Source organism: Massilia rhizosphaerae (genome assembly GCF_016093545.1).
Lineage (GTDB): Bacteria > Pseudomonadota > Gammaproteobacteria > Burkholderiales > Burkholderiaceae_D > Telluria > Telluria rhizosphaerae.
Window position 1 is genome coordinate 171451 of the sequence record NZ_JADKYX010000006.1, and the last position, 110406, is coordinate 281856.

A 110406-nucleotide genomic window follows, 5' to 3' on the forward strand; every position below is an offset into this window, starting at 1 on the left:
ATCCGGCCTTCCTCGATTTGCCCGTGCTGGTGCTGTCGGCGCGCCAGGACCCCGCGACGCAGCGGCGCGCCGTGGCGGCCGGCGTGGACGATTTCCTGGCGCCGCCGGGCACGCCGGCGGACCTGGCGCGCGCGGTCACGATGCGCGTCGAGCGCTCGCGCGCGCTGCGCAGCCTGATCATGCGCGACGGCATGACCGGACTGTACAACCACGTCTCGATCAAGGAACAGCTGCTGCGCGAAATGGCGCGCAGCAAGCGCGACGGCAGTCCGCTGGCGCTGGCCATGGTCGACCTGGATTACTTCAAGAAGATCAACGATACCCACGGCCACCAGGTCGGCGACCAGGTCATCCGCGCCATCGCCCACATGCTGCAGCAGCGCCTGCGCCACGGCGACCTGATCGGCCGCTACGGCGGCGAGGAGTTCGCCGTGGTCATGCCGGGAACGGACGCGGCGGCGGCGGGCGGCGTGCTCGACGACATCCGCGAACTGTTCGGCACGTTGCGCCACAAGGCCGACGAGACGGTGTTCCACGCCACCTTTTCCGCCGGCGTGGCCGACCTGGAAGACGCCGGCGGCGGCGCCGACCCCGCCGACCTGTTCCGCCTGGCCGACGAAGCCTTGTACGAGGCCAAGCGGGCGGGCCGCAACCGCGTCGCGCTGGCGCATGCCGGGGCCGGCCGCGGCTAGCGCATACGGCCCAGCATGTCGTGCAGCTCGAGCCGATTGTAGGCCGCGCGCATGGCGTCCCGGGCCGCGATGATCTTTTGCGCCACCAGCTGGGCCAGCACGTCGTTCAGGCTGCGCGACATGGTGTCTTCCCTGCGCCGCAGGACGTCCTCGATCTGGTGCACCTTGCCCGGATCGGCAATGTAGCGCGCCAGCTGCTGGTTGTGATTGAACAGGATTTCATGGGCCAGGACCAGGGCATCGCCCCGCTCGTTCGGCACCAGGCTCTGGAAGATCACGCCGACCAGCGACCGGGCCAGGCCGGCCGCGCGCCGGTCGCGCTGATCGGCCGGGAAAAAGTCCAGCAGCCGGGCAAGCGCGCCGACCGCGCTGGTGGTATGCATCGTCGCCAGCACCAGATGCCCCGCGTCGCCCGCGTACAGGACCGTGTCGGCGGTATCGAAGTCGCGGATTTCCCCGACCATGAGCACGTCCGGATTCTGGCGCAACGCTTCGCGCAGGCCGGAAGAAAAGGTCGCCGTGTCGGTCGGCACTTCTTTTTGCGAAATGATCGACTGCTTGCGCTGCAGCCGGTACTCGATCGGTTCTTCGATCGTGACGATATGGGCGCTGCGCGTGGCGTTGATATGGTCCAGCATCGAGGCGATCGTCGTCGTCTTGCCCGAGCCGGTAGGGCCGGTGACCACGATGACGCCGCGCGTCGCCTCGAGCATCGTCCAGGCGTATTGCGGCAGCCCGATTTGCGCCAGCGGAATCGGCCGCGCCGGCAGGCACCGGATCGACACCGTGACCATGGCGCCGCCGGACGACCGGTACACGTGGCAGCGCAGCCGGTAGTCGGGCAGCGCGAACGGCCGGTCGATGGCGCGGTCGACGATCTTGAGTTCCCAGTCCTTGTCGATCGCGCCGAGCACCGGCGCCATGTCCGCGAGCGTGACGGGCGCGGCGCCGGCCTGGCGCCAGCCGCGCGGCGTCTTGATCATCAAGGGCAGATCCTGTTCCAGATGGATATCCGAAATACCCTGGCCGGAATTTACCAGGGACACCAATTCATCCAGCAGGTCGCGGACATGATTAAACTCGTGGGACATGATCTCTCGACGATACGCGAAGCGGCTCGCAGCACGGCGTGGCGTGGCGCCACGCCGGCGAGGCGCTAGGCAAGGTACATGGGGCGGTACATGGCAGCGATGACCTCTGCCGAGTGACCATAGTTCCAGCGCAATTCGGTGCCCGCCTCGACATCCTCCGTGGCGAACATCGCGCCGATCGAAAAGCGCCGGCCGCATGCGGAAATGACGTGGAAACGCACCGCTTTCATGTTGTAGCCCTCCCCGGCCTGCGCCACCGGCAGGCCGTCCGCGTCATAGGCGAGCCGGGTATTGGCCATCGCCAGGATGTTCTCGCCGTCGACGAAGGCGAAGTCCGCGCCCGACACGGCCGACAGGATGAAGGCGTCGTCGGCGCACGTGAAGTACATCGCCGGCGTCAGCAGCTGGCCGCCGTACACTCCCAGGCATTCGCCGCTGCGCAATGTCCGCGCGGCGAATACGCCCAACTGCCCGGCCAGCACGTGTTCGCGCGGATCGGGCAGGTCGGCGCGGGTGATGGCGCGGCACACCAGCCGGTCGTGGTAGGCGGCGCCCAGCGTCGCCTCGTCGGCTGCGGGATCGACGAACGGCAGTACCGCCTCGCGGCGCGGATCGTCGCACGCCCCGAACCGCTCCGGCCGGTCCGTCACGGCGACGATATGGATCGGGTTCTGCGCCGCGTCGCGAAACGGGTAGCGCGCGTCGAGCAGCGGCGAATACGGCAGCCGCGCGATCGGGCGGCGCCGCTTGAAGCGCTCGAACATGTCGGTCAGGTAGCCAAGGGCTTGCGCCTCGGCCCGGGCGTCGCCGGCCAGCGTGTCGACGATGCGCGCCTTGAGCGCCGGCACGCTGTCGAAGATCGCGTCGTGGGCCGCCGTGCCGGGCAGGCGTTCGGCCTGGGCCAGGCAGGTGTCGATCGTCTCGATGATGGATTGCACGCGGGGGTCGGTCGATACGGTCATGGGAATCTCGCTTTGTCGGGTGAGCCAAGCTGAGTCGGCAGTCCCGCCACGATAACGCCGCCGGCGCGCGGCCCGCCGCGCCGATGCGAAGCGCGGCGCCGGGAATGCGAAATGCCGCGCCGCTCAGGCCAGGCGCTTGCCGTCCGCGTCCACGCCCGCGCCGGCATACGCCGCATCGCGCATGGCGCGCAGGACGACGGGGTCGAAGCGTGCGCCATAGTTGCTGCAGCCGTCTTCCCAGGCACGCAGGTCCCGTTCCACGAATGCCGGCGTGAGCACATGCTGCGCGAACGCCCGCATCCGCGGCCGCGCGTCGAGGACCAGGCGCGCATAGTTGTCCGTCGTGATGGCGCGGCGGGATTCGGGCGTCAACGTCTCCAGCAACGGCTGGTACAGCGCGCCGATCGTCTTCCACGCCGCCGCCCTGTCGCGCGCTTCGAGCGCCTCCGAGCCGAACAGGAAGCGGTCCGGATGGTCGTCGATCAGGCGCGCCCACGCCTGCAGCGCCCGCGCGTCCGCGCCGGTGCGCGGCAGGATCTCGCGCGCCATCCGCGGCCATGACAGGTCGATGTGGATGTGCGGCATTGCCGCATCCTCCAGGATCGAACACAGGTAATCCGCGTGATCGGCCGCCTTGCGGACGACGCGTCCGACGCCGCCGCAGTGCGCCCAGAGCATGGTCGTGTCGCGCGTTTCGGGCAGGGCGAACAACGCCTCGACCCGGCCCGGGTGGGCGGACGGCACGGGATCGGCGTCGCAGTACAGCACCACCGGCATGCCGATCACGCCTGCGGTGGCGACCAGGTTGCGCAGCGCCGCTGCCTTGCGGGTCAGCCCGGCGGCATGCGTGCCGGTCTCGATGCGGGGGTGCGCGGCCAGCTTGAACAACAGCGCCTGCGTGCTCGACGGCGCGCCCCGGAGCCGGTAGGTGAACGTCGGATCGAGGCCGTCGTGTCCGGCGCGGCACAGCCTCGATACGGTGACGAACAATGCGACGCCCGCGTCGTCCTGCGCGCCGGCGGCGGATTCCGGGCGTTCGGGCCCGCCGTCCGGCGCGCCGCGTTCCACGAATTGGCCGGCCAGCGCGGTCCTGGGCCGGCTGCCGCCATGGCCGGACGACCTGGACGCCAGTGCGTCCGGCGCGCCCGGTGTCGCCAGCGCCGCGTCGCCCTTGCTGCGCGAGGCGCGGGCCGGGCGGGAGCTCGCGACCACGGCGGCTGCCGAGTCGAGTGCCGGCGGCGTGGGATACGAGCCGGCGCCGTGTATGCGTGTCATACGGATTCCTTGAAAGCGAATGGTTGATGCGGGTCGACATGACCTGGCGGAGCGGCGATCTTAAGGATTCGCCGCTGCGCGGGCGCCGTGCCGCGCGAAGCACGGCCCGTCCGGGCGAAGCGCGGGCCGGATTTCGGCACCGTACGCACGTCTTCGCATCCCGCCCCGTCCGGGAACGGCCGCTGTCTTACGCTGCCTGCCAGGAGGATCGCGTGCGCGATTCTGCGCGGCCAAAACGGGTACAAGCAGCCATCCCCCGTTGCGCGTACTCCTATCCATCAACCAGCACCATCCCACAACCAACGCGCGTCCGCGCATCGAGGAGCAAAGCATGAGCAGTATTTTTACGAAAATGAAGCACGCGTTCGAGCATTTCGGCCACGATATCGAGAAGGCCGCCGGTTCGGTCGCCCACGGCGTCGCAAGCGTCGCGAAGAAACTGGCGCACGACGTCATGAACGTGTTGAAGGACGCCCTCGACCTGACCGAAGCACTGGCGCAGGGTAATATGAAGGAGGCGATGAAGGATCTGGCCAAGCTCGGCTCGGACCTCGAAAAGACGGCGGCCGACGCCGCCACGGGAACCACCGAGGTCGCGCTCGATTCGCTCAAGGGCCTCCACCTGGGCAAGGGCTTCGACAACCTCGTCGGGGACGTCCAAAAGGGCCTGGAGACCGTCAAGGATGCGGTCAACAAGGGCACCGATGCGGGCCTGAAGGACCTGGTCAATTCTGCCGAGGGCATCGTCGAACACTCGCTCAACGCCGTCAAGGACCTGGCCCACGGCGACCTGAAGGGGATGGCGGGCGAACTCGCCAACGTCGGCCAGGACGCGCTCAACCTGGCGGCCGACCTGACACCGGAAGGCATGGGCAGCACGATCGCGGCCTCGACCTTGTCGGCCCTGCACGTCGGCAACGACAAGATCAATGGCATGGTTGCCGGCCTGATGCATGGCAGTGTCGGCAAGGTGGTCAAATCGGCGGTGGAAACCGGCGTGAACGTGGGCGTCGACGCGGGCACGAAGGCGGTGAACAACGGCGGCGCCGACGTGGTCATGGGCGGCGCCATGCTGCTGTCGATGGCCCCCGGCGGTATTCCGGGCCGGCGCGGCCGGAAAGGCGGCCACAGCTCCACGACCAGCCACGTGTCGACGGATCCGGCCAGCTCGCACAAGGGCGGGCACACGGACGGCAAGCAAGCGGAGAAGGGCAAGCAAGCGGAGAAGGACAAGAAAGACGGGAAGGACAAGAAAGACGGCAAGGACAACGGCAACGGCAACGCGCCGAAAGTCTTCGTCCCGCCGGCGGACAGCGACGCTTTCACGCGCGGCACCAAACAGATGTAAAAAGCAAACGGCCCGCGCCTGGCGGGGCGGGCCGTTTCCCGGCATGCTTGCGATGATTGCGATGATTGCGATGCACATGAAAACGGCGCCCAGGTCAACAGGGCGCCGTTTTTATTCCGCGGTGTTTTCTCGCCGCGCCACGGAGGCGGCGCCAGGGTTTGTCAGGGAGCGGCCGCGGGCACGGCGGCGCGTTTCAGGCCGCATGCGAAGCGCGGCTTGCGGACGGGAGCCGGTTGCGGCGACGAAGCCTGGGCGGCGCCCCGGCGCGCGCTTTCCGTCGCGCCGATACCGCCGATGGCCGGCGACAGCACCCGTGGGGTCAATAGGAACATGCGTTGATAGTGCTGCCCTTCGTGCTTGCGATAACGGAACATGCCGCCGATCACGGGCAGCTTCGAGAGTCCCGGCACCGCCGTCTCGGTATTGTCGTCCTGGGTGACGGAGTAACCCGCGATCAGCAGGCTTTCGCCCTCGTTGATCAGGGCCTGCGTGTCGATGGTGCTGTTGCTCACCACCGGCAGCTGTCCCACCTGCTGGGTGGTGAGCTTGCCGTCCTCGATGTGCACGTCCATGCGGATCTGCTGGGCCCCGCCGGGCGCCGTGATGATCGACGGCAGCACGCGCAGGGACACGCCGGCGGACACGCTGTACAGGTCGGCGGACTGGTAGCCCGCCACCTGCACGTAGAACGTCTTCTTGCTGTCCATCAGCGCTTCGACGTTGTCGAGCGTCTCGACGCGCGGGCTGGCGGTCACGCGCGCCTGGTCGTTCTGTTGCATGGCACTGATGCGGTTGAGCAGGTACTTGCCGGCGTTGCCGATCACCGTCGTGAGCACGGCGCCCTGCGGCGTGGCGGGCAGCGCGCCCGAGACCGGGAACACGCCGAAGCCGGAGGGATTCAGCGAGTCCGATTTGCCCGCCTGCGGCTGCTGGCCGTTGCCGGTCTGGAGGTCGATGTGGCCCGTGTGCAGGCGCCAGTCGATGCCCAGCTCGTTCAGGGCGCTGTCGGTGATTTCGATGATGGTCGCGTCGATCTCGAGCACGCCGGGGCGCATGTCGAGCGACTCGATCAGGCTGGCGTAGGCGGCCATGTTCTCGACGCGGTCGCGCACCAGGATGGCGTTGCCGCGCGGGTCCGCCTCGATCGACGGTCCGGCCGGCGCGGCCGGTACTTGCTCGTCGCCGCGGCGTCCACCGCGGCCCGGGGCGTCGTCGAAAGCGCGGGCCAGAGGGGCCGCACCTTGCGGCATCCCGGGCGGCATGCCGGGCGGCATACCTGCCGGTACGGCGGCAAGAGGCGCCAGGCCGCCGAGCCCGGTCGGCGCGGGCAGCGGCGGCACGCGGTTGCCGGGCACGCGCCCCGCGCCATCGTCCTGGGCTTCGCGCACGCTCGGCAGCCGGTAGGTGTCGAGCCGCGCCGGAGCCGGTTCGACGCCGGCGCCCGGGGCGGCCTGCCCGTACAGGCCGCGCAGCAGTCCCGCCACCCCGCGCACGGTGACGCTGCGCCCGTTGATCGTGATGGTCTTGTCGGTGGCGGATGCATAGCGCAACGGGAAGCGCCGCACGACCACGGTGTCGCCCGAGACCTTGACATGGTCGATCAGGTGCGCGACGTCGCTGACCAGGTCGACCAGGTGCGGCGGGCCCGACACGACGGCCGTGCGCGACACGTCGTCGTAACGCACCGGGAAGCGCGGATCCTCGATCTGCAGCCGCGCCAGCGCCTGGCGCAGGTCGCTGGTGCTCGCATGCTGCAGGCCCAGCGTGGCGCTGCGCGCCTCGTTCGGACCGTAGATGCGCAGCACCGCCCCGTCGTAGTACCAGAGCACGCCGAACGAGGCGACCATCTTGTCGAGGAATTGCTGCGGCGGGCTGTTGAAGCGGCCGGTGACGTTGCCCTCGACCTGCGGCGAGATCCAGGTCATCACGTGCTGGCTGGCGCCGAAATCGCGCAGCACGTCCTTGAGGTCCTTGCGGTCGGCGACGTATTCGAAGCGGTTGCCCTGCCAGGGGATGTGCTCGGCGTGGGCGGGAGCGGACACGGTCAGGGCCGCGACGGCGGCGGCGACCGCCAGGAACGTGGCCAGCCGCGCGGGCCGGCGGCGTGCGAAAGTCGATATGCTCATGGCGGCGGCACCTCAGCGGTACATGGTCTCGGACGGCGACTCGTGGAACTGGCGCCGGTATCCCTTGGCCAGCACGGAGCGGCTCTTCACGCCCCAGCGGCTGGCGGTGTCGACGATCGAACCGTTGACCCGCTCATCGCTGAGCAATTCCTCGCGGATGCCCTCCAGCCGCAGCTTGCGGATCAAGCCGCCGGGCGTCATGCCGATCGAGCTCTTGAAGGTCATCTGCAGCGCACGTTCCGTCACGCCGATCTGGGCGGCGACTTCGCGCGTGCTCAGGTCGGCGCGCTCGAGGTTTTCGACGATGTGGCGGTAGGCGCGCCGGTATTTCGCCGGCAGGCGGGCCGACAGGTCGTCGACCGCCAGCGCGCGGCCGGCCTGCGGGTGGATCGCGCCGGACTCGGGCGCCTCGCTGCGCAGGCAACGCAGCGCTTCGGCCGTGTAGTTGGCGTAGAGCTTGAGCGCCTGCACCGGATTGCCCTGGCGTGCGGCGATCCGGGCCATGCAATACAGGTAGTCGAAGTTGCAGCGGCGCGTCCCCAGCTCGGTTTCGGCACTGTTGAGCTTGCCCATCACCGCTTCGGCCACGTCGTCGAGGCCGCCGGCGAACGCCGCCAGCGCGATGTCGATCTTGGTCAGCAGGCCCTGGATGCCGCTACGGAAATTGTGCCCGTGGTGCGCGATGGCGATCAACGGCGCGGCGGCGAGGCGGTCGCTGTCGACCAGCGCGGCCAGCCGTTCGAGGTAATCGTTGCGCTGCGTGATCAGGGCCGGCAGCGGCGCCAGGATGGCCGTGGTGGCGGTGAGCGTGCGCGTGACGGCGGCGCGCTGGTTGCCGGCGTGCGTCTGGACCAGCTGCGCCGAGCGCCAGAAGGCGTGATCGTTCAACGTGGTGGAGGTGCGGATGCGCAGCTGGACGTCGAACTCGCGCGCCAGCAGGCCGAGCACGATGCGCCAGCCCGGCTCCTCGTGGCCATCGGCCAGCGTGGCGGCCTCCAGCAGGGCGTCGTCGGCGTCGCGCTGCAGGCCCAGCTGGTGCTTCACGAGCGCGACGCCGATCAGCGCCTCGATGCGCTCGGCCGGCGTGGCGGCGCCGTCCTGCACGATGCGGGCGAAGCATTTCGCCGTCGTGGCATAGCGGTCGCGCATCATCAGCTGCCAGCCGGTGTTCCGGCACGACATGATGCGCAGGCGGTCGTTGTCGTTGACGGTGAATTTCTGCGCGCGGCGGTACAGGTCTTCGGCATCTTCGTCGTAGCCGAGCAGCAGCGACGCGTCGCCCGCCGCCACCAGGCGCGCGACGTCCGCGTCGCCCAGCTTGCGTGCAGCGTTGTCGAGCACCTCGTCGACGGCGCAATACGCGCGCTCGGCGGCGCCGTCGAGCATGGCGGCCGCATAGTCGGGCAAGGTGGCGCGCTGCGCAAGTCCGGAACATAAAGCAAAATAGATGGTCGAAAACATGGTGCACCTCCCGGTTGATCTGTTTGCTGCCGGGTCATCCCGGCGACAAGATCATGGTAAGCGCGATACGCCTCGACAAATCTCAACAAACCGCAGCGCAAATCACAACAAACCTCAAATCGTTCACTGCCCCGGCGCGCCGACCATGCCCTTCGCCAGTTGGCTGCCGAGGTCGCCCAGCAGCACGTCGCCCACCACCTGCGACGCGAACACCGCCACCAGAGCGATCAGCATGATCATGCCGATCATGCCGCGCAGCGGCTGGCTGAGCGCGTTCGGCTCGAGCTTGTCGGCCGAGCGGGCCATGATGCCGAGGCCGACGTCCACCAGCACCAGCACCAGCATCACCGGCGTGCCGAGCTTGGCGAGCGCCGTCCACACGGTGTCGGTGCGGCCGATCAGGAACGCTTCGGCCGTGCTGGCCAGCGTGGGCAGCATCACCTGCGGCGGCCACCATTTATACGACTGGAACAGCGCGCCGAGCAGGAAGCTCATGCCGCCGCCGACGTAGAACAGCGTCGTCACCAGCTGCAGCAGCAGGTTCGAGACGGGCGTGCTCTGCTCGCCGCGCAGCGGATTGGTCATCTGGACGTTGTTGAAACCGGTCATGTCGTCGATCAGCGTGCCGACGCTTTGCGCGATCCAGAACACCGGCGCGGCCGCGAAGCCGAACGCCAGGCCGAGGAAGGCTTCCTTGCCGGCCAGTACGATCAGCATCGCGCTGCCGGCCCCCTCGAACGCCTGCGACGGCTGTCCGGCGGCGACGAAAAAGGTCAGCACGTAGACGACGCCGTTGCGCACCATGCCCGGCAGCGCGGTGTCGCCGGTGGCCGGCAGGACGATGAAGGCCACCATGATGCGGATGCCGGTGAGCAGCAGCATCACGATCAGCGTGTGATAGGCGTCGTACCAGCCCATCAGGGCGTTGATCCAGGAAAAGGTATCGTTGGTCATCGTTCATCTCGCATAGCGTCGGGCCAGCAGGTTCTCCACGGCTTCCTCGTCGGCCGCCAGTTCGGCGGCATGTGCGGCGGCGCGCCGCACCGCGTCCAGTCTCGCCCGGCACCGGTCGAGCGCCGCTTCGGCGCGCGCCAGCCGGGCTTCCGTGTCGCGCACCCGGGCCCCGTGGCGGTCGACGGCGCCGGCCGCTTTCTGCTCGGCCTTGCGGGCCGCGTCGATCGCGTCCTTGAGCGCCACGCGCCAGTTTTCGTGGCGCAGGTAATCGGCCACCGACAGTCCGGTGGCGCCGCGGAAGCGCGCCGCCATGCCTTCCACGTGGACGCGGCAGCGCTCCAGCGCCAGGTCCACGTCGCGCCGGGCCTCGTCGCAGGCCGCCTCGCGCTCGGCCAGCGCGCGCCGGTCGCGCGCCAGTTCCTCCTGGATGCGCTCGCGGCGCCGGTCCTTGGCGGCGACGATCACGCGCCACTTGCCGATGTCCGCCCTGCTCATTGCGGCGCGAACCCGGAGACGAATTCGTGTGTTTCCTCGCCGTCCGCGAAGTCGTCGGTGCGCTGGTTGAGGAACTCCTCGAGCGGGCCGTGCTGCTCGATCGCCTCGTCGGTCAGCGGGTCCGTGCCCTGCTGGTATTCCCCCATCTGCAGCAACAGTTCGACTTCGTCGTACTTCGCCAGGAGCTTGCGCATGTGGCCGGCGCCGGCGCAATGCTCGGGCGTGGCGACGAGGGTCATGACCCGGCTCAGGCTGTGCAGCACGTCGATGGCCGGGTAACGGTTGCGCGCCGCGATCGCGCGCGACAACACCATGTGCCCGTCGAGGATGCCGCGCACTTCCTCGCTGACCGGGTCGTTGCCCTCCTCGTCCTCGGCCAGCACCGTATAAAAGGCGGTAATGGAACCCTCGGCCCCCATGCCGGCCCGTTCGAGCAGGCGCGGCAGTTCGGCGAAGACCGACGGCGGGAAGCCGCGCCGGGTGGGCGGCTCGCCGGCCGCCAGGCCGATTTCACGCTGCGCGCGGGCGAAGCGGGTCAGCGAATCCATCATCAGCAGCACGCGCAGCCCGCAGTCGCGGAAATACTCGGCGATGGCGGTCCCGACGTGGGCCGCCTTCGCGCGCTCGATGGCGGAACGGTCCGAGGTCGCGCACACGACGACGCTCCTGGCCATGCCGTCCTCGCCCAGGATGAGCTCCATGAATTCGCGCACCTCGCGGCCCCGTTCGCCGATCAGGACGATCACGTTGACGTCGCAGGCGGCGCCGCGCGCCAGCATGCCGAGCAGCGTGCTCTTGCCGACGCCGGCCGGCGCGAAGATGCCGAAGCGCTGGCCCTCGCCGACCGTCAGCAGCCCGTCGATCACGCGCACGCCCGTATCCAGCGGCGTATCGACCATGCGCCGGGTCAGCGGATCGGGCGCGTCGGCCATCACCGGGCGCAGCTCGGTCTCCGGCGGCAGGGGCGCGCCGTCGATCGGCTCGCCCAGCCCGTCGAGCACCCGGCCCAGCAACGCTTCGCCGACGGGCACCGAGAGCGGGCGCCCCAGGCCGATCACGCGGGTCGAGCGCGACAGGCCGGTCACGTTGCCGAATGGCGCCAGCAGCGCGAACTGGCGGGTGAAGCCGACCACCTCGGCGCGCTGCAGCAGGGTGCCGCGGGCGTCGCGCAGCTCGCACAGCTCGCCCAGCATGACGTCGATGCCGCCGACCTTCAGCAGCGTGCCGACCGCTTCGACCACCTTGCCGTGGCGGACGAACGTCGCGGCGCCGTCGAGCGCGCCGTCCAGCGCGTCGAGAAAGGCGATGGCGTCGTTCATGGCATGCTCCAGTCGGCGCCGGCGGCGTCTTCGCAGGCCTCGTCGTCATCGGCCTCGTCGTCGTAAGCCTCGTCGTCATCGGCCTCGTCGTCGTAAGCCTCGTCGTCATCGGCCTCGTCATCGGCCTCGTCATAGGCCTCGTCGTCTTCCCCTTCCCGATCTTCCATGCCGCCCTGCCCGTCCCCGGACTTGAGCGCGCCGATGGCGCGTTCCAGGGCGCTCAACAGCATCGGCAGGCCGCCGGACACGATGCCGTGGTCCCATTCGCAGACGCAGCTGCCCGCTTCCGCGGCGGGATCGGCGCTCACCGTCGGATTGAGCGGCCAGCGGTTCTCCTTGCATACGGCGCGGAAGGCCCGCGTCGCGTCGTCGACGTCCTCCGGCGCCACGCGCACCGTGAGGTACGAGGCATCGTCGATGTGGCGCGACAGGTCGGCGCCGATGCGTGTGAACAGGGCGGCGCGGTCGGCGTTGCCCAGCGTGCGCGCGACCGCGCGCAGCACGAGGTCGGCGATGCGCTCGCGCACCGCCAGCAGCGTGTCGCGCCCGGATTCGACGCCGCGCAGCATGGTTTCCTGCGCATCCTCCAGCGCGCGCGCCTGCCCGGCCTCGTAGCCGCGCTCTTCGGCGGCGTCGTACTCGGCGCGCGCCGCCTCGATCGTCCGCGCGGCTTCCGCGCGCGCGGCCTCCCTGATGGCCTCGGCTTCCTGTTCGGCGTCGGCGATCAACCGTTCGATCTGCCGGGTGCACTGATCGGCGGCGCCGTCGAGGGCAACCAGTCCGGCCATGTCGCCGGCCCGCAGGACATCCTGCCCGATCCCGATGCCGCCACGCGGCGATCTCAACCAAATAACCATGTGAACTCCGGAAAAATCAGAACGGCGTCAGCCAGGAACGGGGAAACCACGCCGGTTGCGGCGGGCTCGGCCGGGCGCGCGTCCGGCGCGCCGTGCAGGGTCAGGGCGACCAGCCGCGCCGCCACGTCCAGGGTCAACGCCCGGTCCGCGATGATCATTGCGTGGCCGCCGGCGGCCAGCGCATCGGCACCCGCGTCGTCCGGCGGCGCCGCCTCGGCGCCGGGTGCCTGCATGCCGAGCCGCAGCAGCATGTCGAAGGCCTGCTCGCCGACCGCGCCGGCCAGCGCGCGCCGCCGCGCGCCGGACACGATCCGCCGCAGCGCGCCGCGCGCGGGATACAGCCGCAAGGCGGCCAGCACGCGCCCCAGCGCGTCGCCGTCGAGCAGGGCCAGGCGGTTGGCGTGCGGGCCGAAACTGCTCAGCGGCGCAGCTTGCCCGAGCCAGGCGGCGCGCGCGCCATACCATGCGTGGCCCACGCCGGGCGACACGGGCACGCCCAGGCGGCGGCAGGCGCGCTCGCCCAGCGCGGCGGCCAGCGCCGCCACCCGCTGCTCGTAGGCGGCAAGCCAGGCGGCCAGGCGTTCCGGCGGCAGCGGCGCGGTGCTCGGCGCGGTGCTCATGCGGCGCCCTTGCCGGTACGCCTGAGCAGGCGCTGCGCGATGTCGGCCAGCGAGATGCCGAAGCGACGGGCCACCAGCGCCAGCGCGACGGCCAGGGCGGCCACGCCGAGCGCGGCGCCGCCCCAGCGCCATGCCGCCGAGCCCTGGTTCGACGCGCGCAAGGCCTCCGGCGCCGCCGCCCCCTGCACCATCGTGACGCTGACGTTGTCGTAGGTGAGTCCCTCGACCGCATGCACCACCAGGTTCTTCAGGTTGGGCGTGAGCGTGGCCACGTCCGTGCCGGGCAGGTACTGGATGAAGACCGCGGCCGACGACGGCTTGACCGTGGCGGCCAGCGGATCGTTGTTCGGCAGGACGATCTGCACGTTGGCATAGGCCACGCCGTCGATGCGCGACAAGACCTCCGACAACTGCTGCGACACGCCGTAGATGAAGCGCACGCGCTCCTCGGTGGGCGTGGAGATCAGGCCGTCCTTCTTGAACATGTCGCCCAGGTTCTGGAACCGCTGGTGCGGCAGCCCATGCGCGTGCAACACGTCCATCGCACGGGCGAACTGGTCGCCGTCGATGTCCACGTTCCAGGTCTTGCCGCCGTCGTCGGATTCCTTGGACGCGTCGACCTGGGCCTCGAGCAGCACCGCCAGCATTTCGTTGGCGTCGCGCTCGGGCAAATGCGCGAACAGCTGCTTGCTGCAACCGGAGAGCAGCATGGCGGCGGCGCCGGCCAGCAGGCAAGTCTTGAGCGCTTTCACATGGATCGCCATATCAGCCCCGTCACTGGTTCTTCATCAATGTCTGCACCGAGGACTTGACGCCCTGGGCCACCATCTGGCCGCCGTACATCTTGCAAGCCATCTCCGCCGCCTCGAACTGGATCTTCGTGGTCGCGCCGACGAGTTCCTGCTGCGTCATGAAGGGCGCCTCGGCGGCGAACCGGTCGATCTGTCCGCCCATCTGGGCGAAGGCCTGGTCCTGGCGCGTGACCGCCTCGGTGATCGCCGACGGCCCATGCACGCGCGACGCGTCCGGGGGCGCCATGCGCGCGGCCTCGAGCTTGCTGCGGAACAGGTCGACCAATTCGCCGGGAGGCTGCACGCGCGGGGCCGCCGGTCCCGCCGGGGTGGTTGGCTGCGGCGCCAGGGTGGCGATCGGCGGCAGGGGCTGGATGGGGATCGTCATGACGGGCTCCTAGGCGCGCAGGTGGCGCTGTTGCATCATTTTCTGCAATTCGGCCAGGTCGACCTGCGCCTCGGTGCTGGCGGGAGCGCGGCGCGTGCCCACCTTGCCCAGCAGCGTATTGACGATATCGACGGAATCCTGGTCTTCGTTGCGGTTGAGGACGTCGTTGGCGTACGAGCGCCACGACGGATCCTGCAGCCCGTACAGCGCCACGGCCAGCAGGGCGTGGACGTACGGGCCGAACGCACCGCGCAGGGGACGCTGCTCCAGGTCGCGCAGGAAGCGCAGGGCGCCGGAGAAGTCGTGGCGCCGGATCATCATCCAGGCGTCGTAGGCGTTCAGCTCGATGAAGTTCGGGCGCAGGATGTGCAAGGCGGTGAGGACCCGTTCGGACTGCTCGAGATGGCCGTGCTTGGCGCCGAACATCAAGACTTCGATCAACGCCGCGATCATGCGGCTGCTGCATTGGGACTCGGACATGTTCACTCCTGTTGGCTGGGCCGCAGCGGACTGCGCGGCATGACCGACACCTTACCGCCCGCGTCCCGCCCGCCGCGGGCCGGACCCGAAGTCCCCGCGCGCCAAACGAAGCACCCCGTGCGCCGCCCCCGGACTTCGCCCGCGTCGCCGGCACTTCGCCCGGAGCGCCGGCCGGCCGCGCCGCGCACCCGACAATACCGCCTGGGTCTCGCATCGCGGGATCGGAACGGGGATCGAGCATGTCCGAAGAAAAAACCGAACAACCCAGCGACAAGAAGCTGCGCGACGCGCGCCGCGACGGCGAGACGTGCAAGAGTACCGACCTGCCGTTCGCCGCGATCATGCTGTGCGCCTGGCTGGGCTTTTCCGTCGCCGGCGGGCGCATGGCGGAACAATTGCGCCTGCTGCTGCTCGGCGGACTCGACGTGAAGCGCGCGCAGGACGACCTGCGGATGGCCGACGTGCTCGTCGAGGCGGCCACCCACGGGCTGATCCTGGTGTTGCCGGTCGTGGTCGTCGCGGCGCTGGCGGCGGTCGGCGCGCTGGCGGCCCAGGTCGGCCTGCAGACGTCGTTCAAGCCGCTGGAACTCAAGTTCGACGCCATCAACCCGGCCTCGGGCCTGAAGCGCATTTTTTCGGTGCGTTCGCTGATCGACCTGCTCAAGGCGGTGCTCAAGGCCTTGCTGATCGGCGCCGTGCTGTACCGCACCTGCCTGCTGCTGGTGCCGCTGATGCTCGGGGCGCCCTACCAGCCGGTCGACGGACTCGCCGCCGTCGCCTGGGGCGTGGTGGGCAAGGTGTTCGGCGTGGCCGGCGTGCTGTACGCGATCATCGGCGTGGCCGACTACGGCCTCCAGCACTGGCTGTTCATACGCGACCACAAGATGAGCAAGGACGATGTCAAGCGCGAGCACAAGGATTCGGAAGGCGACCCGCACATCAAGCAGGAGCGCCGCAAGCTCGGGCGCGAATTCGCCAACGCCGCGCCGAACGAGCCCGTGGCGAACGCCAACGTGGTGGTGGTCAACCCGACCCACTACGCCGTGGCGCTGCGCTACGACCCCGACGAGGCGGGCCTGCCGCGCGTGATCGCCAAGGGCGTCGACGACGACGCCAGGGTGATCCGCGAACAGGCCATGCAGTACGGCGTGCCGATCGTCGGCAATCCGCCGCTCGCGCGCGCACTGTTCCTCGTGGCGGTCAACGACGCCGTTCCGGAACCGCTGTTCGATTCGGTCGCCGCCGTGCTGGCGTGGGTCGAGAACATGCAGGCGCCGCGCGACCTCTCCCAAGACGACAACCCATGACCAAGAGGTAACCCATGAAATCATTCCGCCTGAACGAGCTGGGAGGGGAAGTCTCGATCGCCGTACTCATCGTCGCGGTGATCGCCCTGATGATCCTGCCGCTGCCGACCTTCGTGATCGACAGCCTGCTGGCGCTCAACATCACCATCAGCGTGCTGCTGCTGATGGTCACCCTGTACATCCCGAACGCGACCTCGCTGTACTCGTTCCCCTCGCTGCTGCTGTTCACCACGCTGTTCCGGCTGTCGCTGAACATCGCCTCGACCAAGTCGATCCTGCTGCATGCCGAGGCCGGCCACATCATCGAAAGCTTCGGCGAGCTGGTCGTCGGCGGCAACCTGGTCGTCGGCCTCGTGGTGTTCCTGATCATCGCCATCGTCCAGTTCATCGTCATCGCCAAGGGCTCGGAGCGGGTGGCCGAGGTCGGCGCCCGCTTCACGCTGGATGCGATGCCGGGCAAGCAGATGAGCATCGATGCCGACGTGCGCGCCGGCAACATGACCGCCGAGGAGGCGCAGCGCCGCCGCGCCATGCTGTCGATCGAGAGCCAGCTGCACGGCGGCATGGACGGTGCGATGAAGTTCGTCAAGGGCGACGCCATCGCCGGGCTCGTCATCACCATGGTCAACATCGTGGCCGGCATCGTCATCGGCGTGACCTACCACAGCATGTCCGCGGCCGACGCGGCCAACCGCTTCGCCGTGCTGTCGGTGGGCGACGCCATGGTCTCGCAGATTCCGTCGCTGCTGATTTCCGTCGCCGCCGGCGTGCTCATCACCCGGGTCTCCGACGAACACAGCAAGCCCCGTTCGCTCGGCACCGAGATCGTCAAGCAGCTGGGCACCAATGCGCGCGCGCTCTACAGCGCGGCGGCCATGCTGGTCGGGTTCGCGCTGGTGCCGGGTTTCCCTTGGCCGATGTTCATCCTGCTGGCGGTGGCGCTGTTCGTCGGCGCGCGCCTGATGGGCAAGCAGGTCCACGACCAGCAACCGGCCGCCGGCCCGGAACTGTCCGCGCTGCGCGCCGAGGGCGCCAAGGGCCAGGCCCCGACCATCGCCGCCCAGGCGCCGGCGTTTTCCGCGCCGCTGTCCGTGCGCCTCTCCCCCGCGCTCGCGAAGCGGCTGGATACCTCCGAGCTGAACCGCGCGTTCACCGCCGCCCGCGGCGCGCTGGTCGACGAGCTGGGGCTGCCGTTCCCGCGCGCCGCCGTGTGGACGAGCGAATCGCTCGCCGGGATGGCGTACGAGATCATGCTGCACGACGTGCCGCAGCCGGCGCTCGAATTGCCGGACCACCCGGAGCGCATCGAACGCGCGCTGGCCGACGCCGTGGGCGCGGCGGTGCGCGCGCACGCCCACCTGTTCATCGGCGTGCAGGAAACCCAATGGATCCTCGACCGGGTCGGCACCGAGTATCCGGGCCTCGTGACCGAAGTCCAGAAAGTCATGCCGGTGCTGCGCATCGCCGAGGTCCTCAAGCGGCTGCTCGAAGAACACGTGCCGATCCGCAACCAGCGCGCGATCCTCGAGAGCCTGGTGAACTGGGGCGCCAAGGAAAAAGACCTGCTGCTGCTCACCGAATACGTGCGCGGCGACCTGGGCCGCTTCATCGCCCACCGCGCCGCCGGCGGCGGCCAGCTGGCGGCGATCATGCTCGACGTGGAAGTCGAGCAAACCATCCGCCAGGCGATCAAGCAGACCCCGGCGGGCAATTACCTGACGCTCGAACCGCAACAGATCGACCAGTTGCTGGCCTCGCTCGAAAACCTGATCGGCGCCAATCCGCCGTCGAATCTCGCGGTCGTCACGTCGATGGACATCCGGCGCTATTTCCGCCGCATGATCGCGCAGCGCCTGAACTGGCTGCAGGTGTATTCGTTCCAGGAGCTGGGCGACATCGACCTGCGCCCCGTCGGCCAGCTCGGCCTGTAACGGGAGGGGATCCGATGACCCGCATCCGCTCGCCGCGCGAACTGCGCATCGCGGTCGCGCAAGCGCCGGCGCCCCGCGCCGCGGCCGGCGCACGCTTCGGCCAGTTGCTCGGCCAGGCGCGCCAGGCCCTGGGCACGCCCGGCCGGGCCGTGCCGGACCAGGTCGTGCCCGACTGGGACCAACCGGACGGCGGCGGCGCGCGCGACGGCGAGGCCGGCCAGGAACGGCACGGCGGCGGCGAGGATCCGCCGGAACCCGCGGGCGCCGACGCGGCGCGCACCGTGCCGCCGCCGCCGCGCCCGCGGCTGCTTGACGCCACGCACCCGCCCGCGCCGCGCAAGGCAACGGCCGGCACGGCCGACGACGCGACCCGGGCGCTCGGCGCGCGGCTCGTCGCCCACTGCGCCCGCGCCGCCGGCGGGGACCTGGTGGCCGATCACCTGGCCGAGCGCATCGCCGGCTTCTGCGCCAGCCCCGCGCTCGAGCGCGCCGGCGGACGCTGGGAGGTCATGATCGAACTCGACCCGGTCATCCTGCCGCACACCCGGCTCCACCTGGTCCTTTCGGATGACACGCTATCGCTTCGCTTCGACGTCCGCGACGCCCGCGCCCGCCAGCTAATCTGTGACAACGGCGCCGCATTGCGAAGCCGTCTGGAAGCGCGTCTCGGCGCGCGTATCGCGGTCCATGTGGAAGTGAATTGAGGAAACCCATGCAAACCACAACGGCTTTCACCCCGCTGGCGGACAGGCTGCGCAACTACACGCCGGCGCTGGCCAGCCTGGCGCGCGCCGTGTGCGATGCCCGCGGCGCGCTGCACGGAACCGTGCGGGCCGTACCCGGGCGGACGGCGCGCAGCGGCCGCACCGCCCTGCTGACCATCGCCTGCGGCCAGGGCGAGCTGCACCTGCACGTCGACGTCGACGACGGCGCCCGCGCCGCCCTCGAGGCGATCGCCCTCGAACCGGAGGCGGCTTGCCGCGCCGCCCTCGCCAGCCTGTACCTGGCAACCCCGCTGGCGGCGCTGGCACGCCATGGCGCGGCGCAGCCGGCGGTACGGGAACTGCGTTTCGCCGCGCCGTCCGCCGCAACCGCCGGCGTGCTGCATCTCGAATACGACCACGCGGACGCCACCGCCGGCGTCACGGTGGCCGGGGTGTCCGCCGCCCTGGCGGACGCCCTGGCCGAGCGCATCGGGCCACGCGGCCGCGGCGCCGCCCTGCCCGACGCGCTGGCCACGCTGGCCCTGCCGACCCGGCTGCGCCTGCGCAGCCGTCACATCACGCCGGCGCTGCTGCAAACGCTGCGTCCCGGCGACGTGCTGCTCGGCTGGCCCGCCGCCCCCGGTTTCGGGCCGCACGCGACCCTCGACCAGGCCACCCTGCTGTGGGGTGCCGCCAACGGTCAGACCATCCATGCGCGCGCGCGCATCGATTCCCACAACGTCATCCTGGAGAGCCGTCCCGTCATGGTGAACAACGACCCCGACCTGTCCCTGCGTGCCGCGACCGATGTCGCCGCCGCAGCCCCCGCCCCGATCGACGTCAGCGACGTCGAACTGCCGGTCCACATCGAAGTGGTGACGGTGAACCTGCCGATCGGGCAGATCGCCGCCCTGCAACCGGGCTATCTCCTCACCTTGCCGCTCGCGCTGGCCGACGCCGACATCCGGCTGGTGGCGCACGGCCAGACCCTGGCCTTCGGGGAGCTCGTCGCCATCGGCGACCAGCTCGGCCTGCACATCCGTCGTATCGCGAGCTCCGATGAACGCCTCGCCTGACATCGGTTCGCTGCTGGTCGCAGCGCTCGCGCTGGCGGTCCTGCCGTTCGTGGCGATGGTGGTCACGTCCTATACCAAGATCGTGGTGGTGCTGGGCCTGCTGCGCAATGCGCTCGGGCTGCAGGGCGTGCCGCCGAACTCCGTCCTCAACGGCGTCGCCCTGATCGTGACGTGCTTCGTGATGGCCCCGGTGGGCATGGAAGCCATGCACCGGGCCCACCTGTCGAACGAAACGCCGGCCGGGTCCCAGGTCATGCCGTTGCTCGACGCCGGACGCGAGCCGTTCCGGGACTTTCTCAAGGCCCATGCGACGACGCGCGAGAAGGCGTTCTTCCTGCGCTCGGCGCGCCAGATCTGGCCGCCCGGGCGCGCGGCGGAACTGAAGGAGGACGACCTGATCGTGCTGGCGCCGGCGTTCATCCTGAGCGAGCTGACCGCCGCCTTCAAGATCGGTTTCCTGCTGTACCTGTCGTTCATCGTGATCGACCTCGTCGTCGCGAACATCCTGATGGCGCTCGGCCTGTCGCAAGTCAGTCCGACGAACGTGGCGATCCCGTTCAAGCTGCTGCTGTTCGTTTCGCTCGACGGCTGGTCGATGCTGGTCCACGGCCTGATCTCCACCTACAAGTGACGTCATGGAATACGATAACCTCACCAACCTGACCGCCCAGGCCCTGAAGCTGTGCCTGATCGTGTCGCTGCCGGCCGTCGCCGTGGCGGCGCTCACGGGCCTAGTCGTCTCCTTCCTGCAGGCGATCACGTCGCTGCAGGATTCGAGCATTTCGCAAAGCATGAAACTGGTGATCGTCACCGTCACCGTCATGGTCAGCGCGCCGTGGGGCGGCATGGCGGTGCTGAGTTTCGCGCGCAGCCTGTGGGAGGTGATGTTCACATGAGCATCCCGCGCATCGGCGGCGGCTACCTCCCGCCCCTCTTACCCGCCGCGCCCGAAACGCCCAAGCCGTCGGGCACCGTCACCCAGACCGACCAGCCGACGCCGCAGCAACTCCTGCCGCTGCTGCCGCGCCTGCGCCGCCACGTGCTCGGGCAGACGGCCCGGAATCGCGCGACGGGGCGCAAGAAGCGCGGTGCCGACAACCCGCACGGCGCCGACCTCAGCGCCGAAAGCGAAGACCTGTTGATGATGCTCGAGCAGCATCTGACGCACGACGACAAGGACGTGTCGAAGAGCGGCGAACGCGGCGGGCGCGACCAGGGATCGTCGTCGCAGGGGCGCGACCCCGGCGGCGGCGGCGGCGGCGACTTCGCACGGCAACACGCCGCCACCGGCGACCAGACGCGCAACGGCATCCGCTGGACGATGCACGTCGTGCCGCGCCCGGTGCGCGACGAAGCGCGCCTGCTCGTCCAATGGCGTGCCGCGGCCACCGGCAAGGGCCCCCTGGCCCGTGCCGAACGTGCGTTGCTGGCGGTGCCCGCCGCGGCCCGCCGCGGCGGCACGACGGACACGGGCCCGGCCGCCAGCCCCACCTACCCGATCCTCGCCATCGTGCGCGAATTCCTGGCGATCCCCGAGGGCGACCGCACGCGTCCCGCCACGCTGGCGAACGTGCGCGACCGCCTGCTCGCCGCGGCGGCGGCGCGGGCGGGCGGCGGCCCGGCAAACGTCGGTCGCCCGCTGTCTGACGCCGAGGAATCCGTCAACCTGCTGCTGCCGATCGTGCTGCTGAACCTGGGCCGCCATCGGACGCGCGAAGGACGCGCAATCGGCATTTCGTCGCTCGCCGCGCTGATCCGCCGCGGCCGCGGCTGGTGACCGGCCGCCGCAACCGCATCACGCTGAACAGGAACTTTCGCTCATGTCCACAGCACTTCGCACACTGACCGGCTTTCATGCCGGCACCCGCGTAAAGTTGAATCCAACGACGATGTCGATCGGTAAGGATACGACGACCGGCATCCTGCTCCAGGACCGGGCACACTGAATAGGAGATTTCGTTCATGTCCAAAGAACTTCGCATACTGACCGGCTTTCATGCCGGCGCCCGGATACAGTTGAATCCAACGACGATGTCGATCGGTAAGGATGCAACGGCCGACATCCTGATCCAGGACTGGAACGAGGGCACCATGCAACTGGCAATCGACGCGGAAGACCGGGTAACGATCGCCGCCGCAGACGCGGCGGACGCCCCGACGACGCTCGACGATTTCGCGCCGCGCCGCTTCGGCGACGTGGTGCTGTGCGCCGGACCGCGTGACGCACTGTGGCCGTCGGACCTGCAGCTGCTCGAGGCCATGCTCGCCGCGCCGGCCGACGATGCCGCCGGCGTTGCCGCGGACGATGACGTGATGATGGGCGACACGCGGCCCATGCCGCCGGCCAAGCGCGCCTCCTGGACGCGCACCGGACTGGTGGCGATGCTGATCGGATCGGTCGGCGCCGGCGCCCTGGCCCTGACGATGGGCAACGCATCGCAGGCGGCCACCCGTCCGATCACGCCGGTCGGCCTGGCCGACGTGCAGCGAGCGCTCGAGCGCCTGCGGGAACCCGGCATCGACCTGCGCGAGCAGGCGAACACCTTCGTCGCCAGCGGCATCGTGGCGAACGGCGAGGCGGCACGCCGGGCGCACGCCACCCTGCGCCGCGTCGCCGGCAGCCGCCTGCGCTGGCAGGTCAAGCCGGCCGACGACATCGCCCGCGAACTGGCCGAGTCGCTGCACGAGCCCAACGTCAAGGTGCGCTATGCCGGCGCCGGGCGTTTCGAGGTGACCGGCACGGCGCGCCAGCCCGGCGCGGTGCGCGACGTCGCCGAGCGGTTCCGCAACGACATGGCGGCGCCGGCACCCAGGATCGACGTCAAGGTCGAGCGCATCGACGAGCTGGGCATTGCGGGCAAGGTCGATTCGACCCTGAATGCCGACAGCGTGCGCTACGTCGAATCGAGCGACGGCACCAAGAATTTCCTGGCCGACGCATCGGGCAATACCACCCTGCACTAAGGAGAACGACATGTACGAAATCATGACCGAAGAATTGATCGACGTGCTCGACGACCTGCCCCAGGCGGGCAGCCAGGCCCGGCGCCATCACGAAGTGCGTGCCGCGGCCCAGGCCCTGGACAGCCTGGCCGACGCCTGCGCCGCGCGCTCGACCGACACGGCGAGCACCGAAGCCCAGGCCGGGCGCGCGGTGGCCGATGGATTCCGCGCCGCGGCGCAGTTGTGCCGCCTGGCGATCCAGTAGTTCCGCCAGCCGTGCGCCGCGGCCGCGAGGCGGGCGCACGGCCGGCAAACCAGCGTGTGCGGCGGTATCGCGCACATTGTGCAGCAGTATCCCATCCGGGATTATTCAACCAGCTTCATCCACTTCACTTCAAGGAGAAACACCATGGCAATCGCACTCGACACCGGAGCTCAAATCGCAGCAATCGAAGCCGCAGCAGCCGCTGAAAACGCCATCAACCTGGCGACCCTGGAAGCCAAGGTCAAGACCATGGGCCTGAAAGCGGCGAAGGACATCGTCCAGTAAGCCCCACCGGCGCGCCATCGGGCCGCGCATGGCGCGCCGGCCGGGAGCGGCGACACGCTCCCGGCCGGCTTTTTTTCACCGGTACGCGTACCGCAATGCCTGGCGCGGATCATGCGACAGAAGGCGAACGATGAGCATCGAACGACGCGATCAACTAATCCGCGAAATCTGCACACTGCGCGACGTGCCCGGCGTCGACGAGGTGCTCGCGCGCGGCGAGCTCGAGATCGACAGCTTCGACGTGGCGATCGACCATTTCGCGGAAGACGCCGACGCGGTGTATGTGACGTTCCAGTATGGCGTCGTCACCGCCGGACGGACGCTGCGTGTGTTCCGCCTGCTGCTCGAGGCCAACCTCGCCGTCTACGCCCAGGACCAGGCGCAGCTCGGCCTGGAGGTCGCTTCCGGCGCCATCGTCCTGATTGCCCGCGTGGCACTCAACGACGAAGTCGACGGCAAGTGGCTGCTCGGCATGATCGAGCACTACGTCGAACATGGGCGCTACTGGCGCGACAACATTTTCAAGGCACGCGACGACATGTTCGAGAATCTTGCACGCGGCGACTATGTCTGGCTGCGCGCATGAGCGGACAGGATCTTTTTCAACCACCGACCACCAACAACGCACAGGAGGATGATATGACCACTACGAGCAAAGCAGGCAGCAGGCCGCCGCCACCGCCGCCGGAGAAAACCGGCAAAACGAACGGCAAGAAAGACGACAAGAACGGCGACTCGACCGACCAGGACAACCTGAACAAGGCCATCGACTCGCTCAGCATCATGATGCTGCAGAAGATCATCAACGGCGCCAAGCAGCGCCGCGCTGAAATGAAAGAAGACGACCCCGACGCCTTCTAGTTCCGCCCTACCGGCGCCGCCGCCACCGCGCGGCCGGCGCCGGCGCATCCCGGGCCGCATCACGCGGCCGAAATCCCACGTACGACCCCGCCCGGCAATGCGCGCTTCGCGCCGATGCCGCATGCGCGGCCTTCCGGCGCGTCAGCGCTTGGCGTTGACCATCTCGTGCAGCTCGAGACGGTTGTAGGTGACCCGCATGGCGTCCTTGACGTTGACCGCCTTTTTCGCGATCAGCTGGGCCAGGACGTCGTTCAGGCTGCGCGACATGCTGTCTTCCTTGCGGCGCATGAAATCGGCGATCAGGTGCAGCTTGCCGGGGTCGGCGATGTACGGCGCCACCTGCTGGTTATTGTTGAACACCATTTCATAGGCAAGCACGACGTCGTCGCCCTGCTCCGTGGGCAGCAGGGTCTGGAAAATCACGGCGACCAGGGAATTCGCCAACCCGGCCGCGCGCTGCTCACGCTGCTCGGCGGGAAAGAAACCCAGCAGCTTGGAGATCGCGCTGACGGCACTGTTGGTATGCATCGTCGCCAGCACGAGGTGGCCGGATTCGCCGGCGTGCAGGACGGTGTCGGCGGTGTCGAAATCACGGATCTCGCCCACCATCAGGACGTCCGGCTTCTGGCGCAACGCTTCGCGCAGGCCGGACGAAAACGTGGCCGTGTCCGTCGGGACTTCTTTTTGCGAAATGATCGACTGCTTGCGCCGCAGCTGATATTCGATCGGTTCCTCGATCGTGATGATGTGCGCGCTCCGCGTGGCGTTGATCTGGTCGAGCATCGAGGCGATCGTCGTCGTCTTGCCCGAGCCGGTCGGCCCCGTGATCAGGATGATCCCGCGGGTCGCCTCGAGCACCGTCTTGACGTAGTGCGGCAGGCCCGTCTGCTCCAGCGCGATGGGCCGCAGCGGCAGGCGCCGGATCGAGATGGTGGTCTTCGATCCGGAGCTGGACCGGAAGACGTTGCAGCGCAGGCGATATTCGGTCAGGATGAACGGCCGGTCGATCGCGCTTTCGACGATCTTGTCTTCCCAATCCTCGTCGATGGCGTTCAGCACGGGCACCATGTCGTCGAGCGTGACCGGTTCGGTGCCGACCTGGCGCCACCCCCGCGGCGACTTGATCATCACCGGCATGTCCTGCTCGATATGAATATCCGAGAAGCTCTGGCCGGAATTGACGAGGGCGATCAGCTCCTCCAATAATTCACGGGATATCGAAAAGTCGTCGGACATGATGCACCTGGGTAATGTAGGACTTTCTCGAGTATAGCGCGGCTGCCTTGTGCTGACCAGTCGTCCGGCGCGACTGGACCAGGCGGCACCATCACCACACGTCGCGGGCGCCCAGGTGATGGGCATACCAGCGCAACCGCACCTGCTTTTCGACGCAGGCGCGCTGGATGTCCTTCAGCCGGTCGAGCGCGGCCTGGCGCGCCACGACGATATGATCGGCCTGCCGCTCGAGCCGGTGGATTTGCCAGTGGATCAGCGCCCGGCGTGCCAGGCAATACAGCTTGTGCATATCTTCTCCTCGTCCTTGGTTCCGCACCGCGCCGCAACGGGTCTGGAGCGCGCGTCGTACCGTGAGTGGCTGCCGACGAGGCGGCGGTTCCGTGCCGTGCCCGGCCCGACAAGCTTGCATATTGCTGTCGACATACTGTCAATGTGCTTTCAATGCAATGCGGAGTGAATATTGCGCCGGGCTGGTGTCTGGATCTTTCCGATGTTCTCTTCTATCCAGGATGCTCTTTCGCCAGCGCCAAAAAGCCGGAGCCGACGGCCTGTGTTCTCGACAGTAGAACACTGCAATCGACACCGGCGTCCGGTGAACGTGCCGGCTTTGACGCCGGCAAGAAGCGCAAGGGTAGCAAGCGTCATCTGGCGGTCGATACGTCGGGCTATCCATTGGCGATGGAAGCAAGTCCGGCTAATGAACAGGACCGCGATCACGTGGCACCGCCCGTGTGCCGGGACGACGCTTGCTCAGCGCCGCAGCCCCGTCAGGCCGGTGAAACGGTTGATGGCCATTTTGTACAGGCCCTCGTCGGCGTGGTAGCCCATGCCCGGGGGGCCGGACGTGCGCGGCGGGCGCAGTTCGGTCCGGTCGTTGGGCAGGCGCTTGACGCGGTCGTAGGCGCTCAGGCCCAGCTTGAGCCGCACCAGGCCCGGCGACTTGAAGCCCACTCCTTTCATGCGTCCCATCAGGCTCTTGCGCGGACGCTCCGCATAGTCGAGCGTGATGGCGATGCCGCGCGGCTTCGCATAATCGTAGCCGAGCTTGCCATCCTTCACCGCGTGATGCGCCTGGGCCTCGTTCGGCAGTTGCGGATCGAACAGGATCAGCGGCGCCGGCTCGTACAGTTCCACACGGCTCTCGAGCGCGGCGGCGAACAGTTGCGCGCTCGCGCCGCCCATCGATCCGCCGGCGATGTAGTCGAATTTTACGTTGCGTCCCTTGGCATAGGCGTCTTCGACCGCTTTCGCGACCAGCACCGCCGCCTCGTGGTTCGCCTTGAACACCTTCCCCACCGACCGGCCGATGCTGCTGAAGGCCTGCTTGACGTCGCGCATGTTCTGCGTGCCGCCGAACATCACGCGAACCTCGAGCCGCTGGTTGCCATGCTCGTCACGCCCGACATGCTCGTCCCACATCATGTGCGCGACGTGGGCGGCACGCACCAGCTTTTCCCGCTCGTCCGCGGGCAACAGGCCGAACAGGTGCGACGTGCGTATCGTCGCCTCCACGTCATGCTTCACGGTCAATTCGACACTCGCGGGCCGCTCGGTCATCGGCATGTGCCGGGCGAGATGATCCGTGAACACGTCGGCGCTGCCGCCCTGCGTGCGATGGCTCGCCACATATTCGATCTGGTACTCCCGCTCGTCGGTCCGGAGGATCGGGGACAGTGCCTCGGCGAAGCGCTCAGCCACCCGTTGCACGGCCTGGTATGCCGCCGAGTCCGGCTGGGTCGCGAGTGGCTCGCCTTCCTGGTCAACCTGGTTTGCGAGATGCACCTGCAGCAGGTTCACCGTCTTCCCGTCGCGGCCGGTGACCTCGCGCTCGCTGACGAAACAATTGGCCGCGTTTGCAGCATCGACCAGGGAGGCCCGCACATCGGGGGGGATACCCCGTCCAAATTGCGTGCGGTCGATCGTCGTGCCGTCCGGCATGGGCGGTCCGTTTTCCAGCGGCGCGCGCAGCAGGCGGCCCGCGGCACGCAACTGCACGCCCCGCTCCCGGCCGGGCGGGGCCGCGGGTCCCATGCCGAGCGCTTCGGTGATCTGCGAGACCTGCTGCTCGTCCAGACGGTGGATCGATGTCAGCACGTCCGCCATGCAATCGATCTTCGGCCCCGACGCCAGCTTGCCGTAGGCCTTCGGACGCTCCGCCGGCGCCGCCTCCGCACGCGACGGCGCCGGCGGCGTATCGGCACGCAAGGACATCGTGTCGTCTTCGTCCTTCATCTGCAAAATTTGCGCCAGCGTCACCTTCGGCGCCGCCGAGCCGTCGTCGGGATCCTCGCGCAGCAGTCGCGCCAGTGTGACCCGCTCCGATGCCGGTGCCGGTGCCGGTGCGGGTGCGGGTGCGGGTGCTGGTGCCGGTGCCGGTGCGGGTGCCTGTGCCTGCGCGTGTCGGGCGCTGAACTGTTCGAGCCGCTGCAGCGGTGCGCGTGCCTCCGTCGCCTGCGCCCGCATCCCCATGCGCCTGCCCAGCACCTGCAAGGCGGAGCCGAGCGTGCGCCTGGCGGGACGGCTGGCCGCCGCCGGGGCGTGGGATGCGGTATCGGCAACCTGGCGGTCGCCCAGCGGCGCCGTCGTTGATGAACTCGTTTTCATGACAACTTCCTTTGATCAGGGCCGAGCCTCGAGGGCCGCGCGCGGCAGGTTGCGATAGACCTTTTGCGCGTAGGCGACGCGCAGATTGGGCTTGCCGGCGTTGTAGGCGCCGACGGCAGTCCATGAATTGCCCAGTTGCTGCATTTTTCCCGACAATATCCACGCCCCGACCTGGATGTTCGTGCAGGCATCCATCAGCTCGGCCTCGCCGATGCCATACTTGCGCAGGGTCGGCAGCCAGCTGCTGTTGATTTGCATGAGCCCGATGTCGTACGAACCGTTCTTGTTGTTGCGGTTGATCGCGGCGGGATTGAGGTTCGATTCCGTCTTGGCGATGGCATACAGCAGGTACGGGTTCACGCCGTAGCGCGCGCCGGCGTCCTCCCAGCACGCGTGTGCCTGGCCGCAGGCGAACACGCACGCGAGCACGGCCGCCGATCGTGGAATGCGCCGCCGGCGCGGTGTGGATGTGCCTCTCATGGGGTCAACGTTCCATTCGGATATTTAAAGACGTTATCCGGGTACTCGCATTGCAGCAGGTAACCGTTGGGATCTTTCTTGAACGAACCGAGGTTGTAGATGATTTTTCCATTCGCATCGGTGTAATTGCAGGGCGTACCCGCCGTGACGGCTTCGTTGACATACAGGGTCGGACCCTCCACCCACCTCCTGCCGAACATCCAGTTGCCGACGACCGCGCCATTGGTCGAGGAGATATCCTGATCCGCCGTGATCGTGCCGGCGGTGACGATGCCGGTGGTCGCGTCGACCTGGTCCGCGGACACCGTCCCGGGCACCTTCAGGTTGCCGTTCTCGTCGACGGCCAGCGGCTTCCAGGCGCTGCCGTCGTAGGTGAAGCCGCGGTTCAACGCGGTGACCATCCGCACGTCGCCGGTCATGTTCCCCGTGGTGGGCAGGTCGGTGAAATTGGCCACCGGCGCCTTCCACGTCGACGCCGCCTGCCACAGGCCGTCGGTGCCGCACGTCACCAGCGTCCGTGTCGCGCTGTCGATCGCGATCGCCGCCGCACTGCCGCATGCCGTTCCCGGCGTCACGATCGCGGCCCCGGTGAATCCAAGCGCCGTGCTCATCTGGTTCAACTGCGGCCGTCCGGGTACGGTGTCGCGGTAGAGGAAATCGGTCGACAACTGGCCCGGCCCGTCGTAGAACAGGCTCGACACGAGGTGGCCGCCATCGTGGGCGGCGGTGCCATCCAGGACCGTCGTGCCGGCGCAGGCCACGCCCCGGTACGCCGTGGTGACGAGTTCCCAGGAGGCGCCGCGCGCCGTGCCGGGCAGGGAGGTGCTGATGTAGCCGCCCCCCTGGCCCGCCATCATGGCCACCGAAGGGATGGAACGGTCGGGTATCGCGGTGCCGCCGTAGCCGGCCACCAGCGCGTCGAGCTTGCCGGCGGCGCCCTGGCTGACCAGCACGCACGTCGATTGACGGTACGGGTTGGTCGCCGCGAAGCCGGAAGACAGGAAGCCGGCCGTCTGCAATTGCGCGACGGTGACGGCCGTCACGACGCCCCCGCCCGTGCCGGTGACCAGGTCGCTGTAATTCGCCGCGATATACTTCGCGGCGGCCGCCACCACCTGCGCCTGCTGCAGCGCGGCCTGTTGTTCCTCCAACTCTTCCATCGAGTCGTCGATCATCCTGGCAAGGCCGATCAGGAGCACCGACGCGATGGCGAGCGCCGCCAGGACTTCGACCAGGGTCATGCCGCGCTGCCGCCGCATCGTGTTCATCGTTGCCTCCTCAATCGCAGGATGCCAGCCATACCGGCGCGCCATCCGGGATGACGGCGCCGCCCAGCGGCGGAAGTGCGACGCGGGTTCCGTCCACGGGCGAAAACAGGGTATTGTCGGCCGCCCGGTAAATGCCGACGTTGAGTGAGTTGCGCGACAGCGTCAGCAGTTCCGCGACGATCGACGGCGCGCCCGCCGCGGCGGGGAAAATATAGATCTGCCCCGCGCTGTCGCGGTAATTCGTCCAGACCGACGTGGAGCCGGCCGACAGCCTGGACCAGGCCGGCAGCACGCCGGCCAGCTTCAGGTCGGCCAGGCTCACGCTGGTATCGGTGGCGCCGTTCGCCCGGAAGTAGTCCACGACCGCCTGCCGGTAGATGCCCATGGTCTCGGCATCCTCGCTGGCCTGCTGCCTGGCCACGGCCTCGCGCCGGTGTTCGGCCGGCCATCCGTACCAGCCGCCCAGCGTGAGCGCGAAGACCACGATCAGGACAGCCCACATTCCTCAGGCTCAGTCCGCCGTGAATACAACCGTATTCGCCGCCGCGTTGCACAGGGCCGCGGCGCCGGCCGCAGGGGCGGGAAACGCATTGATCACATTGCCGCCTTGGCCGTCGGCAATCGAGGTCCAGCCCGTTGCGCCGCTGACGACGTTCATGCACACGTCCTGCGGCACCTTGGTGTAGGTGATGGTAAACGTGCCCGCGTTCGTCGACGCCGGGGTCACGGTGCCGCCCCACGTATTGTTGATCGTCTTGCCGTCGGCGGCGACCGTCAGCGTGCCGGGGATGGCCTTGGCGGTGATCAGGTTGGCCAGCATGGCGGTATCGTTATAGGACTGGCCCGCATACATCTTGCGCACGTTGGTGCGCAGGCCCGTGATCTCTTCCGTGGTCTGGTTCGACCGGGCGCTGCCGAAGGCGTTCTGCAGCAGCGATACGGCGGCGAGCACCACCAACGCGGCGACGCCCAGGTAGGCGATGGCTTCCAGGAGCGACGCGCCGCGCTGGCGATGCAGGCGGGCGAGGCGGGTGCGGCGTTGAGACAAGGTAGCATTCATGTCAAATTTCCTCATGGTGTATTTAATGGACTGCGCGTGTCATCGTTGCAATTTCGTGCTGGATGCCGAAAAATCCCGTCACCAGCCAACCGATCACGGCCGCCATCACGAGCATGGCGACGCCGTTCAGAATCTTCATTTGATTGGAAATCTGCTCGATCCCCTCTTCCCGCCATTCGTCGGCCATGACCTTCAGCGCCTCGCCGAATCCGCGGAACTCGGCGTACACGCAGAGGTCGTCGATCACTTCGTCCGACGGGAAACCGTAGCCGGCGTTGCGCAGGGCTTCGCCGCAATTGAGGCCGGAGCGCACCCCCAGCAACGCGCCATCGATGCGCTCGCGCAGCCAGGGATCGGCCATGTCGGACAGGCGGCTGAGCGACTTCTCGACCGTGACGCCGGCCGTCTGCAAGGCCGAGAACGCCAGGAGAAAGCCGCTGCCGACAACCAGCCGGTAGATCGAGAACGGCGCGAAGCGGTCCGCGAACACGCGCAGGTTGCCGCGCCAGCGCGGCAGTGCCGCGACGATGCCGCCCGCGACGAGCAGCAGCCCGCCGACGATGGCGAGCATCCAGTGCTGGACCACCTCGGACATGAGGTACAGGGACCGGGCCGGACCATGCCACGTCGTGGGATCGGTGATGCGGGTGAACTCGGGGATCACCCGGGTGCCGAACAGGTAGACGTAGCCGAGGATCAGCGCCAGGATCGCGCATGGGTAGACCAAGCCGCCGACGATGACGGCCCGGACGCGCTGCTGCGCCCGCACCACGTCGACGACGGCCAGCAGCGCGGCCTCCACGTTGCCGGACTGTTCGCCGGCGAGCAGAATCATGCGCTCGGGCCTGGGCGCCCAGCCTTCCAGGCTTTCCGACAGCATCCTGCCGTTCTGCACCTGCCGGCGGCAATCGTCGAGCACGACCGCCAGCGGTTCCTGCGGCTTGCGGCCATCGTGCGATGCGCGTTCGCGCAGGACTTCCAGGATGCGCAGCAACGGCAGGCCGTTGGTGAGCATCTTGGCGATCTTGCGATACAGGCGCACGCGCGCCGACGCCGAGAACTGGGTCTTCGCCCAGGCGCGGGTGATGTCAAGCCGCATGGATCGCCTCGCGCCAGTAAGTCGATGCCGCGAGCGCAGGCACGATCGTGAGGTGGCCGACCACATTTTCCGCCATGCGCGGATCGAGCTGCCCGGCCGCGATCTTGTCGATCGCATGGCCCAGCATCAGGCGTCCGTCCAGGTGCTCGATCCAGTAGCGGACCGCCGCACACTTGTCGCCCGCCCGGATGAATTTGAAAAACTGGTCGTCCGGCACGATGACTTCCGCCAGCACCGACCGCCCCACCGTGCCCTGCATGGCGCAATGCGCGCAGCCGTCGCCGGTCACGCGCACCCGCGGCAACGCGCCACCGACCGCCTGCTTGACGCGGGCAAGCATCGCCGGCGGCAGCACGTCCGGCGTGTCGACCAGCGGCCGGCTGCAATGCGGGCACAGCACCTTGACGAGACGCTGGCTGATCAGGCTGGTGATGATCGTGTGGTCCGCCACCAGGCTCATCGGCAGGCCGAGATCGACCAGCCGGTCGACGATCGCCAGCGCGCTGTTGGCGTGCACCGTCGTCCACACCTGGTGGCCCGTCATCGACGCGCGCAACGCGTTCTGCGCCGACGCGGCATCGCGAATCTCGCCGATCATGATCACGTCGGGATCGAGCCGCATCGCATTCGAGATCGCCGCCGAGAACTGGCGCGAGCGGTCCGCTTCCGTGCAGGCATTGGTCACGGCCGTCTGCACCGCGCCCTCGATCGGGTATTCCACGGGGTCTTCGACGGTCAGCACGTGCAGTTTGCCGCCCGCCTCGATGATCTCGCCGGTCAGGATACGCTGCAGGGTCGTCGATTTCCCCGACCCGGTGGGACCGCTGATGATGTTCATGCCGATCGGCTGTTCCTTGATCTGCTGGAGCAGGGTCGCGTGGGTATCGCTGAAGCCGAGCGGGCGCAGGTCGACGTTGTCGCCGGCGTCGTTGTACAGCAGGCGCAGCACCATGACCGCGCCTTCGCTGGTGGGCGCGGTGGCGATGCGCACGCCGTACAGCCCGGGCGGCAGCTTGTCGCGGTCGGAAATCGCCGCGTCCTGGCGCTCCATGGGCTTGTACGAGTTGTCCGACACGGAGGTCATCGCGCCGTACAGCGTCGCCAGCAGGCGCTCGCCGTATTCGCGCGTCTGGACGCCTTTCGGCACCAGGTCGTTATGAATGCGGAACCAGGTTTCGGTGCAATCCTTGCGGACGCGGATATGGATGTCGGACGCGCGCGCCTGGCACGCCCGTGTGAGCAGGTCCTTGGCCGTCACCTGCATGAGCGAGTGTTCGCGCTGGGGTTGCGCGCCCCCGCCGCCGCCCTGGTAGGCCCGGGCGATGACCTCGATCCGGGCGAACGTCACCTGGAACGACTGGCGCATCTTTTCCAGGCGCGCGATATACGACAGCACGTGGCGGTTCAGGCTCTGCCCCTCGGCGACGAGCAGGCGGCCATCGCTCAACAGGCAGAGCAGCTTGCGCTCCTCGGCGCTGGCCTCGAATGCGCCCGCGCTGCTCAGGACGGTAGCCACGCCGACGTCGCAGGCGCCGCCATGCTGGTCGGCGCGCACGGTGGCGCGCTGCAGCGGACGGTCCGACGCGAGCAAGTTCATCGCGCTGCCCCGGCGGGCATGCCCGGCGGCGGGCCCGGGACCGCGGCCGCCAGCGGCAGGACCGGACCGGATTGCGCCCGCGCCAGGCGGACGCGTTGCCGGCCCTTCCTGACGATGACGTTGCCCGGCGCGATCGACACCACCTGCATCCCTTTCGGCAGCATGTCGCCGGGCTGCACCTCGATGACGGTGCCGTCGCCCAGTTGCAAGGTCGCGAAGACCGCGCGCCCGATGCCCTCCACGCTGCGCACCTGGGGATCGCTCGCGACGGGCGCATGCGTCATCGCGGCGGTGGCCGCCTGGATCGTGGCGATCTGGTTCTGCTTCATGAGGATGCTGCCCTGGACGTCGAGCTGGCGTTCGCGCGCCTTCAGGAGCAGCGTCTCGCCTTCGATCCGGCTCAGCTTTTCAGCCGTGGGATCGGCGTACGCGGGCGCGCAGCCCAGCAGGGACACCAGCACCGCGCACCAGAGAGACTTATTTGACATACATGACTCCTTCGATTGACCAGTGACCGGCCCGGCTGGCGATCCGGTCGATACGCACGCCGGGGCGGTCGAGCAGTTCGGCCACCGCCGTCGGCAACAGCCCCTGGCTGTCGCAACTGAACGAATACGCCTGCCAGGGCGGCGTGGATGCCTGCGACGCCTGCGACGCCTTCGACGCCGGCGGACGGCTGGCGATCCTGAATCCGATGCCGATGTGTTGCATATCGGAGATGATTGGTTCCATCAATTCCTTGCGGTCGAGCAGCGCCTCGGGCTGCTGCCGTTCGAGCCGGAGCGGCACGACCAGGGTGGCCTTCTCGCCGTTCAGGTCGAACACGGCGTCCGGCACCTCGGCGCGCAGCAGGGCCAGCGTGGAACCGTGGCGCGACCACGCATAACTGATCGCGTCGGCACTGCAGACATACTCGTCGAGCATCCACCCGCCGGCGGCAAGATGGCCCAGCCCGTCGACGCAGGCCTTGGCCAGGCTCATCGGCTTGGGCTTGCCGCCCCAAGGCGACGGTTGCGCGGACGGCGCCAGGTGCCGCAGCAACGCCTGGCGCTCGGCGATGCGCGCGGCTTCGGCCAGCTGCTCGGCCTGCTCGCGCCGGACGCGCTGCACATGGACCCAGCCCCCGGCGAGCGCCAGGGCGAGGACGGCGGCCGCGAGCGCCGGCCAGTGGTTGCGCCGGGTGTGCACGGGCTGCAGGCCCCACCAGCGGTGCGCGTGGATCCGCCCGTTCTTGCGGTGCGGGATGAAGCTCTCGAGGGTGCGCGCCTCGAAATTGTGGAAACCGTAGTCGGCTAGCTCCGCGTCGCCGATGACGACGTTCCAGCCGCCCAGGCCATAGTCGCCGTGCAGGCGCTCCATGACTTCTTCGCGGGTGCCGGCGAAATCGCCGTTCGGCAGGAAGTTCGCGTCGCGCGACGCGAAGTACGCCCACATGCCGTCCGGCAGCTTGAGCGCGGCGAGCCAGTTATGGACGCGCTGCTTTTCGCCGTTGTAGAACGCGCCCTCGATCGCCAGGGTCTTCGAGATGATCGCGCCCAGCGAGAACATGCCGCGGCGCGCCCCCTCCGCGCTCTGGCCGAAACCGGCCTGCGCGGTCGACTGGTCGGTGCGCAGCACGAACAGGTCGGAGTCGATCTTCGCGCCCAGTTCGCGCGCTTCCCGGGCCAGTTCGCGCGGCCGCGACAACGACTGCCAGAACAGGCCGCACACGAAGCGGTGCTTTTCGATCTGGATGATATGGATGGCCATGATGCCGGCTCGCTTCGCGTCAAGGCCCGACCGTGGTAGGCGTGATCAGGATGACGATGGATTCCTTGGCGCTGGCCGCCTTCACGCCGCCGCCGAGCGCGACGTTGCGCGCGCTGCCCACGCCCTGGCGGTCGAGGTTGTCATCCGTCTGCTCGAACCCGCTGATGATCAGCGTCTCGTTCGACTTCATCGCCACGCGCTGCAGGAAATTGCGGGTATCGATCTCCGGCGTCTCGATCTTGCTGGCGCCGCTCTGCACTTCGCGGATGGCGTTCAGGGCGGAGATGTCGGTCGAGAACTGCAGGAGCACGGTGCCGTTGGCCAGCACGTGCGGCAGGATGCTCATGTTGAACCCCGACGTGACCGTGCCCGGCATCAGCGTCGTGGTGGTGCCGACCTGGGGCACCACCGTCGTCTGCGACGACTGCAGGTAGGAGGTCTGCTTGGCCACCTGCAGCGGCACGACCTGGTTGTTCAAGGTGATCACCGACGCCGTCGTCTGGCGCCGCACCTTGCCCTGCTTCGACAGGGCGTCGATGATGGCCGTGCTGCCCGCGAAGCGCGAATCGCCCACGATGCCGGCGGAGAAGAGGGTCGCATCCAGCCCGACCGGCACCGCGCTGGTCAGCCCGTACTTCTGGCGCAGGGTCGAGTACACGAGGTTCCAGTTGATGCCGTAGTCTTCGCTGTCGTTCAGGCTGACCGACAGCACGGTCACATTGATGACCACCTGGCGCTCGAGCGTCTTGTTCTCGTTGTCGATGTACGCTGCCACGCGGTCGAGCGTATCGGGCGTGTCGACCACCGTGATCGACCCGGTGGCGGGCGAAATGACCACCTTGCCATAGCTCGACAACATGGCCTTGATCACGCTTTCGATGCTGCCGTAGACCGACAGCTTGGAGGCCACCGCCGTGTTCTGGGTGTTGTTGGCGGTCACGCCATTCGTCGCTCCACCGCCGCCGCCCGTCCCCGTGGCGCCGCCGCCGCCGCCGCCCCCGGAACCGGGGTTCGACGTGGCGCCGCTGGTGACGCTGGCGTTGAACGTCGAATCGCCCGGCAGCGTGTTGATCTGGAAGGTGCGCGATTCCGTATGGAAGAACCGGATCGCACCGTCCGCGTATTTCCAGGACACGCCAAAGCGCGCCGCCGCCGTGTCGAGCAGGCCGCGCAGGTTGCCGTTCGCGTAGTAGATGCGGACGTCGGCGCCGCGCGCGAACCGCCCGCCCGCAACGGCACGGGCGTCGCCCGCGCCGCCCGGCGGCGGCGGTACGGCCGAGCGGGACGGCAAATGCGCCGGCAACGGCGCCGGCAAAGGCGAGCCGGCGCCGGCGGGCCCCGACGCGCCGCCGCGCATGATCTCGGCCACCTCGAGGGCGTCGGGCGTCACCTTCACCGGCAGGCCGGTGCGCACGCCGATCCGTTCCGCCAGCTCCGCCAGCGAAGCGACCGTCTCGTCGAACACCGCGCTCTCGTAGAAGATTTTCGGTAACGCGGGCTGGCCCAGCTTGACGACATCCTTGCCCAGCCAGATGCCGGATTCGTGACGCACCGGCGACTGCGCCTTCGCCACGATACCGTTCGCGACGTGGCCGGTGTCCCTGACCAGCGTGGCCATCTGGCCGCCGGTCTCGTCGATCTTCTTGTCCAGCGTTGCCGACATGCCGCCGCACCCCGACAGCAGGAGCAAGGGCAACACGGCACGCAAGCGCCTGGTCATCATGGTTCGGTTCCTTTCGCAACGATCCGCAGCACCTTATTGCCGTCGTAGAAAATGGCCTTCATCGGTATCTCCGCCCCGTCCATGCTCTTCGCCACCATGCCGACGGCGTCGGCGAAGGAGCCATGCAGTTCGGTGCGCACCGCGACGGCGTAATCGACCGGCAGTTCCCACATCAGTTGCCAGCCGGCGCTGGCCGCCCACCTTTGCAGTGTCCCGTTCAGGGTCTTGTCGGCCGGCAGCACCGTCCAGGTCGGCTCGGGTGCGGCCACGGGCGCGACCGGCGCCGTACGGACCGGCACGACTGCGGCCGCGACCGGTGCGGACACCGGCACCGCCGGGGCGGGCGCGGCGGCGGCGGCGGCGGCGGCGGCGGCGGCGGCCGTCGCGACGGTGGCGGACGCCGGCGCGGGCGCGGGCGCCGGCGCCGGCGGCAAGGCCGGCACGGGCGCCGGCGGCGACGGTGGCACAGGCGGCTGTTGCTGCGCTTGCGCCGGCACGCCGCCGCCGACCAGGTGCGGCGTGATCAGGTACAGGCGCTCGCGATGCGCTACCGGCGCGTCCTTGTGGCCGAACAGGTTGCCCAGCAATGGCACGACGCCGGACGCGGACGCCTGGCCGCGCTCGCTGGACACCGCCTCCGACTCATAGCCGCCGATCATCAGCATCTGCTGCAGGCCGACGATCGCGAGCGCACTGATGGTCGAACGGGTGACGCGCGCGTCGGCGCCACTGCCCAGGTTGCCATCCTCGACGTCGACGTCCAGCCGCACCCGGGTGCCGCCGTCTTCCACGAGGCGCGGAACGACCCGCAGCAGCGTCCCGGCGCTCACCTCGGCCACGTCGGCGACCCGCTCGCCGACCAGCGGGATGTACCGGGACTGGCGCAGGTCGAGCACGGCGGCCACGTTGTTCAGCGTCAGCGCGCCCGGCGTGGCCAGGATCCGCGCATCGCCGCTGGCTTCCAGGGCTTTCAGCCTGGCGACCAGGCCGGCGGCGTCGTTCACCAGCAATGTTGCCCCGGGCGCCGCCGGCGCCGCCCCGCCAACCAGCCCGGGCAGCTTGTTCCGGTCGACGTCGACGATCAGCGCCTCGATTTCGACCTGGCGCGGCAGGATGTCGAGCTGGTCGATGAGTGCCTGGTACATGGCGCGCTTGCCGGCCGAGTCGCGGATGATGATGGCGTTCAGCGACGGGTCGGCATCGATGCGCGGACGGCCGGCGTCGCCCGCGCCCTGCCCGCTCAGCAGGTTCGACAGGAGCGTCTTCATGCCCGGAATCGTCTCGGACTTGCCGCGGGCCGTGATCACGCGGTCGGTCGCGCCGGCGTACTTCAGGCGGAACACCATCGGCTCCATATCGTTCACGGCTTCCCTGGGCCGGGCGGGCACCAGGAGCTCGCGCGCCAGGCGGACGTACTCGCGCGGCCCGCTGACGACGACGGCCCCTTCCTTCGGCAGCTCCATCCAGCCGAAGCGGCTGTCGTACAGGCCCACGCCGGCCAGGACGCCCTTGGCATCCCGCACGCCGTCCGCGCCAAGCTCGAGGCGCATCGACACATTGTCTTCACGCGGGACGATATGCAGCGTGCCGCCGTACACGAACCAGCGGAAGCGATAAGCCTGCGCCAACCGGTCCAGCAGGTCGCCGCCACCGCTGGAACGCAACGTCTCTTTTTTCACGGCCCGATCCGGCACGTCGAACGCGACCTCCACGTCGTGCTCCGCGGCGAACCGCTCCAGCACCTGGTGCAGTTGCATGCCGGTGGTATCGAGCGTGAAGCTCCGGTCCTTCCAGGCGTCCGGGACCGCGGCAAAGGCAACCGGTCCCCAGAACGACGTCGCCAGCGCGGCTGCCGCCACCCACGCTAGCCTGCCGTGTCGCAAAGTTTTCATGCATCCCTCCTCGATGGCTTCCGACGCGCCGTTCGCCGCGGCGGGATCGTCCTGAGCACGGGACGGGCAATGTTAGCGCACAACATTATTGTGATCCATACCATTTTATACCATCCAGATACCGTCTCGAACCACTCCCTGCAATCCCATCGCACGGCATTCGATGTGCTTCTCACTCGATCGAAACCGGCACGTAATTCGCCGTAAACCGTTTCGCCCAATAACCAAGTATCAGTCATGCTTGAAACGAGAAATGTTCGACGAGGAAACAATTTAATTTCAGGCGTAGTCTACCCCGAACAGAAAAAAAATCACAAGATGTTTTGATATAACGCAGTGCTTTTCCGGGAATGACGCATCGAAAACACGACACCAATATTATTCAGCTAACAAATTCATCATGCGGAAAGGCGGCAGGAATGAAGAGAGTCGCGCATGACCCAAACCGAGGGGAACCGGGGGCGCTCAGGCCACGTAGCATTCCAGGATCTTGAACCCGGATATCGTTTCCAGAACGACGGACTGAATTGCCGCGGGCACCAGGACGCAGTCGCCCAGACGCACGTCGAGACATCCCTGGCCATAATCGATCGTATAGGACCCGTGCACGCAAACGTGGATGACGAACGAATCGAACGGATAATTGCGCATGACCGTTTCGGAACAGGCCAATACATTGGCCGTGAAATGTTCGCAATGCACAAGGCGGGCCGGCGCATTAAGGATTTTCTTATAACGAATTCTGCAATCCTGATGAAAACCGAAGTCCAGCGCGGCGATGGCATCGTCCGTGTCGAGTAGGCGCCGGCTTCCGTCCGCGTCGACACGGTCATAGTCGTGGATCCTGTAGGTCACGTCCGACGCCTGCTGGATCTCGGCAATCAGGATGCCTTTCCCTATGGCGTGGACCCGGCCGGCGGGAAGAAAGAACACGTCGCCCGCCGCGACGGCCTGCCGAGTCAGGATGTCGTGGACCCGGCCGGTTGCGAATCGTTCCCGACACTGGGCCGCGTCGACCGGTTGACTAAAACCGGCAATCAGCGTCGCGCCGGGATCGGCCTGGATCACATACCACATTTCCGTTTTTCCGGGCGAATCGTGTTTTGCGCCGGCCAGCGCATCGTCGGGATGTACCTGGATCGATAAATCGTCTTCCGCGTCGATGAATTTGACGAGCAGCGGAAAATGATTACCGAAGCGCGTGTATAGGGATTTCCCGATAAGGATTTCCTGATAGACCCTAAGTAAATCCGACAGCGCAGTCCCGGCCAGTGGGCCGTTTTTCACCACCGAGTCGTCCAATGGTAATCCGCTGACTTCCCAGGACTCGCCACAACGGCGCTGTGGCGAGAAGTCCTTGCCGAGATGACTGAATAACTTGCGCCCACCCCATATTTTATACTTATATTTGCCGTGAAATATCAGAGGATATAAATTCGTCATCTCTTGCAAGATAAAGTTGACACATTTTTTTGTCGACAGGCAAATATGTACACGAACACTTTCGTCGTCTTTTCGACTTGCGGTAGATAATGCGGGGCCGGTTCTTTATTCTGTATCGGAATCGCCGGCCGCGTTGACTTTCGGTCGTCGACGGTCACCCGGAGGCTACGTCGCGCTCGCGCCGGTGATATGGAAGCGGGCCACCGCCGCCGCCAGCCGGGCCGATTGTTTGCGCAAACTTTCCGCGGCCGCCGCCGCCTCACCGACGAGCGCAGCGTTCTGCTGGGTCATCCCGTTCACGCGGCCGATCGCGACGCCGATACCGCCGATGCTCGCGCCCTGCTCGGCGCTGGCCGCGGAAATCAGGCTGACCAGTTCGGCGACGCGCCCCACCGCCTTGACGATCCGGTCCATGGTCGCGGCGGCCTCGCCGACCAGCGCATGGCCGGCATGGACCTGGGCCACCGAGCCGCGGATCAGCGCATCGATCTGCCGCGCCGCCGCGGCCGAACGCTGCGCCAGTTCCCGCACCTCCTGCGCCACGACGGCGAAACCGCGCCCGGCCTCGCCCGCGCGCGCCGCCTCGACCGCCGCGTTGAGGGCCAGGATATTGGTCTGGAAGGCGATCGAATCGATCACCGTGGTGATGTCGGCGATCTTGTCCGAGCTCGACTTGATCGCCCCCATCGTGTCCGACACGCGCGCGGCCACCTCGCTCCCGCGCATCGCGCAGGCGTACGCGGCCGTACTCAATTCCTGTGCGTGCCGCGCATTCTCGGCGTTGCCGCCGACGGTGTCCTCCAGGCGCGCCATGGCGGCGGTGGTCTGGCGGAGCGTGCCGGTCTGCTGTTCGGTGCGCGTCGACAGGTTCAGGTTGCCCTCGGCAATCTGGCGCGACGCCACGAGCACGTGTTCGCTGCCCTCGGTGATCTGCGCGATCGCCGCGAACAGGTTTTGTTGCATGAGCTTCAGGGCCCGCATCAACTGGCCGGCCTCGTCGTTGCCCCCCGTGTCGATCGCGACGTTGAGATCGCCGCCGGCGATGGTGTCGGCGATGCGCGCCGCGCGCCGCAGCGGCGTGGTGATCGACCGCGTGATGTACACCGCGCACAGGGCGCCGAGGAACAGCATCGCCAGGCCGGCGCCGAGCATGCGGACCCGCGCCGTCCGGTAGCGCGTGCGCGAGCGGTCGCGGGTGCGCGCCATGGCGTCCTGCTCGGCGCCGGCCAGCGTGTCGAGCGCGCGGATCCAGCCGTCGTACAGGGGCGCGAAATCGGTTTTCAACATCACGGCGGCATCGAACAGGTTGCCGGCGGCGACGGTGGACTGGATCGTCCCCACGACCGGCATCAGGGCCTCCTTGCGCCGGCGCACTTCGGCCAGCGCGCCCGCATCGACCGCGGCATGCTGCAGCGCCCGCTCGGCCGCGTCGTAGTCGCCCAACAGGCGCACCAGCGCGGCGCCCGCGTCGCGGCCTTCTTTCCCATCCGTGGGCGCGGCGATCCGGCGCATGTCCAGCGCGATCTCCGCGCCCACGTGCCGCATCCGCAGTGCGCTGTTCAGGGTGACCAGGCGGCGGCCGACGATTTGCTCGGTGTCGCTCTGCAATGCCCCCATATAGCCGAGCCCGACGCCGAGCAAGGCGCTTGCACACAACAGGACGAGGCCGAAACCCAGCGCCAGCCTCGCGCCGATGTGAAGATTGACGATTGCGCGCACGAAACCTCTCCCGGTGCCGGCGGAGGTCAGCGGCTCAGGACGCGCGCAGCACCGACACGCCGCGTTGGTGCATGCCGAGGCTGACGAATTCGGCCACGGTGCGCGACCGGTCGACGTGCGGGCAGACGACGAACAGTTCGCCGATTTCGGTGTCCAGCGTGTACTCGTAGAAGCCGCCCAGATAGGTGGCCTTGCGCACCCGCGCCGACAGCCGGTACTGGCCGGGGTCGCCCACCATCCACGCCTCGGGCCGCACCGCCACCAGCGCCCGTCCGGTGGGAACGGCAGCCGGCGCGCGCCAGGAGAGCGGGCCCAGCTGCACTTCGCCGCCATGGGTCACGTTGGCCGGCAACAGCAGGGCTTCGCCCATGAAGCCGGCCACGAATTCGCTGTTGGGACGTTCGTACAAATCCGATGGCGAGCCGGCCTGCGCGATCAGGCCGTCACGCATGACGATGATCTGGTCCGACACCGCCAGCGCTTCGCTCTGGTCGTGCGTGACGTAGGCGACGGTCAGTTGCAGGCGCTGCTGCAGCGCGCGGATTTCGTCGCGCATCTGGCGCCGCAGGCGCGCGTCCAGGTTGGACAGCGGTTCGTCGAACAGCAGCACGGCCGGCTCCAGCACGAGGGCGCGCGCCAGCGCCACCCGCTGCTGCTGGCCGCCGGACAGCTCGCCCGGCCAGCGCGCGCCGAAGCCTTTCAACCCCACCGTGTCGAGCGCGGCGTCGACGCGCTCCTTCGTACTCTCGCGGTTCACGCCGGCCACCGTCAGGCCGTAGGCGACGTTGTTGAAGATGTTCATGTGCGGAAACAGCGCGTAGCTCTGGAAGACCAGGCTGACATTGCGCTCCGCCGCCGACAGCGTGGTCACGTCGACGCCGTCGATCAGGATCTGGCCGCTGGTCGGGCTTTCCAGTCCGGCGATCATGCGCAGGGTCGTGGTCTTGCCGCAGCCCGAGGGCCCGAGCAACGTCGTCAGGGTGCCCTTGGGCACCGTGAAGTTGATGCCTTTGACCGCCAGGGGCCCGTTCTTGGTGTAGGCCTTGGTGATGTTCTTGAATTCGATTCCGGGCTTCATGATGGCTCCTCGTTTTTGTTCGTTATGAGATCACCGGCGCTGCCTGCGCCGTCTCTTGCTGCTGTTCCTGCAGCTGCTTGCGGCGTCCCAGCGAGCGCTCCCCGACCAGCCATTGGATGAGGCCGGTTGCAGCGAGCATCAGGAGCGTCAGCACCGTGCAATAGGCCAGCGCGATGCCGTACTCGCCGTTGCCGACCCGGCCGATGATGAAGGTGGTCGCCAGCTCGTTTTCGGCGCTCACCAGGAAGATCACCGACGACACGGTCGTCATTGCGCGGACGAAGGAATACACCAGCGAGGCCACCAGCGCCGGACGCAGCAGCGGAAGGACGGCGCGGCGCAGGGTCGTCAGCGTGGAAGCGCCCAGCATGCTCGATGCCTCGTCGAGGCTCTTGTCGATCTGCTTGAACGCAGCGGTGCCGGCACGGATGCTGACCGGCAGGTTACGGAACACGAAGCAGACCATGATGATCAGGCCGGTGCCGGACAGTTCGAACGGCGGCACGTTGAACGCCGTGACATAGGCCACGCCCAACACGGTGCCCGGCACTGCGAAGGCGAGCAACGCGCCGAACTCGAACACGTTTTGTCCGCGGAACTTGACGCGGGCCAGCAGGTAGGCGATGAGCAGACCCATCAAGGCCGTCAGTGGCGCCGCGGCGCCGGCCAGACGCACGGTCGTCAACAGCGAATGCCATGCCGAGCCGGCCATCACGATGCCGCCATTCCACTCCAGCCCGAACGCGGTGTGGAAGTGCTCGAACGTCAGGCTGTAGTCGCGGCCCCACAGCTTGACGAAACCACCGGCGAACGCGAACAAATAGATGATGGCGGTGAATCCGAGCCACGGCATGCCCACGCCCATGGCGAAGCGCCGTACCGGCGCCGGCAGCGGCGGCGGAATCCCATTGTCGCCCTTGCCCGACATGCTGGTATAGCTGGCCTTGCCGAGCGCCACACGTTGGAGTGTGAACACCGTGAGCGCGAAGGCGCTGAGAATCACGGCCAGCGAGGCGGCGCGCCCCGGATCGATCTGCGCGCCGACGATGGCAAAGAAGATTTCGGTCGAGAGAACGGCGAACTGGCCGCCGACGACGATCGGATTGCCGAAATCGCTCATCGACTCGATGAAGCCGACCAGGAAGGCGTTGGCCAACCCGGGGGCGAGCAGCGGCAGTGTGATGGAAATGAATGCGTACATCGGCTTGGCGCGCAGGGTTTGCGCCGCCTCTTCGAGCGTGGGGGCGATGGCTTGCGTGACGCTGCGCATCATCAGATAAGAGATCGGCGTGAAAGCGATCATCTGGGCCAGCCACACGCCTTTGGCGCTGTAGAACCAGCGCGATGGTTCGAGCCCGAACAGCAGCTCCAGCGCCTGGTTGACCAGGCCGGCGCGGCCGAACAGCAGGATCAGCCCCAGCCCCACCACGAATGGCGGCGTCACGATGGGCAACATCGACATCACGCGCACGAGCAGTTTGGCGCGCACCAGCGAGCGCTCGGTCAGCAGGGCCAACAAGGTACCCAGGACCGTGGTGCCGGTGGCGGTCGCCAATGCCAGGCCCAGCGTGTTCCACGCCACGCCACAGCTTTGGTCGCCGGTGACGCAGCGCAGGCTCCAGACGCGCGAACTGGACAGACGTGCCCAGGCGTCGGCCGCGCTGAACTGCCCCATATCGTCGAGCAAGGCGTTGCTCAACGATTTGAGGACGGGTTCGGCGATGAACAGGATCAGCGCGGCGGCGCATACGATGACCGCTGCGGAAACGAATTCGTTACCCTGGAAATAGCCGAGGCGGGCGAGTCCGATCCCCAGCAACATCAGCAAGGACACCAGCATCAGCGCCGCGCCCCAGCCGAATCCGAACTGGCCGACGGGGAGCGCCATCGGCCCCAGCTGCAGCGAGGGCCACACCCAACCCTGCACGCCGATCGCGTAGCCGGCGCCCAGCATCCCGGTCAGGCCCACGCCGGCGCTGCCCAGCAAGATCAAGCCCTGGCCGCGCCGCGCGCAGAGGAACAGGCCGCCCAACGCGACCAGCGGCGCGATCAAGGGCAGGAACAGCCACGGACGCTGGAACTCAGCGGCCTGCAGCCAGGCGTTGGCCGATGCCTCGTCGTGGAAAATCGTGCCGAAGTCGCGCAGCCAGCTAAAATCGTCCTGCACGCCGTACCAGGGTAGTAGCGCGGAAGCCGCGATGGCGAGCATGGCCCAGCATCCCGGGACACCGCCAAACCAGTTTTTCTGTTTCATGATTGTCTTCCAGTCCCAGGCCTGAGCCTGATAGTGCACTCGGCGCGGTGCCTGCGCGGCACCGCGCCATCGGGGTGGCCCGTCTTAATTTCCGTTGACTTCTTTTTCCCACCGTTCGAGCAGGCGCTTGCGCTCGGCCGCCTGGCCGTACTTCTTGAAGTCGTACTTGATCAACTTGATGTGGGCCACGTCCGGAACGCGGGGGTCGACCTTCGCGAGCCTGTTCGACGGGAGCTGGAACTGATGCGCCGCCGCGCCCAGTTCCTGCGCCTGCGCGGTCAGCGCCCAGTCGTAGAAGCGCTTGGCATTGGTCAGGTTGCGCGCGCCCTTGACGATCGACATCGACCCGATTTCATAGCCGGTCCCTTCGCACGGGGTGACGCTTTTCACCGGGTAGCCCTGGAGGACTTCGCCCGGAACATCGTGCACGAAGCTGATCGAAATCGTGTTTTCGCCGAGGGACACGTTCTTCAACGGCCCCGTGCCGGACCGCGGGTAGTCGCTGATGTTCTTATTCAATTTCTTCAGATACTCAAACGCCTTGTCTTCGCCCGTGATCTGGACGAGCGTGGCGATCGCCACGTAAGCGGTGCCTGAAGAGTTCGGATTGGCCATCTGGATTTCGCCCTTGTACCGGGGCTGGATCAGGTCCATCCAGCACATCGGAACCGGCAGCTTTTTCTTCGCCATCAACTCGGTGTTGTAAGCGAAGCCGAGGGGGCCGGAATACAGGCCGACGGTCTTGTAATTCGCTTGCTTGGCCTGCTCCACCGCCCAGTCGCGCAACAGATTGATGTTCGGCGACTGGTAGGGAAGGGTCAGGCCCCGGTCGGCTGCCTGCAGGTGCGGGTCGCCCGTGCCGCCGAACCAGATGTCGGTTTTCGGATTGGCGCTTTCGGCGGCGATCTGCGCCAGCGCTTCGCCGGCGCCCTTCTGCACCATGTTGACCTTGATGCCGGTGGCACGCGAGAACGTGGTCTGCACCAGGTTGCACCATTCGACCTGCACCCCGCAGATCACGTTCAGGGTGCCGCCGGACGCGCTGGCCGGGCCGGCGGCGAGCGCCAGCAGTGGAGCCCCGATGGCCCCCGCGATGAATCGTTTCATGTTGTCTCCGTTTGAATTAAATACTGTCGGGATTGGCTTAGAAGGCGTAGCGCAGGCCGGCGCCGATGGCGCGCGACTGCCCGCCGGTGGCGACGCCGATGGCGCCCGCGTCGAAGTCGTAGCGGCCGCGCGCCTGGTTCTTGACGATCGCGGCGAAGGTTTCGAACATCATCTGTTTGTTGAACACGTACTGGTACGCGATGACCGCATTGCGGGCGCCCGTGTCGTTGCCGTTGCAGGCGCTGCCGTCGGCATACTCGCAGCGGACGTTGCTGCCCACGCCGAAGCCGCCGTACAGGACATGCTTGCCAAACGCGTGCTTGGCGGAGATGACGGTGCCGTGCTTGGTCAGCAGGCTTTTCGCCGTGCCGGTGGCGTCGGCGTCGGCCAGGCGCATGCGGTCGTGGCCCAGGGCCAGAATGGTGCCGTCCGGCAGGGTGTAGCGCATGCCGAAGCGGAAATCGCGGTCGCGCGTGTTGTGGTCGGCGGTGCCGTTCAGGATGCCCTTGTCATTGCGCTGCTCCCCCGACACGCGCAGCTCGAGCGGACCGTGGACGTACTGCAGGCCGAGGCTGAAGCTGTCGTCGTTCAGGTGCGGACTGTTGGGCGTGCCCTCGGCGCTCTTGCCTTCGTTGGCGCTGTAGTAGGCGCGCGCCGACAGGCCGCCGAAGCTGGCCGATTCGAACGCGACCGCGTTGTCGAAGCGGACGTTGAACTGCGAGCCGTGAGCCGACTGGCCGCTGGTGCCGGTCAGCATACCCTGGATGTCCTGCAGGCCCGCGCCCGCCGGCGAGAAGTCCGCGGTACCGCTGTTCCAGCGTGCCGCCGCCGTCATCCGGCCCAGCTTCAAGGTACCGACGTTGGCAAACGCGATGCCGACGTACACGTCCTTCGCGCTGCCGAACATGCCGGCGTTGGCGCTGGCGTTGGCGTTGTCGACGGAAATACCGGTGGTGTATTTCACCAGGCCGGTCATGCCATTACCCAAGTCCACCGACGCGTGGAAAGACAGTTCGGAGCTGACGTTGCTGACCCGGAAGCGGCCGGGCTTGTCCTGGGCCGGATTCGCGGCATCGACCGCGTCGACGTACTCGAACTGGGCATCGCCGACGCCGGAAATCCCCAATTTCACCGGCCCCGCCGCCACGGCCGATTCGGCGTGCGCCGCCGACATGCACACCATCGAAACAGCCGCGGCGATACCACTGAACATCTTCTTCTTCATTTCATCTCCTGTAGGGGCGCCCTGTTTGCGCCCATCCCTCGTTATGGAAGCCGGCTGTGCGAACCTTCACACTGGCAGGCCCTGTGTCGATGTGTCCGCCGGGGTGGCGTGACGCTCGACTTGGGCGCAGTGTATGGAAGCAAATTTCAAATTGCGATATTGCGGCGCAGCAAAAACACGCCAATCTTGCGGCCGCCTTTCAGCTTCCTTTCAATTGGCTTTCAGTAAGTACGTTTTCTCGGCAACAAAGTTCATTCGCCTTCCTTTTTTTATCGTGCGCAAGTAAATTCGCGGATGTAACAGCAGCGCTCACGGCACTCCAACTATTCAACGACCCGACGATCCATGAAAATCCTGCTTGTGGAAGACGACGCCGACATGTCGAAAGCGCTGGCCCGCGCCCTCGACAAACGCGGTTTCCAGATCACGACCTGCGCCGACGGCGCCAGCGCCTTCCGCCAGATCCGCGAAGAGACGAACGACCTGGTCATCCTCGACCTGAACATTCCCTCCCTCGACGGCCTGCACATCCTCCAGCGCACCCGCGCCATGTCGATCGGCGTGCCGATCATCGTGCTGACCGCGCGGGGTGCCGTGGGCGACCGGGTCGCGGGCCTGAATGCCGGCGCCGACGACTACCTCGCCAAGCCGTTCGACCTGGAAGAGCTGGAGGCGCGCATCCACGCACAACTGCGGCGTAAGGGAAATGGGGAAGAGTCGATGCAGAAATGCGGGAAGCTGCGCTTCGAACGCAGTTCGGGCGCGTTCTACAACGGCGAGGAGCCGCTCGAATTCACGCCCCGCGAGCAGGCCTTGCTGAAGGCGTTGATAGCCCGCCCCGGCCACGCCGTCAATCGCGAACGCCTGCTGCAAGTGGTCTTTCCCGACGACGCCAACGTCCAGGTCGAGGCCATCGAGGTCGTCATCCACCGCCTGCGCAAGAAGCTGATGGCCACCCAGACCGAGATCATGACGCTGCGCGGCGTGGGCTACCTCCTGCGCCCCCAGACCGCGCGGCAGACATGAAGTTCGCGCTGCGCGACCGCTCGCTGCGCCGCTATCTGCTGGCCGGCATCCTGACGCCGATCGCGCTGTTCATCGTCCTCAACGCGTTCCGCCTGTACGAACGCGCGCTCGATTCGGCCAACACCGCCTACGACCGCATGCTGGTGACCAGCGCGTATTCGATCGGCAATGAGATCGCGGTGGAGAACGGTCACCTGCGCAACGAGGTCCCCTTCGCCGCGCTGGAGGTGTACGAAGACGGATTTTCCACCCGCATGATCTACAAGATCAGCGACCGCAACGGCAAGTACATCGCGGGCGACATGGACTTGCCGACCTTCCGGAACAGCGCCAACCGGTGGCCGAAAGTGCCCACCCTGCTGAAGGTCTATGAAAGCATGTATGGCACCGCCCCCGTGCGCGTCGTCGCGCTGGCGCAACCGTCGAAACAGCCGCTTCCGGGAGACGATCTCATCATCCAGATCGCCGAACCGCTGGCGTATCGCCGCGAGGTCGCCAGCGACATCCTGTGGGGCACGGTGCTCGGTCAAACGCTGTTGCTGGCGATCGTGGCCGCGGTGACGATGGCCGTCGTTTCGCTGGCCTTGCGTCCGCTCGACAGCCTGCGCGCGCAGCTCGATGCGCGCCACGAAGACGATTTGTCGGCACTCCACTGCGCGTCCGCGCCGCGCGAACTGCGGCCGGTGGTGGCGGCCTTGAACCAGTTGATGGGACGGCTGCACCGGACCGTCGACCTGCAGCAGCATTTCGTGGCGAACGCATCGCACCAGCTGCGCACGCCGCTCGCCGTGCTGCAGACGCAGCTGCAATCGGGGCTGAGCGGCGACATCGAACCCGAACTGGCGCTGCGCGAAATGCGTTCGACGGTCGAGCGCGCCACCAAGCTGGCCAACCAGCTGCTGTCGCTCGCCAGGATCGAGCAATTGCGGGGCAAGCCCACGCGCGAGCGGTGCGACCTGGCGGACGTGGCGCGCGAAGTGGCGATCGACCTGTCGCCCCTGATTTCGGACAAGAACCTCGATTTCGAGCTGGACGCCAGCAGCGTCTGGGTCGAGGGGCGTCACTGGATGGCCGCCGAGATGGTGTCGAACCTGTTGCACAACGCGATCCGCCACACGCCGGCCGAGTCCCGCCTCGGCATTCGCGTCGTGCCGGTCGACGCGGGCGCCCTGCTGTGCGTCTGGGATTCCGGCCCCGGCATCGCCGACGAGCAGGAACTGCGCGAGTTCGAACCGTTCGCCGCCGCCCACAGTTCGAAAGGCGGCGGCCTGGGACTGGCGATCTGCGCCGAAATCGCCGATTCGATGCACGCCGAGCTCACCCTGTGCAACTGCGGCGCGGCGGGCGCGGTCACCGGACTGGAGGCGCGGGTCCAGTTCGCGCGCCGCCTGGCCGGCCCGGCCGACGAGGCCAGCTAGGCGCGCCGGCGCCGCGCCGTCATCCAGGCGGATGCCAGGTCGGACGTCGCGAGGATCGCATCCATCACGCTGCGCTCGTCCGGCAGCGAGACGATGGGCACCATGCGCAAGGCCACGTAGCGGCCCTCGTCCGCATCCCATAGGAATTCCATGTCCCGCCCGGGCGGTGCGGGGCGTGCGCCTTCGCCGTCGCCGAACTTCGGCAACATGGCCGTGATCACGAGGTAATTCTGGTCCAGCGCATGCAAGGCGGTACGCGTCAGGATGTCGCCGAACTGGAGTTCGAGCACGGGCACGTCGTCGCCGTCATGACCGGTCAGTTGAATCAGCTCGCGCAGCAGCGCGGCGACTTGGGACAGCGAACCGTCGAGCGTGCCCGGGGCATTGCCCGCTTCATTTTGCAAATTTCCCCCCTTCGAGTGTCGCGTCGGCGCATGCCGACGCGCCGTTACATCGTCTCTCCGCCTTTCCTGGGCAGGCCGCGCAGGCGGCCGCAGTCGAGATCGTCTTCCACGCGGCGGGCGGCCGGACCACGCGATGTTACCACCAGCTGCCCGTCGCTCAACGACGCGCACACCGGGTGCCGCTCGGGCTTCCCCAGCGGGTCTTTGGATAAAAAATGTTGGATGAAGAATAGTTTGTCCATGATGTCCAGTCGTTGGGTGCCTGATCGGCCCTGGACATAGGTGCGCGGACAGAGGCCAACGGTTCCATGGCCGCGGCGAAAAGACGGCGCACTTGCGTGCTGGCGGTGGCCGGCGTGCCGTCCGGCCGAATGGTGAAGGAGGTGTGGGGTATGAGATTGGGGCGCCGATAAACGCAAATCGCCGCGAAGATTCGCGGCGATTTGCGTTTTGAACGAAAAACGGTTACCCGTCACAGCCTCGGCCGGCGCTGGGTGAATACAGCGGGCAGCGCGGCAGCACGGACACTTAAACCGCAAGCTTGGCTTTCTGCGCGGCCGTCAGGCGCTTGCCGACGATGTGGATGGTGATGACCGGATTTTCCATGACCGCGGATTTCACGATGGCGGGTTTGGCAGCGACTTCCAGCGGGGCGGCAGGTGCGGCGAAAGCGTTCGCGACGCTCACGGCCACGACAGCTGCTGCGGCAAAGACGAATTCCATGTTCTTAGCGATGTTCATTTGTTTTCTCCCGTTTCGTTGACTGTAAGGACATTATGGGAACGGATGAGATATAAATCCAATTTCATGTTCAAATACATGCCATTCATTTCAACGATATCTCAGCCGTACGCATCGGCCGAGATATCAAGCTCATCAATATCTTTGCTCGAGATCATGAATAAAACAGGTAATAAAAAACCGCCAGGCTCACGCACTGGCGGTTCGATTTGGATGGCCGGTTCGCATACCGGCTTCGATGTGTGCCTAGACGGCCAGAAGCCGGCGGCGCAGCAGCGCCTCGAGATTGCGGCTCGTATGGCAAACGATGTGAACATAAAAAACGTCGCTCGCGCGTTCGACGATGATGCGATGCGGCCCTGCAAGAAGCTCCCGGTATTGATCCAGATGTAGCTCCTCCAATTCCCGCACGTAGACGCCTTTGCTTGGCCACTCCCTGAGCGAGGCGACCTCGTCGCGGATTTGTTCGGTCACCTTTTTGACGAACGCCGCTGACTGATGCATTTTCAGGTACGCGCGAAGTTCGAGAAGATCGTCGCGCGCGGCGTCGGTCCACATGATGTTCATGAAGTCGTTCAGCTTTCCTTGTCTTGCGCTTCGAGTTGGGCAAACAGATCATGATGATCGGTCACTTTGCCTTCTTCGATTTGTTTCTGGCCATGGGCAAGGACGCGCAGCATCACGAGTTGATCGTGCATTTTCTGATAGCTCAAGGGATCCTGGATGACGGCCTGCACCTTGCCGTTCACGGTAATCAGCACGGGTTCACGGGTTTCCTGAACCTGCTTGACCACATCGCTCGTGTTCGTTTTCAGGTAGCTGATGGGTTGGACATTTTCGACAAGGTTCATGGCGCCTCCACGGTCAATGACGGCATCCTAGCATAACGAGCCAAATTCAGCACCAAATTCGGCTCCAGCACTTGAAGCAAAAAAAACCGCCAGGCTCACGCACTGGCGGTTTCGTTCGGCCGGACGGCCGGCGGAGGCTTACTGCGCCGCTGCCGCCGCGTCGTCCGCGGCCGCTGCCTTCATCGACAGCTTCAGGCGGCCGCGCTCGTCGGTCTCGAGGACCTTCACGCGCACCTGCTGGCCTTCTTTCAGGTAGTCGGCCACGGCGTTGACGCGCTCGTTGGCGATCTGCGAGATGTGCAGCAGGCCGTCTTTGCCCGGCATCACTTGCACGATGGCGCCGAAGTCCAGCAACTTCAGCACGGTGCCGTCGTAGGTCTTGCCCACTTCGACCGATGCGGTCAGCTCTTCGATGCGGCGCTTGGCTTCCTGGCCGGCGGCGGCGTCGACCGACGCGATGGTCACGATGCCTTCGTCGGTGATGTCGATCTGCGTGCCGGTCTCTTCGGTCAGCGCGCGGATGACGGCGCCGCCCTTGCCGATCACGTCGCGGATCTTTTCCGGGTTGATGCGGATGGTGATCAGGCGCGGCGCGAAGTCCGACAGCTCGGTCTTCACGGTCGGCATGGCCTTCTGCATCTCGGCCAGGATGTGGTGACGGCCTTCCTTGGCTTGCGCCAGTGCCACCTGCATGATTTCCTTGGTGATGCCCTGGATCTTGATGTCCATCTGCAGCGCCGTGATGCCGTTGGCGGTGCCGGCCACCTTGAAGTCCATGTCGCCCAGGTGGTCTTCGTCGCCCAGGATGTCGGTCAGGACGGCGAACTTGCCGCCTTCCTTGATCAGGCCCATGGCGATGCCGGCCACGTGCGCCTTCATCGGCACGCCCGCGTCCATCAGCGCCAGGCAGCCGCCGCAGACGGATGCCATCGACGACGAACCGTTCGATTCCGTGATTTCCGACACCAGGCGGACCGAGTAGCTGAACTCTTCCGGCGCCGGCAGCGCGGCGACCAGCGCGCGCTTGGCCAGGCGGCCGTGGCCGATTTCGCGACGCTTCGGCGTGCCCACGCGGCCCGTTTCGCCGGTGGCGAACGGGGGCATATTGTAGTGCATCATGAAGTCGTCGGTGTACTCGCCCATCAGCGCGTCGATCTTCTGGCTGTCGCGGCCGGTGCCCAGCGTGGCGATCACGAGGGCCTGGGTTTCGCCGCGGGTGAACAGGGCGGAACCGTGGGTGCGCGGCAGGACGCTGGTGCGGATCGAGATCGGGCGCACGGTGCGGGTGTCGCGGCCGTCGATGCGCGGCTCGCCTTCCAGGATCTGCGAACGCACGACCTTGGCTTCCATGTCGAACAGGATGTTGCCGACTTCGGCCGCATCCGCTTCGACGCCCTGCTCGGCCAGGCCTGCCAGCACTTCGGTCGACAGCGACTTCAGCTTTTGCTGGCGCGCCGATTTTTCGCGGGTCTGGTAGGCGTCGCGGATCTTCGCGTCGGCCAGTTGCGCGACTTGGGCGATCAGCGCTTCGTTCTTCGGCGCCGGCGCCCATTCGACTTCCGGCTTGCCGCCTTCTTCGACCAGCGCGTGGATCGCGTCGATCACGGCGCGCATCTGCTCGTGGCCGTAGACGACCGCGCCCAGCATGATTTCTTCGGACAGCTGCTGCGCTTCGGATTCGACCATCAGCACGGCGTGCTCGGTGCCGGCGACGACGAGGTCCATCTGCGAGGTCTTGAGCTGGGTGGTGGTCGGGTTCAGGATGTACTGGCCGTTCGCGTAGCCGACGCGGGCGGCGCCGATCGGGCCGTTGAACGGGATGCCGGCCACGCACAGGGCGGCCGAGGCGCCGATCATCGACGGGATGTCCGGATCGATTTCCGGATTCACCGACAGGACGTGGATGATTACCTGGACTTCGTTCAGATAGCCTTCCGGGAACAGCGGACGGATCGGACGGTCGATCAGGCGCGACGTCAGCGTCTCCTTCTCCGACGGACGGCCTTCGCGCTTGAAGAAACCGCCCGGGATCTTGCCGGCGGCGTAGCTCTTCTCGATGTAGTCGACGGTCAGCGGGAAGAAGTCCTGGCCCGGCTTGGCGTCCTTCTTGGCCACCACGGTCGCGAGGACGACGGTGTCTTCGACCGACACGAGGACGGCGCCACTGGCTTGACGGGCGATTTCGCCGGTCTCGAGGGTGACGGTATGGTCGCCGTACTGGAAGGTTTTCGTAACTTTGTTAAACATGGGTAATCCCTTTCTATTTGCCGACAGATTTTCAGGCGCTGTCGTTCACCTCACGACGGGCAAATCTCTTAATTCGGGGTCAGAGCGCGAATTTCTCGGGTGCGCTCTGACCCCGACTGACTAACGACGGCCAAAACGAAAAATGCCCGCGGCAGTGAAACTGACGCAGGCATTTCGAAGCTTGAGCCGTCTGGCGCAATGCTCGGGAACTGCTGATTACTTACGCAGGCCGAGTTTGGCGATCAGGTCGCGGTAACGGTTCAGATCCTTGCGCTTCAGGTAAGCCAGCAGGCTCTTACGACGGTTGACCATCATGATCAGGCCGCGGCGGGAGTGGTGATCCTTCTGGTGTTCCTTGAAGTGGCCGTTCAGTTCGTTGATACGGGCGGTCAGCAGTGCAACCTGGACTTCCGGCGAACCGGTGTCGTTCTGGCCACGTGCGTTGTCCGCGATGATCGCGGCCTTGTTGATGTTTTCTACGGTCATGATGTTGCCTTTCACATGCGGTGCAAGAGTCGGAACCCAGCGCACCGTGAATTGATAAAAAACCTGGCCGGAGGGCCAAGACCGGGAAGTATATGTGAAAACACCGGGCGAGGCCAGTGTTTCATCGTCTTCCGTTAAAATCGCACCGTTGGCGATGCCGTTCCGGCAAGCCCGAAGACGCGACCATACCATGCACAACACGACCAAGACCCTTGCCGCCGCCTGCGCGCTCGCCCTCGCCCTGTCCGCCTGCTCGACCTTCGACCGCACGCCGCCCGCCGGCACGCCGCTGGCCCAGGTGACGGCGAAGCTGGGCAAGCCGGACGCCGTCTACCCGGACCCCGCCGGCGGCCAGGTGCTGGAATACCGCGGCCAGCCGATGAGCCAGTACCAGCACATGGCGCGCATCGGCGCCGACGGCCGCCTCGTCTCGTATGACCAGGTGCTCACCAGCGAGAACTTCGCGAAAGTGCGTCCCGGGAGCTGGATGAAGGACGACGTCCTGCGCAACTTCGGCCGCCCGGCCGAGACCGGGCGCGACCGCGCCACCGGCTTCGACGTCTGGTCGTACCGCTACAAGCAGGACGGCGTCTGGGATTCGTACATGAACATTTATTTCAATGGACGGGGCGAGGTGCACCACATGGACAACACCCCGGACCCGCTGCTCGACGACCGCTCGAAAGGCGTCTGAGCGTCACACGGAGGTCACGATGCCCCACACTTTCCCTGCGACGCTGCGCGCGGCCGGCGCCGCACTCGCCGCCGCGCTGGCCCTGTCGGGCTGCACCACGCTGCTGCGCCAACCGCCGCCGCCGGGCGCGCCGCTGACCGCGGTCACCGCGCAACTCGGCCAGCCGAATGCCGTCTATCCCCTGCCCGACGGCGGCCAAAGGCTCGACTACGGCGGCCAGCCGATGGGCCAGTTCCAGTACATGGCCCACATCGGGCCGGACGGCCGCCTGGTCTCGTTCGACCAGGTGCTCACCAGCGAGAATTTCGCCAAGGTGCAGGTCGACCGCTGGACGAAGGCCGACATCCTGCGCCACTTCGGCCGCCCCGCCGAGGTCTCGCACGTGCACGTGCACAACTATGAAGTCTGGTCCTACCGCTACAAGGAAGCGGGCGTGTGGAACTCGATGATGCACGTGCACTTCGACGAGCAGGGCGTCGTGCGCCAGATGCTCAACGGGCCGGACCCGATGTACGACGACCGCTTCCTCCGCCGCTGACCGCTGCCCGCGGCGCGACAATGTGTGAGAATCCGGCATGCGCCGCTGGCTATACTGTGGCGACATGATCGCCACCGTCCCCGCCCTGCTCCCGCCACGCGACCGCCGCCACGCCGGCATCGCGGCCACGATTCTCTTGCATGCCGTCTTGCTGATGTGTTGGCAGGCCACCCGCCACGCGCCGTCGTCCGTCGCCCCCGATCCGCGCCGCACGACGATCCAGTGGATACGATTGCCGGCACCTGCCGTGCCGCCACGCCGCGTGGAAGAACACCCGGAGCCGCTCCGGCCGCACGCACCCGCGCGCGCGGGCGCGATGACCTTCGTCCTGCCCTCCGTGTCCGCCGCGCCGGTGCCTGCGCCGGCCGCGCCGAGCACCGCGCCAGCCGACGACCTCGACACCGCCAAACCGCCGGCCCCGCCCGCCCAGTCGGCCGGCGCCGCGCTGGCGGAACGCGCGCGCCGCGCCGCGGGCGCCGTCGACCGCGCGCTGCGCAAGGAAAACTATCCATACATCGTCGCGCCGCTGGACAGCCCGCAGATCCGCCTGCGCAACGGGATCGCGGCGGCGGGCCACGCGGAACCCGGCATGGACGAACTGGTCAACAACACGGGCGACGGTGCCCGTCGCACCCGCATCGTCGCGGGCGGCAACACGTACTGCATGACGGAGCGCTCGCCCGCGACGAGCATCGACACGATCGAGAAGCACGGCAAGTGGCGACAAACCAGCTGCCCCGGGCACGAATCGGCGGCCCACGGGCAGGCATGGCGCACGGCCCGGGATTGAATCCGCCATCGAAACGGACGAGCCCGATGATCGGAGCGGCCACCGTTGACCGCCGCCACGCCGGCATCGCGGTCACCCTCCTCGTGCATGCCCTGCTGATCCTGGGCTGGCAAGCGACCCGCCGGACGCCGTCCGTCGCGCCGGATCCGCGGCGCATGACGATCCAGTGGATCCGGCTGCCGGCACCTGCCGTGCCGCTGCCGCGCCGAGAAAAAGAGCGAGAGCGCGCGGCGCCGGTCCGCCCGCACGCGGGCGCGATCACGTTGCCGCGCCCGCCCGCGCCCGTCGCGCCTGCGCCGGCGGTCGGCGCCCCGAACGCAGGCGCCGCCACCGGCACCGACAGGCTCGCGCCGCTCGCGCCTCCCGCCCGATCCGGAGCGGCCGCCATACTGGAACGCGCACGTCGCGACGCCGGCGCCGTCGACCGCGCGCTGCGCAAGGAAAACAATCCCTACATCGTCGCGCCGCTGGACAGTCCGGAGATCCGGATGCGCAAGAAGATGGAACGGGCCGCCCAGCTGGCGCCGAACCGGCTGTGGGAAGCGCCCAAGACGGAGGAACTGGTCAACGACACCGGCGACGGCGCGCGCCGCACCCGTGTCATCACCCCCGCCGGCGCCTATTGCATTACGGAGCGCTCGCCCACCACGAGCATCGACATGATCGAAAAGCACGGCAAGATCAGGATCACGAACTGCGGAACGGGCCACGAGCAGCCCGCCAGCGCGCAGGCATGGCGCACCGCGCGCGATTGAGACCCGCGCACGATTGAACCTGTGGGGTTGCCGGCGCGAATTGCAACGAATTCCCGCTGCTCAACGCCGGCTTCGCTTCGACCGCATCTTTGGGCAAGCCCCCCATGAAAATCGCCGCGGCGTGCTCATCTGGCGTGGCGTGGAAAAAGATGAATATAACGATATGGCCCAATAACAACAGACCGGCAAAAGTCCCGCCTCCAGTGGAGTTTCCCTGGGAAAATAAAGTAGTATTTACTTGCAGATGCGCCGCTCACTCCATCGTTCGTGCAGCCAGCAGCAATAATGACTGGAAAGTTAACGACCAGGGTGATCGCCGTCTTGGAGCATCGTGGTTTATCGAAGATTTCCGAAAAATTCCGTTTCCATCGGTCGATACAACACGATGAGCGCGGCATTTTTATGTGATTACGCTAAGTCCAACACCCCTTTCACTTGTTCATCCAGGAATTATGATGATTCAGATCAGGACATCACGGCAGTTACAGCTTGAGCAGGACGCGCTCGCCGAAGCCATCGAGAAAAACCTCACGCGCATTGTCATCGCGGCGGCGAGCGGGGACCTCTCCGAGCGGGTTGACATCGACGCCTTGCCGCCAACCCTGGGCAGGACGGGCGGCGCAGTCAATCGCCTGTTGGACAACCTGCAGGCGATCCGCGTTGAAATGGGTCGGATGAGCGCTGAACACGACAAGGGCGACATCGACGCGATGATCGATGCGCAGAAATTCGAAGGCGATTTCCGCACGATGGCGCAAGGCATCAACGCGATGGTCGGTTCGCACATTGCCGTCAAAAAGATGGCAATGGGCGTGGTCAAGGAGTTCGGCCGCGGCAATTTCGACGCGCCGATGGACAAGTTGCCCGGCAAGAAGGCGTTCATTAACGACACGATCGAGCAGGTGCGCGGCAACCTCAAGGGCTTGATTGCCGAAATGAACAAGATGTCGTCGGAGCATGACAAGGGCGACATCGACGTGATGATCGATGCGCAGAAATTCGAAGGCGATTTCCGCCTGATGGCGCAAGGCATCAACGCGATGGTCGGTTCGCACATTGCCGTCAAAAAGATGGCCATGGGCGTGATCAGGGAATTCGGCCGCGGTAATTTCGACGCGCCGATGGACAAGCTGCCCGGCAAGAAGGCGTTCATTAACGACACTATCGAGCAAGTGCGCGGCAACCTCAAGGGCTTGATTGCCGAAATGAACAAGATGTCGTCGGAGCATGACAAGGGCGACATCGACGTGATAATCGATGCACAGAAGTTCGAGGGCGATTTCCGCACGATGGCCCAAGGCATCAATAACATGGTGGCAGGCCATATCACGGTGAAGAAGAAAGCCATGGCCTGCGTGAAATCCTTTGGCGAGGGCGACTTCAGCGCGCCATTGGAAACTTTTCCGGGCAAGAAGGTGTTCATCAATCAGACCATCGAACAGGTACGCGCGAACCTGATGGCCTTGATTGAAGATACAAGCATGCTGGCCAAGGCAGCGCAAGCCGGCCAGCTCGAAACGCGCTCGGACGCAAGCCGCCATACCGGCGACTTCAAGCGCATCGTCGAAGGCGTGAACAACGCCCTCGACGCCATCGTCACACCGCTGCGGGAGGTGCAGCAGGTGCTTGGAGGAATGGAAAATGGCGATTTGACGAAGGTCATCCGCGGCGAGTACCAAGGCGCATTTGCCGAGCTGAAGAACGCCGTGAACAGTATGGTGGCCAAGCTGGCGGAGGTCGTGAACGAGGTTTCTCGCGGTGCCGAAGCGCTTGCCGACGCCTCCGAAGAAGTCAGCTCCACCGCCCAGGCGCTGTCGCAGGCATCCGGTGAGCAAGCCGCCGGCGTCGAGCAGACCAGCGCGGCGATCGAGCAGATGACCGCGTCGATTTCGCAAAACACCGAGAACGCGAAGGTCACCGACGGCATCGCGACCAAGGCTGCGCAGGAGGCGATAGAGGGCGGTGCAGCGGTCAAGGAGACCGTTTCGGCGATGAACCAGATAGCGAAGAAGATCAGCATCATCGACGACATCGCTTACCAGACCAATCTACTGGCCTTGAATGCGGCGATCGAAGCGGCCCGCGCCGGCGAGCATGGCAAGGGCTTCGCGGTGGTGGCGGCCGAAGTGCGCAAGCTGGCCGAGCGCAGCCAGGTTGCAGCGCAGGAGATCAGCGAAGTGGCGAGCAACAGCGTGAAAATGGCGGAAACGGCGGGCAAGCAGCTGGATGAAATGGTGCCGAACATTAAACGAACCTCGGACCTGGTGCAGGAAATTACGGCGGCGTCGGAAGAGCAGTCGTCCGGAGTAGGCCAGATCAATGCGGCGGTGGGCCAGTTGAGCCAGACCATGCAACAGAATGCATCGAGCTCGGAAGAGCTGGCGGCCACTGCGGAAGAAATGAGCGGCCAGGCCGAACAGTTGAAGCAGACGATGGCGTTCTTCAAGCTTGCAACGGCGGAGCGTCCCAGGACAACGACTTTCGCGCGCGACCCGTCGACGACGCCCAGGGAAATCACCAGCAAGCCGGTCATTCGCAAGCTCATTTCCAATCTGGCGAGCACGGTGGATGGCGCCCCGGATGAATCGCAATTCGCCAGGTTCTAAGCCAAGGAGACCGGGCGTGGATACGTTGGTTCGGACAAATCCTCCTCGGGTGAGTGCTGTTGCGACCAGCAGTACCGCGGACGAAACGCAATACCTCACCTTCATGCTGGATCGTGAAATATTCGCCATCGGCATTCTGACGATCAAGGAAATCATTGAATACGGCACTTTCACCGCGGTGCCGACGATGCCGGCGTGTATCCGCGGCGTCATCAATCTGCGCGGCGCAGCGGTGCCGATCATGGATTTGTCGGTGCGCTTCGGCAAGCCGGCCAGGGAGGTCACCAAGCGCACCTGCATCGTCATTGTCGAAATCGAAGCGCATGGCGGACAGCGGGTCGTCGGCGTCATCGTCGACGCAGTCAATGCCGTGGTAGAGATCGCACCCTCCGAGATCGAACCGCCGCCGGCGTTCGGCGCCCGGATTCCGGGCGGCTTCATCGAGGGCATGGGCAAGATCGACAACCGCTTCGTGATTCTTTTGAATGTCAACCATGTATTGTCGGCCGATGACTTGGATGCGCTGGCGAACGATAACGCGAGCGGACCGAAACCGTTCGGCGCGGCGGCTGCGCCCTGACCGTGCGCACGATTGAATCTGTCATCGGAATGTCATCGAAATCGGCGAGCCTGACGGCGCGCTCTTCCCGAGTCGCATTTTCCGAAGCGGATCCACTTTCACGAGGTCATCCATGTTCCTGTTTTCCCAGTCCGTCACGCCCGCCGTTCGCTCGCACCTGGACGCCCAGGTCGCGTTCCTCAACGACATGTCGAAATCGTGGTCGCGGTCGATCCAGAACATCGTCGACGCCAACATCCAGCTGAGCCAGACCCTGCTCGAAGAAAGCAATATCGCGGGCCAGCAATTGCTGACCACGAACCATCCGACCGAAATCATCTCGGCCGCCGCCGCGCGCGCCCAGCCGGCCGCGGAAAAGCTGCGCGCCTACCAGCAACACCTGTCGCGCGTCGTGGCCGACTCCCAGGTCGACCTGGCCCGCGTGGCCGAGCAGCACGTGCAGGAAACGTCGCGCACGGCCAAGAACCTGGCCGACGAGGTGGCGCGCGCCGCATCCGAAGAGACGCAGCACAGCCTGCGCACGCAGCAGGATTCGATCAAGAATTTCCGCGATCCGTTCCAGGAAGCGCGCGCCAACGGCAGCGTCCACCGCGGCAATCTGCAAAGCGGTAACGGCGCGGATGCGGGCGTGCGCGCCGAGGCCGACATGCATGACGGCACGTTCCGCGGCAGCGTCCAGGGCGGCATGCCGGTCGGCCAGCAGGGCAAGTCCGCCGCCAAGGCGAGCTGACGCCGGGTAGCAACGCAAACGGGACCGCGCGCGGTCCCGTTCCATTCAGCGCCGCTCGCTGGGATCGAGCGTCTCCTCGTCCGTCTGGATGATGCTGACGGGCTTGCCCTTGGCAAAGCGCCACAGGTACACGGCATAGCCGGACAGGCCGTACACGACGAACAGCGGCCACAGGATGACTTGCGGCGCGATTGCCAGCAGGGCCAGCCCCAGCGCGATCAGGAAGACGACGATGAACGGCACCGACTTGCGGAAGTTGACGTCCTTGAAGCTGTAGAACGGGATGTTGGTGACCATCGTCAGGCCGGCGAACAGCGTGATGCTCCACGAGATCCAGTCGACCTTGCGCGCTTCGATATTGATGTCCGGATCGCTCATGAACATGACCACGCCGACGACCAGCGCCGCCGCCGCCGGGCTCGGCAAGCCCTGGAAGAAGCGCTTGTCGACGACCTCGATGTTCGTGTTGAAGCGGGCCAGGCGCAGCGCGGCGCCGGCGCAATAGACGAAGGCGGCGATCCATCCCAGCTTGCCCAGGCCGCGCAGCGACCATTCATAGATGACGAGGGCCGGCGCGGCCCCGAACGACACCATGTCGGACAGGCTGTCGTACTGCGCGCCGAACTCGGATTGCGTATTCGTCAGGCGGGCCACGCGGCCGTCGAGGCTGTCCAGCACCATCGCGATGAACACGGCCCAGCAGGCGTGGTCGAAGCGCTGGTTCATCGCCATCACGATCGCATAGAAGCCGCCGAACAGCGCCGCCGTCGTGAAGGCGTTGGGCAGCAGGTAGATGCCCCGGCGCGGGCGGGCCGCGGCGGCGTCGGACTTGCGGACGCGGCTGAAGCGGGCGAAGCGTGGCGCCTTGATGGCGCCGGGTTTGCGGCGTCGGGGAGTTGTCGGCATAGATTTCTTTTTCTTAACGATGCGCGCAGGGCGCGGACCACGCCATTATAGTGGGCCGTCCCCTTGTTAGCGAACGGCTACCATTACCGGAACTTCACCTTGCCCACGAGCCGCATCTGCAACGTCGTCTCGCCCGGCTCGAAGCTCGGTTCCGGCATCTCGGCCGCGTCGGCGCGCTTGGCCGACATGCGCATCGCCATCGGCGCGGCCTCGGCCCGGTCGCCGGCGTAATTGCCGCTGCCTTCGAAGTCGACCGTGTCGATGACGGCGTCGCCCGCATTGCGGCCCATCGCGCGCGCGATGGACGCGATGCGTTCGTTCAGGTTGCGGTAGGTCGCCGCGATGCGCTCGTCGTCGAGGCGCCTGGCCAGCTCCGGGCTCAGGTGGTAGTCGATGCCGTTAAGGTTGAGGATTTTCTGCGCGGCGGCGACCGTCTTCGGCAGCGCCTGCAGATTGCGCGTCTTGACTTCGAGCGACTGGCCGACGCGCCACCCGATCGGCATGCGGCGCGCGGCCGGATTGACCAGCGGACGCGGGCCGTCCGGCACTTCCGGATAGACGGGATAGGTGTAATAGCCGACGGTCTTGAGTTCCGCCTGCGGATCGGCGCGGCGCACGATGTCCGTGCCCTGCTTCATCTTCTGGTTGACGCGCGCGGTGGCGGCGGCGCGGTCCTTGTCCTGTTCCTCGACGGCGAAGTTGACGGTCGCCTCGTCGTTGGCATGCTTGACCTCGCCGAACGCGGGCACGATGACGAGGGTGCCGGTCGTGGCGGCCACCGGCGCGGCCTGGGCGTGGACTTGCGCTTGGGCTTGCACTGACGACGCGAGGGTCAGCGCGGACAGCAGGACGAGTTTTTGGATGGACATCGTTGTTCTCCTTGAATCTGGGCGGCTGCGTGCCGCGGCACGAGAACGATAACCGGTTTTGCGCGAAAGTCGAGTTTGTGTAATGGAAAGTTGCAAATGATTGCAAACAAGTGCACTCGCGGCGCCAGCAAATTCGGGGTCAGAGCACATTTCCGCCCCAATTCGGGGTCAGAGCACGTTTTGGTGCACGATCCTTGAGACATGTATGCGCGCCCCGATCAATATATCTCCACAGCTTCGCATGGGGCGCCAAGCCGGCGCCAACTTCCGCCCCGGAACGGAGTTTCCGTGTAACCAATGATCCGAACTTTGCTCTGACCCCGAATTTGTGCTCTGACCCCGAATTTGGGCTGAAAAAAAATCGCCCCCGGCAAGCGGGGGCGACGGATACGTCAGTTGGTGACGACGATCAGTTCTTCGACTGGTCGACCAGCTTGTTCTTGGCGATCCACGGCATCATCGCGCGCAGCTTGGCGCCGACTTCTTCGATCTGGTGCTCGGCCGTCAGGCGGCGGCGCGAGATCAGGGTCGGGGCGCCGGCCTTGTTTTCCAGGATGAAGGACTTGGCGTATTCGCCGGTCTGGATGTCCTTCAGGCACTGGCGCATCGCGTTCTTGGTGTCTTCGGTCACGACGCGCGGGCCGGTGACGTATTCGCCGTATTCCGCGTTGTTCGAGATCGAGTAGTTCATGTTGGCGATGCCGCCTTCGTAGATCAGGTCGACGATCAGCTTCAGCTCGTGCAGGCACTCGAAGTAAGCCATTTCCGGCGCGTAGCCGGCTTCCACCAGCGTCTCGAAGCCGGCCTTGATCAGCTCGACGGCGCCGCCGCACAGCACGGCCTGCTCGCCGAACAGGTCGGTTTCGGTTTCTTCACGGAAGTTGGTTTCGATGATGCCGGCCTTGCCGCCGCCGTTGGCCATCGCGTACGACAGGGCGATGTCGCGCGCCGCGCCCGACTTGTCCTGGTAGACGGCGATCAGGTGCGGCACGCCGCCACCCTGGCGATAGGTGCCGCGCACGGTGTGGCCCGGGGCCTTCGGTGCGATCATGATCACGTCGAGGTCGGCGCGCGGCACGACCTGGCCGTAGTGCACGTTGAAGCCGTGCGCGAACGCCAGCACGGCGCCCTGCTTGATGTTCGGTTCGACGTTGTTCTTGTACACGTCGGCGATGTTCTCGTCCGGCAGCAGGATCATGACGACGTCGGCGTTCTTGACCGCCTCGTTGACTTCGGCGACCTTGATGCCGGCCTGTTCGACCTTGCCCCACGACGCGCCGCCGCGGCGCAGGCCGACGGTGACGTTGACGCCCGATTCCGTCAGGTTCTGGGCGTGTGCGTGGCCTTGCGAGCCGTAGCCGATGATGGCGACGTTCTTGCCTTTGATGAGGGAGAGGTCGCAGTCTTTGTCGTAGAAAACTTTCATGATTATTCCTGTACTTTTCGTGTGTCGTTATATTTTGTTTGGTGGGCTCGGGGAGCCCACCCTACGTTCATTTCCGGCGTAGGGTGGGCACCCTGTGCCCACCATTACCGCAAGATCAAACCTTGAGGATGCGCTCGCCGCGGCCGATGCCGGAACCACCCGTGCGGACGGTTTCGAGGATCGAGGCGCGGTCGATGGCGTCGATGAAGGCGTCCAGCTTGGTCTTCGCGCCCGTCAACTCGATCGTGTACGTTTTTTCCGTCACGTCGATGATGCGGCCACGGAAGATGTCGGCGGTGCGCTTCATTTCCTCGCGCTCCTTGCCCACTGCCCTCACCTTGATCAGCATGAGCTCGCGCTCGATGTGCTGGCCTTCGGTCAGGTCGACCACCTTCACCACTTCGATCAGGCGGTTCAGGTGCTTGGTGATCTGCTCGATGATGTCGTCCGAGCCCGTCGTCACGATGGTCATGCGCGACAGGGTAGCGTCTTCGGTCGGCGCCACGGTCAGCGTCTCGATGTTGTAGCCGCGTGCCGAGAACAGGCCCACCACGCGCGACAGCGCGCCGGCTTCGTTTTCCAGCAGGACGGAGATGATGTGTCGCATTACAGGTCCTCCGATCCGAGCAGCATTTCCGACAAGCCTTTACCGGTCTTGACCATCGGCCAGACGTTTTCGCTACGGTCGGTAATGAAGTTCATGAACACCAGGCGGTCCTTCATGGCGAAGGCGTCGCGCAGCGCGCCTTCCACGTCGCCCGGTTTCTCGATGCGCATGCCGACGTGGCCATAGGCCTCGGCCAGCTTCTCGAAGTCCGGCAGGGAATCCATGTACGACTCGGCGTAGCGGCCGCCGTAGTCGAGTTCCTGCCACTGGCGCACCATGCCCAGGAAGCGGTTGTTCAGGAGGATGATCTTCGGCGTCAGGTGATACTGCTTGCAGGTCGCGAGTTCCTGGATGTTCATCTGGATCGAACCCTCGCCCGTGATGCAGGCCACGGTCGCGCCGGGGTTCGCCATCTGCACGCCCATCGCGTACGGCAGGCCCACGCCCATCGTGCCCAGGCCGCCGGAATTGATCCAGCGGCGCGGCTTGTCGAACGGGTAGTATTGCGCGGCCCACATCTGGTGCTGGCCCACGTCGGACGTGACGTAGGCGTCGCCGCCGGTCACTTCCCACAGCTTCTCGACGACGGACTGCGGCTTGATCAGTTCATCGGAGGTCGCATAGCGCAGGCACTCGCGGCCGCGCCAGTCTTCGATCTGCTGCCACCATTTCTGCACGGCCGGGTTCGGACGCTGTTCGGCCGCGTCCAGCTGCGACAGCAGTTCGACGAGCACGTCCTTGACGTTGCCGACGATGGGGATGTCGACCTTGACGCGTTTCGAGATCGACGACGGGTCGATGTCGATGTGGATGATCTTGCGGGGGTTGGTCGCGAAGTGCTTCGGGTTGCCGATCACGCGGTCGTCGAATCGGGCGCCGATGGCGATCAGGACGTCGCAGTGCTGCATCGCCATGTTCGCTTCATAGGTGCCGTGCATGCCCGGCATGCCGACGAATTTCTTGTCCGAGCCGCGATAGGCGCCCAGGCCCATCAGCGTGTTCGTGACCGGGAAGCCGAGCTTGTCGACCAGTTTGTTCAGTTCGTTCGATGCATTGGCCAGGATGACGCCGCCGCCCGTGTAGATCATCGGACGCTCGGCCGCCAGCAGCAACTGCACCGCCTTGCGGATCTGGCCGGCGTGGCCCTTGTCGACGGGGCGGTAGGAGCGCATCTCGATCTCTTTCGGATACGAGTACGCGGCCTTGTGCATGCTCACGTCCTTCGGGATATCGACGAGCACGGGGCCCGGACGGCCGGTGCGCGCGATATAGAAGGCTTTCTTGATGGTTTCGGCAAGGTCCTTGACGTCCTTGACGAGGAAATTGTGCTTGACCACCGGGCGCGTGATGCCCACGGTGTCGCATTCCTGGAAAGCGTCCTGGCCGATCGCATTGGTCGGTACCTGGCCGGAAATCACGACCATCGGAATCGAATCCATGTATGCGGTGGAGAGGCCGGTGACGGCATTGGTGACGCCCGGACCGGACGTGACCAGGCAAACGCCCACTTCGTTGGAGCTGCGCGAATACGCGTCGGCCGCGTGCACGGCTGCCTGCTCGTGGCGTACCAGGATGTGCTGGAATTTGTCCTGCTTGAAGATGGCGTCGTAGATGTAGAGAACCGCACCGCCGGGGTAACCGAAGACGTGTTTCACGCCCTCTTCCGCCAGGCAACGGACTACGATCTCAGCGCCCGTGATGGGAGCTGCTGCGTCGTTACTCATGATACGTTCCTTTCAAAACCCATAGGGAGATTGATCGGATGCTCGTCCCTGACGAGATACGTGTCACGCAACAGTGCTCATGCTTCCCTTCTTTCTGCGGTCACGCCGATCTTTCAGGATGCCGTAGGATCCTTACGAAACGACGCTGGACGCAACTCGTTCAGCTTGAGTTACTGTAGCGGAATGCGAATCTCTCGCGCTTGTGGCACGGGTTGGAGCAAACTGCCTACATTGTGAAAGCGCGTCATGTCGAGGTTGACTTTGTGTGACAAACTGACTTGACAATAAGCTTTGGGGGTGCAAAGCGTCCCATACCTTAATGCGTTGCACCATTCTGGTCAAGATAAATAATGATTTTTTCATGCCGTATCGTCAGGCAGCCACGCGCGCGCGGCGGGCCGCGCGTCCAGTCGCGCCATCCAGGCCGCGACGGCGGGATAGTCGGGCCGTTCCATCGGCGTCTTGCGCCAGCGGTGCGCGGACAGGCCCAGCACGACGTCGGCCAGCGAGAACGCCGCGCCGGCCGCATACGCACCGGTCGTCGCCAGCCGGCGCTCGAGGATCCCCATCTGCCCGTTCCAGCCGGCGATGCCGGCCGCGATGAGGTCCGGGTCCTGGTGCGCGGGACTCTTGCGCACCAGGCCCATGAACGCGTAGCGCCAGGCATTATTCAATTCCGTCGCCTGCCAGTCCATCCATTGCTCGACCTGCGCCCGGGCGCGCGCGTCGCGCGCCAGCAAGCTCTCGCCGCCGTCGCCATGGCGCGTGGCGAGGTAGCGGCAGATCGCGTTCGACTCCCACAGCACGAGGTCGCCATCGACGAGCACCGGCACCATCGCGTGCGGATTCAGCGCGAGGAATTCTGGATCGTGCGTCGACCGGAAGCCGCTGCCCCAGTCTTCCCGCTCGAACGCGACGCCGAGTTCGGTACATGTCCACAAGACCTTGCGGACATTGATCGAGCTTGCCTTGCCGAGGATGCGCACCATGTTCTGGCTCCGGATGGATGTCGGGCCCACCATTCTATAGACAAAACAGCAAGACCGCCCGCCCCCGTCCGAATGACCGCCGCCCGCCCGCCTGCCGGTTTCGAGTGCGGTCAGCCATAATTTTTGCTAGGATTCCGAAGTTTTCCGAAAAGCCACAGGCAACGTACCCGTGGTGTCCACCACTTATCGCATGGCCACTGACAAAGAACTCAACGACTTCCTCGAGAGTGTCGAGCGGCGCGCCTTCAAGCAGGCTGCGTACGCGGTCCGCAAGGACGAGGCAGCGCTCGACATCGTTCAGGACGCCATGATCAAGCTGGCGGAGAAATACGGCGACAAGCCCTTGGGCGAATTGCCGATGCTCTTCCAGCGCATCCTGCAGAACACCATCCTCGATTACTTCCGCCGCGAAAAGGTCAGGAACACCTGGGTCAGCCTCTTCGGGGGCCTCGGCCGCCGGGACGAAGACGACGAGGAATTTGATATACTTGCATCGTATGAGGCCGAGGAAGGAACGTCCGCCGCGGAGTCGAGTGCGGATCAGGTCGAGCGGGCGGAAACCCTGCGCCTGATCGAGGACGAGATACAAAAACTCCCGGCGCGTCAACGGGAAGCGTTCCTCATGCGTTACTGGCAGGACATGGATGTGGCCGAAACGGCCGAAGCGATGGGATGCTCCGAGGGCAGTGTAAAAACACATTGTTCTCGCGCTACGCATGCCCTGCAGAAAGCCCTGGAGGCCAAGGGAATTAAATTATGAACACCGACGACATCAACCTGGCGTACAAGATCCGCCATGCCCTGAACGACAACCTCGACAACCTGCCGGCGTCGACGACGGACCGCCTGGCGGCCGCGCGCGCGCAGGCGCTCGCGCGCAAGAAAGCCGATGCACCGGTGCGCGCAGCGTCGCAACGGCGCGCCGCGTTCGACCTGGGCTCGCTGTTCTCGATGCAATGGGTGGCGCGCGCCGCCGTCGTCGCGCCGCTGCTGGCGATGGTCGCCGGCATGGTCGGCGTCTACCAGTACGAACGGGAACAGCACGTCGCCGAACTGGCCGAGCTGGATGCGGCCGTGCTGTCCGACGACCTGCCGCTGACCGCCTATACCGACCACGGTTTCAACGCTTACCTGGCACAACAGCAGCAAGCACAGCAACTGCCGCAGCGAGCCCAGTAAAGGATGACGGCTAACAAGCTCAAAGTTGCCGGGGCCGCCGCCGCCGTCGTGCTCGTTGGCGCGGCCGTATTGACCGTCAACCAGCGCGGCGGCTCCCTGCCCGCCGCGTCCGGTCCGGCCACGCGCGAAGCGCCGGCCGCCTCCACCGCGCGAGCCGAGCCCGTCAAATCCGCCGGCAACAACCATAAAACGGGCGACAAGCCCCTGTGGCGCAGCCTCACGCCGGCCCAGCAGGTGGCCCTGCAACCGCTGCAGGGCGAATGGGACCAGATGGATGGCGTGCGCAAGCAGAAATGGCTGCAGCTCGCCAACCGCTTCGCCGGCATGAAACCGGCGGAGCAGGAACGCGTGCACGAACGCATGCGCGCCTGGGTCAAGCTGACGCCGGAGCAACGCGAACTGGCGCGCGAAACCTATACGCGCACCCGCAAGATCGCCCCGGGGCAAAAGACCGCCACGTGGCAGAGCTACCAGAAGCTGCCGGAAGAGCAAAAGAAAAAACTGGCCGCGTCGGCCGCCCGCAAGTCGCGCATCGTGCCGTCCCAGCCGAGCGGCAAGGCCGTCGCGCCGCTGGGCAAAGGCGCCACGTCGTGCCCGGCCGGCATGGTCAAGAACACGGTATCGGCCGCCCCGCCCTGCGTGCCGCCGCCGGCCCCGCCGACGCCCGCGCCCCCGCCGCCCGTGCAGCCGCCGGCCAATCCGCAGCCCGCACCCGAGCCGGAAAAGCAGGTGCCGGCCAACTGGGGCATCACGCCCAACAACGCATAACAGGGCCCCCTCATGCAAGACGTCCCCAGCATGCCCCCAAGCGTAAGGCGCCGCCTGATCGCGATGGTCTACGAGACCTTCCTCCTGTTGGCGGTGGAGATGCTGGCGGTGGCCTTGTACCTGCTCGTCACGCGCAACAATCACGCGCCCGTGTTCCAGTACGGCCTGAAGGTCTGGCTGTTCATCGTCACCGGCGCCTATTTCGTCTGGGGCTGGACCAACAGCGGCCACACGCTGGCGATGAAGACGTGGCGCATGCAGGTCGTCACGAACGGCGGCGCGCGCCTGCCGCTGCGCATGGCCATCGCGCGCTACCTGCTGGCCTGGGGCTGGTTCCTGCCCGCCCTCCTCGCCTGCACCGTGCTGGGCCTGAAGGACAAGGCCCAGGTCGGCGCGGCCATCGCCGTGGGCGTGCTGGGCTGGGGCTTGACGGCCTTCATGGACCGCGACCGCCAGTTCCTGCACGACCGCCTGGCCGGCACGCGCATCGTCGCGCTGCCGAAGAAGCGGGCCGCGCCCGCCGCACCCGCCGAAACGGCGTAGTCAGCGCTGCGCCAGCAGCTTGCGGATCGTGGCCTCGGTCTGCGCATAGTCGCCCTCGCCGAAGTGGGTGTACACGACCTGCCCCTGTTTATCGACCAGGTAGAACGCGGGCCAGAACCGGTTGTCGTAAGCGCTCCAGGTGGCGTACCGGTTGTCCTGCGCGACCGGGAATGAAATCGCATTGCGTTGCACGGCGGCCTTGAGGTTGTCCAGGTTGCGCTCGAAGCCGTATTCCGGCGTGTGCACGCCGACGACGACCAGTCCCTGGTCCTTGTACTGCTGGTGCCAGGCTTTCACGTACGGCAGCACGTGCTGGCAGTTGATGCAGTCGTACGTCCAGAAATCCACGAGCACGACCTTCCCGCGCAGCTGCTGCATGGTGAGCGGCGCGCTGTTGATCCAGTGGTCGATGCCGGCGAATTCCGGTGCGGCACTCGGGCTCGCGTGCGCGCTTGCCGCGGCGATGGCGGCGGCGGCGGCAATACTGCGGATGGCGTAGTGCATGATGGACTCCTTACAGGGTTGGGAAAATGGACGGGACGTGGGCGGCGATCTGCGTGTCGACCTGGAACCAGATCGCGGCCGCGCCGGCCAGCACCAGCACGCCGAACGCGCGCTGCAGGGCCACGGCGTGGCGGGCGATGCCGCGCACGCGCCCGACGATCGCCTGGCCGCCGTGGATCAGCGCCAGCATCGGCAACGCGGCGCCCAACGCATACAGGCCGACGAGCCGCGCGGCCTCTGCCTGATCGTGGGTCTGCACGACGAGCGCGAGAATCGAGGCGAGCACGGGACCGGCGCACGGCGTCCACACGGCGCCCAGCGACAGGCCCAGCACGAATGCCCCGCCGCTGTCCTGTCCACCTTTCGGCACGGCATCCGCAGCGGTGCCGCGCAGCCTGGCGTACGCGGATCGGATGTATTCGACGAGCAGGTCCCACGGCCGCGGCCAGATACGCAGCAGGCCGGACACGCCCAGCATGACGATCGCCACGTTGCGCAGCGTTTCCTGGGCCAGTTGCGCGGCGCTCGACACGGCGCCCAGCGCCAGCGCGAACGCGGTAAACGACAGCACGAAGCCGGCCACGATCAACAGCGGCCGGCCGCGGCCGGACTGCTCCGCGGCCGCGCCGAGCAGGAACGGCAGCACGGGCAGCACGCACGGGGACGCCACCGTGGCCAGGCCGGCCAGCAGGGCAAGCGGGGATTCGATCGCAGCGGTCATAGGAGGCTCCTGGGTTTGCGAGACTCCATTGGACGCCCCCGATGTGTGCGCCATGTGTCGGCCAACTCGCGTTTTTGTTGGACGATGTGTCCTGTCCCGCCCTCGACACATTCGGACATAATGACGCCGGTATGGCGCGCTAGAGTAAGGCAAGCCCCGCAACCACCGAAGGAGACGAGATGAACGAGACCGACCACGTGCTGGTCGTCGACGACGACCGCGGCATCCGCGAACTGGTCGGCGCCTATCTGGAAAAGCAGGGCCTGCGCGTCACGCTGGCCGCCAACGGCCGCGAGATGAAGAACGCGCTGCTGCAGGCGCCACCCGACCTGATCCTGCTCGACATCATGATGCCCGGCGAGGACGGCCTCACGCTGTGCCGCGAACTGCGGGCCGGGAAGCACCGCGCGATTCCCATCGTGATGCTGACGGCGCGCGACGACGAGACCGACCGCGTCGTCGGCCTGGAACTGGGCGCCGACGACTACGTGCCGAAGCCGTTCGCCGTGCGCGAACTGCTGGCCCGCATCCGCGCCGTGCTGCGCCGCACGCGCATGCTGCCGCCCAACCTGCAGGTGACGGAAGCGGCGAAACTGATCGCGTTCGGCGACTGGCGCCTCGACACGGTCGGCCGCCACCTGCTCGATGCCGACGGCGTCGAAGTCGCGATGAGCGGCGCCGAATACCGCCTGCTGCGCGTCTTCCTCGACCACCCGCAGCGCGTGCTGTCGCGCGACCAGCTGCTGGGCCTTACGCACGGCAATGACGCGGAATTCTTCGACCGCTCGATCGACCTGCTCGTGAGCCGCCTGCGCCAGCGCCTGGGCGACGGCGCGCGCGAACCCCGCTACATCAAGACCCTGCGCAACGAGGGCTATGTGTTCTCGGCCGAGGTGACCATTTTGGAGGGCCGGACGGCATGAGGGTGCCTTGGCCGCGCAGCCTGTACGCGCGCCTCGCCCTGATCCTGTTCGCGGGCCTCGCGCTGGCGCAGGGCCTGTCCGTGGCGCTCACGTTCACGGAGCGCGACCGGGCCACGACGCAGCTCATGATGGGCTATGTGGAACGCGAGGTGGCAAGCTCGGTCGCCCTGCTCGACCTGTTGCCGGCGGCCGAGCGCCCGGCGTGGCTGCCGCGCCTCGCGCGGCGCAGCTACCGCTTCATCCTCGGTCCGGGCGAGACGATTGGCGCGATGCCGGACGAGAAACTGTCGGCGCAGATCGCGCACTCGATCGAGCAGGGCATCGGGCGCAGCTATCCGCTCACCGTGAACGGCCTCGGTGACAGCGGCCGCATGCAGGTGCACCTGCGCCTGTCGGATGGCTCGCCGTTGACGATCGACGTGCTGCCGATGCGCGGCGTGCCGCTGTCGCCATGGCTGCCGTACGTGCTGGCGGCGCAGCTGGCGATCCTCGCCGCCTGCTGCTGGCTCGCGGTGCGCCAGGCCGTGCGGCCGCTGCGCGCGCTGGCCGAGGCGGCCGATGCGCTGGGGCCCGACCTGCGTCCCGTCGAACTGCCGGAGCGCGGACCGTCCGAAGTCCTGCGCTCGGCGCGCGCATTCAACGCCATGCAGCGCCGCATCGCGGCCTACGTCGACGAACGCGTGCGCATCCTCGCCGCCATTTCGCACGACCTGCAGACCCCGATCACCCGCATGCGCCTGCGCGTGGACATGATGGACGACGAGGCGCAGCAGCCGAGGCTACGCGCCGACCTCGACGAACTGCAAGGCCTCGTCAAGGACGGCATCGGCTATGCGCGCGCCATGCACGGCGAACGCGAGGCGGCGCGCGCCGTCGACCTCGACGCCCAGCTCGACAGCCTCGTGCTGGACTACCGCGACGCCGGCAGCGCCGTGCGCCTGGAGGGCCGCATCGGCGCACCGGTACAGACACGCCCAAAAGCGCTGCGGCGAATCGTCGGCAACCTCGTCGACAACGCCTTGAAGTTCGGCGGCAGCGCGGACATCGTCGTCGGCCGCGACAGCCAGGGCGCCGTGCTCGTGCGCGTGCTGGACGCCGGTCCCGGCATCCCCGCCGACCAGCTGGAAGCCGTGTTCGAGCCGTTCTTCCGGCTGGAGGGCTCGCGCAACCGCGCCACGGGCGGCACGGGGCTGGGCCTGGCCATCGCGCGTCAGCTGGCGGGGAGCCTCGGCGGCACCCTCACCTTGCACAACCGGCCCGAGGGCGGGCTGGAAGCGCGGCTGACGTTGTCCCGATGATCAACGCGGCAACGTGGCCTGCGCGTTGTCGGCGAACGCGGGCATGTCGGCCAGCCGCGTGACGATCGCCTCGATCTGCGGCCAGCGCGCCAGCGGCAGGCCTACGCGGCCCGCGTTGAGCGCCTGCGGGTACAGGAAGACGTCCGCGAGGCCGGGCGCGTCGCCGGCGCAGAAGCGGCTGGGCGTCGCGGCATGGCGGCGCGCCAGCAGGGCTTCCAGCGCGTCGATGCCGACTTCCGTCCAGTGGCGGCGCCACGACGGCGCGGTCGACTCGTCTGCGCCGGGCAGCGTCGCGAGATGGTTCACCACGCGCGGCGTCACGACCGCATGCGTCTCGGCCAGCACGGCCAGCACGAACGCGCGCACCCAGGCCCGCGTCGCCGCATCGGGCGGCAGCAGCGGCGGTTGCGGGTGCGCCTCGTCCAGATATTCGACGATGGCCAGCGATTGCGTAAGCAGCACGCCGTCGTCCGTCACCAGCGCGGGGACGAGGCCTTGCGGATTCACGTCCAGGTAGGCCGGCCGGCGGTTCTCCGCGCCGGCGCCGACGATCTCGACCGGGATGCGCTCCACGGCGAGTCCCTTCAGGGCGACGGCGATGCGGACCCGCGCGGCGGCGGACGAGATGGCGGCGTCGTACAGTTTCATCGTTGGCTCCATTTTTAATTATCGAAATAATAGTTATTGAGATAATTTTCAAAAAGTTTAACAGCGCGATTCGCAAATTTCAAGTACGATAATCGTTATCACGATAACTTTCACGACATCATGCCAAGCGACAACGATACCCGCGCCAAGGCCGTCCGCATGGCGGACTTCATGTGCTTCGCCATCTACTCGACCAATCTCGCGTATTCGCGCGTGTACAAGCCCGTGCTGGACGCGCTGGGCCTCACCTATCCGCAATACCTCGCCATCATCGCGCTGTGGGAGCAGGACCAGCAGACGGTCAAGAGCCTCAGCGAAAAGCTGTTCCTGGAACCGAGCACGGTGACGCCGATGCTCAAGCGGCTGGAAGCCATGGGCTATGTGCGGCGCGAACGCGACAGGGAAGACGAGCGCAATGTGCGTATCTTTCTCACGGACGCAGGCCGCGCGCTGCGCGAGAAGGGACTCGGCTTCGGCAAGCAGACGGTCGCCGCGTCCGGCCTGAGCCCGGAAGAATTCCCGCAGCTCCAGCAGGCCGTCGTGCGCCTGCGCGACAATCTCATCGCGGCGTCCGGCAAGACCGGGGAGTGAAATCCTGCCGAAAAAACGACGCCGCCGACTTATCGCAGGACGGCATGTTTCAATTTCAACGCCGCGACGGAGGGCCCGCCGCGGACCAGTTTGAAGGAGTCGACGAGATGCGCCAGCTTGACCGCCTGGTTTTCCATGTCCGACGCCGCGGATGCGGACTGCTCGACCAATGCGGAGTTTTCTTGCGTGAGCTGGTCCATTTGCGCGATCGCCCGATTGACCAGTTCAATCCCTTCGCTTTGTTCCTGGCTGGCGGAGGAAATGTCGCCCATATAGCCTGCCGCCTGACGTACCGACGTGACGATGTCTTCCATCGTCTTGCCCGCATCGTTGACCAGTTTGCTGCCGGCCTCCACTTTCTCCACGGAGTCGCCGATCAGCGTTTTGATCTCTTTCGCGGCCGCTGCCGAGCGCTGCGCCAGATTGCGTACCTCGCCCGCGACCACCGCGAATCCGCGTCCCTGCTCACTGGCGCGCGCAGCTTCCACCGCCGCATTCAGCGCCAGGATATTGGTTTGAAACGCGATGCCATCGATGACGCCGATGATATCGGCGATCTTGCGGGAACTGTCCCGGATCGAGGCCATGGTGCCGATCACTTGTCCAACCGCCTCGCCACCCCTTGCCGCAATCTCCGATGCGGAGGCAACCAATCGGTTCGCTTCGCGCGCATTGTCCGCATTCTGCTTGACGGTACTGGTCAATTCCTCCATCGACGATGCGGTCTCCTCCAATGAACTGGCCTGCGACTCGGCACGCGCCGACAAATTCGCATTGCCGGCCGCGATTTCTCCCGCGCCGCTATTCACGACCTCGGTCGCCTCCTTGATCTGTCCGACCAGCAGCTTGACATTGGTCTGCAGGACGCGCAACGACTGCACCAATCGAGTATGCTCGTCATTGCCTTCGGCCACGATCTTTCCGGCGAGGTCGCCTGCGCTCATGCGCTCGATATCGTGCCGCACGCGCTCGAGCGGAACCACGGTGGCCCGATGCAGGACAAAGCCGAATAACAAGCCCAATCCCATGCCCAACATGGAAATCACGTGCGCCCAACCGTCGTTTGCTTTGCCGCCGACCATCGAGCCGATGAGGTTGGCGGCAAACAGCAATGCCAATATCACCGAACCAAACATGATCTTGGCGCGAATCGACAAGCCCGCGAAGATATTGAAGCGCCGAAAAGGTGATCGGGTAACGGCGGCACCTTCGCGTATTTCAAGGGTTTTGCTGCCATTCTTGATCTCGCGGTAAGCGCGTTCGGCTGCAGCCACCTGCTCCCGGCTCGGCTTGACCCGGATCGATGTATAACCGACGATCTTGCCGTTTTCCAGCATAGGCGCGGCATTCGCCTCGACCCAATAATGGTCGCCGTTCTTGCAGCGGTTTTTCACCAGTCCGGTCCACGCCTTCCCGCTTTTAATCGTGCGCCAGAAATCGGCAAACGCTTCCGCCGGCATGTCCGGGTGACGCACTATGTTTTGCGGTGCGCCGAGCAGCTCTTCGGCCGTGAATCCGCTGATGTTGATGAAGTCCTGATTGACATAAGTAATGTTGCCGCTCAAATCGGTTTTTGATACGACGGTCTCGTTGTCCTTCAGAATATATTCGACGTTCGTGATTGGCAGGTTGGTCCGCATGGGTGGTATTGGGTTGATTTAGGTAGTGACGACAATCCATCTCATCGCTTGCCTGCAATACGCGGTCTCGCCACGCAAGTCTTATTCAAAGCCGACACGGCTTGCGATAAACTTTGATGCTACCACTGCGACCATCAGTTAGAAATCGGCACTTCCTGAGAGTACGTCGGGAAATCCCTATTAAATCGCTCAGAATTTAGGAAGCCCGATAGGTTACGGCACCGGATTGCCGTCGCATCCCGTTCCGGCGGCCGGATCGAGGCCGTGCGCCAGCTCGCCGGCGGGCGGACGCCCCGGTGGGCCGCATGGGGCGGGATGCCGAGATTGCGGGGATGGTCGCGTACCTCGCCGGCGCCGAGGCAGGCTATGTCAACGGGGCGTCGTTGACGATCGACGGAGGTTTCGTGGCGTGAGCGCCCTACTTGCCGTAGCCGCTGGCCTTGAGGATCGCCGCCGGGTCGCGCAATTCGAGCAGGTCGCGGATCGCGGCACGCTTGTCGGACGCCTGCGCCACGTAGGCTTCGGCGATGCGCATGCCGATCCAGTAGCCCGCTTCGCACGGCCATCCCTGCGGCGCGGAATGACAATTCGCGAACCAGCGCCGGAAGTGGGGACTCGACGTCAGCGTGTCCACGCCGTCGCTGCTGCCCTTGATCGCCATGCGGTCGCGCTGGAACTCGTGCCACAACCAGGCCTCCCGCGGACGCGCCCAGGCGTCGCGGTCGAGATGCGGAATCTCGCCGGTGACCACCGTCGCGAGATAATCGGCGCCGCCCTCGCGCAACGCTTGGCTCAGCAGGAGATCGGCCAGCGCCGCCGGCGTTTCGTCTTCCTGCCAGGTGTGCACCGTCTCGTGCGCGAAGAAGCCGCGCATCGTGGTGCGGAACTGCTCGGGCGTGGTGCCGGGCGGGCAATCGACTTCGAGGCCCAGCACCTGCCTGCCGTCGCCGGCCGTGCCGCCCGAGTTGTCGGCGCCGAAGACGACGTCGATGGCGGGCAGCGGACGTTCCGGCAGCAGGCCCGCGAATGCGAGATAGATCGCGCGCAGGTCGCCGCGCAGCGCCGGCAGTTGCGGCAGGCAGTTGCGGATCGCATAGCGGTAGGTGTCAGGCTTGGCGGCGACCACCGCGGCAAGGTGGCGCGCGTCGCGGATCCGTCCCGGCGTGAAGATCTTCACGCCCGGCCCCGCGCCGTCCAGATAATCGCGCTGCAGGACGTCGGCCGTCGGCACCGCGCCATCCTTCATCAGGGCGGCGAAACGCAGCGCGTCGCGCGCGTCGATGTCGGCCGCCAGCGGGTCGACGCCGGCGGCAAGGACGGCGCCCGTCCACAATGTCAGCACGGGCACAAGCAGCTTACGGAACCTCATCGGCTATCCTCCTGTCGCGCCGGATGCGCGCGACGCAGTGTACCGGAGGCGTTGCCTTTCCGGCAAGTCAGAACCGTTCGGTCTCGCGCAGATAACGCCAGCGTCCCGCCGGCAAAGGTCCGAGCGCGACACGCCCGACGCGCAGCCGGCGCAGCGATTTGACGGCCAACCCGACCTCGGCGCACATGGCGGCGACCTGGCCCGGCCGCACGTCCTTGCCGGCCAGGCGCAGCCGCGCCTCGCTCTGCCAGCTGGCCTTCAGAGGCACGGTCGCCCTGCCCTGCACGCGCATGCTGCCGTTCAGGCGCGCCAGCCCGTCGTCGGCGATGGCGCCCGTCACCTCGGCCACGTATTCCTGTTCGACGCGCGCGCCGTCCTCGACCAGCTTGCGCGTCACGCGCCAGTCCTGGGTCAGCACGACGAGGCCGCTCGCTTCGGCTTCCAGCGGCGTGACGACGGCGAGGCGCGCCAGGTGCCGGCGCAGGAAGCGGACACCGGCCGTTGCCTGCAACGTCCCGGGCTCGATCAGCGCGAGCGCAGCGGCCGCGTCGACGCCGGCCGGCTTGTGCAGCAGGATCGTCACCGGCGCCGGCTCGACCGGCTCGGCGCCGGGCAGCAGCGCGACGGCCTGCGCCGTGGTCACGCGCGTGGCGGGATCTTCGGCGACGGCGCCGTCGACCGTCACCCAGCCGCCCGCGATATAGCGCTCGGCCTCGCCGCGCGAACACGGCACGATTTCAGCCACGCGCTTGGCGAGACGGATGCCATCAATGCTCATGCCGGCTTCCAGTCGCGGAAGAACGCCTCGAACGCGGCGATGGTGGTCTGGACGTCGGCGCTCGAGACGTCCAGGTGCGTCACGAGGCGCGTGTGCGGGCCGATCGATGCGCGGATGCCCTGGCGCGCCAGCGCTTCGTTCAAAGGCGCGCACGCGGCTTCCGGGATCTCGACGTAGAAGATGTTCGTCTGCGGCGTCGTCACCGTCAGCTGTTCGATGCGCGCGAGGCCGGCCGACAGGTCGGCCGCGTTCCGGTGGTCCTCGGCCAGGCGATCGACGTTGTGCTCGAGCGCGTAGTGCGCGGCCGCGGCGATCACGCCGGCTTGCCGCATGCCGCCGCCCAGCATCTTGCGCCAGCGCTTGCCCTGCTCGATGAACGCCCTGGGCCCCAGCAGCACGGAGCCGACCGGCGCGCCGAGCCCCTTCGACAGGCACACGGACACGGTGTCGAAACCGGCCGCCGCGTCGCGCAGCGAGATGCCCTGCTTGACTGCCGCGTTGCAGATGCGCGCGCCGTCCAGGTGCGTGGCGAGGCCTCGCGCGTGCGCGAAGTCCGTCGCGGCTTTCACGTAGGCCTGCGGCAGCACGCGGCCGCCGATCGTGTTTTCCAGCGCCAGCACGCGGGTGCGCGCGAAGTGCATGTCGTCCGGCTTGATGTACGCGGCGATGTCGGCAATGGCGATGCTGCCGTCCGGCTGGTTGGCGATCGGCTGCGGCTGGATCGAACCCAGCACCGCGGCGCCGCCGCCTTCGTACTTGTACGTGTGCGCTTCCTGGCCGACGAGGTATTCGTCGCCGCGGCCGCAATGCGTCATCAGCGCGATGAGGTTCGTCTGCGTGCCGCTGGGCGCGAACAGGGCCGCTTCGAAGCCGAACAATTCGGCCGCGTAGTCCTGCAGGCGGTTGACGGTGGGGTCGTCGCCATAGACGTCGTCGCCGACTGGCGCCGCCGCCATCGCGGCGCGCATCGCGGCGGACGGTTGGGTGACGGTGTCGCTGCGCAGGTCAATCCAGCGGTCGTGGTGGTCGCTCATGTGGGTTCAAGCAGTCGTTGCTTCGGTATAGAAACGCGAGGAGAGTTCTTCGAGGCCGACTTCGGCCAGCACCTGCTGCAGGCGCTCGGCCGGCCGGCGCCGCGGCAGGTTCTTGTACGTGGCGACGATCAGCTCGTTCTTCATCGAGTGCTCCCAGCCCACCAGCTCCGTGACGGTGACCTGGTAGCCGTGCGCCTCCAGCTGCAGGCAGCGCAGCACGTTCGTGATCTGGCTGCCGAATTCGCGCGTATGGATCGGGTGGCGCCAGATCTCCGTGAGCGCGCTGCGCCCCAGGTCGCGGCCCTTGTTCTTGCGCAGCACCGACGCCACTTCGGCCTGGCAGCACGGCACGAGCACGATGTGCCTGGCGTGCTTCTTGAGCGCGAAATCGATGGCGTCGTCCGTCGCCGTGTTGCAGGCGTGGAGCGCCGTCACGACGTCGACCGTGGCCGGCAGCTTGCTCGACACCGTCGATTCGGCCACGGACAGGTTCAGGAACGACATGCCCGGAAAGCCCAGGCGCGCGGCCAGTTCGGTCGACTTCTGTACGAGTTCCTCGCGCGTTTCGATGCCATAGATGTGGCCCGAGCTCTCGCGTCCCTTGAAGAACAGGTCGTACAAAATGAAGCCGAGGTAGGACTTGCCGGCGCCGTGGTCGACCACGGTCGCACCCTCGCCGACGTCCTTCAGCAAAGGCTCGATGAACTGGACGAGGTGGTAGACCTGCTTGAGCTTGCGGCGGCTGTCCTGGTTCAACTTGCCGTCGCGCGTGAGGATGTGCAGTTCCTTCAGCAGTTCGATCGACTGGCCCGGCTTGATTTCCGGCGCCTGTTCGTAGATCGTCGGGACTTCTTTTTTAGCGTGCTTCATCGATCCATGCCGCCTGAATGGCTTCCAGCACGCGCTCGCCGCCGCGCGCGCGGTCGTCGTCGAAGCCGTCCAGCGCGACGACCCAGTTATGCAGGTCGACGAAGCGCACGGTGGCCGGATCGACGTCCGGATAGGTTTCGTACAAAGCCTCGGCGATGGCCGTGACATCGGTCCACTTCATGATGCCTCCGTCGCGTCAGTGGTTCTCGGCTGCGTGGTTGATCGTGTACTTGGGGATCTCGACGACGAGGTCCTCGTCGTCGATGATGGCCTGGCAGGACAGGCGCGAGTTCGGCTCGAGGCCCCAGGCCTTGTCGAGCATGTCCTCTTCCTTTTCCTCCTGCTCGTTCAGCGAGTCGAAGCCTTCGCGAACGATCACGTGGCAGGTGGTGCATGCACACACGCGGTCGCAGGCGTGCTCGATCTCGATGTCGTTCTCGAGCAGCGTGTCGCAGATCGACTTGCCGCTCTGGCCTTCGAGCACGGCGCCTTCGGGGCAGAAGACGGGATGGGGGAGGATGACGATTTGTGGCACTTCTTGACCTCTTCGAATATTTTTAAATCTGATCCAACGCCTTGCCGGCCAACACCTTGCGCACGCTCTTGTCCATGCGCCGCGCGGCGAAGTCCTCGGTGCCGTGCGCCAGCGCCTGCACGGCGTCGTGCAGCGCGGCCTGGCGCGCGTCGGCGTCGAGGTCCGCATCGTTCGACCGCATCATCGCGTCGCGCACGGCGTGCACCAGTTGCGCGATCGCGTCCTGCTCTTCGTCATTCAGCAGGTCGGCGTCGGTATCGAGCGCGGACTGCGTGGCCAGCAGGATGCGCTCGGCCTCGACCTGTTCCTCGCGCAGCGCGCGCGCGACCATGTCGACCTTGGCCGAGTTGTACGAGTCCTGCAACATGCGCGCCACCTCGTCGTCGCCGAGGCCGTACGACGGCTTCACGGTGATCGACGCTTCCACGCCGGAACGCATCTCGCGCGCCGACACGGACAGCAGCCCGTCCGCGTCGACCTGGTACGTGACGCGGATGCGCGCCGCACCGGCCGCCATCGGCGGGATGCCGCGCAGTTCGAAGCGCGCCAGCGAGCGGCAGTCGGACACGAGCTCGCGCTCGCCCTGCACCACGTGCACGGCCAACGCGGTCTGGCCGTCCTTGAACGTCGTGAATTCCTGCGCGCGGGCGCACGGGATCGTCGAGTTGCGGGGGATGATCTTCTCGACCAGGCCGCCCATCGTCTCGATGCCGAGCGACAGCGGAATCACGTCCAGCAGCAGCCAGTCGTCGCCCGCGGCGCGGTTGCCCGCCAGGAGATTCGCCTGGATGGCGGCGCCCAGCGCGACGACCTTGTCCGGGTCGATGTTCGCGTGCGGGATCGTCTTGAAGAAGTCGCCGACGGCGCGGCGGATGTGCGGCATGCGCGTGGCGCCGCCGACGAGCACGACGCCATCGACGTCTTCCACCGACACGTTCGCGTCGCGCATCGCCTTGCGCACCGCGTTCATCGTCTTCGCGACGAGCGGCTGGGTGATCTCGGCGAAAGTCTTGGCGGTGACGGTCACCTGCACGACTTCGCCCGATTTCAGGATCGCCTCGACGGTCGTCTCTTCGTTCGTCGACAGCAGTTCCTTGGCCTGGCGCGCCTTGACCATCAGGGTCGCGGTGTCGACCTCGGACAGCGGCGCGAGGCCGGCCTGTTGCGTGATGTAGCAGAACAGGCGCTGGTCGAAGTCGTCGCCGCCCAGCGCGGAATCGCCGCCGGTGGACAGCACTTCGAACACGCCCTTCGACAGCTTGAGGATCGAGATGTCGAACGTGCCGCCGCCCAGGTCGTACACGGCGTAGACGCCTTCCTTGCCGTGGTCGAGGCCATACGCGATGGCGGCGGCCGTCGGCTCGGAAAGCAGGCGCAGCACGTTCAGGCCGGCCAGCTGGGCCGCGTCCTTCGTCGCCTGGCGCTGCGCATCGTCGAAGTACGCGGGCACCGTGATGACGGCGCCGACCAGTTCGTCGCCGAGCGCGTCCTCGGCCGTCTGGCGCAAGGTGGCCAGGATCTGCGCGGAGACTTCGACGGGCGACTTCACGCCGGCCACCGTCTTCAATTGCACCATGCCGGGACCGCCGACGAAGTCGTAAGGCAGGTTCTCGACGTGCGCGATGTCCTTCAGGCCGCGGCCCATGAAGCGCTTGACGGAGACGATGGTGTTCTTCGGATCGGTAGTGCGGGCCGCCATGGCCTTGTAGCCGATGTTGGCGTGGCCGTTCGGGAGGTAGCGCACGATCGATGGCAGCAGCGCGCGGCCGTCCTCGTCGGACAGCACTTCCGGGATCGAGTGGCGCACGGTCGCGACGAGGGAATTGGTGGTACCCAGGTCGATGCCCACCGCCAGCCGGTGCTGGTGCGGCGCGGTCGACATGCCGGGTTCGGAGATCTGCAATAGTGCCATGGTCGTGTTACCTGGTTTTATTTTTAATTACGTCCGCGTTTCGGTAGGGTGGACGGGTTCCCCGTCCACGCGGTGATCGTTGGCGGCAACCGGTTCGCGCGCGAACGGAGCCCTCACGTGTCTACGATTCCAACGCCTCGAACGCGTAATGCAACTCGTCGCCGAACTTATCGAGGAACATCAGCGCCCGCACGCCCTGCGCCGCTTGGTGGTAGTCGCCCGCGTCGAGCAGCTTGCCCACTTGCGCCAGGCGCTGCTTGCGCTCGCCGCGCACGCGCGTATCGAGGTCGTCGAGCGCGCCGGCATCCTTCGCGGCGCGCGCGTCGGACAGCGCTTCGCGCAACTCCATCTGCTCCATCAGGAAATCCATCGGCATCGCCGTGTTGGACTCGGTCTGCAGGTCGACGCCGTTCAATTCGCACAGGTAGCGCGCGCGCAGCATCGGATTCTTCAGCGTCTGGTAGGCCTCGTTGGCGCGCGTGGCCCATTGCATCGCGACGCGTTTTTCGGCGTCGCTCGCGTTCACGAAACGGTCCGGATGGACGCGGCCCTGGACTTCGCGGTAAGCGGCATCCAGCGCGTCCATGTCGACGTCGAACCTGGCCGGCAGCTGGAACAGCTCGAAGTGGTTTTGCACGGTTGCGCGGCTCCGGTCAGATGCGGAAGCTTTCGCCGCAACCGCAATTGTCCTTGACGTTCGGGTTGTTGAAGCGGAAGCCTTCGTTCAGGCCTTCGCGGGCGAAATCGAGTTCGGTGCCGTCGATGTACGGAAGGCTCTTCGGATCGACGAAGACCTTCACGCCGTGCGATTCGAAGACGGTGTCCTCGGCCGCCGCTTCGTCGACGTATTCCAGCTTGTAGGCCAGGCCGGAGCAGCCGGTCGTGCGCACGCCGAAACGCAGGCCCACGCCCTTGCCCCGGCGCTCGAGGTAACGGTTGATGTGCTTTGCGGCTTTTTCGGTCAGGGTCACAGCCATTTCAAATCTCCAGCTTCGATACGATGTGTTGCGGTTCGCATACGTCATGGTGGGCACGGGGTGCCCACCCTACGGCAGCGAAATCGTAGGGTGGGCACTCCGTGCCCACCATACGATCACGCGGCTTTGACTTCTTCCGCGCCGTGCTTCTGCTTGTAATCGGCGACAGCCGCCTTGATGGCGTCTTCGGCCAGGATCGAGCAGTGGATCTTCACCGGCGGCAGCGCCAGTTCTTCGGCGATCTGCGTGTTCTTGATGGACAGCGCTTCGTCCAGCGATTTACCCTTGACCCATTCGGTCACGAGCGAGCTCGATGCGATCGCCGAACCGCAGCCGTAGGTCTTGAATTTCGCGTCTTCGATGACGCCCGCTTCGTTGACCTTGATCTGCAGCTTCATCACGTCGCCGCAGGCCGGCGCGCCGACCATGCCGGTGCCGACGTCGTCGGCATTCTTGTCGAACGAGCCGACGTTGCGCGGGTTTTCGTAGTGGTCGAGGACTTTGTCGGAATATGCCATGGTAGTGCTCCTTGGTGTTCTGTTCGGTGAATTAGTGGGCGGCCCACTGGATCGAGTTCAGGTCGATGCCGTCCTTGTGCATTTCCCACAGCGGCGACAATTCGCGCAGCTTGCCGACCTTCGCTTTCAGCAGGTTGACGGCGAAGTCGATGTCCTCTTCCGTCGTGAAACGGCCGATGGTGAAACGGATCGAGCTGTGCGCCAGTTCGTCGCTGCGGCCCAGGGCGCGCAGCACGTACGACGGCTCCAGGCTCGCGGACGTGCAGGCCGAACCGGACGACACGGCGATGTCCTTGATGGCCATGATCAGCGATTCGCCTTCGACGAAGTTGAACGACACGTTCAGGTTGTGCGGGACGCGGTGTTCCATGTCGCCGTTGATGTACACCTCTTCGATCTCCAGCAGGCCCTTGGCCAGGCGGTCGCGCAGCGCCTTGACGCGCTCGATCTCGGTGTCCATCTCTTCGCGGGCGATGCGGAAGGCTTCGCCCATGCCGACGATCTGGTGCGTCGGCAGCGTGCCCGAACGCAGGCCGCGCTCGTGGCCGCCGCCGTGCATCTGCGCTTCCAGGCGCACGCGCGGCTTGCGGCGCACGTACAGCGCGCCGATGCCTTTCGGGCCATAGGTCTTGTGCGCCGTGAAGGTCATCAGGTCGACCTTGAGCTCTTCCAGGTTGATGTGCACCTTGCCGGTCGCCTGGGCCGCGTCGCAGTGGAAGATCACGCCCTTCTTGCGGCACAGTTCGCCGATTTCCTTGATCGGCTGGATCACGCCGATCTCGTTATTCACGAACATCACGGAGACGAGGATCGTGTCCGGACGGATCGCCGCTTCCAGTTGCTCGAGCGAGATCAGGCCGTTGTCCTGCGGCTCCAGGTAGGTCGCCTCGAAGCCCTGGCGTTCCAGTTCGCGCACGGTGTCCAGCACGGCCTTGTGCTCGGTCTTGACCGTGATGATGTGCTTGCCCTTCGACTTGTAGAACTGAGCGGCGCCCTTCAGCGCGAGGTTGTTCGATTCGGTCGCGCCCGAGGTCCAGATGATCTCGCGCGGATCGGCGCCGACGAGCTGTGCGACCTGCGCGCGCGCTTCCTCGACGGCCGCCTCGGCGCTCCAGCCATACGCGTGGCTGCGCGACGCCGGATTGCCGAACTGTTCGCGCAGGTAAGGAATCATCTTGTCCGCAACGCGCGGATCGATCGGCGTCGTGGCCGAATAATCCATATAGATCGGGAAATGCGGCGCAGTCACGAAGCTCTGCTCGATTTTTTTGTCCAAGGGCGCGTTCATCAGTTCACTCCGTTAAATATGCTGTGCTCAGCTTCAGTATTGTCCGACGACGCGTGGCGGTGCACCACCACGACGTTCTGTTCTTTCTGCCTCTGCTGGTCGACGAGGTCCTGCAACGTCACCGAATCGAGGAAATCGACCATCTTGGCATTCAGCGTGGCCCACAGCTCGTGGGTCATGCAACGGGTGCCGCTGGCGGCATCGGCGCCGTGGCAGTTTTCCTTGCCGCCGCACTGGGTCGCATCGATGGGCTCGTCGACGGCGATGATGATGTCGGCCACGGTCACCTTGTCGGCGCTGCGCGCCAGGCTGTAGCCGCCGCCCGGGCCGCGCACCGATTCGACGATCTCGTGCCGGCGCAGCTTGCCGAAGAGCTGTTCCAGGTAGGACAGCGAAATGGCCTGGCGCTGGCTGATGCCCGACAGCGTGACCGGACCATTGCCCTGGCGCAGGGCGAGATCGATCATCGCGGTAACAGCAAAACGGCCTTTGGTGGTCAGACGCATCACAACCCCGGTTGGTTTCCAGACAGTGTTAAAATCTTGCTTCTCTTCAACCGATCACGCATTCGTCTGTCCGTGTGGACATCCAGAAAAACCTGATTAGTTGATCGATTTAGTCAAGTATAGCGTATTTCGCCAGCCTTTGCTTGGTCCCCCAAATTCGGGGTCAGAGCAAAATTTGGGGTCAGAGCACTTGTTGTGGTAATAGCCACTCGGCATTTCCACGCCCGCTCGCGCGCAGGCCCGTCCGCGCTTCACGACGTCACGGCAATCGAGCGTCCCGTGTCTCGGCTGACGATATCGCTTCAAATCAATTGTCCGAAAAAGGGCTCTGACCCCAAATTCAGCACTGACCCCGAATTCAGCGGCGGCGCAGCAAGTGCATCGGACCGAACAGTTGCTGCATGCCTGCGTGGCGGATGAACGACAGGTTGTACGGGTGCTCGGCGTGGATCTGCGGGAAGCAGGCCGTCTCTGGTACCTTGTTCAATTGCTCGGCGATCTTGCCCCACAGGACCAGCGTCGGCTTGTCCGCCCGCTCCGCCAACGCGGCGAACACGGCGCGCTGGAACGGCACCCACGCACGCGCTTCCTGGACCGGCGGCACGTGTTTGCGGAACACGAGGGCCGCATTCAATAACAGGAAGCCGTGGCCCAGCAGGTTGTCCTGCAGCTCGGCCAAGGTCTGGATCGATCCGTCCGTCGCCGCCGCCTTCGCGACAGGCGCCAGCGCCGCACCGCCCGTATCGTCCGGGCTCAGCTGGCCCTCGGCCACGAGCAGCATCTTCATGAAGTTGCGCAGCGACGTCGCGCGGTTGACGGGCTTCGACAGTCCCGTGTCCGACCACAGCGGCCCCACCGCGCCGTCCATGAAGCACACGCCCGTCGCGCTCTCCTCGCGCGGATACGGCCCCTCCCCCACGAGCACGTAGCGCACGGCCGGCAGCGGCAACGCGAAGGCCGCGAACAGGCGGCCCGCCGTCGGCAGGTAGTGGTCGTGCGCGAGATCGGGCAGGTAGGCGGGCGCGGCCCGCATCATGGCGTCGAGACCGGCAATGAGATGCGGACGCCAGGAAGCGTCGGCGCGTTGCAGGGCATCGAGGATGGCGGTGGGAATGGCGTGGTCCGGCATGGCATTAATCGAGATCAAAGAGCGGCAGATTGTAGCCGACCCGCGTTCGCGCAAGGCCTCGCGCCCAGGCTGTTCCGCAATTCAACGTAGCGTCCGACATGCGCGAAAGCGTGCATCATGCATCGCGTTTTCAACGCCGACGAACGTATGGGAGGAGCTTCAAATGCAGACCATTCAGGATGTGATGACCCGCGACGTGCAAAGCGTTTCGCCGCAGGAAACCGTGCAGCGCGCCGCGCAGTTGATGGATGAACTCAACGTGGGGGCGATCCCCGTGCTGGACGGCCACAAGCTGGTCGGCATGATCACCGACCGCGACATCACGGTCCGCTCGACGGCGGCCGGGCAGGCGCCGGGGCAGACGCGCGTGGGCGACGTGATGAGCACCGACGTGCGCACCTGCGCGCCGAACCAGACCGTGGACGAGGTCCTGGGCCAGATGGGCGACGTGCAGATCCGCCGCGTGCCGGTCGTCGACGAGACGTCGCACGAAGTGATCGGCATCGTCTCGCTGGGCGACATGGCGGCCAAGCATTCGGCCGGCATCGACCACGCGCTGGAAGAGATTTCGACGCCGGCCGCGCCGGACCGCTCGGCCCCCGGGTCGCAGACAAGGCACTGAGGCGCGGCGCGCGAGACCACGCGGCGGCGGATGCGCCGCGTTTTCCTGCCGGGGCTTACTCGGCGTCCGGCTGGTTCGACGGATGCGCCGCCACGAAGGCCGGAATTTCCACGCAGGCCGTATTGATGCGCGCGATGTTCGGATAGGCCGAAATGTCGATGCCCTGGCGCTGCGCATTGAACACCTGCGGCACGAGGAAGCAGTCGGCGATGGTCGGCAGATAGCCGTGACACAGCGGGCCCGCGCTGGGGTCGCGCGCCAGGTGTTTTTCCAGCACGTCGAGACCGCCCAGCAGCCAGTGGCGATACCACTGCGTCTTGACCTCTTCCGACAGGCCGAGCTCGTTCACGAGATAGCGCAGCACGCGCAGGTTGTTCACCGGATGGATGTCGCACGCAACAATCTGCGCGAGCTCGCGCACGCGCGCGCGCCCGGCGGCATCCTTGGGCAGCAGCGGCACCTGCGGGTACTCGTCCTCCAGGTACTCGAGGATGGCCATCGACTGCGTCAGCGTGATGTAATCGTCCTGGAAGGTGGGGACGAGGCCGCTGGGATTCATCTTGACGTAGTCCGCCTGCAGCTGTTCGCCGCCGCCGCGCAACAGGTGCACCGGGACCGCATCGTACTGGAGCCCCTTGAGGTTGAGCGCGATGCGCACCCGGTACGCGGCCGAACTGCGGAAATAGGTATAGAGCTTCATTCCTTCCTCCCGTGATAGTGTGCAACCTCCTGGTCAATGGCGCCGAAGATACTGGCGCCGTCGGCATCGAACATCTCGATACGGACAGTATCGCCGAAGCGCAGGAAAGGCGTGCTGGGTGCCCCTTGCTCTATCGTCTCGTACATACGCAGCTCGGCCAGGCAGCAATAGCCCACGCCGCCGTTGGCGATGCTCGAGCCGTGCAGGCTGCCCTGCTTGTTCGACACCGTGCCCGAACCGATGATGGCCCCGGCGCCGAGCTCGCGCGTCTTCGCGGCGTGCGCGATCAATTGCGCGAAGCTGAACGTCATGTCGTCGCCCGCGTTCGGACGGCCGAACGGCTGATCGTTCAACGTCACCTGCAACGGCAGACACACCTTGCTGTCGCGCCATGCATCGCCGAGCTCGTCCGGTGTCACGGCCACCGGAGAAAACGCACTGGCCGGCTTCGACTGGAAAAAGCCGAACCCCTTTTCCAATTCCTTCGGGATCAGGTTGCGCAGCGACACGTCGTTGACCAGCATGATGAGGCGGACGGCCCTGGCCGCCTGGTCGACGGTCGCGCCCATCGGCACGTCGCCGGTGACGACCGCCACCTCGGCCTCCAGGTCGACACCCCATTCCTCGGACAGCACGGCGATCGGATCGCACGGGCCGACGAAGGCATCCGAGCCGCCCTGGTACATCAGCGGATCCGTGTAGAACGACGGCGGCACCTGGGCGCCGCGCGCCTTGCGCACGAGTTCCACGTGGTTGATGTAGGCCGATCCGTCGGCCCACTGGAAGGCGCGCGGCAGCGGCGACGCGCACTCTTCCTCGATGAAGGATTCCGCTCCCGTGGCCGTGCCGGCGTTCAGCTGGTCGTAGATCTTTGCAAGGTGCGGCGCGACGTGGTCCCAATCGTCCAGCGCCTGCTGCAGGGTGCGCGCAATCTTGGGGACGGCCTGGCAGGTGACCAGGTCCCGGCTGACGACGACGAGCGTACCGTCGCGGCCGCCCGACTTCAGGGTAGCGAGTTTCATGGCGTTTCCTTCAACGATTTAATGTTTCCGCCATTAAAAAATAAAACGGACTATCATACAAACAATATTTTTCGCTCTATTTATCGGACTTTCTGATGAATCCAACCCTGCGCCAGATGCGCGCCTTCGTTGCCCTGGCAAAGACCGGCAACTTTACGCTTGCCGCACAGTACATGCACGTTACACAGTCAGCTTTGTCCGGTTTGATCAAAGAGTTGGAACAAACTCTCGGCGTCCGTGTCGTCGACCGCAATACACGACGCATCGCACTCACCGAAACAGGGAACGAACTGTATCCCCTATTCAGCCAGATGATCGACGATCTCGACCGTGCGCTTGCGAACATTGCGGACCAAGCGCAACTCAGGAAGGGCATCGTGCGCGTCGCCGTGCCTCAATTGATGGCCTGCACCCTGCTGCCGCAAGTGATCGCGGCATGGCGCGCGCGCTACCCGGACATCGGCATCAGCCTGTCCGATTCGCCGGTCGAAGCGGTGACGACGCGCGTGCTCTCCGGGGAAACGGATTTCGGCATCGGCCCCGAACGCGACGGCGCGCCGCAACTGGAAGCGCGCGAATTGATGGAGATGCCGTTCGAAGCCGTCGTCCCGCCCGATCATCCGCTGGCGCGGCAAAGCCGGCTCGGCTGGAGCGATCTCGCCGCGCATCCGCTGATTTCGCTGCGCGGCCAGTTCACGGAACGGCTGCTGGCCGACATGGGAGGCGAACACGGCCGCGGCAAAGGAGACGGCGCAGGTGAAGTCAACCGCGCCGGCAAAGGCGAGGCCAAAGGCGGCGTCCGGGCCGACAGCCTGCGTGAGATCGCGTTGAGGCCGGCCCACGAAGTGACCTATATGACGACGGCGCTGGCCATGGTCGCGTCCGGCCTCGGCGTCACCGTGTGCATGCCGTATGCCGCACCGCTCGTCCGCCTGCACGGCTTGCGCATGCTGCCGCTCGACGCACCGGTATTGACGCGCCGCTTCTTCGTCTACACGCGCGAGCAGCGGTCGCTGTCGCCGGCGGCGACCGCGTTCATCGCGTTCCTGTACGACTGGGTCGGCGCGGCCGACAATCCCGCTGGTGCCATACGGCGCAACACGGCACGCGCCTGACGCCGCAGAACGGCCGCGCTAGAATGCAAGTTCCTTTAAGCAACCTCCCGTCATCGATGTCCCATAACACCATCGCGATCAACCAGCGCATGGGCAAGTTCGACGACCACGCCAGCGTCTGGCTGTTCGGCTACGGCTCCCTCATCTTCAAGGCCGACTTTCCCTATCTCGAGCGGCGCCCCGCCAGCATCGCCGGCTGGACCCGGCGCTTCTGGCAAGGCTCGCACGACCATCGCGGCACCGAGACGGCGCCGGGGCGGGTTGTCACGCTCGTGCCGGACCCGGGCGCGACCTGCCACGGCATGGCCTACCTCGTCACACCCGAGGAATTCGCCCACCTCGATTACCGCGAAAAGAACGGCTACCTGCGCCTGGCGACCGACATCCGATTCGACGACGGCGGCCAAGCGGAAGGCCTCGTGTACATCGCCACGCACGACAACGCGGCCTATCTCGGCCCGGCGAGTGAGCGCGACATTGCGCTGCAGATCGCCTCCGCGCGTGGCCCGAGCGGACCGAACAGCGAGTACCTGCTGGAACTGGCCAAGGCCCTGCGCGCACTCGGCAAGCCCGACCCGCATGTGTTTGAGATCGAGCGGCACCTGCAAGAGTTCCAGCACCGCGTTTGATCCCGCGCGACTCCGTCGCTGCCGTGCGCGGCGCGGCCATGTGTTCTAATCTGTCGAGCCGTACGCCAATCAGGAGATGCCGATGCAGGAGACGCCGCAGTCACCGCCCCGCCCGCCGTCGGCCAGCGAGCTCGACGACGACACGCTGGCCTTCGTGCGCAAAGTCTTCCACTACGCGCGCGCCGGAGAGGCCGGCGAACTCGCGACGCTGCTGGGCCAGGGCTTGCCGCCCAACCTGCGCAACGAACGCGGCGACAGCCTGTTGATGCTGGCCTGCTACCACGGCCATGCGGACGCGGCCCGGGTGCTGCTGGAACACGGCGCCGACCCGGAACTCATGAACGACGCCGGCCAGACGCCGCTCGCCGGCGCCGCGTTCAAGGGCGATACGGCGCTCGCCACCCTGCTGCTGGACCACGGCGCGGCGGTCGACCACGCGGGCCCGAACGGCAAGACGGCGCTGATGTTCGCCGCGATGTTCAACCGCGGCGACATCGTCCGCCTGCTGCTGGCGCGCGGCGCCGATCCGTTCCGCCTGGACGCGGACGGCAACGCGATCCTCGACGCGGCGCGCAGGATGGGTGCGGCCGACACGACGGAATTGCTGGCGGCCGTGACCAACGAACGCTGAGCGTTTTCGTCTTGGGCGGCGGCGGCGGCCGGGACGGCACGTCGGCCGACCCGTCGTTTGGCGACGCTGTCGGCGCTGTCGGCAAGCCGACGCATGCTGTCCGGTGCGCCGGTCCGCCACTCGAGCCCCGCTTGGGGCCCGCCGAGGTCTCGCTCAGCGCCCGGCCGCGCCGTCCTGGCCGCCGCTGGCCGGCCCCCGCTCGATCTCGGCTGCGGCGCGCGTGAGGATCGCGGCAATGCGCCCCTGTTCATCCACCGACGCGCCCGCGCGCGTCATCAGCGCGCGCTTGAGCGCGTGGCGGGCATCGGCCAGTTCCGCCGACCAGGCGCCGCGTCCGCCCACACCCTCCCCGCCTTCGGCGAGGGCGCTGCGCATCAGGTCCATCTTTTGCGCGGCCTGCTGCAGCCGCGCAAGCAGCATGTCGACGCGTTCGCGGTTGGCGTCCAGGTGGGCGCGGCCTTCGTCCGACAGCGAATAACGCTTGCGCGTGCCTTCGAGCTGGATGGTGACCCAGCCCAGGTCCTCCATGCACGCGAGTGCCGGGTACATCATGCCCGGGCTCGGCGCATAGAAGCCGTTCGACCGCGTTTCCAGCGCCTTGATGAGCTCGTAGCCATGGCTGGGCTGCTCGGCGATCAGCGCCAGCAGCAGCAATTGCAAATCGTCCGACGACAACTTGCGTCCGCGCGGCAGGCCGCCGTCATCGGAAAAGCCGAAGCCGCCCGGGTGGCCGCCGCGACCGTGGTGTCCGCCGTGGCCGTGACCGTGACCGTGGCGAGGGGAGAACCCGGCATGATCGTGGTGGTGATGGTGGCCGTGGTGATGATCGTGATGGTCGTGATGATGATGGCCATGGTGCATCGGATGTGGCATCTTTAACTCCTTTATATCGTAAGATACATCGTAAGATATAGCATGAAGTTGATATCGTCAACCATTATGTAGCACGGTCCGCTACGGGAAAGGACGGTGTACACTGGCGCACACCTTTTGATTGCGGGGAACGATGTCGATGGAATGGGAACGCCTGGTCTCGACGATGCGCCTGGGCCGCGAGGATGACCGGGGCGATGGCGGCAGCCGGTCGGAATACATGCGCGACTGGGACAGGCTCGTGTATTCGAGCGCATTCCGGCGCCTGCAGGACAAGACGCAAGTGTTTCCGCTGTCCGACAGCGATTACGTGCGCACGCGCCTCACGCACAGTATCGAAGTGTCGTCGGTCGGCCGCTCGCTGGGCATGCTGTGCGGCGAGTTCATCAAGGAGCGCGCGCCGGCGCTGTCGATGGCGCCGCAGGACTTCGGCAGCATCGTGGCCGCCGCCTGTCTCGCCCACGACATCGGCAACCCGCCATTCGGCCATTCCGGCGAAGCCGCGATCCAGTCATGGTTCGCCGACCACGCCGACCGCTGGCTCGCCGGTCTCGGCGAACGCGAACGCCTGGACTTCCTGCGCTTCGAGGGCAATGCGCAGGGCTTCCGCCTCGTCACGCGGCTGCAGAACGCCGTCGACCACGGCGGCTTCCAGTTGACCTATGCGGTGCTGGCCGCGTTCATGAAATACCCGCGCGCGTCGGATCTGCCGCGCAACAAGGACAAGATCAGCGAGAGGAAATTCGGCTATTTCGCGGACGATGCCGCGACGGCCGCACGCGTCGCCGACCAGGTCGGACTCGTGCCCAAGGGGCCGGGCGCGTGGGCGCGCCATCCGCTCGCGTTCGTGATGGAGGCGGCGGACGACATCTGCTACGGCATCGTCGACCTGGAAGACGGCCATCGCCTCGGCCGCGTCTCGTTCGACGAAGCACGCAACCTGCTGTGGCCCATCGCCTTTCCAGACGGCGCCGTCGACAGCCCGTCCTACCGGCAACTGGCCGACGACACGGGCCGCGTGGAATATCTGCGCGCCCGCGCCATCGGGCATCTCGTGGACGCCGCGCTGGACGTCTTCCGCACTCACTACGACGCCATCATGGACGGCCGCTTCGAGCAGGATCTCGTCGGCGCGTCACGCTTCGCGCCGGAACTCGAGGCGATCGCCACGCTGTCGCGCGAGCGCATCTATGCCACGCCGTCGGTGCTGCAGATCGAGGCCGCCGGCTTCGACATTCTCGGCGGCCTGCTGGGCAAGATCGTGCCTGCGCTCGTCAAGCCGGAAGCGGACCGCACGCCGGCCGACCGGAAGATCGCCCAGATCATTCCCCAGCCATTCGGCCGCGGCGCCACGCCGTACGCGCGCCTGCTCGGTGCGACCGATTACATTTCCGGGATGACGGACAGTTTTGCGCTGACGCTGTTCCGACGCCTGCACGGGATCGAGTTGCCGGGAACGATCGTCTAGCCGGCGCCGTCGAGCACGCGCCGCACCTGGCGTGCCCGCTCTTCCACGCTACCGTGCACGACGATGTACGGGATGCCGCGCGTGTCCAGGTCCCGCAGCACCAGTTGCTGGATGCGGCCGCGCCTGTGCCATCGCCTCGTCCTCGGCCGCGCGGTGCTTGACGGCGATCTCGACGTAATCGTCCGGCCCCAGCCGGCCCCGCTTGTCTTCCCAGATGAAGCGGCCGATCTCCGGCACGGCGACGGTGTCGTAGGCGTGCGCCAGATAATGGGTCAACGTCGACTTGCCGGTCGATTCCGCGCCGACGAAGACGACGCGCCGCACGTCGTCCGCTACCTTGCCTGCTCCACTGCCCTTTCAGAACAGGTCCATCTGCGCCGCCGCCGTGCTGGCCGGCTTGACGACGGTTTTCGGCACGACGAGCGGGCGGCGGAACTGCGAGCCGTCCAGCTTGTGGAAGCGTCCCATATAGCCATCCATGCCGAGGCGCTTGACGGCCTTCGTGAAACGCTGGCGGATCAGGTCGGCCCAGATGCCCTCGCCCGTCATGCGTTTGCTGAAATCGCTGTCGTAGTCCTTGCCGCCGCGCATGTCGCGGATGCGGTTCATCACGCGCTGGGCGCGGTCGGGAAAATGAGCGTGCAGCCACTGCTGAAACAAGGGGTTCACTTCCCACGGCATGCGCAGCACCGTGTAGTGGGCGCCGACGGCGCCGGCGTCCTTCGCGGCTTCCAGGATGCGCTCGATTTCCGGTTCCGTGACGAACGGGATGATGGGCGCGACGCTCACGCTGACGGGAATGCCGGCCTCGGTGAGCGTGCGGATCGCGCGCAGGCGGCGCGCGGGCGCGGCCGCGCGCGGCTCGAGCGTGCGCGCAATCTCGCCGTCCAGGGTCGTCAGCGTGATGGCGGCGCCGGCCAGGCCCTGCTCGGCCATAGGCGCGATCAGGTCGATGTCGCGTTCGATCAGGGCGGACTTGGTGATCAGGCCATACGGATGGCGGCATTCGGCCAGGACTTCCAGCACCTCGCGCGTGAGGCGGCGCTCGCGTTCGCAAGGCTGGTAGGCGTCGGTATTGACGCCGATGGCGATGTTTTCGGGCACGTAACCGGGCCGCGCCAGCTCCCGCCGCAGCAGTTCGGCGGCATTGACCTTGGCGAAGATGCGGCTTTCGAAGTCAAGCCCGGGCGACAGGCCGAGATAGGCGTGCGTCGGGCGCGCGAAGCAATAGATGCAGCCGTGCTCGCAGCCGCGGTAGGGATTCAGCGACACATTGAACGGAATGTCCGGCGAACTGTTGCGCGTGAGAATGGTCTTCGCGATCTCGTCCGTGATGACGGTCTTGAGCGCCTTGGCTTCCGGGCCCAGCCCGGGCACCGTCCAGCCGTCGTCGAAGTGCTCGCGGGCATGCACCTCGTAGCGTCCCTGGACGTTCGCGACGGCGCCGCGCCCCTTGAGCGGCACCGGCCCATTCACGCGTTGTGGAAACGGCAGCATGACCTGACTTTCCACACCTTTTACCGCACCACCCAAGCTGGCTTTACCGCGGTTCATACGGCGCTCCTTAGTACTGTATGTTTATACAGTATAGTACGCCGATCCCGGCACGTGTTCAAGCGCTCGCATGCACCGCTTGTTGTTGCACAACACCGCTGCATGAGGCTTGGCCTACTTCAGCGCCGCCGGTGCCTTCAGCCCGTCGGCGATGTCGTCCGCGTTTTGCCGGATGCGCTCGGCGGCCCGGGCGTCGTCCGCGGTGCCGCCGGCGGGCAGCAGGTGCGGGGTGATCACCACCACGGTTTCCGTCAGGCTGCCGTGCCGCTCGCTGTTGGCGAACAGGTTCCCGAGCACCGGGATGTCGCCCAGCACCGGCACGCCGGTGCGCTGCTGCGTCGCGCTGGATTTGATCAGGCCCGCGATCAGGATCGATTGTCCGTCCTCCGCGACCAGTTGCGTCGTGACCTGCGTCGTCTTTTTCGACGGCACGCCGTTCAGGACCGAGCCGGAACTCACTTCCGGCCTGACCTTGAGCGCGATCCTGCCGTCGGCGTCGACCGACGGCGTCACGTGCAGGATCACGCCGGTGTCGAGGAACTGCACGGATTCGCTGGTGACGTTGTTGATGGTCGTCGTGACCCGGTAGCCCAGCTCGTCGCCGATGGTGATGCCGGCTTCCTCGTTTTCCAGCGCGAGCAGCTTGGGCGTGGCCAGGGTGCGCACCTTGTTCTTGGTCGACAGCGCCGACAGGTAGGCGGTGAAGTCGCAGTGGCAGCTGATGTAGTTGAAGAACAGGCCGGGCTGGCCCTGCTGGGCGAGTCCGCCGACGCCGATCTTCGTGCCGTTCTTGAGCACCTTGGTCCAGTCGATGCCGAAGTTTTCGCTGTCGTCCAGCGTGACCTCCAGGATCTTCGCTTCGATCATGACTTGCCGCGGCGCCGTGTCGATCTGGCGCAGCAGCGCTTCGATGCGCGCCAGCCCCGCCTCGGTGTCCTCGGCCACGATCATCCGGCGCTGCGGCAGCACGGTCACCTTGCCGCCGGGTCCGACGTGCTTGCCGAGGATGTCGGCCACCAGCTTCGGGTCGGAGTACTGCACCTTCAATGCGCGCACCTGGATGTCGTCCGGCACCGAGCCCTGCGCCGCCAGCGCGGGATTCACGATCAGGTAGCCGTTGCCGCGCTCGACCACCTTGTAGCCGCCGGCCTCGGCGATCGCGTGGATCGCTTCGCTGGCCGTCATGTCGTACAGGCTGACGGCCACGTTGCCGGTCACGCCCTTGCCCACCATGATGCTCACGCGGTCGCGCGCGGAGATCATCTCGAACAGCTCGGCGATCGGCGTGTCGCGGAACAGATAGGTCGCGGTGTCCCCGGACGCCGGTCCGGCGGCGCGGGCGGCGCCGGCGATCAGGCACGCGGCGCAGGCGATGCAAACGAACAGGTGCTTCATCGCGCTGTCTCCCGGTCGAGCTGCAATACGAGACCGACGTTGCCGCGCTTCAGGCTCACGCGCCGCTCCTCGATCCTGACGACGCGCCAGTCGCCGGCCAGGTCGCCCTCGCGCAGCACCAGGCCGTCGATGTCGGCAAGGGCCTCCGCACGGGAGAACAGGATGGCACGCAGGCGCGGTGCGGGCGGCTCGGGACGTGCCGCGGCGGCTGCGGCTTCGCCCGGGCCGTCCCCGGCCGGCGCCGCGGCGGCCGCGGCGGGCGTCCCCGGCCGCACGAACGGGTCGCGCAACGGCGCCGCCCCCGCCTGGCCGGCCAGGATCAGCGCGAGCATCGCCACGGCCGGCTTCAAGACACGCTCCCCATGCCATAGACGGCGATGCGCGCGCGCAGTTCGACCGTGCCGGCGGACTTCGTCGCCTGTAGCGCGAAACGCGGGATCGCCAGCCGGGACGCCGAGCCTTCGAGCGCGTCCAGCCACGCCAGCAGCGCCGCGTAGCTGCCGCGCGCTTCGACGTCGAATCCGGTCTGGACGAAGACCAGCGCCTGCTCCTTGGGCGCGGGCCGGATCGCCGTCACCGTGACGCCGCTGCTTGCCGCCAGCGCGCCGATCTCGCGGATCAGCCTCAGTTGCTCGTCCGCGCCCGCGCCCGTGACGCCGGTGCCGCCGAACTGCCCCGTCAACATGCGCACCGACGCTTCCAGCGCCGTCGCCTGGGCCTGCAGGCGCGCCAGGCCCGCGCTGGCCTGCGCCAGCTTCGTCTGCTCGGCATACAGGGCGCGCAGGCTGGCCAACGGGGCGCGCACCACCCCGAACCAGAGTGCGGCGCCGGCCGCCAGCAACACCGCGACGCCCAGCAGGTGCAGTTGGCGCGCGGGCGTACGGGCCAGGACGTCGCGGACGTTCATGGCGCCCGCTCCCGCTGGCGCAGCGTGGCGGTGGCGCGAAAGGCCAGTACGTCGCCGTCTCCGGGCCTGGCGCTGCTGTCGACGAAGCGCACGTCCACCAGCGCCGGGCTGCCCGACAAGGCGGCGAGGAAGGCGGCCAGCGCGGCCTGGTCAAGCGCGCGGCCGTCGATGTCGATGCGGTCGAGCAGGCGCCAGTCCTGGCGGCCCGCGGGGCCCAAGGTGTCGACCCGCAGCGTGCCCGCGGGCGCGGCGTCCGCGGTGCCCTGGTGCGGTGCGCGGTTGCGCACGAACTCGACCCGCTCCAGCCACACCTTGTCGCTCAAGGACGCGTCGAGCGCGCGCGCCAGGTCGGCGGCGGCGCCGACACCGCGCAGCGCCGCGTAGGCCCGGGCATTGGCGGTGAGCACGGTACGCCGCCGTTCGTCCGCGGCGACCAGGGTCCGCAGCGCGGCCGCGCGCGCGGCCGCGCCGCGCAGGTCCGCCAGGCGGGGCGTTTCGCGCGCCAGCCGCGCGCGCAGCGCGCCTGCGCCGACGGCGCCGGCCGCCAGCAGCAGCGCGAGCGCGGCGCCGTAGCACGCCAGCATCCGCTGCGCCCGCAGGGCGTTGAGGTAGCTGCGCGGGATCATGTCGATGTCAACCATGCGCCCTCCCGCGCAGGGCCAGGCCCGCCGCCAGCGCGATCCCGTGCGCCACGTTGCCGGCGGGCGCGAAGCCCGGGGCGAGCCGGAACGCACGGAACGGGTCGAGCACTTCCACCGGCAGGTGCGCGATGGCGGCGACATGGTCCGGAAGGTGGGCGTAACGGGTGACGTTGCCGTTCAAGTAGATCCGCCGCGCGCTCGCGCCGCGCGTGCGCGACGCGATGTACACCTGGGTGCGCGCCAGCTCCTCCGCGAGCGTGGCGAACTGCGGATGCAGGATCTCGCGGATCGCGCGTCCCATGTCGCGGTGCGACGCGGCGCCGGGCCGCGCCTGCGGGTCGCCGGTGCCGTGTTCGCGCAGCAGCGCGAGCGCGGCCGCGGGGGCCAGCCTGAGCACGTTCGCGAGCTTGTCCACCAGCTGCGTCTCGCCGAAGTCGATCTGGCGGTCGAGCATCAGGCCCTGGCCCGAGACGACGCTCAGGTAGCTCTTCCTGGCGCCGAAATTCACCAGGATGACGGCCTGCGTGTCGTCCTCCTGCATCGCGGCGAGCAGGCGCGCGATCGCGGCCGGCCCGACGTCGAGCGCGACCGGGTCCAGGCCGACCCCGCGCAAGGTATCGAGGTAGGCGACGATCTTGCGCACCGGCGCAACCGCGACCAGCGCCTGGCGCTGCGGTCCGGTGCCGTCGGGGCCGCGCACCGGGATATAGTCGACCACCGACTCCTCCGCCTTGCCGGCGCCGAGCTGCTCGCGCACCTGCCGGGCCACGGCCTGCCGTTCGCTCTCGCCCGGCGCGAGCTGCACGGTGAGCGACTGGATGCGCACGTCGGCCGGCGCCAGCGCGGCGATCACGCGCCGTCCGGCGAACGGCGCGCTGGCCAGCGCGTCGCGCACGAAGCCGCGCAGGCGGCGGCGGTCGGCCAGCAATGCCGCCCGGTCGACCGGATACGGCAATGCCGCCGCCGCGCGCACCACCGGGGCCTGCGCGCCCGGCTCGACCTGCAGCAGGTTCAGGCGCTCGCCCGCGAAATCGAGCCCGATCGGCGCGCGGACCGCGGGCCGGGCCAGGCGCACCCCGGCGAACGGCGGCTTCATGCGCACACCTTCACGGCCACATTGCAGCGTACCGCATTGCCGCCGGCGCGCTTGACTTCGTACAGCAGGTGGTCGGCCAGCTTGTAGGCCTCGTCGAAGCCGAAACCGCCGTGGGCCGGCAGGCGCACCATGCCGAGGCTGACGGTGGGCCGGAACTCGCGCGGCAACGGCTCGTCCATGTGTTGATGCACGGCGGCCAGCGCGCGCCCGATCCGCTCGCGCGCGTCCGGACCGTGCATGAGCAGCGCGAACTCGTCGCCGCCCAGGCGCGCCAGATAATCGTGTTCGCCGCACGCGCTGTCGAAGGCGGCCTGCACGGCGCGCAGCACGGCGTCCCCGCGGTTGTGGCCGAGCGTGTCGTTGATCGTCTTGAAGCGGTCGATGTCGAACAGCCCGAAGTAACTCTCCAGCCCGCGCGCCTGGTAGCGCGCCAGCAGGCGGTCGAATTCGCGCTCCATGTGGCGCCGGTTCCAGGCGCCGGTCAGGTGGTCGCGGTCGGCCAGGTCGGCCAGCTCGCGCTTGGCCTGCTCGAGGTGGAAGCGCGTGGTCAGGTCGTGTTTGCGCAGCGCCAGCGCGCGCGCCACAAGGACCAGCGTGATCAGGGCCGCCACGAGCATCATGCATTGCAGCAGCCACAGGTCGCGCGAGGCGAAGTGCGCGCGCCCGAACATGGTGGAGAGGGTGAAGACCGTGTAGATGGCGACGGTGGTCAGCAGCGCTTCGCGCAGGCCCCACGGCACCACCGGGACCAGCATGATCAGCACGCCGACCGACAGCAGCAGCACGGCGTTCAACTGGCCCGAGCGGTGCGCCAGCAGCACCAGCGCCGAGCCGCACACGATCAGGAGCAGCATCGCCAGCAGATACTGCGCGCGCAGGTCGGCCACGCGCGTGCTGGACACGCGGACGTGCAGCGCCAGTCCCGTCAACAGGCTGTAGGTATAGGTGTAGCCCGTGCCGAGGTCGGTGCAGGCCGACAGCGTGGCCGCCAGCGCCAGGAACAGCAGCGCGATCTGGCTGAGCAGGACGACCCCGTCGCGGGTCTCCTTGTCGATGACGGGCGCCGCGTAATCGCGCAATTCGGGCGTGGCGAAACCGGTGCTCGACCAGGCGCGGGACACGTGACGCAACAGCGATGTGGTGGATTTCATGGGCGGTCCGTGTTCGTCATGGGCAGCGTGGGTAGTAGTCCAGCACCAGTTCCGGCTGGTGGGCCTTGTCTTCGAGGGTGCCGAAGCGCGCCTGGGTCAGGCCGGACGACGTCAGCAGGACGCCATAGTTGGGCAATCTCTTTTTCAACCACGCGTCGGCGAGGCCGTCGATGCGCACGCTGTAGTACAGATTGGATTGCTTGGAAACGGACATGACCGCGGCCGGCGTGCCGACAGCATCGCCCCCCGGCACGGACCACGGCGCGGTCCACGTGGCGTTGGCCTCGGTCCACGCGGTCGTGACCCGCTGCAGGTAGACCAGCTGGGTCGCGGCGGTCGACTTGGTATTCGTCTGGAACAGCTTGAGCTGCGCCGAAACCGTCAGCACGTCGCCCAGCGACGTCAGCACGAACTGGAGCACGCCGCGTTCCTTGCCGTCGGTCAGCTCCATGAACATGACGGTGCCGTTCGGCGTCGTGTCGCCCAAGACGATGTAGGTATCGTCCGCGTTGGACGCGCTGGCCTTCCAGGTGACCGATGTGCGCTTGGCGGCGTTGTAGACCGGCACCGAGGCATTCGCCAGGCGCACCGTCTGGCCCCCGCTCGCGGTCGCGCTGACGTCGATCGAAAGACCGCCCGCGACGTCCATGACGGCGTTGGTGACGATCGTGCCGCCGGGCAGGCTGAAACTGCCGAACTGGACGGCGCTCGTGCATCCCAGTTGCTGGTTCTGCCACCTGGCCAGGTTCTGGCCCGCCTTGGCCAGGTAGCGGGCGACCTGGGCATCGTAGTCCAGGTCGATCTGGGACACGCTCATCGATGCCTCGCGCACCATCGCCCACGCCAGCGCGCCGACGAAGGCGAGCGTCAGCGCCATCGGCACCAGTACAAGCCCGTCCGCGCCGCCGGACCTCATTGCGCGCCTCCGAGGCGTACCGTCATGCCGGTGCTGGCGCTCGCGTCGCCGCGCGCCAGCGTCAGCGTGACCTGGACCAGTTGCTGGCCGGCCACCGTTTCCGGCGCCGTCACGGAAAAACCGGTGACGTTGTCGGCCAGCACTCCGTCCGGATTGGTTTGCACGAGCTGCCCGTTCGCGAGCTTGAACGTTTGCGCGAACCAGGTGCCGGTCGTGGTCGTGTCCGTGCCCTGTTTCAGCATGCCCTGGGGACTATTTTCGATCACATAAGCCATGCGTCCGAGCGCGAACTCGGCGTCGCGCAGCAGGATCTGGCGGTCGGCCGCGATCGCGCACGCGGTGGCCATGTCGGCCGTCAGGCCGGCCAGCGGGGCCAGCATCAGCGCCGCCAGCGCGAGCGCGATCAACAGCTCCACCAGGGACAGGCCGCGCGCGGGGCGAACGATGGTCCGGCTCATCGCGCCACCAGCGTCGAGAAGCTGTAGCCCGACTCCGGGGACGAGACCGTCACGTACAGCAGCACGTCCTCGAGCTGCTGCGCGGTTTCGACGTCGGGATACGGCAGGAATACGGGCGCCTGGCCGTACCGGGCCCGGTACTTGGCGATGTAGACGTCGCGTTCGATGCAGCTGCCGTCGGCCGGCTGCGAATAACTGGTGGTCTGCTGCATGTCGCGTGCGGCCTGCCACAGGTTGATGTACGGCTCGGCGAGCACGGTTTCCATGGTCGCCTGCAGACAGCGCATGTCGCGCATCTTCGCCTTGGCCACGTCGGGCGCCGCCAGCGCATTCCTGACCGCGTTCGCCATGGGCATGACGCACAGCGCCAGCAGCAGCGCCGCCGCCATCACCTCCAGATAGGCGAAACCCTGCTCGTCATGGACCGGCATGTTCAAAACGTCACCTTTCCCATCGCGGCGTCGATCGTCACCCGGCGCACCGTCCGGCCATGGCGCAACGTGACCAGGCCGTCGTTCTTGAGCGTGACGGCGTTGCCGCCGCTGTCCAGCCCGGCAGCCGGCAACCCGTCGGGGCCGTACGCCAAGGTACGCGTCGTCGTGCTGTTGCTGTACTGGAATACGGCGCTCACGATCGCCACGTCCAGCGCGCCGGCGCCGAAGGCGATCCGGTATGCGCCCTTGTCGACCGGATGCATGACCGTCACGCTCGTATCTTCCGCGTAATAGGCGTCGAGCCGGTACACACGCACCACCTGGCTCGCCGGATCGAAGTCGACCGCATACCACGCGCCGCCGCGCAGGGCCGCCGCCTGCGCGAAGCGGCATGCCTCCCGGATTTCGCTGGACGCGGCGTCCAGGCGCGGGCCATCCAGCGCGTCGGCCGGCGGCACGCCGATCGAGACCACCAGCGCGACGAGCGCCAGCACCACCACCATCTCGATGAGCGTGACCCCGGCGCGGCGCGCCATCCGGCACCGCGTCAATGGGTCCAATAGCCGTTGCCGCGGCGGTCGTTCGCGTTGCTGTTCATGTCGATGCGTCCGGTGACGTAGTTGTAGCGCCAGCCGCCCGTGGCCGCGGCAGGCGCCGTGGCGGTGCCGGTCGTGCTGACGATGGCGACCACGTTCGTCGGCGGATTGCTGATCGGCTCGATCGGCAGCTGTTCGCGCAGGTAGGGGCCGTACAGGAAGCCGGCACCGGCCGCGCTGCACGTGTGGCCGGTCACGTCCGAATACATGGTCAGCTGTTCCTTCAGCGCATCGCCGGTATTGATCGCGGCGGTACCCAGCGTGCCGCTGGCGGCCGTGCATGCCGCCGAATCGCCGCCGGTGGAGGCGGTCGCGGCCGGGAACGTGTTGTTGTGCTGCACGCGGTACATCTCGATCGCGGAGCGCAGGTTGTTCAGGTTGGCGTCGAGGGTCGATTCCTGCGCGTCGGCGGTGGTATTTGAAAATTGCGGTATGGCGATCGCCGCCAGGATGGCGATGATGATGACCACGATCAGCAATTCGATCAGGGTGAAGCCTCGGGAACGCGGAGTACGGAATGGAATGTTCATCTCAGCCTTCTTTCATGGTTACGCTGCAGTTGAAGACGGGCATTTTCTTGAACAGCGGAAATACAGTACCACCGAGAAAAATTCCTTTTTTGCTATAGCGCATGCCTGTGCCGAATCAATGAACGGCGCGGGACATCTTGAAGATCGGCAATATTATTGAGGTGACAATCGTTCCCACCAGGACGCCCATGATCATGAGCATGGCGGGCTCGGCCATCTTGGCCAATTGGTTGAGCTGGCGGGTCAGGTCGCGTTCGTAGAAATCGGCCACGCGCCGCATCACCGGGCCGACCTCGCCGGTCTCCTCGCCCGTGTCGATCATCTGCTTGACGCTGGCCGGGATCAGCGGGCTGGCGCGAAACACGGCGGCAATGCCGTTGCCTTCCGTGACGCCCACCTCGACTTCGCCCAGGAACTGCCGGAACTCGGCGTTGGGAATCACGTTGCGGCAGGCGCCGAGCGTGGCCAGGATGGTCACGCCGCGCTCGAGCGACACGCCCATCACGCGCAGCAGGCGGGTCAGGTAGATCTTGACGAAGATATGGCGCACGAACGGCAGGCGCAGCTTGAGCCGGTCGAGCCGGTGCCGCGTCGCCGGGCGCATCAAGGTGGCCGCGGCGCCCGCCGCCGCCAGGGCGACGCCGCCCGCCAGCAGGGCCCAGTGATGGATCAGCAGGTCGCTGACCGCCATCAGGATCTTGGTGGTGAGCGGCAGCTGGTCGTAGATGCCCTTGAACATCACCGAGAACCTGGGAAAGACCGCCGTGAGGATGAAGATCACGACCAGGGTCGAAAACACGGCCAGGAAGCCCGGATAGGCCAGCGCGCCGATCATGGTGTTGCGCAGGCGTTGCTGTTGCTCGTCCATCTCGACCAGCTGCTGCAGCACCTGCGACAGGAAGCCGCCCTGCTCGCTGGCGCCGACCAGGTTGGTGTACGTGGGCGGGAACAGCGCGGGATGCTTGAGCAGCGCCTCGGAAAAGCGTTGCCCTGCCACGATGTCGTGCGCCAGCTCGTCGAGGATGGCGCGCAGTTGCGGCCGCTCGGCCTGGTCGCGCAGCACGCACAGTGCGCGGTGCAGCGACACGCCGGTATCGAGCAGCAATGCCAGGCGCTCGGTGAGCAGCATGCGCTCCGGCGTGCCGGGTCGCCATTGGAGCCAGGGCGGCAGGACCAGCGCGGCTTGCGCGGCGCCCGTGTTCGCGGGCCGGTCGTCCAGTTCGAAATCGTCCCATTCCAGCGCCACGGTCCGCTCCTAGGTTGCCGTTACCACGCGCGCGATTTCCTCGGGCGTCGTTTCGCCCGCGAACGCGTGCGCCATGCCGTCCGCGTACAGGTCGACGTGGCCGCGCGCGTCCAGGTGGCGCGTCATCGCGTCCTTGCCGGCGTTGGCGGCCACCATGCGTTGCAGGTCGGGATCGATCTCCAGCAGTTCGTAGATCCCGAGCCGTCCCCTGTACCCCGAGTCGTAGCAGGCCGGGCAGCCGCGCCCGCGCGCCAGGCGCAGCGTCCCCTCGCCCTTCCAGCCCCAGGACGCGGCGGCGCCCGGCGGCGCCATGTAGCTGGTGCGGCACTGGCCGCAGATGCGGCGCACGAGGCGCTGCGCCATCACGCCGATCAGGGCCGACGACAGCAGGTACGGCTCGACGCCCATCTCGACCAGGCGCGCGACCGCGCCCAGCGTATCGTTCGTGTGCAGCGTGGTCAGCACCAGGTGGCCGGTGAGCGCGGCCTGTACCGCGATCTCCGCGGTCTGGCGGTCGCGCACCTCGCCCACCATGATCACGTCCGGGTCCTGGCGCAGCACGTGGCGCAGGATGCGCGAGAACGACAGGCCGATCACGTCGTTGACCTGGTTCTGGTTGATGATCTCGAGCTGGTATTCGACCGGATCCTCGATGGTGACGATGTTCTTCTCGATGCTCTTGAGGTGGCTGATCGCCGAGTACAGGCTCGTGGTCTTGCCGCTGCCGGTGGGCCCGGTCACCAGGATCAGCCCGTGGCTGCGCGCCAGCAGCCGCTTGAAGCCCGCCAGCGCGCCCGAGCTCATGCCGAGGCGGTCGACGTCCAGGATCGAGCGGTCCTTGTCGAGCACGCGCAGCACCACCTTTTCGCCGTAGATGCCGGGCAGCGAGGAAAACCGCAGGTCGATGGTGCGTCCGCGCGTGACCACCTGGATGCGGCCGTCCTGCGGCAGGCGGCGCTCGGCGATGTCGAGGTTGGCCATCACCTTCAGGCGCGACACGATCGCCGGGTGCAGTTCGGCGCGCGGCGACATCACTTCGTACAGGATGCCGTCCACCCGCAGCCGCACGCGCGACTTGTTGCGGCCGATTTCGATGTGCACGTCGCTCGCGTGGTCGTGCACGGCGCGCTGGATGATCGCGTTGACCAGGTTGATCACCGGGCTGGCGCTGGCCATCTCGTCGATCCGCGTGTAGTCCTGCGGCAGCGCGCTTTCGACCAGTTCCAGGTCGTCGGCCTCGCTGTGCACGAAGTCGGGGATCTCGCCGCCGTACGCTTCCTCGCGCGCGCGTTCGAGCTCGCCCGGCGGCGCCAGCGCCACCCGCACGCGCAAGGCCGTCGCCGAGCGGATCTCGTCGACGTTGTGCAGCGCCTGCGGCTCGTTGGTGGCGATCGTCAGCGTGCCGTCGACGACGAACAGCGGCAGCACGTTCAGGCGCCGCGCGACGCCGGCGTCGAGCAGCGCGACCGCCGCCGGATCCCACAGCCCGGCGCGCGGATTGACGAACGGGACGCCGAGCTGCTCGGCCAGCGCCTGGCACAGCGCGGCCTCGGACAGCCAGCGCTTTTCGATCATGATCACGCCCATCCGCTTGCCGGTCTGCTGCTGCAGCTTGGCCGCCTCCTCGACCTGGGCGGGCGTCAGGGCGCCGCGCGCGACGAGGATGTCGCCCAGCTTGTTGCGGACCGGATCGCGCGCGGCGCCCGGCGGCAGCGACGGCGCCTGCGGCCGCGCATGGGGTTGCGTGTCGTACAGCGCCACGCGGTCGACGACGCCGGTCACGGCCAGCACGTCCAGCAGCAGCGGACTCGGATAGGCCAGGCGCAGCCAGCCGCCGAGCGCCGCCAGGCGCGCGCCCGCATGCACGAACAGGTCGAGCGCGTGGCCGGACAGGACCTGCACCTTGCCCAGGTCCAGCACGATCGCCACCTGGTGCTGGGCCACGCTGTCGTCGATGGCCTCGGCCAGCGCGGCGACGCTCTCGCGCGTCACCAGCGCGCCGGACGGCGCCAGGTACACGAGGGCACCGATCCGCGTGCGCGTGACGGCCGTTTCCATCTAGCCCTCCCCCGGCTCGGCCCGGGCGCGTTGCAGGTGGATCGAAAAGGTGCTGCCGTGTCCCGGTTCGCTGTCGAGTTCGAGCCGGCCCTGGTGCAGCTCGACGATCTGCTTGGCCAGGTAGAGGCCCAGGCCGTGGCCGCCGCGCCCGGCCGCCCCGGCGTCGCGCACGCGGTAGAACTTTTCCATCACGCGCGCCTGGTCCTCGGGCGCGATGCCGATGCCGCCGTCGCGCACCGAAATCACGAGCTCATGGTCGCCCTGTTCCGCCGCCAGCGTGACGCTGCCGCCGTCGTTGCTGTACTTGACCGCGTTGTCCAGCAGGTTGTTCAGCGCGATGCGCAGCAGGTCCAGGTCGGCCGCGACCGCGTCCAGCGCATGCGGCAGTTGCAGATGCAGCCGCACCTGGCGGCCGTGCGCGCGCGGCTGCGCCAGCTGGACGCAGTCGCGCAGCAGCCCGTCGAGCTTGACGCGCTGGCGCTCCGGCCGCATCGCGCCGGTCTCGAGCCGGCTCACGTTCAGGAGGTTGTTCACGAGCGTGGCCATGCGCTCGGCCTCGTCCTGGATCGTGTCGATGGCCCGCGCGCGCGGCGCCACGTCGCAGCCGGGATCGGCCAGCTGTTCGACGGCCGTGCCGATCACCTGCAGCGGCGACGCGAGTTCGTGCGACACATGGGCCACGAAATCGTTGCTGGCCTGGCGCGCGACCTGCTCGCGGGTGGCGTCACGCAGCACGACCAGGGTGCCGAACACCAGGTCGCTGCCGTCGCCCGTGAGCGGCTGGACGGTGGCGCACAGGTGCTTGTCCGGCACCCGCGCGGGCGTGAATTCGATGGTGGAGCGGCGCAGCGCATCGGAACTGCCGTTGCGCACCGCGGCCAGCAGGGCGCGCAGCGGCGCGTCCTCGCACCACGCCTGCGGCGGCAGCGCGAAGACCCGCTCCATCTGCACCCCGAGCATCGGTTCGATCTTGCCGCTGGCGAAGATGACGTCGCCGGCCGGATCCAGCACGAGCACGCCGTCGGGCAGGCACTGGAGCACCGCCTGCATCTTGTCGCGCGCATATTCCATCAACCGGGCGTCGGCCTCGCCCGCCATGCGCGCCCGTTCCAGCTCGCGGATGTGCGCGGCCGCATGCTCGACCGCCTGGGCCAGGCCGCGCGCGAGCAGCCGCGGGCTCGCCGCGCCCGCGCCTGCGCCCGCCGGCTGCGCCGGCCTGCCGTCGCCGGCCAGTGCCTGCAATGGCGCCACCAAGGCCGCCAGCGGGGCCAGCTCGCGCAACAGCAGCAACCAGGCCAGCAACGCCGGCGCGGCCACGGCCAGCGCGACGTGCAGCACGTCCTCGAGGACCACGCGCTGGCCCCGGCCGTGCCATGCGGCGAGCACCGCGAGCACGCTGGCGCAACACGCCGAGGCCACGACAACAGCCGGGCGCTGGGCCTTGATCCGGGCAAGGATGGTCGAAACGGCAAAGGCGCGGCTCATTTTTCCTCCAGGAAAATAACCTACTGTCGCGCGGTGCCGCTTGTGTTGTGCTGGATCAGCTGCCTTTCGCCAAGTAGGGATCGTGCGCGGCCAGTTGTTGTACGAAACCGTCAAATGCGGCCAGCAGCGGCTCGTAGCGGCCCGGATCGCCCTCGATCCGGGCCAGCGCGAGCGCCGCCGCTTCCAGCGTGGACAACTGGTGCGCCGCATGCGCCTTGCGGATCCGGTACGCCGACGGCGCCACGTCGTGCAGCGCCAGGCGCGGCAAGGATTGCAACAGGGGGTTCAGGTGAAGCATCTTGCGGCTCTTGCGCCAGGTGGCGTCGAGCACGACCAGCGTCACGTCTTCGGGACGCGGCGGCGGCAGCGGCGCCGGTGCGGCCGGGGACGGCGGCGTGTCCGGATACAGCAGCAGGGGCGTGCGGCCGTCCGCGCCCAGCAGCGCCGCCAGTTGTCCGGGCGCGAACGCCTCGCCCACTTCGAGCCGGCTGCCGGCCAGGCACAGGTGCAGCAGGCGCGCGCTGTTCTTGGCGTTGCGCACTTCGAGCGGATGTTGCAGGATCAGCAGGCCGGCGCGGCTGGACAGCGGCCGCACCCAATGGCAGATGCAGGCGCTCTGCGCGCGCAGGCAGGCGGCGCAGGTGGCGCGCTTTGTCGGAGAAGATGGATCGGTCATGGGCGGCGATTGTAGCGCCACCCGGACACTCACTGGCTGCCCATGCGCTGCCCCGCCTGCGGCGCATCGGCCGCCGTGACGGGCGCATCCGGCCGCAACGTCTTCAGGGCGCGACTCCACGCCACCACCTGGTCGAGCATGGCGTCGACGGCCTGCTCGTGGTGCGCGGCCGGGTTGAACGTCGTGAAATCGTCGAAGTCCGTGCGCAGCGACAGCATCACCTGCGCGCGCACGTCGGCGACCATCAGCTCGCCCATCACGAGGCGCAGGCTCTCGATGGCGCGCGCGCCGCCCGCGCTGCCGTAGCCGACGAAGCCCGC

At 67.0% G+C, this 110406-nt stretch carries 120 protein-coding genes and 2 pseudogenes (2 of these 122 cut by a window edge); 39 read left to right on the plus strand and 83 right to left on the minus strand.

Features of this window, described 5'->3' with window-relative positions; genetic code table 11:
* Window positions 1–692 carry the 3' portion of a diguanylate cyclase gene (locus tag ISF28_RS11675; protein WP_198117353.1) on the plus strand. Its footprint begins 604 nt before the window's first position, so the window shows 692 of its 1296 coding nt (coding positions 605–1296); its start codon lies beyond the left edge, outside the window; it ends in the stop codon at window positions 690–692.
* On the opposite strand, the gene ISF28_RS11680 is transcribed toward ISF28_RS11675, so the two are convergent.
* From ISF28_RS11680 to ISF28_RS11690, 3 genes are all read right to left on the minus strand, one after another.
* Window positions 689–1783, minus strand: a complete 1095-nt coding sequence (locus ISF28_RS11680; protein WP_198117354.1) for a type IV pilus twitching motility protein PilT — start codon at window positions 1781–1783, stop codon at window positions 689–691. The genes ISF28_RS11675 and ISF28_RS11680 overlap by 4 nt on opposite strands.
* Window positions 1784–1848: 65 nt before the next feature.
* On the minus strand, window positions 1849–2745 hold the full coding sequence (locus ISF28_RS11685) for an SET domain-containing protein (protein WP_198117355.1): 897 nt from the start codon (window positions 2743–2745) through the stop codon (window positions 1849–1851).
* A gap of 123 nt (window positions 2746–2868) precedes the next feature.
* Complete coding sequence (locus ISF28_RS11690; RefSeq protein WP_198117356.1) at window positions 2869–4020, minus strand: hypothetical protein; 1152 nt, start codon at window positions 4018–4020, stop codon at window positions 2869–2871.
* A gap of 331 nt (window positions 4021–4351) precedes the next feature.
* Here ISF28_RS11690 and ISF28_RS11695 point away from each other — a divergent pair, with 331 nt between their 5' ends.
* Window positions 4352–5368 (plus strand): hypothetical protein, encoded by a 1017-nt coding sequence (locus ISF28_RS11695; protein ID WP_198117357.1) that lies wholly within the window; start codon window positions 4352–4354, stop codon window positions 5366–5368.
* Window positions 5369–5529: 161 nt separating this feature from the next.
* Here the strand turns inward: ISF28_RS11695 and sctC (ISF28_RS11700) are convergent, their stop codons facing one another.
* The 10 genes from sctC (ISF28_RS11700) to ISF28_RS11745 form a co-directional block, all read right to left on the minus strand.
* On the minus strand, window positions 5530–7494 hold the full coding sequence (gene sctC, locus ISF28_RS11700; protein WP_198117358.1) for a type III secretion system outer membrane ring subunit SctC: 1965 nt from the start codon (window positions 7492–7494) through the stop codon (window positions 5530–5532).
* Between the two features lie 12 nt (window positions 7495–7506).
* Window positions 7507–8955, minus strand: coding sequence for a helix-turn-helix transcriptional regulator (locus ISF28_RS11705; protein WP_198117359.1), 1449 nt, complete (start codon window positions 8953–8955; stop codon window positions 7507–7509).
* Window positions 8956–9078: 123 nt separating this feature from the next.
* Complete coding sequence (gene sctT / locus ISF28_RS11710) at window positions 9079–9909, minus strand: type III secretion system export apparatus subunit SctT (RefSeq protein ID WP_198117360.1); 831 nt, start codon at window positions 9907–9909, stop codon at window positions 9079–9081.
* A 3-nt stretch (window positions 9910–9912) separates the two neighbouring features.
* Window positions 9913–10404 (minus strand): hypothetical protein, encoded by a 492-nt coding sequence (locus ISF28_RS11715; RefSeq protein ID WP_198117361.1) that lies wholly within the window; start codon window positions 10402–10404, stop codon window positions 9913–9915.
* Entirely contained in the window at window positions 10401–11723 is a 1323-nt protein-coding gene (gene sctN, locus ISF28_RS11720; protein ID WP_198117362.1) for a type III secretion system ATPase SctN, read from the minus strand. Before sctN ends, ISF28_RS11715 begins: the two co-directional genes overlap by 4 nt.
* The gene (sctL, locus tag ISF28_RS11725; RefSeq protein WP_198117363.1) at window positions 11720–12580 is read right to left on the minus strand and encodes a type III secretion system stator protein SctL; all 861 of its coding nucleotides are present in this window, start codon (window positions 12578–12580) and stop codon (window positions 11720–11722) included. The genes sctN and sctL overlap by 4 nt, the downstream gene beginning before the upstream one ends.
* Window positions 12565–13200 (minus strand): type III secretion protein HrpB4, encoded by a 636-nt coding sequence (locus ISF28_RS11730; protein ID WP_198117364.1) that lies wholly within the window; start codon window positions 13198–13200, stop codon window positions 12565–12567. Before ISF28_RS11730 ends, sctL begins: the two co-directional genes overlap by 16 nt.
* Window positions 13197–13964, minus strand: a complete 768-nt coding sequence (gene sctJ / locus ISF28_RS11735; protein ID WP_198117365.1) for a type III secretion system inner membrane ring lipoprotein SctJ — start codon at window positions 13962–13964, stop codon at window positions 13197–13199. The genes ISF28_RS11730 and sctJ overlap by 4 nt, the downstream gene beginning before the upstream one ends.
* Window positions 13965–13974: 10 nt before the next feature.
* A complete protein-coding gene (locus ISF28_RS11740) occupies window positions 13975–14379 on the minus strand; it encodes a hypothetical protein (protein WP_198117366.1) in 405 nt (134 codons plus the stop codon).
* A 9-nt stretch (window positions 14380–14388) separates the two neighbouring features.
* Window positions 14389–14859, minus strand: a complete 471-nt coding sequence (locus ISF28_RS11745) for an HrpB1 family type III secretion system apparatus protein (protein ID WP_198117367.1) — start codon at window positions 14857–14859, stop codon at window positions 14389–14391.
* A 239-nt stretch (window positions 14860–15098) separates the two neighbouring features.
* Between ISF28_RS11745 and sctU the strand changes: the two genes are divergently transcribed.
* From sctU to ISF28_RS11805, 13 genes are all read left to right on the plus strand, one after another.
* Complete coding sequence (gene sctU / locus ISF28_RS11750) at window positions 15099–16166, plus strand: type III secretion system export apparatus subunit SctU (protein WP_198117368.1); 1068 nt, start codon at window positions 15099–15101, stop codon at window positions 16164–16166.
* 14 nt (window positions 16167–16180) lie between these two features.
* Window positions 16181–18097 carry an FHIPEP family type III secretion protein gene (locus ISF28_RS11755; protein WP_198117369.1) on the plus strand — a complete coding sequence of 639 codons (1917 nt, stop codon included), beginning with the start codon at window positions 16181–16183 and terminating at the stop codon, window positions 18095–18097.
* Window positions 18025–18801, plus strand: coding sequence for a type III secretion system protein SctP (gene sctP, locus ISF28_RS11760; protein WP_229519036.1), 777 nt, complete (start codon window positions 18025–18027; stop codon window positions 18799–18801). The genes ISF28_RS11755 and sctP overlap by 73 nt, the downstream gene beginning before the upstream one ends.
* An 8-nt stretch (window positions 18802–18809) precedes the next feature.
* Window positions 18810–19877 carry a type III secretion system cytoplasmic ring protein SctQ gene (gene sctQ, locus ISF28_RS11765; RefSeq protein ID WP_198117370.1) on the plus strand — a complete coding sequence of 356 codons (1068 nt, stop codon included), beginning with the start codon at window positions 18810–18812 and terminating at the stop codon, window positions 19875–19877.
* Entirely contained in the window at window positions 19861–20508 is a 648-nt protein-coding gene (sctR, locus tag ISF28_RS11770) for a type III secretion system export apparatus subunit SctR (RefSeq protein WP_198117371.1), read from the plus strand. Before sctQ ends, sctR begins: the two co-directional genes overlap by 17 nt.
* A 4-nt stretch (window positions 20509–20512) precedes the next feature.
* Window positions 20513–20773: a type III secretion system export apparatus subunit SctS gene (gene sctS, locus ISF28_RS11775; RefSeq protein ID WP_198117372.1), complete on the plus strand. Its 261-nt coding sequence runs from the start codon at window positions 20513–20515 to the stop codon at window positions 20771–20773.
* Window positions 20770–21654 carry a hypothetical protein gene (locus ISF28_RS11780; RefSeq protein WP_198117373.1) on the plus strand — a complete coding sequence of 295 codons (885 nt, stop codon included), beginning with the start codon at window positions 20770–20772 and terminating at the stop codon, window positions 21652–21654. Before sctS ends, ISF28_RS11780 begins: the two co-directional genes overlap by 4 nt.
* Window positions 21655–21697: 43 nt before the next feature.
* Complete coding sequence (locus tag ISF28_RS30455) at window positions 21698–21823, plus strand: FHA domain-containing protein (protein WP_229519025.1); 126 nt, start codon at window positions 21698–21700, stop codon at window positions 21821–21823.
* Window positions 21824–21839: 16 nt separating this feature from the next.
* Window positions 21840–22841, plus strand: coding sequence for an HrpD5 family protein (gene hrpD5 / locus ISF28_RS11785; RefSeq protein ID WP_198117374.1), 1002 nt, complete (start codon window positions 21840–21842; stop codon window positions 22839–22841).
* Between the two features lie 10 nt (window positions 22842–22851).
* The gene (locus ISF28_RS11790; protein WP_198117375.1) at window positions 22852–23085 is read left to right on the plus strand and encodes a hypothetical protein; all 234 of its coding nucleotides are present in this window, start codon (window positions 22852–22854) and stop codon (window positions 23083–23085) included.
* A 144-nt stretch (window positions 23086–23229) separates the two neighbouring features.
* Entirely contained in the window at window positions 23230–23370 is a 141-nt protein-coding gene (locus tag ISF28_RS11795) for a hypothetical protein (protein WP_198117376.1), read from the plus strand.
* Window positions 23371–23500: 130 nt separating this feature from the next.
* The gene (locus ISF28_RS11800) at window positions 23501–23956 is read left to right on the plus strand and encodes a CesT family type III secretion system chaperone (RefSeq protein WP_198117377.1); all 456 of its coding nucleotides are present in this window, start codon (window positions 23501–23503) and stop codon (window positions 23954–23956) included.
* Window positions 23953–24231: a hypothetical protein gene (locus ISF28_RS11805; protein WP_198117378.1), complete on the plus strand. Its 279-nt coding sequence runs from the start codon at window positions 23953–23955 to the stop codon at window positions 24229–24231. The genes ISF28_RS11800 and ISF28_RS11805 overlap by 4 nt, the downstream gene beginning before the upstream one ends.
* A gap of 141 nt (window positions 24232–24372) precedes the next feature.
* On the opposite strand, the gene ISF28_RS11810 is transcribed toward ISF28_RS11805, so the two are convergent.
* Window positions 24373–25467, minus strand: a complete 1095-nt coding sequence (locus ISF28_RS11810; protein WP_198117379.1) for a type IV pilus twitching motility protein PilT — start codon at window positions 25465–25467, stop codon at window positions 24373–24375.
* Between the two features lie 91 nt (window positions 25468–25558).
* Window positions 25559–25756 carry a hypothetical protein gene (locus ISF28_RS11815; RefSeq protein WP_198117380.1) on the minus strand — a complete coding sequence of 66 codons (198 nt, stop codon included), beginning with the start codon at window positions 25754–25756 and terminating at the stop codon, window positions 25559–25561.
* Between the two features lie 248 nt (window positions 25757–26004).
* Between ISF28_RS11815 and ISF28_RS30460 the strand changes: the two are divergent.
* Window positions 26005–26187 (plus strand): annotated as a pseudogene (locus ISF28_RS30460) (transposase); the annotation flags it as partial.
* 30 nt (window positions 26188–26217) lie between these two features.
* Here the strand turns inward: ISF28_RS30460 and ISF28_RS11825 are convergent.
* From ISF28_RS11825 to ISF28_RS11905, 17 genes are all read right to left on the minus strand, one after another.
* Window positions 26218–28071: a type III effector protein gene (locus tag ISF28_RS11825; RefSeq protein ID WP_198117381.1), complete on the minus strand. Its 1854-nt coding sequence runs from the start codon at window positions 28069–28071 to the stop codon at window positions 26218–26220.
* A 15-nt stretch (window positions 28072–28086) separates the two neighbouring features.
* The gene (locus ISF28_RS11830; protein ID WP_198117382.1) at window positions 28087–28551 is read right to left on the minus strand and encodes a lytic transglycosylase domain-containing protein; all 465 of its coding nucleotides are present in this window, start codon (window positions 28549–28551) and stop codon (window positions 28087–28089) included.
* Complete coding sequence (gene pilV / locus ISF28_RS11835) at window positions 28548–29819, minus strand: shufflon system plasmid conjugative transfer pilus tip adhesin PilV (RefSeq protein ID WP_198117474.1); 1272 nt, start codon at window positions 29817–29819, stop codon at window positions 28548–28550. The genes ISF28_RS11830 and pilV overlap by 4 nt, the downstream gene beginning before the upstream one ends.
* A 10-nt stretch (window positions 29820–29829) precedes the next feature.
* Complete coding sequence (gene pilM / locus ISF28_RS11840; RefSeq protein WP_198117383.1) at window positions 29830–30321, minus strand: type IV pilus biogenesis protein PilM; 492 nt, start codon at window positions 30319–30321, stop codon at window positions 29830–29832.
* Window positions 30322–30330: 9 nt separating this feature from the next.
* Window positions 30331–30879 (minus strand): type 4 pilus major pilin, encoded by a 549-nt coding sequence (locus tag ISF28_RS11845; RefSeq protein WP_229519026.1) that lies wholly within the window; start codon window positions 30877–30879, stop codon window positions 30331–30333.
* Between the two features lie 22 nt (window positions 30880–30901).
* Window positions 30902–31978, minus strand: a complete 1077-nt coding sequence (locus tag ISF28_RS11850; protein WP_198117385.1) for a type II secretion system F family protein — start codon at window positions 31976–31978, stop codon at window positions 30902–30904.
* A complete protein-coding gene (locus tag ISF28_RS11855; RefSeq protein WP_198117386.1) occupies window positions 31968–33575 on the minus strand; it encodes a GspE/PulE family protein in 1608 nt (535 codons plus the stop codon). Before ISF28_RS11855 ends, ISF28_RS11850 begins: the two co-directional genes overlap by 11 nt.
* Complete coding sequence (gene pilP, locus ISF28_RS11860) at window positions 33572–34063, minus strand: type IV pilus biogenesis protein PilP (protein WP_198117387.1); 492 nt, start codon at window positions 34061–34063, stop codon at window positions 33572–33574. The genes ISF28_RS11855 and pilP overlap by 4 nt, the downstream gene beginning before the upstream one ends.
* Window positions 34053–35324: a type 4b pilus protein PilO2 gene (gene pilO2 / locus ISF28_RS11865; protein ID WP_198117388.1), complete on the minus strand. Its 1272-nt coding sequence runs from the start codon at window positions 35322–35324 to the stop codon at window positions 34053–34055. The genes pilP and pilO2 overlap by 11 nt, the downstream gene beginning before the upstream one ends.
* 19 nt (window positions 35325–35343) lie before the next feature.
* On the minus strand, window positions 35344–37044 hold the full coding sequence (gene pilN / locus ISF28_RS11870) for a PilN family type IVB pilus formation outer membrane protein (protein WP_198117475.1): 1701 nt from the start codon (window positions 37042–37044) through the stop codon (window positions 35344–35346).
* Window positions 37044–38939, minus strand: a complete 1896-nt coding sequence (gene sctC, locus ISF28_RS11875; protein WP_198117389.1) for a type III secretion system outer membrane ring subunit SctC — start codon at window positions 38937–38939, stop codon at window positions 37044–37046. Before sctC (ISF28_RS11875) ends, pilN begins: the two co-directional genes overlap by 1 nt.
* A 465-nt stretch (window positions 38940–39404) precedes the next feature.
* Complete coding sequence (locus tag ISF28_RS11880; protein WP_229519037.1) at window positions 39405–40382, minus strand: type I phosphomannose isomerase catalytic subunit; 978 nt, start codon at window positions 40380–40382, stop codon at window positions 39405–39407.
* A 165-nt stretch (window positions 40383–40547) separates the two neighbouring features.
* Window positions 40548–42101, minus strand: coding sequence for a methyl-accepting chemotaxis protein (locus tag ISF28_RS30465; RefSeq protein ID WP_198117391.1), 1554 nt, complete (start codon window positions 42099–42101; stop codon window positions 40548–40550).
* 34 nt (window positions 42102–42135) lie between these two features.
* Window positions 42136–43179 carry an ABC transporter ATP-binding protein gene (locus tag ISF28_RS11890; protein ID WP_198117392.1) on the minus strand — a complete coding sequence of 348 codons (1044 nt, stop codon included), beginning with the start codon at window positions 43177–43179 and terminating at the stop codon, window positions 42136–42138.
* A gap of 22 nt (window positions 43180–43201) precedes the next feature.
* A complete protein-coding gene (locus tag ISF28_RS11895; protein WP_198117393.1) occupies window positions 43202–45433 on the minus strand; it encodes an ABC transporter permease in 2232 nt (743 codons plus the stop codon).
* An 84-nt stretch (window positions 45434–45517) separates the two neighbouring features.
* Window positions 45518–46540 (minus strand): ABC transporter substrate-binding protein, encoded by a 1023-nt coding sequence (locus ISF28_RS11900; protein ID WP_198117394.1) that lies wholly within the window; start codon window positions 46538–46540, stop codon window positions 45518–45520.
* Window positions 46541–46577: 37 nt separating this feature from the next.
* Window positions 46578–47765, minus strand: a complete 1188-nt coding sequence (locus ISF28_RS11905) for a porin (protein WP_198117395.1) — start codon at window positions 47763–47765, stop codon at window positions 46578–46580.
* Between the two features lie 345 nt (window positions 47766–48110).
* Here ISF28_RS11905 and ISF28_RS11910 point away from each other — a divergent pair, with 345 nt between their 5' ends.
* Together ISF28_RS11910 and ISF28_RS11915 are read left to right on the plus strand one after the other, a co-directional pair.
* On the plus strand, window positions 48111–48791 hold the full coding sequence (locus ISF28_RS11910; RefSeq protein ID WP_198117396.1) for a response regulator transcription factor: 681 nt from the start codon (window positions 48111–48113) through the stop codon (window positions 48789–48791).
* Window positions 48788–50209: a sensor histidine kinase gene (locus ISF28_RS11915; protein WP_198117397.1), complete on the plus strand. Its 1422-nt coding sequence runs from the start codon at window positions 48788–48790 to the stop codon at window positions 50207–50209. The genes ISF28_RS11910 and ISF28_RS11915 overlap by 4 nt, the downstream gene beginning before the upstream one ends.
* Here ISF28_RS11915 and ISF28_RS11920 read toward each other — a convergent pair.
* The 7 genes from ISF28_RS11920 to rpsO all read right to left on the minus strand — a co-directional run bounded on the left by ISF28_RS11920 (window position 50206) and on the right by rpsO (window position 54938).
* Window positions 50206–50613, minus strand: a complete 408-nt coding sequence (locus tag ISF28_RS11920) for a hypothetical protein (protein WP_229519028.1) — start codon at window positions 50611–50613, stop codon at window positions 50206–50208. The genes ISF28_RS11915 and ISF28_RS11920 overlap by 4 nt on opposite strands.
* A gap of 44 nt (window positions 50614–50657) precedes the next feature.
* Window positions 50658–50855: a hypothetical protein gene (locus ISF28_RS11925; protein ID WP_198117398.1), complete on the minus strand. Its 198-nt coding sequence runs from the start codon at window positions 50853–50855 to the stop codon at window positions 50658–50660.
* Between the two features lie 286 nt (window positions 50856–51141).
* Complete coding sequence (locus tag ISF28_RS11930; protein WP_198117399.1) at window positions 51142–51354, minus strand: hypothetical protein; 213 nt, start codon at window positions 51352–51354, stop codon at window positions 51142–51144.
* 246 nt (window positions 51355–51600) lie between these two features.
* Window positions 51601–51921, minus strand: coding sequence for a type II toxin-antitoxin system RelE/ParE family toxin (locus ISF28_RS11935; protein WP_198117400.1), 321 nt, complete (start codon window positions 51919–51921; stop codon window positions 51601–51603).
* Between the two features lie 8 nt (window positions 51922–51929).
* Window positions 51930–52205, minus strand: a complete 276-nt coding sequence (locus tag ISF28_RS11940; protein WP_198117401.1) for a type II toxin-antitoxin system Phd/YefM family antitoxin — start codon at window positions 52203–52205, stop codon at window positions 51930–51932.
* A 138-nt stretch (window positions 52206–52343) separates the two neighbouring features.
* Window positions 52344–54452 (minus strand): polyribonucleotide nucleotidyltransferase, encoded by a 2109-nt coding sequence (gene pnp, locus ISF28_RS11945; protein ID WP_198117402.1) that lies wholly within the window; start codon window positions 54450–54452, stop codon window positions 52344–52346.
* A 216-nt stretch (window positions 54453–54668) separates the two neighbouring features.
* The gene (gene rpsO / locus ISF28_RS11950; RefSeq protein WP_036230908.1) at window positions 54669–54938 is read right to left on the minus strand and encodes a 30S ribosomal protein S15; all 270 of its coding nucleotides are present in this window, start codon (window positions 54936–54938) and stop codon (window positions 54669–54671) included.
* Window positions 54939–55128: 190 nt separating this feature from the next.
* On the opposite strand from rpsO, the gene ISF28_RS11955 reads away from it, so the two are divergent.
* From ISF28_RS11955 to ISF28_RS11990, 8 genes are all read left to right on the plus strand, one after another.
* On the plus strand, window positions 55129–55632 hold the full coding sequence (locus ISF28_RS11955; RefSeq protein ID WP_198117403.1) for a hypothetical protein: 504 nt from the start codon (window positions 55129–55131) through the stop codon (window positions 55630–55632).
* Between the two features lie 19 nt (window positions 55633–55651).
* Window positions 55652–56170, plus strand: a complete 519-nt coding sequence (locus ISF28_RS11960) for an RNA-binding protein (protein ID WP_198117404.1) — start codon at window positions 55652–55654, stop codon at window positions 56168–56170.
* 37 nt (window positions 56171–56207) lie between these two features.
* Window positions 56208–56960 (plus strand): hypothetical protein, encoded by a 753-nt coding sequence (locus ISF28_RS11965; protein ID WP_198117405.1) that lies wholly within the window; start codon window positions 56208–56210, stop codon window positions 56958–56960.
* A gap of 26 nt (window positions 56961–56986) precedes the next feature.
* Complete coding sequence (locus ISF28_RS11970; protein WP_198117406.1) at window positions 56987–57715, plus strand: hypothetical protein; 729 nt, start codon at window positions 56987–56989, stop codon at window positions 57713–57715.
* Between the two features lie 104 nt (window positions 57716–57819).
* On the plus strand, window positions 57820–58104 hold the full coding sequence (locus tag ISF28_RS11975; protein ID WP_198117407.1) for a hypothetical protein: 285 nt from the start codon (window positions 57820–57822) through the stop codon (window positions 58102–58104).
* 63 nt (window positions 58105–58167) lie between these two features.
* On the plus strand, window positions 58168–60321 hold the full coding sequence (locus tag ISF28_RS11980; RefSeq protein WP_198117408.1) for a methyl-accepting chemotaxis protein: 2154 nt from the start codon (window positions 58168–58170) through the stop codon (window positions 60319–60321).
* 16 nt (window positions 60322–60337) lie between these two features.
* Window positions 60338–60901, plus strand: coding sequence for a chemotaxis protein CheW (locus ISF28_RS11985; RefSeq protein ID WP_370663422.1), 564 nt, complete (start codon window positions 60338–60340; stop codon window positions 60899–60901).
* A gap of 112 nt (window positions 60902–61013) precedes the next feature.
* Window positions 61014–61631, plus strand: a complete 618-nt coding sequence (locus tag ISF28_RS11990) for a phasin family protein (RefSeq protein ID WP_198117410.1) — start codon at window positions 61014–61016, stop codon at window positions 61629–61631.
* A 45-nt stretch (window positions 61632–61676) separates the two neighbouring features.
* On the opposite strand, the gene pssA is transcribed toward ISF28_RS11990, so the two are convergent.
* The 6 genes from pssA to ISF28_RS12020 form a co-directional block, all read right to left on the minus strand.
* Window positions 61677–62537, minus strand: a complete 861-nt coding sequence (gene pssA / locus ISF28_RS11995) for a CDP-diacylglycerol--serine O-phosphatidyltransferase (protein WP_198117411.1) — start codon at window positions 62535–62537, stop codon at window positions 61677–61679.
* Between the two features lie 83 nt (window positions 62538–62620).
* Entirely contained in the window at window positions 62621–63406 is a 786-nt protein-coding gene (locus ISF28_RS12000) for an SIMPL domain-containing protein (RefSeq protein WP_198117412.1), read from the minus strand.
* Between the two features lie 409 nt (window positions 63407–63815).
* Window positions 63816–64832 carry a ketol-acid reductoisomerase gene (ilvC, locus tag ISF28_RS12005; RefSeq protein WP_198117413.1) on the minus strand — a complete coding sequence of 339 codons (1017 nt, stop codon included), beginning with the start codon at window positions 64830–64832 and terminating at the stop codon, window positions 63816–63818.
* 115 nt (window positions 64833–64947) lie between these two features.
* Complete coding sequence (ilvN, locus tag ISF28_RS12010; RefSeq protein WP_056136997.1) at window positions 64948–65439, minus strand: acetolactate synthase small subunit; 492 nt, start codon at window positions 65437–65439, stop codon at window positions 64948–64950.
* Complete coding sequence (locus ISF28_RS12015) at window positions 65439–67163, minus strand: acetolactate synthase 3 catalytic subunit (protein WP_198117414.1); 1725 nt, start codon at window positions 67161–67163, stop codon at window positions 65439–65441. The genes ilvN and ISF28_RS12015 overlap by 1 nt, the downstream gene beginning before the upstream one ends.
* Window positions 67164–67522: 359 nt before the next feature.
* Entirely contained in the window at window positions 67523–68152 is a 630-nt protein-coding gene (locus tag ISF28_RS12020; protein WP_198117415.1) for a glutathione S-transferase family protein, read from the minus strand.
* A gap of 190 nt (window positions 68153–68342) precedes the next feature.
* Here ISF28_RS12020 and ISF28_RS12025 point away from each other — a divergent pair, with 190 nt between their 5' ends.
* Genes ISF28_RS12025 through ISF28_RS12040 form a run of 4 tightly spaced genes read left to right on the plus strand, consistent with a single transcriptional unit; the run spans window position 68343 to window position 70642 of the window.
* Window positions 68343–68912, plus strand: coding sequence for an RNA polymerase sigma factor (locus ISF28_RS12025; protein WP_198117416.1), 570 nt, complete (start codon window positions 68343–68345; stop codon window positions 68910–68912).
* The gene (locus ISF28_RS12030; protein WP_198117417.1) at window positions 68909–69331 is read left to right on the plus strand and encodes a DUF3619 family protein; all 423 of its coding nucleotides are present in this window, start codon (window positions 68909–68911) and stop codon (window positions 69329–69331) included. Before ISF28_RS12025 ends, ISF28_RS12030 begins: the two co-directional genes overlap by 4 nt.
* A 3-nt stretch (window positions 69332–69334) precedes the next feature.
* Window positions 69335–70099, plus strand: a complete 765-nt coding sequence (locus tag ISF28_RS12035; protein ID WP_229519029.1) for a DUF3106 domain-containing protein — start codon at window positions 69335–69337, stop codon at window positions 70097–70099.
* A 30-nt stretch (window positions 70100–70129) separates the two neighbouring features.
* Window positions 70130–70642 (plus strand): RDD family protein, encoded by a 513-nt coding sequence (locus tag ISF28_RS12040; protein WP_229519030.1) that lies wholly within the window; start codon window positions 70130–70132, stop codon window positions 70640–70642.
* Here the strand turns inward: ISF28_RS12040 and ISF28_RS12045 are convergent, their stop codons facing one another.
* Complete coding sequence (locus tag ISF28_RS12045; protein ID WP_198117419.1) at window positions 70643–71146, minus strand: thioredoxin family protein; 504 nt, start codon at window positions 71144–71146, stop codon at window positions 70643–70645.
* A gap of 10 nt (window positions 71147–71156) precedes the next feature.
* On the minus strand, window positions 71157–71867 hold the full coding sequence (locus tag ISF28_RS12050; RefSeq protein ID WP_198117420.1) for a cytochrome c biogenesis CcdA family protein: 711 nt from the start codon (window positions 71865–71867) through the stop codon (window positions 71157–71159).
* A 179-nt stretch (window positions 71868–72046) separates the two neighbouring features.
* Here ISF28_RS12050 and ISF28_RS12055 point away from each other — a divergent pair, with 179 nt between their 5' ends.
* The gene (locus ISF28_RS12055) at window positions 72047–72790 is read left to right on the plus strand and encodes a response regulator (protein ID WP_198117421.1); all 744 of its coding nucleotides are present in this window, start codon (window positions 72047–72049) and stop codon (window positions 72788–72790) included.
* A complete protein-coding gene (locus tag ISF28_RS12060; protein WP_198117422.1) occupies window positions 72787–74088 on the plus strand; it encodes an ATP-binding protein in 1302 nt (433 codons plus the stop codon). Before ISF28_RS12055 ends, ISF28_RS12060 begins: the two co-directional genes overlap by 4 nt.
* Here ISF28_RS12060 and maiA (ISF28_RS12065) read toward each other — a convergent pair whose 3' ends face one another.
* Window positions 74089–74736: a maleylacetoacetate isomerase gene (gene maiA, locus ISF28_RS12065; RefSeq protein WP_198117423.1), complete on the minus strand. Its 648-nt coding sequence runs from the start codon at window positions 74734–74736 to the stop codon at window positions 74089–74091. It lies immediately after the preceding gene.
* 120 nt (window positions 74737–74856) lie between these two features.
* Here maiA (ISF28_RS12065) and ISF28_RS12070 point away from each other — a divergent pair, with 120 nt between their 5' ends.
* Window positions 74857–75327 (plus strand): MarR family winged helix-turn-helix transcriptional regulator, encoded by a 471-nt coding sequence (locus tag ISF28_RS12070; protein ID WP_198117424.1) that lies wholly within the window; start codon window positions 74857–74859, stop codon window positions 75325–75327.
* Window positions 75328–75356: 29 nt separating this feature from the next.
* Here the strand turns inward: ISF28_RS12070 and ISF28_RS31045 are convergent, their stop codons facing one another.
* On the minus strand, window positions 75357–76967 hold the full coding sequence (locus ISF28_RS31045; RefSeq protein WP_198117425.1) for a methyl-accepting chemotaxis protein: 1611 nt from the start codon (window positions 76965–76967) through the stop codon (window positions 75357–75359).
* A gap of 284 nt (window positions 76968–77251) precedes the next feature.
* Here ISF28_RS31045 and ISF28_RS12080 point away from each other — a divergent pair.
* Window positions 77252–77380 (plus strand): annotated as a pseudogene (locus ISF28_RS12080) (SDR family oxidoreductase); the annotation flags it as partial.
* Window positions 77381–77385: 5 nt separating this feature from the next.
* Here ISF28_RS12080 and ISF28_RS12085 read toward each other — a convergent pair.
* From ISF28_RS12085 to ISF28_RS12145, 13 genes are all read right to left on the minus strand, one after another.
* Window positions 77386–78336 carry a DUF2268 domain-containing putative Zn-dependent protease gene (locus ISF28_RS12085; RefSeq protein WP_198117427.1) on the minus strand — a complete coding sequence of 317 codons (951 nt, stop codon included), beginning with the start codon at window positions 78334–78336 and terminating at the stop codon, window positions 77386–77388.
* 67 nt (window positions 78337–78403) lie between these two features.
* On the minus strand, window positions 78404–79114 hold the full coding sequence (locus ISF28_RS12090) for an RNA pseudouridine synthase (RefSeq protein WP_198117428.1): 711 nt from the start codon (window positions 79112–79114) through the stop codon (window positions 78404–78406).
* Window positions 79111–80148, minus strand: a complete 1038-nt coding sequence (ltaE, locus tag ISF28_RS12095; protein ID WP_198117429.1) for a low-specificity L-threonine aldolase — start codon at window positions 80146–80148, stop codon at window positions 79111–79113. The genes ISF28_RS12090 and ltaE overlap by 4 nt, the downstream gene beginning before the upstream one ends.
* A gap of 6 nt (window positions 80149–80154) precedes the next feature.
* Window positions 80155–81018 carry a class I SAM-dependent methyltransferase gene (locus ISF28_RS12100; protein ID WP_198117430.1) on the minus strand — a complete coding sequence of 288 codons (864 nt, stop codon included), beginning with the start codon at window positions 81016–81018 and terminating at the stop codon, window positions 80155–80157.
* A complete protein-coding gene (gene iscX / locus ISF28_RS12105) occupies window positions 81005–81199 on the minus strand; it encodes a Fe-S cluster assembly protein IscX (protein ID WP_198117431.1) in 195 nt (64 codons plus the stop codon). The genes ISF28_RS12100 and iscX overlap by 14 nt, the downstream gene beginning before the upstream one ends.
* 15 nt (window positions 81200–81214) lie before the next feature.
* Window positions 81215–81553 carry an ISC system 2Fe-2S type ferredoxin gene (gene fdx / locus ISF28_RS12110; protein ID WP_198117432.1) on the minus strand — a complete coding sequence of 113 codons (339 nt, stop codon included), beginning with the start codon at window positions 81551–81553 and terminating at the stop codon, window positions 81215–81217.
* Window positions 81554–81575: 22 nt separating this feature from the next.
* Window positions 81576–83465 carry a Fe-S protein assembly chaperone HscA gene (hscA, locus tag ISF28_RS12115; protein ID WP_198117433.1) on the minus strand — a complete coding sequence of 630 codons (1890 nt, stop codon included), beginning with the start codon at window positions 83463–83465 and terminating at the stop codon, window positions 81576–81578.
* Between the two features lie 121 nt (window positions 83466–83586).
* Window positions 83587–84102, minus strand: coding sequence for a Fe-S protein assembly co-chaperone HscB (hscB, locus tag ISF28_RS12120; protein ID WP_198117434.1), 516 nt, complete (start codon window positions 84100–84102; stop codon window positions 83587–83589).
* 16 nt (window positions 84103–84118) lie between these two features.
* On the minus strand, window positions 84119–84442 hold the full coding sequence (iscA, locus tag ISF28_RS12125; protein ID WP_166858897.1) for an iron-sulfur cluster assembly protein IscA: 324 nt from the start codon (window positions 84440–84442) through the stop codon (window positions 84119–84121).
* A 116-nt stretch (window positions 84443–84558) separates the two neighbouring features.
* A complete protein-coding gene (gene iscU / locus ISF28_RS12130; protein WP_198117435.1) occupies window positions 84559–84960 on the minus strand; it encodes a Fe-S cluster assembly scaffold IscU in 402 nt (133 codons plus the stop codon).
* A 31-nt stretch (window positions 84961–84991) separates the two neighbouring features.
* Window positions 84992–86248, minus strand: coding sequence for an IscS subfamily cysteine desulfurase (locus ISF28_RS12135; RefSeq protein ID WP_198117436.1), 1257 nt, complete (start codon window positions 86246–86248; stop codon window positions 84992–84994).
* On the minus strand, window positions 86248–86754 hold the full coding sequence (gene iscR / locus ISF28_RS12140; protein WP_198117437.1) for a Fe-S cluster assembly transcriptional regulator IscR: 507 nt from the start codon (window positions 86752–86754) through the stop codon (window positions 86248–86250). The genes ISF28_RS12135 and iscR overlap by 1 nt, the downstream gene beginning before the upstream one ends.
* A 358-nt stretch (window positions 86755–87112) precedes the next feature.
* Complete coding sequence (locus ISF28_RS12145; RefSeq protein WP_198117438.1) at window positions 87113–87883, minus strand: uracil-DNA glycosylase family protein; 771 nt, start codon at window positions 87881–87883, stop codon at window positions 87113–87115.
* Between the two features lie 163 nt (window positions 87884–88046).
* Here ISF28_RS12145 and ISF28_RS12150 point away from each other — a divergent pair, with 163 nt between their 5' ends.
* Window positions 88047–88505 carry a CBS domain-containing protein gene (locus tag ISF28_RS12150; protein WP_198117439.1) on the plus strand — a complete coding sequence of 153 codons (459 nt, stop codon included), beginning with the start codon at window positions 88047–88049 and terminating at the stop codon, window positions 88503–88505.
* A gap of 55 nt (window positions 88506–88560) precedes the next feature.
* On the opposite strand, the gene maiA (ISF28_RS12155) is transcribed toward ISF28_RS12150, so the two are convergent.
* A complete protein-coding gene (maiA, locus tag ISF28_RS12155) occupies window positions 88561–89205 on the minus strand; it encodes a maleylacetoacetate isomerase (protein ID WP_198117440.1) in 645 nt (214 codons plus the stop codon).
* Window positions 89202–90227, minus strand: coding sequence for a fumarylacetoacetate hydrolase family protein (locus tag ISF28_RS12160; protein ID WP_198117441.1), 1026 nt, complete (start codon window positions 90225–90227; stop codon window positions 89202–89204). Before ISF28_RS12160 ends, maiA (ISF28_RS12155) begins: the two co-directional genes overlap by 4 nt.
* Window positions 90228–90322: 95 nt before the next feature.
* On the opposite strand from ISF28_RS12160, the gene ISF28_RS12165 reads away from it, so the two are divergent.
* From ISF28_RS12165 to ISF28_RS12175, 3 genes are all read left to right on the plus strand, one after another.
* Window positions 90323–91342, plus strand: coding sequence for a LysR family transcriptional regulator (locus ISF28_RS12165; protein ID WP_198117442.1), 1020 nt, complete (start codon window positions 90323–90325; stop codon window positions 91340–91342).
* Between the two features lie 56 nt (window positions 91343–91398).
* Entirely contained in the window at window positions 91399–91971 is a 573-nt protein-coding gene (locus ISF28_RS12170) for a gamma-glutamylcyclotransferase (protein ID WP_198117443.1), read from the plus strand.
* 82 nt (window positions 91972–92053) lie between these two features.
* The gene (locus ISF28_RS12175) at window positions 92054–92602 is read left to right on the plus strand and encodes an ankyrin repeat domain-containing protein (protein ID WP_198117444.1); all 549 of its coding nucleotides are present in this window, start codon (window positions 92054–92056) and stop codon (window positions 92600–92602) included.
* A 153-nt stretch (window positions 92603–92755) separates the two neighbouring features.
* Here the strand turns inward: ISF28_RS12175 and ISF28_RS12180 are convergent, their stop codons facing one another.
* Window positions 92756–93475 (minus strand): PadR family transcriptional regulator, encoded by a 720-nt coding sequence (locus ISF28_RS12180; protein WP_198117445.1) that lies wholly within the window; start codon window positions 93473–93475, stop codon window positions 92756–92758.
* A gap of 139 nt (window positions 93476–93614) precedes the next feature.
* On the opposite strand from ISF28_RS12180, the gene ISF28_RS12185 reads away from it, so the two are divergent.
* Window positions 93615–94943, plus strand: a complete 1329-nt coding sequence (locus ISF28_RS12185) for a deoxyguanosinetriphosphate triphosphohydrolase (protein ID WP_198117446.1) — start codon at window positions 93615–93617, stop codon at window positions 94941–94943.
* A gap of 48 nt (window positions 94944–94991) precedes the next feature.
* Here the strand turns inward: ISF28_RS12185 and ISF28_RS12190 are convergent, their stop codons facing one another.
* From ISF28_RS12190 to ISF28_RS12275, 18 genes are all read right to left on the minus strand, one after another.
* The gene (locus tag ISF28_RS12190; protein ID WP_370663423.1) at window positions 94992–95267 is read right to left on the minus strand and encodes an AAA family ATPase; all 276 of its coding nucleotides are present in this window, start codon (window positions 95265–95267) and stop codon (window positions 94992–94994) included.
* 33 nt (window positions 95268–95300) lie between these two features.
* Entirely contained in the window at window positions 95301–96440 is a 1140-nt protein-coding gene (locus ISF28_RS12195) for a PA0069 family radical SAM protein (RefSeq protein ID WP_198117447.1), read from the minus strand.
* A gap of 171 nt (window positions 96441–96611) precedes the next feature.
* Window positions 96612–97892 carry a type II secretion system protein GspD gene (locus tag ISF28_RS12200; protein WP_198117448.1) on the minus strand — a complete coding sequence of 427 codons (1281 nt, stop codon included), beginning with the start codon at window positions 97890–97892 and terminating at the stop codon, window positions 96612–96614.
* On the minus strand, window positions 97889–98242 hold the full coding sequence (locus ISF28_RS12205) for a hypothetical protein (RefSeq protein ID WP_198117449.1): 354 nt from the start codon (window positions 98240–98242) through the stop codon (window positions 97889–97891). The genes ISF28_RS12200 and ISF28_RS12205 overlap by 4 nt, the downstream gene beginning before the upstream one ends.
* Window positions 98239–98799, minus strand: coding sequence for a GspMb/PilO family protein (locus ISF28_RS12210; RefSeq protein ID WP_198117450.1), 561 nt, complete (start codon window positions 98797–98799; stop codon window positions 98239–98241). The genes ISF28_RS12205 and ISF28_RS12210 overlap by 4 nt, the downstream gene beginning before the upstream one ends.
* Window positions 98796–99440, minus strand: a complete 645-nt coding sequence (locus ISF28_RS12215; protein WP_198117451.1) for a PilN domain-containing protein — start codon at window positions 99438–99440, stop codon at window positions 98796–98798. Before ISF28_RS12215 ends, ISF28_RS12210 begins: the two co-directional genes overlap by 4 nt.
* The gene (pilM, locus tag ISF28_RS12220) at window positions 99433–100536 is read right to left on the minus strand and encodes a pilus assembly protein PilM (RefSeq protein ID WP_198117452.1); all 1104 of its coding nucleotides are present in this window, start codon (window positions 100534–100536) and stop codon (window positions 99433–99435) included. The genes ISF28_RS12215 and pilM (ISF28_RS12220) overlap by 8 nt, the downstream gene beginning before the upstream one ends.
* A complete protein-coding gene (locus ISF28_RS12225) occupies window positions 100533–101687 on the minus strand; it encodes a GGDEF domain-containing protein (protein WP_198117453.1) in 1155 nt (384 codons plus the stop codon). Before ISF28_RS12225 ends, pilM (ISF28_RS12220) begins: the two co-directional genes overlap by 4 nt.
* 16 nt (window positions 101688–101703) lie before the next feature.
* Window positions 101704–102603 carry a DNRLRE domain-containing protein gene (locus ISF28_RS12230; RefSeq protein WP_198117454.1) on the minus strand — a complete coding sequence of 300 codons (900 nt, stop codon included), beginning with the start codon at window positions 102601–102603 and terminating at the stop codon, window positions 101704–101706.
* Window positions 102600–103061: a prepilin-type N-terminal cleavage/methylation domain-containing protein gene (locus tag ISF28_RS12235; protein WP_198117455.1), complete on the minus strand. Its 462-nt coding sequence runs from the start codon at window positions 103059–103061 to the stop codon at window positions 102600–102602. Before ISF28_RS12235 ends, ISF28_RS12230 begins: the two co-directional genes overlap by 4 nt.
* A complete protein-coding gene (locus ISF28_RS12240) occupies window positions 103058–103492 on the minus strand; it encodes a hypothetical protein (protein WP_198117456.1) in 435 nt (144 codons plus the stop codon). The genes ISF28_RS12235 and ISF28_RS12240 overlap by 4 nt, the downstream gene beginning before the upstream one ends.
* 2 nt (window positions 103493–103494) lie before the next feature.
* A complete protein-coding gene (locus ISF28_RS12245; protein ID WP_198117457.1) occupies window positions 103495–104031 on the minus strand; it encodes a prepilin-type N-terminal cleavage/methylation domain-containing protein in 537 nt (178 codons plus the stop codon).
* An 11-nt stretch (window positions 104032–104042) separates the two neighbouring features.
* A complete protein-coding gene (locus tag ISF28_RS30485) occupies window positions 104043–104621 on the minus strand; it encodes a prepilin-type N-terminal cleavage/methylation domain-containing protein (protein ID WP_229519031.1) in 579 nt (192 codons plus the stop codon).
* A 115-nt stretch (window positions 104622–104736) separates the two neighbouring features.
* Complete coding sequence (locus ISF28_RS12255) at window positions 104737–105867, minus strand: type II secretion system F family protein (RefSeq protein ID WP_198117458.1); 1131 nt, start codon at window positions 105865–105867, stop codon at window positions 104737–104739.
* 9 nt (window positions 105868–105876) lie between these two features.
* Complete coding sequence (locus ISF28_RS12260) at window positions 105877–107925, minus strand: ATPase, T2SS/T4P/T4SS family (protein WP_198117459.1); 2049 nt, start codon at window positions 107923–107925, stop codon at window positions 105877–105879.
* Entirely contained in the window at window positions 107926–109410 is a 1485-nt protein-coding gene (locus tag ISF28_RS12265; RefSeq protein WP_198117460.1) for a sensor histidine kinase, read from the minus strand. It lies immediately after the preceding gene.
* 55 nt (window positions 109411–109465) lie between these two features.
* On the minus strand, window positions 109466–110086 hold the full coding sequence (locus tag ISF28_RS12270) for a tRNA-uridine aminocarboxypropyltransferase (protein WP_198117461.1): 621 nt from the start codon (window positions 110084–110086) through the stop codon (window positions 109466–109468).
* Between the two features lie 29 nt (window positions 110087–110115).
* A protein-coding gene (locus ISF28_RS12275; RefSeq protein ID WP_198117462.1) for an NADPH-dependent FMN reductase crosses the window boundary here: on the minus strand, window positions 110116–110406 show its final stretch. 324 nt of this gene lie beyond the right edge of the window; 291 of the gene's 615 nt are visible here — the last part of the coding sequence; the start codon falls outside the window, past its right edge; it ends in the stop codon at window positions 110116–110118.

Coding starts and splice junctions, on each gene's coding strand:
- ISF28_RS11680 (WP_198117354.1), bottom strand. CDS start 1,783: ATGTCCCACGAGTTTAATCATGTCCGCGACCTGCTGGATGAATTGGTG.
- ISF28_RS11685 (WP_198117355.1), bottom strand. CDS start 2,745: ATGACCGTATCGACCGACCCCCGCGTGCAATCCATCATCGAGACGATC.
- ISF28_RS11690 (WP_198117356.1), bottom strand. CDS start 4,020: ATGACACGCATACACGGCGCCGGCTCGTATCCCACGCCGCCGGCACTC.
- ISF28_RS11695 (WP_198117357.1), top strand. CDS start 4,352: ATGAGCAGTATTTTTACGAAAATGAAGCACGCGTTCGAGCATTTCGGC.
- sctC (WP_198117358.1), bottom strand. CDS start 7,494: ATGAGCATATCGACTTTCGCACGCCGCCGGCCCGCGCGGCTGGCCACG.
- ISF28_RS11705 (WP_198117359.1), bottom strand. CDS start 8,955: ATGTTTTCGACCATCTATTTTGCTTTATGTTCCGGACTTGCGCAGCGC.
- sctT (WP_198117360.1), bottom strand. CDS start 9,909: ATGACCAACGATACCTTTTCCTGGATCAACGCCCTGATGGGCTGGTAC.
- ISF28_RS11715 (WP_198117361.1), bottom strand. CDS start 10,404: ATGAGCAGGGCGGACATCGGCAAGTGGCGCGTGATCGTCGCCGCCAAG.
- sctN (WP_198117362.1), bottom strand. CDS start 11,723: ATGAACGACGCCATCGCCTTTCTCGACGCGCTGGACGGCGCGCTCGAC.
- sctL (WP_198117363.1), bottom strand. CDS start 12,580: ATGGTTATTTGGTTGAGATCGCCGCGTGGCGGCATCGGGATCGGGCAG.
- ISF28_RS11730 (WP_198117364.1), bottom strand. CDS start 13,200: ATGAGCACCGCGCCGAGCACCGCGCCGCTGCCGCCGGAACGCCTGGCC.
- sctJ (WP_198117365.1), bottom strand. CDS start 13,964: ATGGCGATCCATGTGAAAGCGCTCAAGACTTGCCTGCTGGCCGGCGCC.
- ISF28_RS11740 (WP_198117366.1), bottom strand. CDS start 14,379: ATGACGATCCCCATCCAGCCCCTGCCGCCGATCGCCACCCTGGCGCCG.
- ISF28_RS11745 (WP_198117367.1), bottom strand. CDS start 14,859: ATGTCCGAGTCCCAATGCAGCAGCCGCATGATCGCGGCGTTGATCGAA.
- sctU (WP_198117368.1), top strand. CDS start 15,099: ATGTCCGAAGAAAAAACCGAACAACCCAGCGACAAGAAGCTGCGCGAC.
- ISF28_RS11755 (WP_198117369.1), top strand. CDS start 16,181: ATGAAATCATTCCGCCTGAACGAGCTGGGAGGGGAAGTCTCGATCGCC.
- sctQ (WP_198117370.1), top strand. CDS start 18,810: ATGCAAACCACAACGGCTTTCACCCCGCTGGCGGACAGGCTGCGCAAC.
- sctR (WP_198117371.1), top strand. CDS start 19,861: ATGAACGCCTCGCCTGACATCGGTTCGCTGCTGGTCGCAGCGCTCGCG.
- sctS (WP_198117372.1), top strand. CDS start 20,513: ATGGAATACGATAACCTCACCAACCTGACCGCCCAGGCCCTGAAGCTG.
- ISF28_RS11780 (WP_198117373.1), top strand. CDS start 20,770: ATGAGCATCCCGCGCATCGGCGGCGGCTACCTCCCGCCCCTCTTACCC.
- ISF28_RS30455 (WP_229519025.1), top strand. CDS start 21,698: ATGTCCACAGCACTTCGCACACTGACCGGCTTTCATGCCGGCACCCGC.
- hrpD5 (WP_198117374.1), top strand. CDS start 21,840: ATGTCCAAAGAACTTCGCATACTGACCGGCTTTCATGCCGGCGCCCGG.
- ISF28_RS11790 (WP_198117375.1), top strand. CDS start 22,852: ATGTACGAAATCATGACCGAAGAATTGATCGACGTGCTCGACGACCTG.
- ISF28_RS11795 (WP_198117376.1), top strand. CDS start 23,230: ATGGCAATCGCACTCGACACCGGAGCTCAAATCGCAGCAATCGAAGCC.
- ISF28_RS11800 (WP_198117377.1), top strand. CDS start 23,501: ATGAGCATCGAACGACGCGATCAACTAATCCGCGAAATCTGCACACTG.
- ISF28_RS11805 (WP_198117378.1), top strand. CDS start 23,953: ATGAGCGGACAGGATCTTTTTCAACCACCGACCACCAACAACGCACAG.
- ISF28_RS11810 (WP_198117379.1), bottom strand. CDS start 25,467: ATGTCCGACGACTTTTCGATATCCCGTGAATTATTGGAGGAGCTGATC.
- ISF28_RS11815 (WP_198117380.1), bottom strand. CDS start 25,756: ATGCACAAGCTGTATTGCCTGGCACGCCGGGCGCTGATCCACTGGCAA.
- ISF28_RS11825 (WP_198117381.1), bottom strand. CDS start 28,071: ATGAAAACGAGTTCATCAACGACGGCGCCGCTGGGCGACCGCCAGGTT.
- ISF28_RS11830 (WP_198117382.1), bottom strand. CDS start 28,551: ATGAGAGGCACATCCACACCGCGCCGGCGGCGCATTCCACGATCGGCG.
- pilV (WP_198117474.1), bottom strand. CDS start 29,819: ATGAACACGATGCGGCGGCAGCGCGGCATGACCCTGGTCGAAGTCCTG.
- pilM (WP_198117383.1), bottom strand. CDS start 30,321: ATGTGGGCTGTCCTGATCGTGGTCTTCGCGCTCACGCTGGGCGGCTGG.
- ISF28_RS11845 (WP_229519026.1), bottom strand. CDS start 30,879: ATGAATGCTACCTTGTCTCAACGCCGCACCCGCCTCGCCCGCCTGCAT.
- ISF28_RS11850 (WP_198117385.1), bottom strand. CDS start 31,978: ATGCGGCTTGACATCACCCGCGCCTGGGCGAAGACCCAGTTCTCGGCG.
- ISF28_RS11855 (WP_198117386.1), bottom strand. CDS start 33,575: ATGAACTTGCTCGCGTCGGACCGTCCGCTGCAGCGCGCCACCGTGCGC.
- pilP (WP_198117387.1), bottom strand. CDS start 34,063: ATGTCAAATAAGTCTCTCTGGTGCGCGGTGCTGGTGTCCCTGCTGGGC.
- pilO2 (WP_198117388.1), bottom strand. CDS start 35,324: ATGGCCATCCATATCATCCAGATCGAAAAGCACCGCTTCGTGTGCGGC.
- pilN (WP_198117475.1), bottom strand. CDS start 37,044: ATGACCAGGCGCTTGCGTGCCGTGTTGCCCTTGCTCCTGCTGTCGGGG.
- sctC (WP_198117389.1), bottom strand. CDS start 38,939: ATGAAAACTTTGCGACACGGCAGGCTAGCGTGGGTGGCGGCAGCCGCG.
- ISF28_RS11880 (WP_229519037.1), bottom strand. CDS start 40,382: ATGACGAATTTATATCCTCTGATATTTCACGGCAAATATAAGTATAAA.
- ISF28_RS11890 (WP_198117392.1), bottom strand. CDS start 43,179: ATGAAGCCCGGAATCGAATTCAAGAACATCACCAAGGCCTACACCAAG.
- ISF28_RS11895 (WP_198117393.1), bottom strand. CDS start 45,433: ATGAAACAGAAAAACTGGTTTGGCGGTGTCCCGGGATGCTGGGCCATG.
- ISF28_RS11900 (WP_198117394.1), bottom strand. CDS start 46,540: ATGAAACGATTCATCGCGGGGGCCATCGGGGCTCCACTGCTGGCGCTC.
- ISF28_RS11905 (WP_198117395.1), bottom strand. CDS start 47,765: ATGAAGAAGAAGATGTTCAGTGGTATCGCCGCGGCTGTTTCGATGGTG.
- ISF28_RS11910 (WP_198117396.1), top strand. CDS start 48,111: ATGAAAATCCTGCTTGTGGAAGACGACGCCGACATGTCGAAAGCGCTG.
- ISF28_RS11915 (WP_198117397.1), top strand. CDS start 48,788: ATGAAGTTCGCGCTGCGCGACCGCTCGCTGCGCCGCTATCTGCTGGCC.
- ISF28_RS11925 (WP_198117398.1), bottom strand. CDS start 50,855: ATGGACAAACTATTCTTCATCCAACATTTTTTATCCAAAGACCCGCTG.
- ISF28_RS11930 (WP_198117399.1), bottom strand. CDS start 51,354: ATGAACATCGCTAAGAACATGGAATTCGTCTTTGCCGCAGCAGCTGTC.
- ISF28_RS11935 (WP_198117400.1), bottom strand. CDS start 51,921: ATGAACATCATGTGGACCGACGCCGCGCGCGACGATCTTCTCGAACTT.
- ISF28_RS11940 (WP_198117401.1), bottom strand. CDS start 52,205: ATGAACCTTGTCGAAAATGTCCAACCCATCAGCTACCTGAAAACGAAC.
- pnp (WP_198117402.1), bottom strand. CDS start 54,452: ATGTTTAACAAAGTTACGAAAACCTTCCAGTACGGCGACCATACCGTC.
- rpsO (WP_036230908.1), bottom strand. CDS start 54,938: ATGACCGTAGAAAACATCAACAAGGCCGCGATCATCGCGGACAACGCA.
- ISF28_RS11955 (WP_198117403.1), top strand. CDS start 55,129: ATGCACAACACGACCAAGACCCTTGCCGCCGCCTGCGCGCTCGCCCTC.
- ISF28_RS11960 (WP_198117404.1), top strand. CDS start 55,652: ATGCCCCACACTTTCCCTGCGACGCTGCGCGCGGCCGGCGCCGCACTC.
- ISF28_RS11965 (WP_198117405.1), top strand. CDS start 56,208: ATGCGCCGCTGGCTATACTGTGGCGACATGATCGCCACCGTCCCCGCC.
- ISF28_RS11970 (WP_198117406.1), top strand. CDS start 56,987: ATGATCGGAGCGGCCACCGTTGACCGCCGCCACGCCGGCATCGCGGTC.
- ISF28_RS11975 (WP_198117407.1), top strand. CDS start 57,820: ATGAAAATCGCCGCGGCGTGCTCATCTGGCGTGGCGTGGAAAAAGATG.
- ISF28_RS11980 (WP_198117408.1), top strand. CDS start 58,168: ATGATGATTCAGATCAGGACATCACGGCAGTTACAGCTTGAGCAGGAC.
- ISF28_RS11990 (WP_198117410.1), top strand. CDS start 61,014: ATGTTCCTGTTTTCCCAGTCCGTCACGCCCGCCGTTCGCTCGCACCTG.
- pssA (WP_198117411.1), bottom strand. CDS start 62,537: ATGCCGACAACTCCCCGACGCCGCAAACCCGGCGCCATCAAGGCGCCA.
- ISF28_RS12000 (WP_198117412.1), bottom strand. CDS start 63,406: ATGTCCATCCAAAAACTCGTCCTGCTGTCCGCGCTGACCCTCGCGTCG.
- ilvC (WP_198117413.1), bottom strand. CDS start 64,832: ATGAAAGTTTTCTACGACAAAGACTGCGACCTCTCCCTCATCAAAGGC.
- ilvN (WP_056136997.1), bottom strand. CDS start 65,439: ATGCGACACATCATCTCCGTCCTGCTGGAAAACGAAGCCGGCGCGCTG.
- ISF28_RS12015 (WP_198117414.1), bottom strand. CDS start 67,163: ATGAGTAACGACGCAGCAGCTCCCATCACGGGCGCTGAGATCGTAGTC.
- ISF28_RS12020 (WP_198117415.1), bottom strand. CDS start 68,152: ATGGTGCGCATCCTCGGCAAGGCAAGCTCGATCAATGTCCGCAAGGTC.
- ISF28_RS12025 (WP_198117416.1), top strand. CDS start 68,343: ATGGCCACTGACAAAGAACTCAACGACTTCCTCGAGAGTGTCGAGCGG.
- ISF28_RS12030 (WP_198117417.1), top strand. CDS start 68,909: ATGAACACCGACGACATCAACCTGGCGTACAAGATCCGCCATGCCCTG.
- ISF28_RS12035 (WP_229519029.1), top strand. CDS start 69,335: ATGACGGCTAACAAGCTCAAAGTTGCCGGGGCCGCCGCCGCCGTCGTG.
- ISF28_RS12040 (WP_229519030.1), top strand. CDS start 70,130: ATGCCCCCAAGCGTAAGGCGCCGCCTGATCGCGATGGTCTACGAGACC.
- ISF28_RS12045 (WP_198117419.1), bottom strand. CDS start 71,146: ATGCACTACGCCATCCGCAGTATTGCCGCCGCCGCCGCCATCGCCGCG.
- ISF28_RS12050 (WP_198117420.1), bottom strand. CDS start 71,867: ATGACCGCTGCGATCGAATCCCCGCTTGCCCTGCTGGCCGGCCTGGCC.
- ISF28_RS12055 (WP_198117421.1), top strand. CDS start 72,047: ATGAACGAGACCGACCACGTGCTGGTCGTCGACGACGACCGCGGCATC.
- ISF28_RS12060 (WP_198117422.1), top strand. CDS start 72,787: ATGAGGGTGCCTTGGCCGCGCAGCCTGTACGCGCGCCTCGCCCTGATC.
- maiA (WP_198117423.1), bottom strand. CDS start 74,736: ATGAAACTGTACGACGCCGCCATCTCGTCCGCCGCCGCGCGGGTCCGC.
- ISF28_RS12070 (WP_198117424.1), top strand. CDS start 74,857: ATGCCAAGCGACAACGATACCCGCGCCAAGGCCGTCCGCATGGCGGAC.
- ISF28_RS31045 (WP_198117425.1), bottom strand. CDS start 76,967: ATGCGGACCAACCTGCCAATCACGAACGTCGAATATATTCTGAAGGAC.
- ISF28_RS12085 (WP_198117427.1), bottom strand. CDS start 78,336: ATGAGGTTCCGTAAGCTGCTTGTGCCCGTGCTGACATTGTGGACGGGC.
- ISF28_RS12090 (WP_198117428.1), bottom strand. CDS start 79,114: ATGAGCATTGATGGCATCCGTCTCGCCAAGCGCGTGGCTGAAATCGTG.
- ltaE (WP_198117429.1), bottom strand. CDS start 80,148: ATGAGCGACCACCACGACCGCTGGATTGACCTGCGCAGCGACACCGTC.
- ISF28_RS12100 (WP_198117430.1), bottom strand. CDS start 81,018: ATGAAGCACGCTAAAAAAGAAGTCCCGACGATCTACGAACAGGCGCCG.
- iscX (WP_198117431.1), bottom strand. CDS start 81,199: ATGAAGTGGACCGATGTCACGGCCATCGCCGAGGCTTTGTACGAAACC.
- hscA (WP_198117433.1), bottom strand. CDS start 83,465: ATGGCACTATTGCAGATCTCCGAACCCGGCATGTCGACCGCGCCGCAC.
- iscA (WP_166858897.1), bottom strand. CDS start 84,442: ATGGCTGTGACCCTGACCGAAAAAGCCGCAAAGCACATCAACCGTTAC.
- iscU (WP_198117435.1), bottom strand. CDS start 84,960: ATGGCATATTCCGACAAAGTCCTCGACCACTACGAAAACCCGCGCAAC.
- ISF28_RS12135 (WP_198117436.1), bottom strand. CDS start 86,248: ATGAACGCGCCCTTGGACAAAAAAATCGAGCAGAGCTTCGTGACTGCG.
- iscR (WP_198117437.1), bottom strand. CDS start 86,754: ATGCGTCTGACCACCAAAGGCCGTTTTGCTGTTACCGCGATGATCGAT.
- ISF28_RS12145 (WP_198117438.1), bottom strand. CDS start 87,883: ATGCCGGACCACGCCATTCCCACCGCCATCCTCGATGCCCTGCAACGC.
- ISF28_RS12150 (WP_198117439.1), top strand. CDS start 88,047: ATGCAGACCATTCAGGATGTGATGACCCGCGACGTGCAAAGCGTTTCG.
- maiA (WP_198117440.1), bottom strand. CDS start 89,205: ATGAAGCTCTATACCTATTTCCGCAGTTCGGCCGCGTACCGGGTGCGC.
- ISF28_RS12160 (WP_198117441.1), bottom strand. CDS start 90,227: ATGAAACTCGCTACCCTGAAGTCGGGCGGCCGCGACGGTACGCTCGTC.
- ISF28_RS12165 (WP_198117442.1), top strand. CDS start 90,323: ATGAATCCAACCCTGCGCCAGATGCGCGCCTTCGTTGCCCTGGCAAAG.
- ISF28_RS12170 (WP_198117443.1), top strand. CDS start 91,399: ATGTCCCATAACACCATCGCGATCAACCAGCGCATGGGCAAGTTCGAC.
- ISF28_RS12175 (WP_198117444.1), top strand. CDS start 92,054: ATGCAGGAGACGCCGCAGTCACCGCCCCGCCCGCCGTCGGCCAGCGAG.
- ISF28_RS12180 (WP_198117445.1), bottom strand. CDS start 93,475: ATGCCACATCCGATGCACCATGGCCATCATCATCACGACCATCACGAT.
- ISF28_RS12185 (WP_198117446.1), top strand. CDS start 93,615: ATGGAATGGGAACGCCTGGTCTCGACGATGCGCCTGGGCCGCGAGGAT.
- ISF28_RS12195 (WP_198117447.1), bottom strand. CDS start 96,440: ATGCTGCCGTTTCCACAACGCGTGAATGGGCCGGTGCCGCTCAAGGGG.
- ISF28_RS12200 (WP_198117448.1), bottom strand. CDS start 97,892: ATGAAGCACCTGTTCGTTTGCATCGCCTGCGCCGCGTGCCTGATCGCC.
- ISF28_RS12210 (WP_198117450.1), bottom strand. CDS start 98,799: ATGAACGTCCGCGACGTCCTGGCCCGTACGCCCGCGCGCCAACTGCAC.
- ISF28_RS12215 (WP_198117451.1), bottom strand. CDS start 99,440: ATGGTTGACATCGACATGATCCCGCGCAGCTACCTCAACGCCCTGCGG.
- pilM (WP_198117452.1), bottom strand. CDS start 100,536: ATGAAGCCGCCGTTCGCCGGGGTGCGCCTGGCCCGGCCCGCGGTCCGC.
- ISF28_RS12225 (WP_198117453.1), bottom strand. CDS start 101,687: ATGAAATCCACCACATCGCTGTTGCGTCACGTGTCCCGCGCCTGGTCG.
- ISF28_RS12230 (WP_198117454.1), bottom strand. CDS start 102,603: ATGAGGTCCGGCGGCGCGGACGGGCTTGTACTGGTGCCGATGGCGCTG.
- ISF28_RS12235 (WP_198117455.1), bottom strand. CDS start 103,061: ATGAGCCGGACCATCGTTCGCCCCGCGCGCGGCCTGTCCCTGGTGGAG.
- ISF28_RS12240 (WP_198117456.1), bottom strand. CDS start 103,492: ATGCCGGTCCATGACGAGCAGGGTTTCGCCTATCTGGAGGTGATGGCG.
- ISF28_RS12245 (WP_198117457.1), bottom strand. CDS start 104,031: ATGGCGCGCCGCGCCGGGGTCACGCTCATCGAGATGGTGGTGGTGCTG.
- ISF28_RS30485 (WP_229519031.1), bottom strand. CDS start 104,621: ATGAACATTCCATTCCGTACTCCGCGTTCCCGAGGCTTCACCCTGATC.
- ISF28_RS12260 (WP_198117459.1), bottom strand. CDS start 107,925: ATGGAAACGGCCGTCACGCGCACGCGGATCGGTGCCCTCGTGTACCTG.
- ISF28_RS12265 (WP_198117460.1), bottom strand. CDS start 109,410: ATGAGCCGCGCCTTTGCCGTTTCGACCATCCTTGCCCGGATCAAGGCC.
- ISF28_RS12270 (WP_198117461.1), bottom strand. CDS start 110,086: ATGACCGATCCATCTTCTCCGACAAAGCGCGCCACCTGCGCCGCCTGC.